Origin of the sequence: Streptomyces sp. NPDC012510, assembly GCF_042955065.1 — a bacterium.
Taxonomy (GTDB): Bacteria; Actinomycetota; Actinomycetes; order Streptomycetales; family Streptomycetaceae; genus Streptomyces.
In genome coordinates this window covers 1-115343 of record NZ_JBIBEN010000003.1, presented here as the reverse complement: position 1 = coordinate 115343, position 115343 = coordinate 1, and the positions used below count along the sequence as shown (strand labels likewise).

77 protein-coding genes and 7 pseudogenes (1 of these 84 running past the window's edge) are annotated in these 115343 nt (G+C 69.3%); 51 read left to right on the top strand and 33 right to left on the bottom strand.

Features of this window, described 5'->3' with window-relative positions:
- Positions 1-1507, bottom strand: the 5' portion of a protein-coding gene (locus tag ACFY9I_RS06000) for an LPXTG cell wall anchor domain-containing protein (protein WP_390997241.1). Its footprint begins 821 nt before the window's first position; the window shows 1507 of its 2328 coding nt (coding positions 1-1507); the start codon lies at positions 1505-1507; the stop codon falls past the left edge of the window.
- 260 nt (positions 1508-1767) lie between these two features.
- Between ACFY9I_RS06000 and ACFY9I_RS05995 the strand changes: the two genes are divergently transcribed.
- Positions 1768-2322, top strand: a complete 555-nt coding sequence (locus ACFY9I_RS05995; RefSeq protein ID WP_390997239.1) for a hypothetical protein — start codon at positions 1768-1770, stop codon at positions 2320-2322.
- A gap of 53 nt (positions 2323-2375) precedes the next feature.
- Here ACFY9I_RS05995 and ACFY9I_RS05990 read toward each other — a convergent pair whose 3' ends face one another.
- Together ACFY9I_RS05990 and ACFY9I_RS05985 are read right to left on the bottom strand one after the other, a co-directional pair.
- Positions 2376-2549 (bottom strand): hypothetical protein, encoded by a 174-nt coding sequence (locus ACFY9I_RS05990; RefSeq protein WP_390997236.1) that lies wholly within the window; start codon positions 2547-2549, stop codon positions 2376-2378.
- A 235-nt stretch (positions 2550-2784) separates the two neighbouring features.
- Positions 2785-3735 (bottom strand): zinc-binding dehydrogenase, encoded by a 951-nt coding sequence (locus ACFY9I_RS05985; RefSeq protein WP_390997234.1) that lies wholly within the window; start codon positions 3733-3735, stop codon positions 2785-2787.
- Positions 3736-3806: 71 nt separating this feature from the next.
- Here ACFY9I_RS05985 and ACFY9I_RS05980 point away from each other — a divergent pair, with 71 nt between their 5' ends.
- Positions 3807-4754, top strand: a complete 948-nt coding sequence (locus ACFY9I_RS05980) for a helix-turn-helix domain-containing protein (RefSeq protein WP_390997232.1) — start codon at positions 3807-3809, stop codon at positions 4752-4754.
- A gap of 61 nt (positions 4755-4815) precedes the next feature.
- Here ACFY9I_RS05980 and ACFY9I_RS05975 read toward each other — a convergent pair.
- Positions 4816-5232, bottom strand: a pseudogene (locus ACFY9I_RS05975) (ATP-binding cassette domain-containing protein); the annotation flags it as partial.
- 507 nt (positions 5233-5739) lie between these two features.
- Here ACFY9I_RS05975 and ACFY9I_RS05970 point away from each other — a divergent pair.
- Positions 5740-8583 (top strand): carbohydrate-binding protein, encoded by a 2844-nt coding sequence (locus ACFY9I_RS05970; protein WP_390997229.1) that lies wholly within the window; start codon positions 5740-5742, stop codon positions 8581-8583.
- A gap of 29 nt (positions 8584-8612) precedes the next feature.
- Positions 8613-10331 carry a ThuA domain-containing protein gene (locus tag ACFY9I_RS05965; protein WP_390997226.1) on the top strand — a complete coding sequence of 573 codons (1719 nt, stop codon included), beginning with the start codon at positions 8613-8615 and terminating at the stop codon, positions 10329-10331.
- A 98-nt stretch (positions 10332-10429) separates the two neighbouring features.
- On the opposite strand, the gene ACFY9I_RS05960 is transcribed toward ACFY9I_RS05965, so the two are convergent.
- From ACFY9I_RS05960 to ACFY9I_RS05950, 3 genes are all read right to left on the bottom strand, one after another.
- On the bottom strand, positions 10430-11764 hold the full coding sequence (locus ACFY9I_RS05960; protein WP_390997223.1) for a ricin-type beta-trefoil lectin domain protein: 1335 nt from the start codon (positions 11762-11764) through the stop codon (positions 10430-10432).
- Positions 11765-11793: 29 nt separating this feature from the next.
- Positions 11794-13287, bottom strand: coding sequence for an arabinofuranosidase catalytic domain-containing protein (locus ACFY9I_RS05955; RefSeq protein WP_390997221.1), 1494 nt, complete (start codon positions 13285-13287; stop codon positions 11794-11796).
- Positions 13288-13358: 71 nt separating this feature from the next.
- Positions 13359-16913, bottom strand: coding sequence for a ThuA domain-containing protein (locus ACFY9I_RS05950; protein ID WP_390997219.1), 3555 nt, complete (start codon positions 16911-16913; stop codon positions 13359-13361).
- 664 nt (positions 16914-17577) lie between these two features.
- Here ACFY9I_RS05950 and ACFY9I_RS05945 point away from each other — a divergent pair.
- From ACFY9I_RS05945 to ACFY9I_RS05920, 6 genes are all read left to right on the top strand, one after another.
- Positions 17578-19086, top strand: coding sequence for an ATP-binding cassette domain-containing protein (locus ACFY9I_RS05945; RefSeq protein WP_390997216.1), 1509 nt, complete (start codon positions 17578-17580; stop codon positions 19084-19086).
- Positions 19083-20054 (top strand): ABC transporter permease, encoded by a 972-nt coding sequence (locus tag ACFY9I_RS05940; RefSeq protein ID WP_390997213.1) that lies wholly within the window; start codon positions 19083-19085, stop codon positions 20052-20054. Before ACFY9I_RS05945 ends, ACFY9I_RS05940 begins: the two co-directional genes overlap by 4 nt.
- A gap of 1 nt (position 20055) precedes the next feature.
- Positions 20056-21027, top strand: coding sequence for an ABC transporter permease (locus tag ACFY9I_RS05935; protein ID WP_390997210.1), 972 nt, complete (start codon positions 20056-20058; stop codon positions 21025-21027).
- A 22-nt stretch (positions 21028-21049) separates the two neighbouring features.
- On the top strand, positions 21050-22222 hold the full coding sequence (locus ACFY9I_RS05930; RefSeq protein ID WP_390997207.1) for a substrate-binding domain-containing protein: 1173 nt from the start codon (positions 21050-21052) through the stop codon (positions 22220-22222).
- A 4-nt stretch (positions 22223-22226) separates the two neighbouring features.
- A complete protein-coding gene (locus ACFY9I_RS05925; protein ID WP_390997205.1) occupies positions 22227-23105 on the top strand; it encodes a TIM barrel protein in 879 nt (292 codons plus the stop codon).
- A gap of 155 nt (positions 23106-23260) precedes the next feature.
- Positions 23261-25564 carry a ricin-type beta-trefoil lectin domain protein gene (locus tag ACFY9I_RS05920; protein ID WP_390998053.1) on the top strand — a complete coding sequence of 768 codons (2304 nt, stop codon included), beginning with the start codon at positions 23261-23263 and terminating at the stop codon, positions 25562-25564.
- 106 nt (positions 25565-25670) lie between these two features.
- Here ACFY9I_RS05920 and ACFY9I_RS05915 read toward each other — a convergent pair whose 3' ends face one another.
- Positions 25671-26441, bottom strand: coding sequence for an FCD domain-containing protein (locus ACFY9I_RS05915; RefSeq protein ID WP_390997203.1), 771 nt, complete (start codon positions 26439-26441; stop codon positions 25671-25673).
- Between the two features lie 157 nt (positions 26442-26598).
- Here ACFY9I_RS05915 and ACFY9I_RS05910 point away from each other — a divergent pair, with 157 nt between their 5' ends.
- The 10 genes from ACFY9I_RS05910 (at position 26599) to ACFY9I_RS05865 (ending at position 38916) form a co-directional block, all read left to right on the top strand.
- Complete coding sequence (locus ACFY9I_RS05910; protein ID WP_390997201.1) at positions 26599-27870, top strand: extracellular solute-binding protein; 1272 nt, start codon at positions 26599-26601, stop codon at positions 27868-27870.
- Positions 27871-28054: 184 nt separating this feature from the next.
- Complete coding sequence (locus ACFY9I_RS05905) at positions 28055-28855, top strand: ABC transporter permease subunit (protein ID WP_390998050.1); 801 nt, start codon at positions 28055-28057, stop codon at positions 28853-28855.
- The gene (locus ACFY9I_RS05900) at positions 28855-29682 is read left to right on the top strand and encodes an ABC transporter permease subunit (RefSeq protein ID WP_390997199.1); all 828 of its coding nucleotides are present in this window, start codon (positions 28855-28857) and stop codon (positions 29680-29682) included. Before ACFY9I_RS05905 ends, ACFY9I_RS05900 begins: the two co-directional genes overlap by 1 nt.
- A 3-nt stretch (positions 29683-29685) precedes the next feature.
- On the top strand, positions 29686-30888 hold the full coding sequence (locus ACFY9I_RS05895; protein ID WP_390997196.1) for an enolase C-terminal domain-like protein: 1203 nt from the start codon (positions 29686-29688) through the stop codon (positions 30886-30888).
- Positions 30885-31229 (top strand): SDR family oxidoreductase, encoded by a 345-nt coding sequence (locus tag ACFY9I_RS05890; RefSeq protein ID WP_390997194.1) that lies wholly within the window; start codon positions 30885-30887, stop codon positions 31227-31229. Before ACFY9I_RS05895 ends, ACFY9I_RS05890 begins: the two co-directional genes overlap by 4 nt.
- A gap of 68 nt (positions 31230-31297) precedes the next feature.
- Positions 31298-32179: a sigma-70 family RNA polymerase sigma factor gene (locus ACFY9I_RS05885; RefSeq protein WP_390997192.1), complete on the top strand. Its 882-nt coding sequence runs from the start codon at positions 31298-31300 to the stop codon at positions 32177-32179.
- Positions 32180-32590: 411 nt separating this feature from the next.
- On the top strand, positions 32591-32791 hold the full coding sequence (locus tag ACFY9I_RS05880) for a hypothetical protein (protein ID WP_390997190.1): 201 nt from the start codon (positions 32591-32593) through the stop codon (positions 32789-32791).
- A gap of 215 nt (positions 32792-33006) precedes the next feature.
- Positions 33007-34542 (top strand): RICIN domain-containing protein, encoded by a 1536-nt coding sequence (locus ACFY9I_RS05875; RefSeq protein WP_390997187.1) that lies wholly within the window; start codon positions 33007-33009, stop codon positions 34540-34542.
- Positions 34543-34678: 136 nt separating this feature from the next.
- Entirely contained in the window at positions 34679-37600 is a 2922-nt protein-coding gene (locus ACFY9I_RS05870; RefSeq protein ID WP_390997184.1) for a glycoside hydrolase N-terminal domain-containing protein, read from the top strand.
- A complete protein-coding gene (locus ACFY9I_RS05865; protein ID WP_390997181.1) occupies positions 37597-38916 on the top strand; it encodes a ricin-type beta-trefoil lectin domain protein in 1320 nt (439 codons plus the stop codon). The genes ACFY9I_RS05870 and ACFY9I_RS05865 overlap by 4 nt, the downstream gene beginning before the upstream one ends.
- Positions 38917-39620: 704 nt before the next feature.
- Here the strand turns inward: ACFY9I_RS05865 and ACFY9I_RS05860 are convergent.
- The 3 genes from ACFY9I_RS05860 to ACFY9I_RS05850 all read right to left on the bottom strand — a co-directional run bounded on the left by ACFY9I_RS05860 (position 39621) and on the right by ACFY9I_RS05850 (position 44249).
- Positions 39621-40787, bottom strand: a complete 1167-nt coding sequence (locus ACFY9I_RS05860) for an ROK family protein (RefSeq protein ID WP_390997179.1) — start codon at positions 40785-40787, stop codon at positions 39621-39623.
- 1192 nt (positions 40788-41979) lie between these two features.
- Positions 41980-43221 (bottom strand): nucleotide disphospho-sugar-binding domain-containing protein, encoded by a 1242-nt coding sequence (locus ACFY9I_RS05855; protein WP_390997176.1) that lies wholly within the window; start codon positions 43219-43221, stop codon positions 41980-41982.
- Complete coding sequence (locus tag ACFY9I_RS05850; RefSeq protein ID WP_390997174.1) at positions 43206-44249, bottom strand: alpha/beta hydrolase-fold protein; 1044 nt, start codon at positions 44247-44249, stop codon at positions 43206-43208. The genes ACFY9I_RS05855 and ACFY9I_RS05850 overlap by 16 nt, the downstream gene beginning before the upstream one ends.
- An 891-nt stretch (positions 44250-45140) precedes the next feature.
- On the opposite strand from ACFY9I_RS05850, the gene ccrA reads away from it, so the two are divergent.
- Complete coding sequence (gene ccrA / locus ACFY9I_RS05845; RefSeq protein WP_390997172.1) at positions 45141-46529, top strand: crotonyl-CoA carboxylase/reductase; 1389 nt, start codon at positions 45141-45143, stop codon at positions 46527-46529.
- Positions 46530-46686: 157 nt separating this feature from the next.
- On the opposite strand, the gene ACFY9I_RS05840 is transcribed toward ccrA, so the two are convergent.
- Both ACFY9I_RS05840 and ACFY9I_RS05835 read right to left on the bottom strand, forming a co-directional pair.
- Complete coding sequence (locus ACFY9I_RS05840; RefSeq protein ID WP_390997170.1) at positions 46687-53403, bottom strand: SDR family NAD(P)-dependent oxidoreductase; 6717 nt, start codon at positions 53401-53403, stop codon at positions 46687-46689.
- Complete coding sequence (locus ACFY9I_RS05835) at positions 53400-55181, bottom strand: AMP-binding protein (protein WP_390998048.1); 1782 nt, start codon at positions 55179-55181, stop codon at positions 53400-53402. Before ACFY9I_RS05835 ends, ACFY9I_RS05840 begins: the two co-directional genes overlap by 4 nt.
- 418 nt (positions 55182-55599) lie before the next feature.
- Here ACFY9I_RS05835 and ACFY9I_RS05830 point away from each other — a divergent pair, with 418 nt between their 5' ends.
- The gene (locus ACFY9I_RS05830; protein WP_390997168.1) at positions 55600-57333 is read left to right on the top strand and encodes an MFS transporter; all 1734 of its coding nucleotides are present in this window, start codon (positions 55600-55602) and stop codon (positions 57331-57333) included.
- A gap of 427 nt (positions 57334-57760) precedes the next feature.
- Here the strand turns inward: ACFY9I_RS05830 and ACFY9I_RS05825 are convergent, their stop codons facing one another.
- From ACFY9I_RS05825 to xylB, 5 genes are all read right to left on the bottom strand, one after another.
- Positions 57761-59284 carry an aldehyde dehydrogenase family protein gene (locus ACFY9I_RS05825; RefSeq protein ID WP_390997166.1) on the bottom strand — a complete coding sequence of 508 codons (1524 nt, stop codon included), beginning with the start codon at positions 59282-59284 and terminating at the stop codon, positions 57761-57763.
- Positions 59285-59389: 105 nt separating this feature from the next.
- Positions 59390-60667, bottom strand: coding sequence for a GAF domain-containing protein (locus ACFY9I_RS05820; protein ID WP_390997164.1), 1278 nt, complete (start codon positions 60665-60667; stop codon positions 59390-59392).
- 119 nt (positions 60668-60786) lie between these two features.
- A complete protein-coding gene (locus tag ACFY9I_RS05815; RefSeq protein WP_390997161.1) occupies positions 60787-61386 on the bottom strand; it encodes an N-acetylmuramoyl-L-alanine amidase in 600 nt (199 codons plus the stop codon).
- A 223-nt stretch (positions 61387-61609) separates the two neighbouring features.
- On the bottom strand, positions 61610-62818 hold the full coding sequence (locus tag ACFY9I_RS05810) for an ROK family protein (RefSeq protein ID WP_390997159.1): 1209 nt from the start codon (positions 62816-62818) through the stop codon (positions 61610-61612).
- 112 nt (positions 62819-62930) lie between these two features.
- Entirely contained in the window at positions 62931-64376 is a 1446-nt protein-coding gene (xylB, locus tag ACFY9I_RS05805; RefSeq protein WP_390997156.1) for a xylulokinase, read from the bottom strand.
- Between the two features lie 144 nt (positions 64377-64520).
- Between xylB and xylA the strand changes: the two genes are divergently transcribed.
- Positions 64521-65687, top strand: coding sequence for a xylose isomerase (gene xylA, locus ACFY9I_RS05800; protein WP_390997154.1), 1167 nt, complete (start codon positions 64521-64523; stop codon positions 65685-65687).
- Between the two features lie 807 nt (positions 65688-66494).
- On the opposite strand, the gene ACFY9I_RS05795 is transcribed toward xylA, so the two are convergent.
- A complete protein-coding gene (locus tag ACFY9I_RS05795; RefSeq protein ID WP_390997151.1) occupies positions 66495-67835 on the bottom strand; it encodes an SWF or SNF family helicase in 1341 nt (446 codons plus the stop codon).
- Complete coding sequence (locus tag ACFY9I_RS05790; protein ID WP_390997149.1) at positions 67832-70702, bottom strand: SNF2-related protein; 2871 nt, start codon at positions 70700-70702, stop codon at positions 67832-67834. The genes ACFY9I_RS05795 and ACFY9I_RS05790 overlap by 4 nt, the downstream gene beginning before the upstream one ends.
- A gap of 220 nt (positions 70703-70922) precedes the next feature.
- On the opposite strand from ACFY9I_RS05790, the gene ACFY9I_RS05785 reads away from it, so the two are divergent.
- Positions 70923-71135 (top strand): hypothetical protein, encoded by a 213-nt coding sequence (locus ACFY9I_RS05785; RefSeq protein WP_390997146.1) that lies wholly within the window; start codon positions 70923-70925, stop codon positions 71133-71135.
- A gap of 43 nt (positions 71136-71178) precedes the next feature.
- On the opposite strand, the gene ACFY9I_RS05780 is transcribed toward ACFY9I_RS05785, so the two are convergent.
- The 3 genes from ACFY9I_RS05780 to ACFY9I_RS05770 all read right to left on the bottom strand — a co-directional run bounded on the left by ACFY9I_RS05780 (position 71179) and on the right by ACFY9I_RS05770 (position 73238).
- Positions 71179-72042: a hypothetical protein gene (locus tag ACFY9I_RS05780; protein WP_390997143.1), complete on the bottom strand. Its 864-nt coding sequence runs from the start codon at positions 72040-72042 to the stop codon at positions 71179-71181.
- 137 nt (positions 72043-72179) lie between these two features.
- A complete protein-coding gene (locus ACFY9I_RS05775; protein ID WP_390997141.1) occupies positions 72180-72476 on the bottom strand; it encodes a hypothetical protein in 297 nt (98 codons plus the stop codon).
- Positions 72477-72632: 156 nt separating this feature from the next.
- Complete coding sequence (locus ACFY9I_RS05770) at positions 72633-73238, bottom strand: methyltransferase domain-containing protein (protein WP_390997138.1); 606 nt, start codon at positions 73236-73238, stop codon at positions 72633-72635.
- Positions 73239-73380: 142 nt separating this feature from the next.
- Between ACFY9I_RS05770 and ACFY9I_RS05765 the strand changes: the two genes are divergently transcribed.
- From ACFY9I_RS05765 to ACFY9I_RS05730, 8 genes and pseudogenes are all read left to right on the top strand, one after another.
- Positions 73381-74157, top strand: a complete 777-nt coding sequence (locus ACFY9I_RS05765; RefSeq protein WP_390997136.1) for an MHYT domain-containing protein — start codon at positions 73381-73383, stop codon at positions 74155-74157.
- Between the two features lie 53 nt (positions 74158-74210).
- On the top strand, positions 74211-76754 hold the full coding sequence (locus tag ACFY9I_RS05760) for a nitrate- and nitrite sensing domain-containing protein (RefSeq protein ID WP_390997133.1): 2544 nt from the start codon (positions 74211-74213) through the stop codon (positions 76752-76754).
- The gene (locus ACFY9I_RS05755; protein ID WP_390997130.1) at positions 76751-77188 is read left to right on the top strand and encodes a roadblock/LC7 domain-containing protein; all 438 of its coding nucleotides are present in this window, start codon (positions 76751-76753) and stop codon (positions 77186-77188) included. The genes ACFY9I_RS05760 and ACFY9I_RS05755 overlap by 4 nt, the downstream gene beginning before the upstream one ends.
- A 20-nt stretch (positions 77189-77208) precedes the next feature.
- The gene (locus ACFY9I_RS05750) at positions 77209-77625 is read left to right on the top strand and encodes a DUF742 domain-containing protein (RefSeq protein ID WP_390997128.1); all 417 of its coding nucleotides are present in this window, start codon (positions 77209-77211) and stop codon (positions 77623-77625) included.
- A gap of 207 nt (positions 77626-77832) precedes the next feature.
- Positions 77833-78438 (top strand): ATP/GTP-binding protein, encoded by a 606-nt coding sequence (locus tag ACFY9I_RS05745; RefSeq protein WP_390997125.1) that lies wholly within the window; start codon positions 77833-77835, stop codon positions 78436-78438.
- A 298-nt stretch (positions 78439-78736) separates the two neighbouring features.
- On the top strand, positions 78737-79150 hold the full coding sequence (locus tag ACFY9I_RS05740; RefSeq protein WP_390997123.1) for a roadblock/LC7 domain-containing protein: 414 nt from the start codon (positions 78737-78739) through the stop codon (positions 79148-79150).
- A 128-nt stretch (positions 79151-79278) separates the two neighbouring features.
- A complete protein-coding gene (locus ACFY9I_RS05735; protein ID WP_390997120.1) occupies positions 79279-80277 on the top strand; it encodes a DUF6397 family protein in 999 nt (332 codons plus the stop codon).
- Positions 80278-80325: 48 nt separating this feature from the next.
- Positions 80326-80535: pseudogene (locus tag ACFY9I_RS05730) on the top strand (acyl-CoA thioesterase); the annotation flags it as partial.
- Positions 80536-80822: 287 nt separating this feature from the next.
- Here the strand turns inward: ACFY9I_RS05730 and ACFY9I_RS05725 are convergent.
- From ACFY9I_RS05725 to ACFY9I_RS05710, 4 genes and pseudogenes are all read right to left on the bottom strand, one after another.
- Complete coding sequence (locus ACFY9I_RS05725; RefSeq protein WP_390997117.1) at positions 80823-81521, bottom strand: FCD domain-containing protein; 699 nt, start codon at positions 81519-81521, stop codon at positions 80823-80825.
- 87 nt (positions 81522-81608) lie between these two features.
- Positions 81609-82052: pseudogene (locus tag ACFY9I_RS05720) on the bottom strand (ABC transporter permease); the annotation flags it as partial.
- 10 nt (positions 82053-82062) lie between these two features.
- The gene (locus tag ACFY9I_RS05715) at positions 82063-82935 is read right to left on the bottom strand and encodes an acyl-CoA thioesterase domain-containing protein (RefSeq protein ID WP_390997114.1); all 873 of its coding nucleotides are present in this window, start codon (positions 82933-82935) and stop codon (positions 82063-82065) included.
- 19 nt (positions 82936-82954) lie between these two features.
- A complete protein-coding gene (locus ACFY9I_RS05710; protein WP_390997112.1) occupies positions 82955-85468 on the bottom strand; it encodes a DUF3516 domain-containing protein in 2514 nt (837 codons plus the stop codon).
- A 166-nt stretch (positions 85469-85634) separates the two neighbouring features.
- Here ACFY9I_RS05710 and ACFY9I_RS05705 point away from each other — a divergent pair, with 166 nt between their 5' ends.
- Entirely contained in the window at positions 85635-86429 is a 795-nt protein-coding gene (locus tag ACFY9I_RS05705; protein WP_390997109.1) for a metal-dependent hydrolase, read from the top strand.
- 645 nt (positions 86430-87074) lie between these two features.
- Here ACFY9I_RS05705 and ACFY9I_RS05700 read toward each other — a convergent pair.
- From ACFY9I_RS05700 to ACFY9I_RS05690, 3 genes are all read right to left on the bottom strand, one after another.
- Entirely contained in the window at positions 87075-87545 is a 471-nt protein-coding gene (locus ACFY9I_RS05700; RefSeq protein WP_390997107.1) for a DUF5709 domain-containing protein, read from the bottom strand.
- A 252-nt stretch (positions 87546-87797) separates the two neighbouring features.
- Positions 87798-89579: an ABC transporter transmembrane domain-containing protein gene (locus ACFY9I_RS05695; protein ID WP_390997104.1), complete on the bottom strand. Its 1782-nt coding sequence runs from the start codon at positions 89577-89579 to the stop codon at positions 87798-87800.
- A complete protein-coding gene (locus ACFY9I_RS05690; protein WP_390997102.1) occupies positions 89576-91456 on the bottom strand; it encodes an ABC transporter transmembrane domain-containing protein in 1881 nt (626 codons plus the stop codon). Before ACFY9I_RS05690 ends, ACFY9I_RS05695 begins: the two co-directional genes overlap by 4 nt.
- A 376-nt stretch (positions 91457-91832) precedes the next feature.
- On the opposite strand from ACFY9I_RS05690, the gene ACFY9I_RS05685 reads away from it, so the two are divergent.
- The 3 genes and pseudogenes from ACFY9I_RS05685 to ACFY9I_RS05675 all read left to right on the top strand — a co-directional run bounded on the left by ACFY9I_RS05685 (position 91833) and on the right by ACFY9I_RS05675 (position 94482).
- Positions 91833-92528 (top strand): hypothetical protein, encoded by a 696-nt coding sequence (locus tag ACFY9I_RS05685; protein WP_390998045.1) that lies wholly within the window; start codon positions 91833-91835, stop codon positions 92526-92528.
- A gap of 42 nt (positions 92529-92570) precedes the next feature.
- Positions 92571-92920 (top strand): annotated as a pseudogene (locus ACFY9I_RS05680) (hypothetical protein); the annotation flags it as partial.
- Positions 92921-93027: 107 nt separating this feature from the next.
- On the top strand, positions 93028-94482 hold the full coding sequence (locus ACFY9I_RS05675) for a cation:dicarboxylate symporter family transporter (RefSeq protein ID WP_390997100.1): 1455 nt from the start codon (positions 93028-93030) through the stop codon (positions 94480-94482).
- Positions 94483-94597: 115 nt separating this feature from the next.
- On the opposite strand, the gene ACFY9I_RS05670 is transcribed toward ACFY9I_RS05675, so the two are convergent.
- Positions 94598-95053, bottom strand: a complete 456-nt coding sequence (locus ACFY9I_RS05670) for a MarR family transcriptional regulator (protein ID WP_390997097.1) — start codon at positions 95051-95053, stop codon at positions 94598-94600.
- A 158-nt stretch (positions 95054-95211) separates the two neighbouring features.
- On the opposite strand from ACFY9I_RS05670, the gene ACFY9I_RS05665 reads away from it, so the two are divergent.
- Together ACFY9I_RS05665 and mltG are read left to right on the top strand one after the other, a co-directional pair.
- Positions 95212-97137 (top strand): ABC transporter transmembrane domain-containing protein, encoded by a 1926-nt coding sequence (locus tag ACFY9I_RS05665; protein WP_390997095.1) that lies wholly within the window; start codon positions 95212-95214, stop codon positions 97135-97137.
- 43 nt (positions 97138-97180) lie between these two features.
- Positions 97181-98062: an endolytic transglycosylase MltG gene (mltG, locus tag ACFY9I_RS05660; protein WP_390997092.1), complete on the top strand. Its 882-nt coding sequence runs from the start codon at positions 97181-97183 to the stop codon at positions 98060-98062.
- Positions 98063-98302: 240 nt separating this feature from the next.
- Here mltG and ACFY9I_RS05655 read toward each other — a convergent pair whose 3' ends face one another.
- Both ACFY9I_RS05655 and ACFY9I_RS05650 read right to left on the bottom strand, forming a co-directional pair.
- Positions 98303-99382, bottom strand: a complete 1080-nt coding sequence (locus ACFY9I_RS05655; protein WP_390997090.1) for an NAD(P)-binding domain-containing protein — start codon at positions 99380-99382, stop codon at positions 98303-98305.
- A gap of 80 nt (positions 99383-99462) precedes the next feature.
- Positions 99463-99827: pseudogene (locus ACFY9I_RS05650) on the bottom strand (alkanesulfonate monooxygenase); the annotation flags it as partial.
- A 126-nt stretch (positions 99828-99953) separates the two neighbouring features.
- Between ACFY9I_RS05650 and ACFY9I_RS05645 the strand changes: the two are divergent.
- From ACFY9I_RS05645 to ACFY9I_RS05585, 13 genes and pseudogenes are all read left to right on the top strand, one after another.
- The gene (locus ACFY9I_RS05645) at positions 99954-100376 is read left to right on the top strand and encodes a secondary thiamine-phosphate synthase enzyme YjbQ (protein ID WP_390997088.1); all 423 of its coding nucleotides are present in this window, start codon (positions 99954-99956) and stop codon (positions 100374-100376) included.
- An 84-nt stretch (positions 100377-100460) separates the two neighbouring features.
- A complete protein-coding gene (locus ACFY9I_RS05640; protein WP_390997085.1) occupies positions 100461-101438 on the top strand; it encodes a recombinase family protein in 978 nt (325 codons plus the stop codon).
- Between the two features lie 187 nt (positions 101439-101625).
- Complete coding sequence (locus ACFY9I_RS05635; RefSeq protein ID WP_390997082.1) at positions 101626-102015, top strand: DUF6507 family protein; 390 nt, start codon at positions 101626-101628, stop codon at positions 102013-102015.
- On the top strand, positions 102015-104522 hold the full coding sequence (locus ACFY9I_RS05630) for a hypothetical protein (protein ID WP_390997081.1): 2508 nt from the start codon (positions 102015-102017) through the stop codon (positions 104520-104522). Before ACFY9I_RS05635 ends, ACFY9I_RS05630 begins: the two co-directional genes overlap by 1 nt.
- A 46-nt stretch (positions 104523-104568) precedes the next feature.
- Entirely contained in the window at positions 104569-105402 is an 834-nt protein-coding gene (locus ACFY9I_RS05625; protein WP_390997079.1) for an Imm49 family immunity protein, read from the top strand.
- Positions 105399-106850: a DUF6177 family protein gene (locus ACFY9I_RS05620; RefSeq protein ID WP_390997076.1), complete on the top strand. Its 1452-nt coding sequence runs from the start codon at positions 105399-105401 to the stop codon at positions 106848-106850. Before ACFY9I_RS05625 ends, ACFY9I_RS05620 begins: the two co-directional genes overlap by 4 nt.
- A gap of 85 nt (positions 106851-106935) precedes the next feature.
- Positions 106936-108111, top strand: a pseudogene (locus ACFY9I_RS05615) (IS1380 family transposase); the annotation flags it as partial.
- A 422-nt stretch (positions 108112-108533) separates the two neighbouring features.
- A pseudogene (locus tag ACFY9I_RS05610) lies at positions 108534-108743 on the top strand (transposase); the annotation flags it as partial.
- Between the two features lie 265 nt (positions 108744-109008).
- On the top strand, positions 109009-109752 hold the full coding sequence (locus ACFY9I_RS05605; RefSeq protein WP_390997073.1) for a hypothetical protein: 744 nt from the start codon (positions 109009-109011) through the stop codon (positions 109750-109752).
- Positions 109753-109894: 142 nt separating this feature from the next.
- Positions 109895-110059, top strand: coding sequence for a hypothetical protein (locus ACFY9I_RS05600; protein WP_390997071.1), 165 nt, complete (start codon positions 109895-109897; stop codon positions 110057-110059).
- Positions 110060-110459: 400 nt separating this feature from the next.
- The gene (locus ACFY9I_RS05595; protein ID WP_390997068.1) at positions 110460-110753 is read left to right on the top strand and encodes an EamA family transporter; all 294 of its coding nucleotides are present in this window, start codon (positions 110460-110462) and stop codon (positions 110751-110753) included.
- Between the two features lie 417 nt (positions 110754-111170).
- Entirely contained in the window at positions 111171-114509 is a 3339-nt protein-coding gene (locus ACFY9I_RS05590; RefSeq protein WP_390997066.1) for a tetratricopeptide repeat protein, read from the top strand.
- Positions 114502-114882 carry a hypothetical protein gene (locus ACFY9I_RS05585; RefSeq protein WP_390997063.1) on the top strand — a complete coding sequence of 127 codons (381 nt, stop codon included), beginning with the start codon at positions 114502-114504 and terminating at the stop codon, positions 114880-114882. The genes ACFY9I_RS05590 and ACFY9I_RS05585 overlap by 8 nt, the downstream gene beginning before the upstream one ends.
- Positions 114883-115343 lie beyond the last annotated feature (461 nt).

Genomic DNA, 115343 nt, shown 5'->3' with positions numbered 1-115343 from the left:
GGGTGTCGAAGTCCATAGCCGCGTGGTTGACCTTGAGCGGCGCGTCCAGGATGTAGATGCCGCCGTCCTGCTCGCGGACCTTCGCCCGACCGGGCACGATCCAGTTGCGGCCGGATCCCCAGCACGGAACCCCGTCGACCTTCGGCGCGGCGTTCATGAACTCCTTGCCGGGCGAGACTTCGGGGTTCATGGCGCGGGAGAAGTCCCGCTTCATCTCCATGTCGGCTTCGAGGAGGACGCGGCCGGTGTCGGTCTCCCCGAAGTTCTTGTCCATGATCGTGTCGGGCTGGTCGGGGTTCAGGTTCACCCACATGCGGTCCGGGGTGAGCGCCAGCCACGTGAACAGGGCGTCGGAGGCGAGTTCCAGTTTCGCCTGACCGCCCCAGCCGGGTTCAGTGTCCTCGTCGGGCATGAAGTCGGCTTTCATGCTGTAGTCGAGGCCCTTGCCCTTGACGGGGTTGCCGACGTACTGAAGCTCAAGGGTGGAGAAGTCGACGCCGCCCGGGCCGCGGCCGAGGACGCCGCGGGTGTTCGCCTGGTTGTGCTGCTGCTGGATCTGCCTCGCCTGCGCCGGGTTCTGCCCCGACCCGTAGGCGATGGAGTTGATCGGCCCCTGCGTGCCGGTGTTCGGCCTCGGATTGAACACCGGGAAGGACTTCGTGTACTTCGTCTGTGGCCACAGCCCCTTCGCCGTGGCGCGACGCTCAGCGATCCGGATCGGGTTGTTGCCGGTACCGCGCTCGCCCCGGAGCTTGTCGTTCTCCGATTTGTACTCGCGGATGGTGGCTCCGTTGGGCTTTTCCCCGGCGTACATGGTGAACCGCGACTTCGTGAAGTCGTACGTCGCGTCCTTGTGCCGAAGAATGATCTTGTCGCTCTTGAACTGGCCCGGCTTACGCTTGCCGTCGGCCTTGAACTCACCGAGGTCACCTGTGCGTTGGTTGTAGGCGTCGTACCGGCGGGAGGCGATCTTGTTGCCGTCCTTGTCGAAGATCTCGATGGTCACCTCACACAGCCAGTCCGGGCCGACGAGACGGTAGTCCTGGACGGTCTTCCGCTCGAAGACGCCTCCCTTCTCCCGGGAGTGCTGGGCGCCGATCAGGTTCTGCGGCACCCACTTGGCGAAAGCCTTCGGGGACGGCTTGCCCTGGATGTAACGGGCGTAGCGAGCCCAGATGGCCCGCTTCATGTCCTCGGGGCTCTTCGACGCCCGGTAGGCGTTGTCCCACTTGCGGATGTCGGCGTCGGTGTTGCCGACGCCGTTCAGGTCAGCGCGGGTGGGGGCGGGGACGTTCTCGAAGCCCTTGAACTCCAGGTTGAAGTAATACTCTTCATCCGGGCCGGACCTCGTCCAGTGGTGCTCTCCCGTCGGCGCTCCGGAGTTCGGCGGGGTGCGGGAGAACGTTTTGCCGAGGTGCATCTTGTCGCACCGGCCGCCGCTGGTCACCTTCGCGTAGTCACCCGGCGCCGCCACGGCCGGGCTCGCGGGCAGCCCGACGAGCATCATCCCCGCCGAGGCGACGACAGCAAGGCACGAGCCCAGACGCCGCCGTAGGCGAATTCGTATCGGTGTACTCAAAGCTGTGTCCCTGGGTGGGGGCCATGGGACAGCAAAGGGACGCGGGCGAGGCAGGGCCCCCGTTTTGCGCCGCCCGTCCGTCGGCAAGACTAGCCACTGACGCATCATCAGATACAAGCAATTTCTGACTTGTTGTGTGTTGACTGTGCAAAGATGCGTGGCCTGTTGGGGCTGTTACCGTCGCCTGCATGACCGAAGCTGACGAGACGTACGACCCGACCCGGCACCCCGACCTGCTCGCGTGGCTCGCCGAACGCGAGGGCGCTCACGCCGCGTGGGCCGCACAGACCTCCTTCGCCGGCGTCCTCGACTTCTCACCGGCCTCCCTGGCGACCGTGGACGATCTGATCCGGGAAAGCGCCAACAGCATGGAGGAGATCACCGACCGGCGCATGACACCCTTCGTTCAGGGTGCGATCTGGTACGTCGGGGAAGTTTTCCGCCGTCACAAGGGCATGGTGTGGAAGTACATCCCGGACCTCGTCAGCGGACAGCTCGAGCCGTTCTTCAACGCGGGCGCGGAGACCTCCGCCCTCGATCACCCCTGCGTCGGCGCCCCCGGCGACCCGGACAGCTACGTGTACCCGCTGAACGCACTCCGGAGGATTCTCCTCACGGAGGATGAGGTCGGCAACAAGGTCGATGACAGCCTCCTCTCGATCTTCGCCGACCCCTTCGACGAAGGCGACGAAGACGACGAAGACGACGACGAGGAGATGGACCCGTCGGCCGGGTGGGGATGAGGGCAGGGAGATGGCTCCGCCGGAGGCCGGGACCCCGATCATCAGGGCGATGATCAACACGGGAATGATGCCGGCGACGCCGAGGTGCGGGTGAACACCGCGCTGAACACCGCGCTGAACATCGAGATGCTGAAGATAGTCAGTGCTCCGAAGTCGACCATCGCCCAGCCGTGGCCGTTGACAGCGCCGATCAGGACGTCGAACAGCACCCACAGCCACACGGCCATGCCCACCGCCCGGCCCGCCGGCATCGGCAGGAGTTGACGCAGCCGGTCGATCTCCGGTGCCTACGCCTGGCCGGCTGCGTGGTCGAGCAGGGCTGGCCGCTTCGCCGGGCCGCGGAACGCTTCCGTGCCCAGGTACAACGGTGCCGACGCCGGACACGGTCTGTGCCCAGCGGCGAGTGACGGCGCGTCCTGCGTGTGGGTGTGGGGAGTTCCGGCACCCACACGGTCGGACGAGTCAGTCGACCACCAGGACCAGCTTGCCCGTGGTCCGGCCGGTTTCGCCGAGCGCGTGCGCCTTGGCGGCTTCGGCCAGCGGGAAGGTGTTGGCGATCCTGGCGCGTAGCCGGTCCGCCTCGACGAGCGCCGCGATCTCCTTCATCCCGGTGTGGTCGGCGTCGACGAGCATCTCGGTGGCACGCACCCCGAGCTTCTCGGCCTCCACGGGCAGTTCCTTCGAACCCCGCGGTACGAGCGTGACCAGGCAGCCGCCTGTGCGCAGGATGCGCAGCGAGCGGTGGACGTAGTCGCCGCCGATCGTGTCCAGCACGACGTCGATGTCCCGTACGGCCGTGGCGAAGTCGGTCTCCCGGTAGTCGATCAGCTCGTCCGCGCCCAGCCCTCGCAGGAACTCGTGCTTGCCGGCGCTCGCCGTGCCGATCACGTAGGCTCCCCGCGCCTTGGCGATCTGCACGGCCACATGTCCGACGCCGCCGGCCGCCGCGTGGATCAGGACCCGCTGCCCGGGCTGGACGTTCGCCGTCTCGACCAGGGCCTGCCAGGCGGTCAGTGAGACCAGCGGAAGCGCGCCCGCCTGTGTGTGGTCGATGTTTGCGGGCTTGAGCGCGAAGGTGCGGGCGGGGGCGGTGACGTACTGGGCGTGCGAGCCGTGACCGAACGGGTAGGACAGCATGCCGAAGACCTCGTCACCCGGCCGGAAGAGGGCTACGCCGGTCCCCGTCGCCTCGACCACGCCGGAGACGTCCCAGCCGAGGACGAAGGGCGGCTCGCCGAGGAAGCGGCCGGTGGCGCGGTGCTTCCAGTCGGTCGGGTTGACCCCGGCGGCGCGCACCCGGACCAGTACCTCGTTCGGACGTGGCTCGGGGCGCTCCGCCTCCACTTCCCTGAGAACCTCGGGACCACCGAGGATGTCCTGGCTGATGGCGCGCATCGTGTGCTGAGTGCTCATGGTGTCCCACTCTCCCCGAGGGCGTCCGCCTGGGAAATGGCCTGGTGGCCAGCCTTCGATAGGATCGTGCCATGCAGCCTGTGCACAGGGTCGTGGTCCTGGCGCTCGACGGGTTCTACCCCTTCGAACTCGGCATCCCCAGCCGGATCTTCGGCGCAGCCGACGGCCGGTACGAGGTTCTGACCTGCACCGTCGACGGGTATCCGGTGCGCAGCAACGCGGACTTCACCATCACCGCCGAGCACGGCCCCGAGGCCCTGGCCACGGCCGACACCGTGGTCGTCGCGCCCATCTCGCCGTCGTGTGTCACCGCAGAGCTTCCGCACGAGGTCACCGCCGCGCTCAGGTGGATCCGGCCGGGCACGCGCATCGTCTCCATCTGCACCGGCGCCTTCGTGCTCGCCGCGGCCGGGCTCCTGGACGGCCGCAAGGCGACCACGCACTGGCGGCAGGCGGACCGGTTCCGGCGCATGTTCCCGCACATCGCTCTCGACCCCGATGTGCTCTTCGTCGACGACGACCCCATCCTGACCTCGGCCGGAGCCGCCTCCGGCGTCGACGTCTGCCTGCACGTCGTGCGCAAGGACCACGGCAGCCGACTCGCCAACACGGTCGCCCGCCGCTGCGTGGTTCCGCCGTTCCGGGACGGCGGCCAGGCGCAGTACATCGAGCAGCCGGTCCCCGAGAACGAGGCCGCGAGCACGGCCGCCACCCGCGCCTGGGCCCTCGAACGCCTCGGCGAACCGCTGACCCTCGCCGACCTCGCCGCCCACGCCCGGATGAGCCGGCGCACCTTCGCCCGCCGCTTCAACGACGAGGTGGGCCTCAGCCCCGGCCGCTGGCTCATCCAGCAGCGCGTCACCCGAGCCCGGGACCTGCTGGAGTCCAGCGACCTGTCGGTGGACCAGATCGCCGGCCGGGTCGGCTTCGCCACGGGCACCTCCCTGCGCCAGCACCTGCACGCGGCGATCGGCATCTCACCCCAGGCTTACCGGCGTACGTTCCAGGCGGCCCGCTAGAGATCTTCAACGGTGCGGGTCACGTCGGTGAACCGACTCCATGCGGGACTGCGGGGAGAGCGTCCACGAGGAGCAGGTCGGACTCCTGGGCGAGTCCTTGGGCGATCAGGGCGCGTTGCCGTTGTCCGCCGGAGGGTTCTCCGAGTTGGCGGGTGGCGAGGTCCGTGCTGCCGAGCCTCTCCATGGCCTGGTCCACGGTGGCGCGGTCCTGTCGGGTCAGTCGGCGCCATGGCCCGCGGTGGCTCCAGCGTCCCATCTCCACCGTCTGCCTGACCGTGAGCGGCAGCGCGTCAGCGACGGCGCTGCGCTGCGGGACGAACGCCGGCGGCCGGTCGCCGACGCGCTGGAGCCGGCCTGATGTGGGTCTGACCACTCCGGCCATGACTCCGAGCAGGGCGGGCTTCCCGCTGCCGTTCGGGCCGACGAGTGCGGTGATCGCCAACGCCGGTATTTCCGCGTCGAGTTGATGCAGAACCAGGCGGTAGGGGTGTCAAGCGGTCTGGCGGGACGGTCCCACTTGGCAAGGTCGTAACGACCGTCCAGGGGTGTCCAACCGATCCAGGGACGGGCGTCTCATGCCAGGTCAGGCCGCACGTCCGGGAGAGCCCGCACAGTCGGTGGGACCTGTGTGAGAGTGCCGTGACGCTTCCTCGGCCTCCCTTGTCGACCGTCGCTCGCCGGCCTCCCACTCGTTCGTCCTCGCCCCGCTCGCTCCCCCGAAAGCCTGGCTGGTCCTGAGGGAAGTGTGGACGCAGTGGGCTGAAGTCTTCTAGCCTTGTCGGCAGACCGTCACGGTCGTCGATGTGACCCGGCAGCGCGGTAGCCATCGACTTCTCCTGTTTCCGAGCTGTTGCCCCCGCTCGGCGTAGTGGCCTGCTGAAGCACACCTGGCGGGCCGAAGCGGCGTCATCCCGCTACGGCATAGGCGCGGCAGCGCGCGCCCCAAGCGTGGCAACCACCTGTTCGGGAAGGGGACTGCATTGTCATGCTCATGTTAACCAAGAGGGTCGCAGCCGCGCGTTGGCCCGCCATCGGATCGGCTCTGCTCCTGGTCGTGGCGGCTCTCGTCGCGGCCTTTTCCAGTGCGACCCCGGCCTCGGCGCACCCGATCAACGCCGCGGACTTCCAGCAGGTCCAGCTGGCCCGCGGGGTAGCGGAGGTCGGTGAGCCGATGTCGCTGGCCGTACTCGCCGACCGGTCGGTGCTGCACACCGCCCGCAACGGGACCGTGCGCCGCACGGATGCGGGCGGCAACACCACGGTGATCGGCAGCATCCCCGTATACGCGCACGACGAGGACGGCCTGCAGGGCATCGGCATCGACCCGGGGTTCGCCACCAACCGGCACATCTACCTCTACTACGCCCCGCCGCTCTCCACACCAGGCGGCGACGCACCGACCACCGGCGGCAACTGGTCGGCGTGGCAGGGCGTCAACCGGCTTTCCCGGTTCACGCTCAACGCCGACTTCACGCTCAACCAGTCCAGCAAAGTGGACATCCTCGATGTGGCGGCCGACCGAGGTATCTGCTGCCACGCCGGCGGAGACATCGACTTCGACGCGGCAGGCAACCTGTACCTGTCCACAGGCGACGACACCAACCCGTTCGAGTCCGCCGGATACTCCCCACTCGACGAGCGGACCAACCGCAACCCGGCGTTCGACGCGCAGCGCACCGCCGCCAACACCAACGACCTGCGCGGCAAGATCCTACGGATCAAGGTGAACGAGAACGGGTCGTACTCGATCCCGGCAGGCAACCTGTTCCCGCCCGGTACCGCCAGGACCCGGCCGGAGATCTACGCGATGGGCCTGCGCAACCCGTTCCGGATGAGCGTGGACAAGGCCACCGGCGTCGTCTACGTCGGCGACTACGGCCCCGATGCCGGCGCCACCTCGGCGCGCGGGCCGCAGGGCCAGGTCGAGTTCAACCGCGTCACGGGCCCGGGCTTCTACGGCTGGCCGTACTGCACCGGCACGAACACGAGCTCCGAGACGTACGCCGAGTGGGACTTCGCCACGAACAGGGCAGGCGCGAAGTACAACTGCTCGGGCGGGCCGACGAACAACTCGCCCCGCAATACCGGCTTGAGCACCCTGCCCCCCGCCAAGGCCGCCTGGATCCGTTACGGCGGCGACGCCGGCAGCCCGCCGGCGTTCGGCGGCGGCTCGGAGTCGCCGATGGCGGGCCCGGTGTACCGGTACGACCCCGACGTCAGCTCGCCCACGAAGTTCCCTCAGTCGTTCGACGGGCAGTTCTTCGCCACGGAGTTCGGCCGCGGCTGGATCAAGCCGATCCACCTCAACGCCGACGGCTCCCCGGGGACCGTCGACAGCTTCCCTTGGAACGGCAAGCAGGTGATCGACTCGGCGTTCGGCCCGGACGGCTCCTACTACGTGCTGGACTACGGCGCCGGGCTGTACCAGGGCGACCAGTACTCCGCCCTCTACCGCTTCGACTACGTCGGTGCCGGCAACCGGGCGCCCACGGCGATGGCCGGCGCCAACCGGACCTCCGGCGCGGCGCCGTTGACCGTGACATTCTCCTCGGCCGGATCGTCCGACCCCGAGGGTGGGGCACTGACCTATGCGTGGAGCTTCGGTGACGGCACCACCTCCACCTCCGCCAATCCGACGAAGACGTACAACACGAACGGTGACTACACGGCCAGGCTGACCGTGCGCGACCCGCAGGGTGCCACCGGCACCGCCGACGTGCGGATCACCGTCGGCAACACCGCGCCGACCGTGACCATCGACAGCCCCGCCGCGGGGGAGATCTTCGCCTTCGGCGACACCGTGCCGTTCCGTATCACCGTGACGGATCCGGAGGACGGCACCGTCGACTGCGCCAAGGTCAAACTGACGTACATCGTCGGTCACGACAGCCACGGCCACCCGATCACTTCGAAGACCGGCTGCTCCGGCACGATCACCATCCCGGTCGACGGTGAGCACGACGACGCGGCGAACATCTTCGGGGTCTTCGATGCCGAATACACCGACACCGCCGGGCTCACCACGCACACGCAGCACGTCCTGCAACCGAAGCACCGGCAGGCCGAGCACTACAAGACATCGTCCGGCATCGCCACCCTCGACAAGTCGACAGCCGAGGGCGGCAAGTCCGTCGGTGACATCGAGAACGGCGACTGGATCGCATTCGAGCCGTACAAGCTGAGCAACGCCACGTCGTTCAGCGCCCGGGTGTCGTCAGGTGGCGCGGGCGGCACGTTGCAGGTTCGGGCCGGCTCGCCGACCGGCACCATCCTCGGCTCCGCCACCGTCCCGGTCACCGGCTCGTGGACGAACTTCACCACCGTGGGCGGCTCGATCTCCGGTGCACCGGCCGGCACCACCACGCTCTACCTGACCTTCGCCGGCGGCTCCGGATTCCTCTTCGACGTCGACGCGTTCACCTTCGATCCCGGCGGCGGACCGGCCCCCGGCGCGGGTCCGGTCGTGGGGCTCGCGGGTAAGTGTCTGGATGTCCGTGACGGCAGTTCGGCGGACGGGACGGCGGTGCAGATCTCGTCGTGCACGGGCTCGGCGGGGCAGCGGTGGACGGTGACGCCGGGGTCGACGATCAAGGCGTTGGGCAAGTGCCTGGACGTCAGCGGCAACAGCACGGCGGACGGGGCGAAGGTCCAGTTGTGGTCCTGCAACGGTGGCGCCAACCAGAACTGGCAGGCGCACCCGGACGGGTCGCTGCGGAACCCGCAGTCGGGCAAGTGCCTGGACGTGTCGGGCGCCAACTCCGCGGACGGCGCCCTCGTGCACCAGTGGACCTGCCACGGCGGAGCAAACCAGAAGTGGACCCTGCCCTGATTCCTGTCTCCCGGAAGAGAGCGACGGACATGCGCAGAACACCCCGAACCCTGCTTGGTGGGGCGGCCGCGACACTCGCCGCCCTGGCCCTTCTCGGGCAGCCCAACCCCGCCCATGCCGCGGACACCCCCTACGACGTTCTCGTGTTCTCCAAGACGGCCGGTTTCCGGCACGACTCGATCCCGGCAGGGATCCAGGCCGTCCGCGACCTCGGCGCGGCGAACAGTTTCACCGTGACGGCCACGGAGGACGGCAACCACTTCACCACCAGCAACCTGAGCCGTTACGAGGCGGTGATCTTCCTCAACACCACCGGCGACGTCCTGAACGACGCCCAGCAGTCGGCGTTCCAGTCGTACATCGGATCGGGCGGCGGCTTCGTCGGCGTCCACTCGGCCGCCGACACGGAGTACAACTGGCCGTTCTACGGCGAGCTGGTCGGCGCCTACTTCGCCTCGCACCCCGCTGTCCAGCAGGCCAACATCAAGGTGGAGGGACGGGCCCACGCGGCGACCGCCCACCTGCCGCAGACATGGACACGCACCGACGAGTGGTACAACTTCCGGACCAACCCCCGTACCACCGCGCGCGTGCTCACCACGCTGGACGAGTCGTCGTACTCGGGCGGCTCGATGGGCGCCGATCACCCGCACACGTGGTGCAAGACCCACGCGGGGGGCCGGTCCTTCTACACCGGCGGCGGGCACAGCCAGGCGTCGTACGCGGAGCCGGCGTTCCGGGCGCACCTGCTCGGTGGCATCCGGTACGCGGCAGGCCGGACCAAGGCCGACTGCCGGCCCGAGACCGGCTATACGGCCCTCTACAACAGCTCGACCACCGGATGGTCGCAGGCCGGCCCGGGTGGCTTCACCAACTCGGACGCCACCCTCGCCTCGCACGGGGGCATGGGCATGCTCTGGTACAGCGCCCGGCAGTTCACCAACTACTCGCTGAAGCTGGACTGGAAGATGCCCGGCGACGACAACTCCGGCGTGATCGTGGGCTTCCCACCCACCAACGACCCGTCGTCGGCACTGGACAACGGCTACGAGGTCCAGATCGACGCCACCGACGCGCCTGACCGCACGACCGGCTCGATCTACGCCGTCAAGGCCCCGGACACGGCTGCCCGGGACGCGGCGCTCAACCCACCGGGCGAATGGAACACCTTCGAGGTGCTGGTGGAGGGCGAGCGGCTCCAGGTCTGGCTCAATGGCGTGAAGATCAATGACTTCACCAACACCGACCCCGCCCGCTCGCTCGCCGGCCACGTCGGCATCCAGAACCACGGCACTGGGGACGACGTGTCGTTCCGCAACGTCCGGATCAAGGAACTGGGCGGCAGCCCGCCACCCACCCCCGGCGTGGGTCCGGTCGTGGGGCTCGCGGGTAAGTGTCTGGATGTCCGTGACGGCAGTTCGGCGGACGGGACGGCGGTGCAGATCTCGTCGTGCACGGGCTCGGCGGGGCAGCGGTGGACGGCGACGCCGGGGTCGACGGTCAAGGCGCTGGGCAAGTGCCTGGACGTCAGCGGCAACAGCACGGCGGACGGGGCGAGAGTCCAGTTGTGGTCGTGCCACGGAGGCGCCAACCAGAACTGGCAGGCGCACCCGGACGGGTCGCTGCGGAACCCGCAGTCGGGCAAGTGCCTGGACGTGTCGGGCGCCAACTCCTCCGACGGCACCCTCGCGCACCTGTGGACCTGCCACGGCGGAGCCAACCAGAAATGGAGGCTGCCCCAGACCTGAGCTGACGCGGCACGCTGGAAGGGCCACCTGCCACTGTGCGGTGGCCCTTCCGGAGTGAAGGCGGCACGTGATGTCACGTACCGCCTTCACTCGTGCGCCTATGCTCGCGTCCAGCGCTGGTTGGCGCCGTCGTGGCAGCTCCACACGATGACCGCGGAGCCGTTGGCGGTGCTCGCGCCGTTGACGTCCAGGCACAACCCGTTCTGAGCGTTGCGGATCGTGCCGTTGCTGTTGATGGCCCACTGCTGGTTGGCGCCACCGTCGCAGTCCTGGATCTGCACCCGTGTGCCGGCGGCGGCATTGGCCGGGACGTGCACGCACTTGCCCAGCACCTGCAGCGCCTGACCGTTCTGGGTGAACTGCTGGTTGGCGTTGCTGTGGCAGTCCCAGACGATCATCGGTGTGCCGTTGGCCGCGTTTGCGCCGTTGACGTCCAGGCACCGGCCCGAACCCTCGTTGCGCAGCCGGAACGTGGTCGGGTTCGGCGGCGGGGTGGGCGTCGAGTCGTCGAACTGCGTGAAGAAGTTCCACACCACCGCCCGGGTCCACGACCTCTCACCCGGTTCGTAGTCGCCGGGCGATCCATCGACAGGACCGGGCGTATGACCCGCGTCGAACGCCGCCCATGCCACGGGGTAGCCGGCGCGGCACCCCGAGTAGGTCGTGACGACATGCGTGAGGCTGCCGCGTGCCGGCTCCGGCGGGTTCTGGGGAGTGCAGCCGTTGTTCCGCACGAACCTGTCACGCAGCGAACGACCCGTGGAGATCGGGAGCACCGGGTCCCGCAAGCCGTGCAGTCCGATGTACGCGACCGGCTGGGTGCCGCCGTTACACCCGCTCAACTGTCCGCCCGCGTAGACGGCGACCGCGCGGAACACTGTCGGCCGGGCGCACGCGAGTGCGAAACTCATGCCGCCTCCGTAGCTGAAACCCCCGGCGAAGCGCTGGTTGGTGTCGACACACAGGCCGGCGTCGATCTGCCTGATCATGTCGTCCACGAAGGTCAGATCCTGGCCATTGGAGTTGGCCCAGCCATTCCCGAGGCCCTGGGGCGCGACGAAGATCGTGCTGTCGTTCGAGATCGCCCGCAGGCCGTAGTACGACCAGGGGTATCCGCTGGTTCCGCCCGAGTCGACGTCGCCTGCCGTGCCGCCGTTCCAGTGGAAGCCGAAGAACAGTCGGTACGGGCGGTTGTTGTCGTAGTTGGCGGGCACCCGCAGGATGTAGTTCCGCGTCCTGCCGCTGCTCTGAATCGAGTGCGGACCACTCGACAGCGTGGGGGGCTTGCCGCATCCGGCGCTCGCGGTGAGGGAGGGGGCGTCGGCGGCGGCGGATGTCATCGTGATGCCGCTGATGCCGACAGCGGCGAGCAGGAACGTGGTGGCTACTGCGATCAGCGTGCGCCATCGGTGACGATTGTTGCCTTGTCGCATCACGTTTCTCCATTCATGGAGTAGCGAACTCAGCGGTAGCCGGCGGCGACGATGTTGGCCTGCACCGCGCTGTCCGTTGCGTCGGACGGGTATCCGGACACCATCGCGCCCTCGTAGAAGGTGCCGGCGCTGAGGTTCGCGCCGCCGCCGGGCTTGCAGCAGTCACCGCCGCTGCCGAGGATGATGGCGCCCTGCTTCTTCATGGGGCTGTAGCCGGGCGGAAGCGCGCCGTCCCAGAGCGTGGTCAGGTTTCCGGTCTGGGAGTTGCCACCCTTGAGCGCGAAACGGCTCGTCCCGTTGTTCTTCAACATCGCCGTCACGAACTTGCTGGTGAACGCCCGCTGGTTCGGGTTCCAGGTCTGGCTGCCACCGGAGTAGAGCCCCCATTCGAGGTCGGCCTGGACCCAGGGGCCCCTGCCGGCGCACCCGCCGAACCAGCACTGGGTGCTGAAGTTGATCGCGTCCATCGCCCCGGCCGCGTCGGCCGCTCGGGTCGTCTCACTGTTGCCGTAGTCGAAGCAGCAGCCGCCGTTGACATGGGTGCCGCTGGTCACCATGTACATGCCTTCGGGTGCGCTGCCGGTCGGCACGCCGGTCAGGTGGCCGTCCCGCCAGTAGCTGTTGCCGGGGTTGATGTAGAGCGAGTAGGCCTTGCTGCCGCCGACCGCCAGGGACTCCGACGTCGCGGTCGCCGGGCGGCTCTGGGGGGAGCCGGGGACCACACTCGATCCCTGGTACCACAGGTCGTTCCCGCGGCCGGACTGGTCGTAGACGACGGTGATGACACAGGTGGTCCCCGCGCAGAACGAGTCCTGCGTCGTCGCGTCGGCGGTGCCCCCCGCGCTCAGGACGCCGATGTTCCGGGTCGTGCTGTCGGACGAGCGCCGGACCTGGTAGAGGTTGCCGTTGTAGGTGCCGTAGAGCGCTCGTACGGTGCTGTGGGCGGCGATGCAGGGGGTGCCGCCCGAGGCGTAGATGTCGCACGTGCCCGCGCCGCCCGGCACCGGCGGGTCCGGCGGCGGGGTCGGCGAGTTCCACTGCTGGTTGGTGCCGCCGTGGCAGGACCAGAGGGTGATCCTGGTGCCGTTGGCGGTGCCTGCGGCGTTGGCGTCGAGGCACAGGCCGGACTGGACGCCGGTGATGGTGCCGTTGGGGTTGACGTTCCACTGCTGGTTGTTCTGGCCGTTGCAGTCCCAGATGATGACGGCGGTGCCGTTGGTGGTGCCGCGTCCGCTGGCGTCGAGGCACTTGTCGCCGTTGACGGTCAGTTGTTTGCCGGTCGTGTAGGTCCAGGTCTGGCCGGCCGCGCCGGTGCAGTCCCAGAGTTGGGTCTGGGTGCCGTTGGTGGTGCCGGCGCCGGGGACGGTCAGGCAGCGGCCGGACTGCGCGCCCATGACGGGGGCGCTCTGCCCGGGCTCGATCGGTGCCGCCACCGCGGTGGCGCCGACGGCGACCAGCACCAATGCGGTGCCCAGAGCGGACAGCCGTCCGTACCAGCGGGGCCGAGGTATTCGGAACACCATGGCGGTTCCTCACCTGTTCGTAGGGAGGGATGCCCGGCGCGCGACCACGCCGGGCATCCCGTGGGGACGGGCTATACGGCGGTGAACCGCCACTGTTGGTTGGTGCCGCCGTGGCAGCTCCACTGCAGAAGCTGTGCGCCGTCGGCCGTCGAGCCGCCGTTGACGTCGACGCACAGTCCACTGGGGAGGCTTTTCACCGTGTACACGCCCACCGTGGTGGTCGGTGTGACGAGGAACTTCTGCGGGTCGCTGTTGTTGCAGGTGGACTGCTGCAGGAACGCGCCCTGGGCGGTGGACCCGCCCGTGACGGCGAGGCACTTGCCGCTGTGCACCGCCTTCAGGTGGACGGCGCCGCCACCGGCGTCGACGGCCTGCCACTTCTGGTTGTCGGCGCCGGTGGCCGGCCACTGGACGATCTGGGCGCCGTCAGCGGTCGAGGCGCTGTTGGCGTCCATGAATTTGCCGCTGTGCTGCGCCGCGACCGTCCAGGTCCGACCTGCCACGCCGCCCCCGCCGCCGTTGCCCGGTTCGCCGACCCCGTTGCCGCCGAAGGTGAGCGAGTCGAGGTCGAACCAGTTGTTCGAGGTGCCCTTGAACACCAGGTAGAGCGGGTGCGAGCCGGAGAGATCGGCGGTGTTCACCGCCGACGTGGACTGGTAGTTGTTCCAGCCGCCGGTGCTGGGCACCGTTGTCGTGGCCAGGAGCGTGCCGGTCGGGGAGTCGGCGCGCAGTTCGATCGATCCGCCGCCGTTCGGAGACGACAGGCGGTAGCGCACGCTCGTGACGCCCGACAGGCTCATCGGTTTGAACGCGATCCAGTCGCCGTCGGAGATGTTGCCGACCCGCTTGCCGCTCTCCGCGCCGGCCTGCTCGACGATCTGCACACCCGACTGGTCCGTGTGGAACTCGGCCTGCTTGTGCTTGGGCTGGAGAATCGCCTGGGCATGGCCGGTGAGCGGGTTCGCACCGCCGGGGCCGCCGTCGTCGGTGTAGCGGGCGTTGAGGACGTAGTACAGGTTGGCGCCCTCGGGGTGCCCGCCCAGCAGCGTCGTGTCGATGGTGCCCGAGCACCCCGGATGGTCCGTGGTCTCATGCTGGTGGTCGTCGTGGCCGAGGGCGGGGTTGACGAACACCTTGGCGCAGTCGATGGGCGCGCCGCCGGGGTCCGAGACGGACACCTTGTACGGGACGCGGTCGCCGAAGTCCAGCATGCCGCCGTTGGACGGAATGGTGACGGTGACGGTCGGTGCCGTGTTGCCCACGGTGATGGGCACGTTGGCGAAGGCCGTCCTGCCGGTGTTGTCGGTGACCTTGAGCTGGGCGGTGTAGTTGCCGTTGGCGGTGTAGGTGTGTGACGGGTTGGCCGCCGTGGACGTGGTGCCGTCGCCGAACGTCCAGTGGTGGCTGAGCGTGCTGCCCGGATCCGGGTCCGTGGACCCCGCGCTGCTGAACTGCACGTTCAGTGGCGCGTCCCCGTTGGTGGGTGTTCCGGTGGCTTTGGCGATCGGCGACCGTCCGCCGTGGTTGTAGTCGATGCGGTACAGACCCGAGTCGTTGTTGCCACCGGAGAAGTTGTTGCCCCACTCGAGCAGGTACAGCGAGCCGTCGGGCCCGAACTCCATGTCCATCGGCTTGAGGAACTTGGCGGCGGGCATGAAGGGGTTGGTCCGGGTGACCGCGGTCGCGGAGTCGAAGTGGACCTCCTTGACGGTGTGGCGCGACCACTCGTAGAAGAAGTGGACCCCGTCGTAGTAGGGCGGGAACTTCGTCTCGGACGGGTTCGCGGCGTTGTAGCGGTAGACCGGTCCGCCCATCGGCCCCGAGCCGCCGGAGCCGAGCTCGGGGAAGTTCGGTGAGACGCCGTAGCCGTACCACATGTTCGGCGCGACGATCGGCTTGAGGCTGGTCAGGCCGGTGTTGTTCGGCGAGTTGTTGACCGGCGCGTTGCAGTTGAACTTGGCGCCGACGACACGGGTGTCCGGGTTGTAGGGCGCGTAGGCCTGGTTGTCGCCGTGGCAGAACGGCCAGCCGTAGTTGCCCGGGGCCTTGATGACATTGAGCTCGACGAGCCCTTCGGGGCCGCGGTTGGTCGTGGGCGGGTTCCGGTCCGGGCCGTAGTCGGCGAGGTAGACCCACCCGTTGTCCGGGTCGATCGAGAAGCGGAACGGGTTGCGGAAGCCCATCGCGTAGATCTCCGGCCGGGTCTGCGCCGTGCCCTGCGGGTAGAGGTTGCCGGCCGGGACGGTGTAGCCGCCGTCGGCCGACGGCCGGATGCGCAGCAGCTTGCCCCGCAGGTCGTTGGTGTTGCCGGCGGTGCGGGCGGCGTCGAGGTTGGCCTTGCCCGGCCGCCAGTCCAGCGGGGCGTAGCCCTGCCAGTTGGAGTCGAGGTTCGGCGGGACGTCGTCCCCGGTGCCGATGTAGAGGTTCTTGTCGGGGCCGAACTCGATGTACCCGCCCGTGTGCCCGGGTTCGGCGAACGTGCGGTCCCGGGTCGCGGGGATGTCGATGATCGTCACCTGGCTCGACATGTTCAGGGTGTCGCCGGTGAGCGTGAACCGGGAGACCCGGTTGATGTCGTTCGGGACTCCGGCCGGGGAGTGATACAGGTACACGTAGCCGTTGTCGGCGAAGTCGGGGTCGAGCGCCAGTCCGGTGAGGCCGTCCTCGCCGCCGGTGTAGACGCTGAGCGTGGCGGCTGTCACGGTCCTGTTGGTGGTCGGTTTGAAGATCTTCAGCTGCCCGCCCCGCTGGACGTAGAGGACCCGCCCGTCCGGGGCGACCGCGAGGGCCATCGGGTCCGCGGTGTTGTCGTCGAGGGTGCGCTTCTCGAAGTTGCTCCACACGGTGCCGCCGCAGTCGCCGGGCTCCTTGCCGGCCGCCCACTTGACGCCCCCGAGGACGTGGTTGCGGAAATGGGTCTCGCTGTACGCCGCGCTGGTGTGCCCCATGCCGGTGGCCCACACCCGGCCGCCGCCGGTGTTGCGGCACCAGGAGATGGGGTGGTCCGGCCCCATGGCGCGCGGGCCGGGGTTGTACGTGCGCTCGTCCGCGGTGACCAGGACATGGACGTCGCCGCGGGGGTTGCGGTCGAAGTTGTACCACTCCTCGCTGCGGTTCCAACGGTCCGGCAGGCCGGCCGTCGACGGGTGTTTCTTGTCCGCGACGATCGCGGTGCCGCCCAGCACGCCGGGGGAGTGCTCCGGCATGTGCGCGCCACCGTTGATGGTCTGGTCCCACCACGGGTACTCGTTCTCGATGCCCATGTCCGTGGCGTTGTGGATCGCGACGATGCCCTTGCCGCCGGCCAGGTAGCCCTCCACCGCCTGACGTTGGGACGCCGTGGTCCACACCATTCCCGAGGTCTGGAACATGATGAGTACGTCGAAGGTGGCGAGATTCGCCGGGGTGAAAACGCTCGAGTCCTCGCTATGGACCAACTCGAAGTTGTTGGCCGCCGCCTGCTCCCGGAACATCGCGAGGCCGGCGGGGATCGAATCGTGCCGGTAGCCGGCCGTCTTGGTGAAGACCAGGGCTCGGAAGGCCGGCGCCGCTGACGCCGGTGGGGCGATGACGAGCGACAGGAGCACGCCCGCGATCGCCCCGAAGATTAATATGATGCGACGCAATGCCGTCTCCTATTTCGGCGGAGCAACGATGGCATGACCACGGGCACGCACCGGCCGCACCTCCGATGCGCCGGAGTGCCTGGGCGCGTCGCAGGCACGCGTGTGCCGTCAGCTCGTCGTCCCGTCCGCCGTGACGGACAGTCAATTCCCTACGGAAGAGTCAGGGCGTCACACCAGATGCGACCGTCTCCCGTGGTCTGCCGGCCAGCATGCAGCGGCGTATCGCAACAGTCAATATGGATGTGGTGCCGCCGATTCCATAACACATTTTGCGCATCAATCGTCGTGGTTCGGTGCGCGACTGTCGTCGGGCCGATTCCGTAACGCATTTTTCGAAGCAATCTTCATGGTTCGGCGCGCGACTGTGGACGGGTCGATTGGATAACAGGTTTTGGCGTATCAATCGCTGTCGACTTATCGCCGACCCACATCGAGCAGTTCGAACGGCGAACGTCTCCCACGGTGATGTCCGGTGGTATTGCCAGGCGCTCATCGAGGCATTTACCCTCGGGGCCGCAATGTCGCCATCGCGTCCGGCGAAAGTTCGCGGCTTATTCGACGAAAGCTCGCGAGCGGGAACTGTCATTCCAAGCCGGCCGTACCCGAACGCTTCAGCTATCGGTGACGCAATCCTGCTGACGACGCGAATGTAGAGGGTCCCACGATGTCTGGCCTGCCGCCGCCGCTGCTCGCTCTGCGAGGCATCGGCAAGTCGTTCCTCGGTGTACGGGTGCTCGATGGCGTCGACCTCCAGGTCCGGCCGGGCGAGGTGCACGCGGTCGTCGGCGAGAACGGCGCCGGCAAGTCCACGCTCATGAAGGTGGTGTCCGGCGTTCACCAGCCCGACGAGGGAACCGTCGAGTTCGCCGGCGCACCGCGGACGTTCCGCAACCCGCGTGAGGCCCAACAGGCCGGTATCGGCATCGTCTACCAGGAGCTGACCCTGCTGCCCGAGCGCACCGTCGCGGAGAACGTCTGTCTGGGCCGTGAGCCCCTGCGTCGCGGGCTCGTCGACCGTAGGGAGATGCTCAGCCACACCGCGCGGCTCCTCGCCTCGATCGGGGAGGGCTCGTTACCGCCCGACACGCGCGTGGGACGACTCGGTGTGGCGCAACAACAGGTGGTCGAGATCGTCAAGGCGCTCGCCCTCGACGCGCGGCTGCTCATCATGGACGAGCCCACCGCGGCTCTCGCCGACCACGAAGTCGACCAGCTCTACGCGCTCGTACGGCGGCTGCAGGAGCACGGGATGGGCGTGCTGTACGTCTCGCACCGCCTCAAGGAGGTCTTCGACCTGTCCAGCCGGATCACCGTGCTCAAGGACGGCCGGGCGGTGGCCACCCTGGACACCGCGGACACCAGCGCCGATCAGCTGGTGCGCCACATGGTCGGCCGCGAACTGTCGAATTACTACCCCGCCCCGGCGAAGCCGCAGGAGCCGGGCCCGGTGCGGCTGACCGTCCGGGGCGGAGGCAACCGGAAGCTGCGCGGCATCGACCTACGGCTGCGCGCCGGCGAGGTGCTCGGTGTCGGCGGCCTGCAGGGCTCCGGCCGGTCGGCGTTGGCCCGCGCACTGTTCGGCGCCGCACCGTTCAGCACCGGCCAGGTGACCGTCGACGGAGCGCCGGTCCGGCTGCGCTCGCCCCGCGCCGCGATGCGGGCCGGTATCGCCTACGTCTCCGAGGACCGCAAGGGGGAGGGGATCGTCGCCGGGCAGTCGGTGCTCGACAACGCGCTGTTGGCCGGCCGCGCCGTCCGCCCGGGCCGGGCCGGCCGGCGTGCCCGGACCGCGCGGGTCCGGGAGCTGCTCGCGGCCGTGGAGCTTCGCGCCGCGGGGGAGGACCAGGAGATCCGTTTCCTGTCCGGGGGCAACCAGCAGAAGGTCGTGTTGGCCAGGTGGCTCGCGCTCGCCCCGAGGATCCTGCTCTTCGACGAGCCGACCCGCGGCATCGACGTGGGCGCCAAGTCGGCGATCCACGAGCTCCTCCGCCGGCTGGCCCGCGACGGCGCCGCCGTGCTGATGGTCTCGTCCGAGCTGCCCGAGCTGCTCGGCATGAGCGACCGGATCATCGTCATGCGCGACGGCCGGATCACCGGCGAGCTACCCGCCGGCGCGACGGAGGAGGATGTCGTCGCCCTGGCGGTCGGCACCTTGGGGGAGGCGGCCGGATGAGAGGCGCCCTGTCCCTGCCGGCCCGGCGGACCCCGCCCGGTGTGTTCGTCGCCCTGGTCCTCACCCTGGCGACCGGTTGGCTCATCGTCACTCTCGATGGCGGCCGGTTGTTCAGCCTGCCCACGACGGTGAGCCTGCTGCACGTCGCCGCCGGTCTGGGCCTCGTCGCGGTCGGCCAGACGCTGGTCATCGTCGGGGGCTCGCTGGACCTGTCCGTGGCGTACGTGGTCAGCCTGAGCACTCTCGTCGCCGCCGAGAGCATGGCCGGTGACGACGGTGCGCTGCTGCCGGCGATCGGTCTGACGCTCGCCGTCAGCGCCACGATCGGCCTCGTCAACGGCCTGCTCGTCACCACGGCGCGCATCAACCCCTTCATCGCGACCGTCGGCGTCGGACTGCTGCTCAAGGGATACCTCGACAACGGATACGACGGTCCGGCCGGCAAGACAGCACCCGCCCTGGTGCAGGGCCTGGGGTACCAGCGCGTCGGCCCGGTGCCGCTGTCGTTCCTGTTGCTGCTCGCCGTCGCCGCCGCGGCCTGGTTCGTGCTGGCGCGCACCCGCTTCGGCCACCACCTGATCGCCGTGGGCGGTGACCCGGAGGTCGCCCGGCTCTCCGGCGTGCGGGGCAGCCGGGTCCTCGTCACCGCCCATGTGCTGTGCGCCCTCTGCGCCGGCCTCGCCGGGGTCTACCTCGCCAGTCGGCTCGGCGCCGGCGCGCCGAGGGTCGGCACCGAGGGACTGTACGACCTGGAGTCGATCGCCGCGGTCGTGCTCGGCGGCACCGCCCTGGCCGGCGGGCGCGGCGGCGTCGTCGGCACGGTCGGCGGCGTGCTGCTGCTCGCGAGCATCGACGCCATCTTCAACCAGCTCGAGGTCGACGCGTTCTTCAAGCAGGTGATCCGTGGCGTGGTCATCATCGCGGCGGTCGCCGTCTACGCCCGCCGGGCGATGCGAAAGGCGTCCTAGCATGCGGATCGCGCGCCCACAGCGGCTCCTCACGTTCCGCTCCGGCGGTCTCGCACCGATCATCGTGATCCTGACGGTGCTGCTGGTTCTGCTGACCGCCCGCCAACCGGACTTCCTCTCGCCGCCGTCGCTGATGTCGTTCCTCGGCCGCTCCGCGCCGGTCGTCCTGCTCGCCGCCGGCCAGTACTTCGTGATCGTCTCCGGCGAGTTGGACCTGTCCGTCGGCTCTCTGGTCACCGCGCAGGTGGTCATCGCCGCCCGGCTGATCGACAGCGATCCGTCGGCCGGCTGGCCTGTCGTCGTGCTCCTGCTCGCGTTCGGCATCGCCGTCGGCCTCGTCAACGGCCTCGTCATCACGCGGCTGGGCGTGCCGTCCTTCATCACGACCCTCGGGATGTTCCTGATCCTCGTCGGTGCCGTGTACCTGTGGTCCGACGGTGCCCCGAAGGGCGGCCTCTCCGAGGGGTTCCGCCGACTCGGCCGGTCGGCGTTCGAGGACGTGCCCGCGCTGGGCCGGATCCCGTACGCCCTGGTCATCCTGCTGGTGGCGGCCGCATCGGCGCTGGTGCTGACGCGTTCGGACTTCGGCCGCACCCTGGTCGCCGTCGGCGGCAACCCGCGGACCGCCGAGCTGAGCGGTGTGCGCGTGTGGCGCGCCAAGACCATGGCGTTCGTCCTCAGCGGACTCGCCGCCACGCTCGCGGCGATCCTCATCGGCGGGTACAGCGGAGTGTCGTTCCAGGCCGGTGCCGGCCTCGAGTTCGGCGCGATCACCGCGGCGGTCCTCGGCGGTGTCGCTCTGGGCGGGGGCCGCGGTTCGGTCGTCGGCGCGATGCTGGGCGCGCTGACCCTCGAGACGCTCTTCACGCTCATGAACTTCTACGGCGTCTCCGGCGCCCTCAAACCGACCGTCCAGGGCGCGATCATCCTGTCCGCGGTGGCGGCGGCTTCCTTCCGTTTCCCGTCCAGATGAAAGGGCTTCAGTGAGGCATTCCATGACGGTGCTGGCCGTGAGCACCTTACTGGTGCTGGCCGGCTGCGCCACCGACGAGCCCACCACCGGCGCATCGGGTTCACCCTCCGCGGGCACCGGGTCGGGCACCGGGGAGCAGTCGAAGTTCTTCGTGAAGGCCGACTACGACAAGCAGCTCGCGCTGCTGGACGCCGCGCCCACCGGGCCGGCCGGCAAGCCCTGGGAGCAGGCGCTCAACCCGACGATGGTGAAGACCGCGAAGTACAAGAAGCCCGGACCGCACAAGATCTGCTTCTCCAATGCCGGGCTGAACAACCCCTGGCGCCAGGTCGGTTACAAGACCATGCAGGCCGAGGTCGACACGCACCGCGGCCGGATCTCCGAGTTCGTCCACGTCGATGCCGAAGGCAAGGACCAGAAGCAGATCGCCGACATCAACGACCTGCTCGGCAAGGGCTGCCACGCGCTCATCGTCTCGCCGAACACCACCGCGACGCTCACCCCGGCCGTGGAGGCCGCCTGTCACAAGGGCCTGCCGGTCGTCGTCTTCGACCGCGGCGTCGACACGACCTGCCCGGTGACCTTCATCAACCCGATCGGCGGCTACGGATTCGGCCACGTCGCGGCGGAGTTCGTCACCCAGAAGATGAAGCGGGGCGGCAAGGTGCTCGCGCTGCGCATCCTGCCCGGCGTCGACGTGCTGGAGACCCGCTGGTCCGCGGCGAAGGTCGCCTTCGACAAGGCGGGCGTCGACGTCGTCGGCGTCGAGTTCACCGACGGCGACCCGGCCAGGACGAAGAAGATCGTCAACGACTACATCCAGCGGTACGGCACGATCGACGGCGTCTGGATGGACGCCGGGGCGGTCGCGGGCGCGGCGGTCGAGGCGTTCGAGGACGCCGGCAAGCCCGTGCCGCCGATCAACGGCGAGGACCAGCTCGACTTCCTGAAGCTGTGGAAGGACAAGAAGCTCACGGCGATCGCCCCGACCTACCCGACCTACCAGTGGCGCACCCCGATCATCGCCGCGCTGAAGATCCTCGACGGCGAGCAGGTGCCGAACCCGTGGAAGCTGCCACAGCCGACCATCACCCAGGACAACCTGGACGAGTACGTCGACCCCACCATGCCGCCGCTGCACTACGCGATGTGCGGCTGCACCGACCTGCCCGGCTACCCGCAGCGCTGGAAGTAGTCCGGTGTACACCATCGGTGTCAACCCGTGGGTCTGGGCCTCGCCGGTCGACGACGAGGCCATGGCCGAACTGGTGCCGCGGATCGCCGCGTTCGGTTTCGACGCGGTCGAGCTGCCGATCGAGCGACCCGGCGACTGGGACCCGGCCCGTACCCGGGACCTGCTGGCGGCCTGCGGGCTGAACGCGGTCGGCGTCTGTGCGGTCACCTCGCCCGGACGTGACCTCGTGAACGCCCCGCCGGAGGTCATCGCCTCCACCGTGGCGTACCTGAAAACGTGTGTGGACAGTGCGGTGGCCGTCGGCGCGCCCTGCGTCGGCGGCCCGGTCTACGCCGCGGTGGGCCGGACCTGGCGCATGTCACCGGGGGAGCGCGTGGCCTGCTACGCGGACGTCCGCCGCGCCCTGCGGCCGGTGGCCGACTACGCGGGGGAGCGGGGCGTGAGCATCGGCGTGGAGGCCCTCAACCGCTATGAGACGAGCGTCGTCAACACCGTCGAGCAGGCGGTGGAGCTGATCGACGGCCTGCCCGCGAACGTCGGTCTCATGATCGACACCTACCACATGAACATCGAGGAGGCCGACCCCTACGAGGCGCTCGTCACGGCTGGTCCGCACATCAAGCACGTGCAGGTCAGCGGCACCGACCGCGGCACCCCGGGCGCCGACCACTTCGACTGGCCACGCTTCCTCGCCGGCCTGGCCACGACCGGCTACGGCGGCGCGCTGTGCATCGAGTCGTTCACCGCGCAGAACGAGGCCATCGCCACCGCGGCCTCGATCTGGCGGCCGCTCGCCCCGTCGCAGGACACCCTCGCCCGTGACGGGCTGTCCTACCTCCGAACTGTCCTGCGCGGACTGGAAAACGCTCCCTTGACCGGATGAAAGGGGTCGCGCCCGCACGCCGAGTAGCCCGGTCGCGCCGTCATCCCCCTTCCGCCCGGGAACCCCCACAAGGAGAAAACGTGTTCACCACTCTCACGATACGAAGGCGGCTGCTGGCCGGAGCCGCCACAGTCGGTTTGACCGCGACCGCCGTGCTGGCGTTCCCCTCGCCCGCATCCGCGGCTCCCCACACCGTGTACGTGTCGCCGTCCGGTACCGGCACTGACTGTTCCAGCGCGCGGCCGTGCTCACTGGCAGCCGCGCAGGCGGCGGTGCGCTCGCTCAACGACGCCATGTCGGACGACATCGTGGTGCAGTTGGCCGACGGTGTGTACCGACTTTCCCAGCCCTTCCGGCTGACGGCGGAGGACTCCGGCTCTGGCGGTCACACGGTCGTGTGGCAGGCCGCCCCGTCGGCGCGTCCGGTGATCACCGGTGCCCGGGCGGTCACCGGCTGGTCGGTGGCCGACGCGGCCAGGAACATCTGGAAGGCCGACGTGCCCGCCGGTCTCGATGCCCGGCAGCTCTATGTCGACGGCGCCGTCGCCACCCGGGCACGCACGCAGGTGAACAGGGCCGATTTCACGGCCTCCAGCGCCGGAATGAGGTTCTCGGGCGGTGCCCTGAGCTATCTGAACAACCTCGCCGACCAGAGCCGGATCGAGGTGGAGAGCGTCAACTCCTTCACCGACCGGTACTCGCCGGTGCAGAGCATCAGTGCGAACTTCATCACGATGCAGCAGCCGGCGTGGAACAACAACAACTTCGGCTACGACACCCTCATGCGGCCACACCGGGCCGGTCCGTTCTACCTGTCCAACGCGTACGAGTTCCTGGACTCGCCCGGAGAGTGGTACCTCAACCCCAGGGCCGGAGCCCTGTACTACATCCCCCGGGCCGGGCAGAACATGAGCACCGTCGGCGTGGAGCTGCCGACGCTGCAGTCGCTGGTGAACGTCGGGGGCACGTACAGCGAGCCGGCGCACCACATCACGTTCAGCGGGATCACCTTCACCGGTACGAGCTGGCTGGGCCCCAGCAGCAACCAGGGTTACGTGGACCAGCAGACCGGCGCGTACATCTCCGGCAACTGGAGCTGGCCGAGCTTCGACTCCTGCCACAACGGCTGCACGCAGTTCGAGGCCGCCCGGCCACACTGGCAGCAGATGCCGGCCGCCGTGCAGGTCTCCGCCGCCAACACCATCACCTTCAGCGACTCCCGGTTCGTCAACCTCGGCCAGACGGCCATCGGTATCGGCAACGACGCCAACGCGCACGCCGGCGGCGTCGGACTGGGCGCCGCCAACATCACGGTGACCAGGTCGGAGATCGCCCGGAGCTCAGCCGGTGGCATCCTCGTGGGAGGCGTGCGCGCCGACGCCCACCATCCCAGCGACCAGCGCATGGTCAACAGGGACATCACGATCAGCAACAACCGCATCCACGACCTCGGGGCGGACTACCGGGGCATCGTCTCCGTCCTGACCACGTACGTCACCAACAGCACCGTCGCGCAGAACGAGGTCTACAACATGCCGTACTCCGGCATGTCGATCGGGTACGGCTGGGGCGCCAACGACGCGGGCGGCAGCAACCACTATGCCAACCGAGGCCTGTACAACTACCAGCCGCGCTACACGACGCCGACCACCGCGTCCAACAACCGGCTCATCGGCAACTACATCCACGACGTCATGCAGCAGATGAACGACGGTGGCTGCATCTACACCCTCGGATGGAACCCGAGCGCGCAGATCAGCCGGAACCACTGCCTGCGGACCAACGGATACTTCGGGGTCTACTTCGACGAGGGCTCGAAGTACTACAAGGCCACCAACAATGTCTTCTCGAACACCGGTACATGGGCGACGGCCAACTACTGGGGTGGCGAGAACATGGGGAACTGGACCCTCACCGACAACTGGTCCACCAACGGCAGCACGAACATCACCAACGGGGACCGCGGCAACGTGGTCTCCGGCAATGTCACGGTCACCAACGGCAACTGGCCTTCCGGTGCCCAGGACGTGATGGCGTCCGCCGGACCGCAGGGCACCACCCCGCCGCCGACAACGGCTCGGCAGATCGTGGGCGCGCAGTCCGGCCGCTGCCTGACCGTCCCCGGCGCCGGCACCACCAACGGCACCCAGACCCAACTCTGGGACTGCACCGGCGCGGCCGGCCAGACCTGGACCTACACCGCCGGCGGACAACTGACCGTCAACGGCGACAAGTGCCTCGACGCCAGCGGACGCGGCACCACCAACGGCACCGCCGTCATCATCTGGGACTGCACCGGCCAGAACAACCAGCAGTGGAACGTCAACCCCAACGGCACCATCACCGGCGTCCAGTCCGGACTGTGCCTCGACGCCAACGCCGCAGGCACCGCCAACGGCACCAGGATCACCCTTTGGTCCTGCCACGGCGGCACCAACCAGCAGTGGGCACTGCGATAGCCGAATGCATCGGCCTCGCTCGCGGCAGGACGCGTCGGTCGGGAGCGAGGCTCGCCTCGCACGCACCGGACACCGCGGGCACCGCACAGGACCTTCGAAACGCCCCTTAACGCCGCAGTCGGGTCGGCTCGCCCGGCCCGCTGCGGCGAACCACCCACGCCTCGGTGATGTGGGTGAACATCGCCTCGGCCGCACCCTTGGGGTCGTGCGCGGCGATCCGCTCGTAGACGCGCCGATGGCCGTTGTTGGACGCGACGCAGAAGGCCCGGCCGGTTCGGCCCATGTAACGGGCGGAGTTGATGACCTGGCGCTCCAGTGAACGGACCACGGCACGGCCGATGCGGTTTCCCGACGCCTGCATGACGGTGTCGTGGAACGCCCGGTCCTCTTCGTGGTACGAGGCGGGGTCGTCGACGAGCTCGTCCATCCGCTCCACCAGACCGCGTAGCTGGTCGATCACCTCGGCGTTCGCCAGGCGGGCGGCGACGTTGGCCATATCGGACTCCAGCACGCGGCGGGTCGCGACGAGGTGATCGAGAATGGCCAGGCTCTCGTCTTCGGCGATGGTCGCGCCGAGGACCAGCTCGTCAAGCATGTTCCACATCGCCGGCGGGGTGACCATCGTGCCGGCGCCCTGGCGGACCTGCACCAGCCCCTTCTCCTGAAGAATCTTCACCGCCTCGCGGACCACGGTACGGCTGACCGAGAAGGTCTCGCAGAGTACGGGCTCGGGGGGAAGCGGTGAACCGGACGGATGGACTCCGCGGACGATCCGCTCCACCAGCTCAGCCGTGACCGCGGCGGCAAGGTTCGGGGGGCGCCGACTCCAGGCGGGGGCCTCGGAGGCCTCTGCGGATGACTGCGGTACTGCCGTCATGACACCCCCTGGGGCCCGTGCCGTACCACGGATGCTGGCCAACTATACGGCATCCGGTTGACGTCATACGTCATACGAGTTACATACGTCATACGAGTTGCGTTCCTCCTCAACCCAATCGCCGGACAGCCGGCCACCTCAGGAGAGCGGGGCAGCAATGAAGCAGCGAACACTGTGGTCGGCGACCCTGGTTGCCGGGCTCGTTGTCTTAGCCGGCTGCGGAAGCGCCTCCGACCCGGATTCGGCGCCCGGTGGTTCGAAGGGCGAACTCGTCGTCTGGGACTGGAAGTCCGGCGACGCCACAGCGTCCTCCTACGTCAAGAAGGCCAAGGCCGACTTCGCCCAGCGGCATCCCGGCGTGACGGTCGAGTTCGTCGCGCAGCCGTTCGAGCAGTACTACACCCTGCTAGGGGCCGCCATCCAGGCCGGCAAGGGGCCGGACGTCATGCTCTTCAACGGCGGCGGTCAGATCCGTGACCGCGTGGACTCCCTTCTGCCCTTGGACGAGTACGTCCGTGAGGACAAGAAGCGGCTGGCCGGGTGGGAGGCCTTCACCAAGGACAGCAAGACCTACGCCGCTCCGGTGACCTTGCAAGGTCACCCGATCTACTACAACAAGTCGCTCTACCGGAAGGCAGGGCTGGACCCGGAGCAGCCGGCCACCAGCTGGGACGAGTTCGTCGCCAACTGCCGGACCATCACCAAGGCGACCGGTGCCAGGTGCTTCGCGCAGGGCAACAAGGAAGGCATCGGTATCCAGTTCTTCCTGTCCGGGCTCGGCTCGGGCGTCCTGTCGCCCACGGAGTACGACGACTGGATCGCCGGCAGACGAGATTGGTCCTCGCCGGCGGTCAAACGGGTCTTCTCGCTCTGGAAAGAGGCCAACGACGAAGGCCTGAACAACGACGGGGCGAACTCGACGGCGATGTTCAACGACGCGTTCGCGGTGTTCCAGTCCAAGAAGGCCGCCCACGTCATCGGGTTGATGTCGGACACCGGACACTGGAAGGACTTCGCCGATTTCCTCGACGCCGGCGATGTCGGCGTCATGATGTCGCCGGTCGTCACGGCCGGCGCCACGCCGAGCCTTCCCTACGACGGCGGCATCGGCTACGCCGTCGCGAAGTGGACCAAGGACCCCAAGGTCGCCGCCGACCTGGTGCGGTCCCTGACCTCGACCGACGCACTGGAGTCGTTCTACGCCGACGCGGGCGCCATCGCGGCCGACCGCACCGTGGACGTCTCGAGCGCCGGCCCAGCCGTCGCCACCATCGTGTCCGAGATCGACCATGGCAAGCCCGCCCTCCACGTGGCCCTGTCGTCCAAGACCGTGGAACTCATGGGGCGGCTGTCTCAGCAACTGCTGAGCGGATCGGTCACGGTCGACGAGGCGGTCAAGCAGCTGGCGGCGTCCGAGCAAGCGGGCTGAGGCCATGTCACCCGTTGGTTCATCGGCCCGCACTGGTCAGGCAGGGCGGGCCGACGGGACGCGAGCAGGCGAGGCGGTAGGCGGCCGCGGCCCTGCGTCGAAGTCTCCGCGAGTCCGGAACGGCCGGCGCGCCGACCGCCTCGCCCCCTACGTCCTGGTCGCTCCAGCTGTCCTGATCATCGTGGTGCTCCGGCTCTGGCCACTGGGATTGGGTGTCAACTTCTCCTTCACCGGTGACGGCGAACGCAACGGCGCCACGGTCGGGTTCGACAACTACGCGGAGCTCATCGACGACCCGCTGTTCCGCACCGCGCTGCGCAACGTCGGATGGCTGGTACTGCTGCTGCCGGTCGCGGTCGCGATCCCGGGACTGCTCGCCACCTTCATCTACCTGCGGGTGCCAGGGCATTCGTTCTTCCGGAGCGTCTACTTCTTCCCGGCTGTGCTCTCACCGGTGATCGTCGGCGCGATCTTCAACCTGCTCCTGGCCTTCGACGGTCCGCTGAACACAGTGCTCGGCGGCACAGGAGTCGGCCCGGTCGACTGGCTCGGCGATCCCGACGTAGCCATGTTCACCGTCGTCGGCGTGCACATCTGGGCGACGTCAGGGATGGCGCTGGTGGTGTTCCTGGCCGGGTTCGCGACCCTGGACTCCGCACTTCTGGACGCTGCCCGGGTCGACGGCGCCTCGCTCGCACGGATGATCTGGCACGTCATCATCCCGGGTCTGTCCCGCACCATCCAGTTCGTCGTCGTCACCACGATGATCGGGATGCTGACCTCGATGTTCGGGCTGCTCTACGTCATGACCAGTGGTGGCCCGGAAGGGTCGACCTACCTGCCGGAGTACTACATCTGGGTCCAACAGGGACAGATGAGCCGCCCGGCGCTCGCGTCGGCCGCGTCCACAGTCCTCTTCCTCGTCATGCTGGCCGTGGGCCTCCTGCAGGTCGGCCTGCTGCGCCGGGCGGGGAGGGAGGACTGATGTCCCGCCTGGGGCCGAGCAGATGGCTGGTCGCCGTACCGATGGGGCTCCTCGCCCTGGCGACGATCTACCCGCTGCTGTTCACCGCCAACGTCGCGACGAAGACCCGCCGGGAGTACATCCTCGACCGGTTCTCCCTGGCGAGCACTCTCCAGTGGGACAACCTCAGCACCGCGTGGAACAGCGTCGGCATGGGGCGGTACTTCCTCAACTCCGTGATCGTGGTGGCCTGCGCCGTAGCGCTGTTGCTGCTCATCGGGTCCATGGCCGGGTTCGCGCTGGCCCAGGTGCGGTTCCGTGGCTCGTCCGCGCTGGCTCTGGTCTGCCTCGCGGCACTCTTCATCCCGTTCCAGGTGATCATGGTGCCGCTGGCAAGGATCATGGCCGACGGCGGTCTCATCGACACCTATCCGGGGCTGGTCCTCGCCTACGTAGCGCAGTTCCTGCCGTTCACCGTCTTCTTGCTGACGAGCTACTACCGCGCGGTGCCCACCGAGCTCGTCGACGCCGCACGGATCGACGGAAACACCCTGTACGGCGTCTACCGGCGGATCATGCTGCCGATGGGTGCTCCGGCACTGCTGTCGGTGGGCATCCTCGACGCGCTGTTCTGCTGGAACGACGTGCTCATCTCGCTGCTGATGATGCCGTCGGCCGACCATCGCACCCTGATGGTGGGCATCACCTCACTGCGCGGCCAGTACTCCGCCGACATCCCCACCTTCGCAGCCGGTGTCCTGATCGCCGGCCTACCCGTGTTGGTGACCTACCTGTTCCTGCAGCGCCAGATCGCCGACGGCGTGACGGCCGGATCGACGAAGGGCTGACGCATGCGCATCACCGGGTACAGAACCCTGACGACGGCGCAGCGATGGGGACGACCCGTCGGTGACGCCAACGGCGTCTACGCCGACGGCGTCGTGCCCGTGCCGGTCGTCATCGTCGAGACCGATGAGGGGATCACCGGAGTCGGCCTGGGACCGCACGTGGAAGCCGAGGTGATCTTCGCCGCCATCGACGGCCAGGACCCGCGCGCGGTGACCGCCCTCTACGACCGCATGCTGCGGCACACCTTCAAAGCCGGGCATGCCGGCGTGGTGTTCGGCACGATCGGCGCGTTCGACACGGCGTTGTGGGACATCAAGGCACAGGCCGTGGGTGAGCCGCTGTGGCGGTTGCTCGGCGGCAACGACCGCGTGGTCGACGCCTACGCCTCCGGCCTGGACATCGGCCTCACCGACGACGAGCTCGTCGCCACCTACCAGGTCTATGCCGAACGAGGGCTGAGGGCGGCGAAGCTCAAGGGTGGCCTGGACATCGAGCGTGACCGGCACCGGCTGTCGCTCGTACGCGAGGTACTGACCGAGGCCGCGCACGGGAGGCGGCCAGGGCTCATGCTGGATGCGAACGAGGCCTGGAGCCGCAAGCAGGCGGTACGCCACGTCGGTGAACTGGAACGCGCACTCGACCTGACCTGGATCGAGGAGCCGGTCCGGCGCTGGGACGCCGACGGCCTGGCCGCTGTCAGCCGTGGCGTACGGACGGCGGTCGCCAGTGGGGAGAACCTCACCGGCCTCGAGCAGTTCCGCCCGCTGATCGCGGCGGGAGGCGTCGACATCGTCCAGACGGCCGCGGTCTGGGGAGTCACCCACTTCCTGCGTGTCGCCGCGCTGGCACACGCCTACGACCTGCCGGTCAGCCCGATCGGCAACACGCCTGTCGCGCTGCTGCACGCCGCGGCGTCGGTGCCCAACCACCTCGTCAGCGAACTGCAGGGCCTGCAGCCGCCGATCGGCGTCGCGATGGACCTGCACGTCGAGGACGGCGCCTTCGTGCTCGGCGACACGCCGGGCCTGGGCATTCGCATCGACGAACCGGTGATGACCGCGGCCCGTCAGCGAACGGCACACGCACCCGACGGACCGCACATACGGCCGGAGCAGGCCGGCCGGCGGCTGCTCGCGGTCACCCCTGGACCATGCCGATCCACCGCGGAAGGGACGTTCGACACCATGGGGATGGAGGATCGATGAAGACGGTTGTCCACCGCCGGGTGCGCACCCGCGAGATCGAGAGCCGGGTCGCCGAGGCGCCGGCACTGGCGAAGGAGTGGGGCGGGCCGGCCCCGGTGAAGGAGTGGGACGGGCGCGGCGTCGACGTCAACCCCATCGCACGGGGCTGCATCGCCACCGACAACCCGGAGGCGTTACGCGCCGACCCACGGCGCAGCCAGGCGATCCTTGCCCGGATCCCGGCCGGTCGCTGGAGACGCGCCGACGATCTCGCCGGGGCCACGGTCTTCGTCGCCTCCCCGGCGTCGGACTGTGCCAACGGCATCGTTCTTCCCGTTGATGGCGGACGGCTGGGGCGATGACGGGCCGCCGAGTATTACCAGCCGGCCGCGCCCCAGACGATCGCGGGTGCGAACTTGAGGGGGGCGACGTGCGCGGCACCTGGGGCGGGCTTGCCCGAGGCAACGTGTACGGGGTCCTGAAGCGAGGCAGCCGAGCCGACGAGCCGAACCTGGTCGTCGCCGCACAGGCCGGCGATCCACGAGCGCTCGACGACCTGGCCGCGACGTACCTGCCGCTGGTATACGCGATCGTGCGCAGGGCACTGGGTGAGCGTGTGGACGTCGACGACGTGGTGCAGGAGACGATGCTGCGGGTACTTCCCGAGCTGCGCACGTTGCGCGCCCCGGAGTGCTTCCGGCCCTGGCTGGCCACGATCGCGACACGACAGATCAGCACCCATCTGCACCGGCGGCAGGCGGACGCCGAACGGACGGCGCCCCTCGACGCCGTGGCCGACCCGCCGGACGCCGACGCCGAGAACCTGGCCCTGATCCACGTCGAGCTGTCCGGTCATCGCCGAAAGACCGTACGCGCCAGTCGATGGCTCGACCCGGACGCCCGGGCGCTGCTGTCGCTGTGGTCGCTGGAGACCGCGGGCCGGCTGACGAGGACGGAGCTCGCGGCGGCGCTGGGAACGAGCGTGGCTCACGCGGGTGTGCGCGTCCAGCGGATGCGTAACCAGCTGGAGCTGAGCCGGTCACTCGTCGCCGCGCTGGAAGCCAGCCCCCGGTGCCCACAGCTGACCGCCGCGCTGGGGGGCTGGGACGGCGTACCGAGCACGCTGTGGCGCAAGCGCATCATCCGGCACACCCGATCCTGTGCGGACTGCGGTCGGGCCGCCGACGAACTGGTACCTCTTGAGCGGCTGATCGTCGCCTTGGCGCTGCTCCCGTCCCGTCGGCGCGGTCGGCCATGGTGTTTCGGCACTACGGCGAATGCGACTGCGACTGTTCAAGCCGGCCGCCGATAACGAAAACGCCGGAATTCACACACGTCTGTCACTCCAATTCGCCTCAGAAATGGTTATGAGGGGTGGCCGTCAATAGTCCCGTTTCTCCGGTCAGTTGCACGATGGCTCAAGCCCGCAGATATCGACGGTTCCCTCTTGAATGGACCATGTCAATCTGTCAATGTTGCAGTCGTCGACCCGCAACATTCCCCATTCATGACCTGTAACGGGGGAAGCCGAATGCGATCTGGGGATTGCCGCGCCAACACAGTGAGGTGGCTCCGACTTCGAAAGGTGCCGGTGATGAATGAATGCGTACACTCGGCCGATCCGCCACGGCGGCCCCGGGCCCGAGCGATATTTCCCCTGCGGTCAGCCCGGTCAGCCCGGTCAGCCCGGTCAGCCCGGTCAGCCGGGTTGGTCGCGGCCGGCATGGTGCCGCTGTTCACGGGCACCGCCGAAGCGGCGTCGACATTGGGCGCCTCGATGGAGGAGAAGGGCCACCACTTCGGCGCCGCGGTCGGAACGTTCAAGTTCTCCGAAAACACCCACGTGTCGGTTCTCAACCGTGAGTTCCCCATCCCCCTGCCGTGGCGGACGGGGCTACTCACCCAGACCAACTCTCCCGGCTGACCGGAGACCCGGGGGAAGCCGGGGGAGCGAGGCTTTCCAGGCGCCACGGCAGCGGCATGACGCTGACATGCTCTCTGCACGAGCGATCTGGGAGGGGGCCGGCGCGGAGAGGGCAAGCTCCGCGCCGGCTCGGCCGGCTGCCGCAAGGCGGCCTACAGCAAACGGATCCCGCACAGCGCAGACGTGACCACACCGCCAACCGGGAAGGCACGACCATGCCCCACCCCCATCGCCGGCGCTACCTCGCCCGGGCGCTCGCCTGCATCCTGACCGCTCTCGGCGCGCTCGCGGTCGTCGAGCCCCAGAGCGCCTCGCCGGTCGCCGCCGACACCGCACAGTTCCGCGGTGTCAACTGGGCCCGGCTCGGTGACAACTTCCACGGTGGACCGCTGGTCCTGCACGGGTTGAGCGGCTCCGACAGCTACCAGACAGTCGTGGCGAAGGCCAACGCCGTCTACACCGGCTTCGAGAACAACCTCGGCGCGAACACCGTGCGGCTCCCGATCAACACCTACACAGTCGGGACGAGCTGGTGGAGCGCGTACACGGGCGCGATAGACGCAGCCACCGCGAAGGGATTCAAGGTCGTCCTCTCGTACTGGGAGGACGGAGTGGCCGCCCGCGGCGGTCGCATCGTCAACCCGAGCGCCTTCGACACCATGTGGAACACCGTGCTAGCCCGGTACGGCACCAACAGCCTCGTCTACTTCGAGCCGATGAACGAACCGGCGGGACACAGCGCCGGCGAGTGGGCGAACGTGGTGAGCAACTGGATCAACAGCCACCCGTCGATTCCGCGGAACCGCGTCTTCGTCAGCGGCGCCGGCCTGAACACCGACATCAAATCCATGTGCGCCGACCGCCGCCTTGACGGGACGTTCCTGTCGCTGCACCACTACACGTTCTTCAGCGGCGCGAAGACCTACGACCAGTGGGTGGCGTACCTGCGGAACGCGATCGGCTCCTGCGCCGACCGCACTGTCGTCGACGAGTTCGGCGCGCCGATGGATACCGGGCTGAACTACCACGACGCCGGCAGCACCGACAACTTCGTGCGCTACTTCCGGGCCACCACCACGGTGCTCCGGGAACTGGGGATCGGCTCCATCTACTGGCCCGGGCTGGGCGGGAAGATACGCGCCGGCCAGGGTGACGACTGGTATGCCATGCAGAAGCTGCACGGCACCGGTACCAACCTCACGCTCAGCACCCCCAGCACCAGCGGCCGCGAGCGCCTCAGGTACGGCTGGGGCTTGGACGGCGATGTCCCCGCCCCGACGAGCCTGCTGCGCAACGTCGGCACCGGGCGCTGTCTGGACATCCCCGGCGGAACCGCGGCGAACGTCCAGGTCCAGGTGTCCATCTGCGCCAACACGGTCGGCCAACAGTGGACCTTGACGGCCGGCGGACAGATCACCGCACTAGGGGGCCAGAAGTGCCTGGATGCGTACAGCAGCGGGACGACGAACGGCGCCGTGGTCGGCACGTGGGCGTGTAACGGCGGCGACAACCAGCGTTGGACGGCGGGCGCTGACGGCACCGTCCGCAGCGTTCACTCCGGCCTCTGCCTCGACGTGAACACCGCCACTTCCAAGGTGCAGCTTTGGGCGTGCTGGGGCGGCGACAACCAGAGATGGCAGATCCAAGACACCGACGCGCGACGCGACGCCCGACTCGGAGGACACGGCGGACACGGCGGTGATAGCGGATACAGCAGACACGGCGGATACAGCGGACACGGCGGACGGTGACCGCCGGCCGCGGCCGAGCCGATGGCAACGGCCTGCGGCTCGTCGGAGAAGACAACGTACGGCCGTCGCCCTTCTCACCGGCGGTTCGTCATCACCGAAGTCAGTGACCTGCTCCAGTCCGTGAAGGGAGAACGACATGTCCGAGGTGACACGCAGACGGTTTCTCGCCGCGGGTGCGGCGGCTGGAGCAGGGATCGTGCCGGGTGGGTGGACGGCCACTGCCAGGAGCGGCTCGACCGCGCCGCCGGAGGTCATGGCCGCCAACGACCTCGCCCTGTGGTACGACAAGCCGGCCGGCGCGGATTGGCTGCGGGCACTGCCGATCGGCAACGGACGCCTCGGCGCGATGGTGTTCGGCAACGTCGACACCGAACGGCTGCAGCTCAACGAGGACACCGTCTGGGCCGGCGGTCCGTACGACTCCGCCAACACCCGCGGCGCGGCCAACATCGCGGAGATCCGACGGCGGGTCTTCGCGGATCAGTGGGGGCCGGCGCAGGACCTGATCAATCAGACGATGCTGGGCAGCCCGGCCGGACAGCTGGCCTACCAGCCGGTCGGAAACCTTCGGCTCTCCTTCGGCAGCGCTACCGGCGCGTCGCAGTACAACCGGACGCTGGACCTCACCACCGCCACGGCCGTCACGACCTACGTGCTGAACGGCGTGCGGTACCAGCGTGAGGTGTTCGCCAGCGCAGCCGACCAGGTGATCGTGGTCCGGCTGACGGCCGACCGGGCCAACTCCATCGCCTTCACCGCCACCTTCGACAGTCCACAACGGACCACGGTGTCCAGCCCGGACGGGGCCACGATCGCCCTCGACGGCATCTCCGCCACCATGGAGGGCATCACCGGGCGGGTCCGGTTCCTCGCCCTGGCCAACGCCGCCGTGACGGGCGGCACGGTCAGCAGCTCGGGCGGCACGCTGCGGGTCTCCGGCGCCACCAGCGTGACGCTGCTGGTGTCGATCGGCTCCAGCTACGTCGACTTCCGGAAGGTCGACGGCGACTACCAGGGGATCGCGCGGCGCCACCTCAACGCTGCCCGCGACGTCGGCATCGACGGACTGCGCAGCCGCCATCTCGCCGACTATCAAGCGCTGTTCAACCGGGTGTCGGTCGATCTGGGACGTACGGCGGCGGCCGACCAGCCGACCGACGTACGGATCGCACAGCACGCGCAGGTGAACGACCCGCAGTTCTCCGCCCTGTTGTTCCAGTTCGGCCGGTATCTGCTCATCTCGTCCTCGCGGCCGGGCACCCAGCCGGCGAACCTGCAGGGCATCTGGAACGACCAGATGGCTCCGTCCTGGGACTCGAAGTTCACCATCAACGCCAACCTGCCGATGAACTACTGGCCCGCCGACACGACGAACCTGTCCGAATGCTTCCGCCCGGTCTTCGACATGATCGACGACCTGACCGTGACCGGCGCCCGGGTGGCCCAGGCGCAGTACGGCGCCGGCGGCTGGGTGACGCATCACAACACCGACGCGTGGCGGGGCGCCTCGGTCGTCGACGGAGCGCAGTGGGGGATGTGGCAGACCGGTGGCGCATGGCTGGCCACCCTGATCTGGGACCACTACCTGTTCACCGGTGACACCGACTTCCTCCGTTCGAACTATCCGGCCCTGAAGGGCGCCGCCCAGTTCTTCCTCGACACCCTGGTCGCCCACCCGACGCTCGGACACCTGGTCACCAACCCGTCGAACTCTCCGGAGCTCGCTCACCACGCGAACGCCACCGTCTGCGCGGGGCCCACCATGGACAACCAGATCCTGCGCGACCTTTTCCACAGCGTCGCCCGCGCCGCCGAAGTCCTCGGCGTGGACGCCGGCTTCCGCGCTCAGGTACTGGCGGCCCGGGACCGGCTGGCGCCGACGCGGGTCGGCTCCAGGGGCAACATCCAGGAGTGGCTGGCCGACTGGGTGGAGACCGAGCGGACTCACCGGCACGTCTCCCACCTGTACGGTCTGCATCCGAGCAACCAGATCACCAAGCGCGGGACACCCCAGTTGCACGAGGCGGCGCGGCGGACGCTGGAGCTGCGCGGTGACGACGGGACGGGATGGTCGCTCGCATGGAAGATCAACTTCTGGGCACGGATGGAGGACGGCGCCCGCGCCCACAAGCTGGTCCGGGACCTGGTGCGGACGGACCGGCTCGCGCCCAACATGTTCGACCTGCATCCACCATTCCAGATCGACGGCAACTTCGGCGCCACCTCGGGCATCGCGGAGATGCTGTTGCAGAGCCACAGCGGCGAACTGCACGTGCTGCCGGCGCTGCCGGCTGCCTGGCCCACCGGGCGCGTGAGCGGACTGCGCGGCCGCGGCGGATACACCGTCGGCGCCGAGTGGAGCAGCGGGCGGATCGAGTTCGTCGTCACACCCGACCGAACCGGTGCCGTCCGGGTGCGCGGTCGGATCTTCACCGGCGACTTCACGCTGAAGGACGATTCGAGCGGCGAGTCGGTCCAGCCCAAGCGGCTCGAGGCCGATCTCATCGAGTTCGCCGGCCAGGCCGGCCACACCTACCGTGCGTCCGCACTCAGGTCGGGTCCGGTGGAGGCTGGCGTGGCCTATCGGCTGGTGGCCCAGCACAGCGGCAAGGCCGCCGACATCAACGGCGCGTCCACGGCCGCCGGTGCGCGGCTGATCCAGTGGCAGATCACCGCCGGTCCCAACCAGCACTTCGAGTTCCTGCCCTCCGACGGCGGGCACTACAAGATCCGGCTTGGGCACAGTGGTCTGGTCCTGCAAGTCGCCGGTAGCGGCAGCGGCGCCGACATCACCCAGCAGCCGGACACCAACACCGCCGGCCAGCAGTGGCGGACAGTCGACCACGGCGGTGGCGTGATCAGTCTGGTCAACCGGCAGAGCGGCCTCGCCCTGGACGTGTGGGAGGCATCCACCGCCGACGGAGCCCGCATCTCCCAGTGGGCAGCCACCGGCAGCACCAACCAGCGATTCCAACTCGACCGCATCCAGCCCCAGGGCGAACTGCGGCCCGATCGACCAGGGAGAGCCGTGTCACCTAGCAGCGAGGGAGTCGCATGATGTCGATCCGCAGATTGTTCTCCTGGCGAGCCGTGTTAGCGGCATTGCTCGTTCTTGCCATGGCCGACGTGGCGGGAGCCAGCGCTGCGCCCGGCACGTCGCCCACCGCCGGGGCCGTCCTCGCGGGGACTGCCGGATGTGGACGTGCCCCCACACTGACGAGCGGTACGCACACGATGCAAAGCAGCGGTAAGAGCCGCTCCTTCATCCTGAGCATCCCTGAGAACTACGACAACACCCGCCAGCATCGACTGGTCTTCGGATTCCACTGGTTGGGTGGCACGGCCGGGCAGGTCGCCGGCGGTGGAAGCGATGGCGATGTCTACGCCCACTACGGACTCCGGCGACTGGCGAACAACAGCGCGATCTTCGTAGCTCCGCAGGGCATCAACAACGGCTGGGGCAACTCCGGCGGCGAGGACGTGACCTTCGTCGACGACATGATCAGGCGTATCGACAACGACCTCTGTGTCGACACCACGCAGCGCTTCGCCCTCGGCTTCAGCTACGGCGGAGCCATGAGCTACGCACTCGCATGTGCCAGGCCGAACGTCTTCCGTGCGGTCGCCGCGATAGCCGCGCCCGGCGGGATCAGCGGGTGCAGCGGGGGCACCCAGCCCTTCGCGTACATGGGAATCCACGGCATCAACGACAACATCGGCGCCGGTCGCGGGATGCGGGACAGGTTCGTCAGGAACAACGGCTGCACTCCCCAGAACCCGCCGGAGCCCGCGCAGGGCAGCCGCACCCACATCACCACCGCCTACTCGGGCTGCCGAGAGGGATATCCGGTCGTCTGGGCCGCGTTCGACGGAGGTCACCAGCAGGGCCCCGTGGACGGGTGCGCCGGCTGTGAGAGCGGCGCCAGGAGCTGGGTCAAGGGAGAGGTCTGGAGCTTCTTCACGGGCGCTGACCCGAACCCGACTCCCCCGGACCCGACCACATTCCGGCTGCGGAGCCAGTCCGCCGGCCGATGCCTGGACGTCAGCGGTGCCGACTCGTCCAACGGCGCCCCGATGATCATCTGGGACTGCCACACCGGCCCCAACCAGCAGTTCACCCAGACCGGACAGACCCTGCGCGTGATGGGCAGATGCCTGGACGTGCCGAGCAACGCCGCCTCCGGCGCCCGAGCACGGATCTGGGAATGCACCGGAGGCGCGAACCAGCAATGGAATGTGAACACCGACGGAACCGTCAGCCACGTCCAGACCGGACTCTGCCTGGACGTCGACGGCGGCAGCACCGCCAACGGCGCCGCGGTGATCGTGTGGAACTGCCACACCGGCGTCAACCAGCGCTGGGCCCGAACGTAAGCAGAGGTGCGAGGCGGCCGCGGTAGTCGCGGCCGCCTCCATCTCCAGTCGGCCCGGCCTTTCGGAAGTCTGTCTCAATCAGCCGGCACGGCACCCTTGCCGACCTGACTGTCCATCAGGCGAAGGCCCGGCCGGGGCGGTCGGCGCGGAGCCCATGACCTTGGCCTCGGAGAAGGTCGCGTCAAGGTCGACAGCGCCGTGCCACAGGCTCGACCCAACTGACGTAGCGTCAGGTCTGTTCGGTCGGCGGGTGCCAGAATCTGGCCCGCGACCTGCACTTTCGCGGTGATCGCGGTTACACCACTCGGCGGGACGCCCTCCAGTGCAGGACGACGGCTACCTAACGTCCGGGCGCCAGACAGGTTGGAAAGACCCGAGGCCGGTCAGTCCCGCCCCGATGGCCGCGGCGTCGACGTGCCTACGTGCCTACGCGCCAGTGCCGCCTGCTGCCTCTACGCCCCCCGGCTGACGACGCCCTGCACCGGCGGTACACCGTCCTTGTACAGCTGCCCCGACATGTAGCGCACCCGTGCAGAGGCTGGTCTTCGTTGCCAGGACGCCGGAGTCCGGTGAGCGGCGATACGGGGCGAGATCGACACTGTCATGAGGTGAGGCGTGCCGACTGGCTGTTGCTGTCGTGGGGCTCTATCGATGGCGGGCCCCGCGTCCTCACCTGTGCCCCGAAGCGTCTCGCCTGCTGGCGCTCAGAAGGCCGGTGCGGATCGCTCCGTGAGCTGGTTCTGTTGCCGTGCACCGAGTACGGCTTCTCGCAGCCGTTCCTGAGCGATCGTCAGGCACGCGTAAACCGCTCCTTGTGCCGTCGACAGACCGATCTGATGCGGACCCGTCCTGATCTCTGGCACCGCTGGGAGGTTTTGGTCGAGCCGCTCGCGCACCTGGGGAAGGACGACGTCGACGAGCGGGCGCAGCCGGCCCACGAAGTAGACCGACTCCGGGTCGAGCGTCACGGCGACGACGCTGACAGCGGTCACGATCGCGGTGGTGAACGCCTGCAGCACTTCGGCGTGGGGCTCCTCGGTGTGCGGTTGCAGCCAGAGGTCCTCGATGCGCTCCAGGTCGAGCCCCCGCTTGCGGGCGAACCGGAGGAGGCCTCGGGTGCTCAGCAGTTCGTCGAGGTTCTCGTCGTCGACTCCGGAGGAGAGCGCACCGATGTCGCCGAAGGTGGGGGTCCTGCCGCGGGCGAGCTCGTGATCCGTGCAGCCGGCGAAGTTCAGTATGGTGCTGAGGCTGAAGAGCGCGGCGTTGGTGACGGTTGCGTCGTCGGTGAGGATTCCGAGCAGGGACACGTTGGCATCGCTGTCGAGGAGCACGGGGGCCTCGATCAAGCGTTCGGCGGTTTGCTGGAGGCCTGAGCCCGCGAAGATTCTCATCGACTCCGCGGGGCCGAAGATCTCCGTGCCGCCCCGAACCCGGCCGGGCACCGCGGTGACGATCTGACGCAGAGGACCCTGGGCGGATCGGGCGGCCCGCGTGATGAGTTCGGCCAGCCATCGCGCGGCGTCCTCGACCTCCTGGTGATCGGCGGTGGGAACCGTCAAATGCTGGATCTCACGACCCCTCAGGTCGGTCACCAGCACACTGGTGGTCTGGGCGCCGAAGCTGACACCGGCGACGTGCCCGGTCGTGCCGGGAAGGTCCAGGTAGGTGGAGCGGCGGCCGCGGCCGGTGATCTCATCGACCCCGCCGTCGACGACGAAGCCGTCGGCACGGAGCTCCTCCACGGCTCTGGAGACCGTGGCCTTGCTCAGGCCCGTCAGCTCCATGAGCTTGTTCCGCGTCAAGGGCGCGTGGGAGAGGACTACGTCGAGGACGGATGCCTTGTTGTAGTCGCGTGAGGTCGGGTTGGTCACGTGATGACCATAGCGAGCCCGGTACGCCGATAGGGCAGGGACCGGTCTGGGCGGTACGACCAAGGGTTTCGACGCGGTGAGCAGGGGGCGTTTGGTCGGATCCGTCGCTCCCGCACGGGCGCGCGCGAAGGGGTCCGTGTCGGTGTGTTCTGCTTTGCCGGACGGTTCTCGACTCATCTGTCATGCACTCCGCAGGGTTTGTGAAGGACGCCCACGAGTGCGTCGCCGCGTTGCGGCGAAGCCTGGAAGGCGGGGGCGACGACCAACTGACTGCCGGCAGTGAGCGTCCGGTCGGATGGCTTGAGCCCCACTGCCGTCAAACATGGGCGGAATGGCCGGAACGACCTCGATGTCGTCGGGCCGACGCCCTTCGTTTGGGCGGCTTGACCGCGCACCATCAGCATACCATTTTTAGTTTCAGGCTGTAACTGCAACAAAATCGTTGACGTCTCGCCGCCTCCCAAGCGCGGAACCTGAGCGTTCAGCTCCCTTCGAGACTCTCGGGGCGGCAGCTGTGCGGGCAGTGGTGGCGCTGGAAGACGCTGGGGGGAGGCTGCGGGCTCTGCGTTCCGGCGGCGGCAGCAACCGCCGGTGACGCTTCGACGGTGATCGCGTGCTCTGTCCGGGTGGCGGCGGGGCCATCAGAGGGAGCCCTGCTGGGCACGGCCCAGGCCCACGTACTCCGGCCATTGCGATGGTCGCAGGCTTCCCTGACTGCTGGGGCTGCTGCCCTCAGCGGTGGCCCCACGCGTCGGCTCTCTGGCCCGCCGCAGCCGGCCTCGCAGTCGTCGACGGGCTGCTTCTGCTGCTCGGTTTGGGCACCGCCCCGGTGGGTGCTGCGCCAGCGTGTCACCTGCGCAGCCGAGTGTATTCCGGCCACCGCTGCCGCACGGTTGGCCAGACGGCTCCCGGCCGAGGGGAAGGCGCCTGGCGAGCAAAGGCCCAGCTCAGGCGCCTTTTTTCGTGCCTCTAGAAGAAGCCCAGCTTCTTCGGCGAGTACGACACCAGCAGGTTCTTCGTCTGCTGGTGGTACACGCCTCCCATGTCGCTGACCTGCCGAAATAGCTTTGGTTGAGGCGGGTGGCGGCTTGATGGTCCGGGAATGGCCCGGATCTTGGCCCGAGGCCCGACCTGGCGGACTCAGCTCTACCTGGGGAGGTGGAGCCCCATGGCTGTCCTGTGGCCGGCTGGGTTACCCGACAAGCCGGTTCAGGACATGGCATGCACGCCCGACCCCGTCCTCGGCCGTCAGCGCACGGCCCAGTCGGCGGGCCGCCTCAGCATGGCCGCTGTCCCTCGTGACGGCTCGCAGGCGGCCGGTGAGAGCGGGGACGGTGAGCTGCCGGGAAGGCAAGGGCTTCGGCCCCACTCCGAGGCTGTGGACCCGGTCGGCCCAGTAGGGCTGGTCGCCGAAGAACGGGCAGACCAGGGACGGCACTCCAGAACGCAGGGCCGAGGCGGTGGTGCCCGCACCGCCGTGATGGACCACCGCAGCCATACGGGGGAACAGCCAACTGTGGGGCGTGTCCCCGACCACGAGCATGTCGTCGTCACTCGTGGTGGGGTCTCCGGCCAGGACTCCACGCAGTCCCGCGCGCCGCAGTGCGGCGCGTACGACGCGGTCGGTGGCCTCGGGGTCGCTGGTTCTCATGCTGCCGAAGCCCACGTACACGGGTGGGGGTCCGTCGTCCAGGAAGTCGAGCAGGCGCCTTGGCGGTTTCCACAGTGGCTGTTCGTGGTGCCAGAAGCCGGTCATGTGGACGTTGGGTCCCCAGTCGGTCGGCCGGGGTACGACGGTGGGGCTGAAGGCACACAGCACGGGGGCATGGCGGACTCGGCGGAAAGGGCCGAGCGGGGAGAGGGCGGGAAGACCGAGGCTCTCCATGCGCCAGGCGTTGATGAACGGGCGGGAGACCAGCCACGATCCCAGGTTGACCGCCTCGAAACTGAGACGGTTCCCGAGGGATCCGAGGAGGCGTGCGGCCGGCGTGAACGGGTGGGGGAACACGCCCGTGGGCTGGCTGGGCTGGAAATGGATGATCGCGTGCGGGACGCGCAGATACTGGCTGAGGTGGATGCCCAGAAAGCCGAATGTGGGCGCAAGGACGAGATCGGCTCCCTGCGCACCGGCCTGGGTCTCGGCGAGCAAGCGGGAGAACAGGGGACGTACGATCCGGTTGATGCCGCGGATGAAGGCCGCAGGATTGCGTCTGCCGGCCAGCAGTTCCTGGCCTTCGGGCGACTCGATGATCTCGGTGGGGTCCGCCGGGAGCGAGTGGAACTGCAGTCCTGCCGCGGTGATCAGTTGCTGGTAACGGGCGCTGGCGAGCAGGCGGACGGCATCGCCCTGACGGCTCAGTGCCCTGCCCAGCGCCAGGCATGGCTGGACGTCGCCACGCGACCCCGCCGCGAAGATCACTACTGTGCGGCCCATGCCCCCCTCGATCCATCCAGTTCCTTCATCACTGTGGGCCAGATGCGGTGCAGTTCCCGCTCCCAGTAGGGCCAGGAATGCGTCCCGGGTGCGTAGAGGTTCGTCGTGACGTCGACGCCCACCGAGCGGAGCGATTCGGCGAATTTGCCCACCGATGCCGGGAGTGCGGCTTCGGCGAGCGCGCCCACAAGGGTCACACCGAACGGATTGCCGTTATCCAGGGGTCCGGGTGTTCCGTTTCCCGTGGACAGGTGGACCTTGGTTCCTCGGAAGGCGCGTGGCATGGCGGACGGGTTGTGGGCCTGCCAGATGTCGTCGCGTTTCTTTGGGTCGCCCCAGATGTCATGAAGATTGGTTCCGTCCCCGAGGGAGCCGAGGTCGAGGAGGAAACGCACCAAGGGGTCGTTGAGGTCGACGTACGAGCTCATGGAGGCCGCGTACCGGAACATTCCCCGGTGACGCGCCGCATAGTTGAGCGCGCCGAACCCCCCCATGGACAGGCCGATGACGGCCCGGGAGGAGTTGGCCCGGAATCTGCTCTCCATGAGCCGGACCAGTTCGCTGGTGTGGAACGTCTCCCAGCGGGGCCTGCCGACGTACCAGTCGGAGTAGTAGCCGTGTCTCCCGCCGTCGGGCATCACGACGAGTGCGCCGGAGTTCTCGGCCAGTGCCTCGACGTCAGTCTCGCGCGTCCAGGAGGTGTAGTCGTCCTCCCCGCCGTGCAGCATGTACACCACGGGGAACGTGCGTCTCCTCTCGCTGTGCCAGCCTTTGGGGAGGATGACACGGACCGGCACGGAGCTTCCCATGGCCCGTGACAAGACGGTCAGATCCAGCGTGCGCTCGTCGAGCCTCCTGATGCCTGTGATCCAGGCGCCGGTGTCGGCCGAGCGCGATGGGTGGTCCGGGCCGCTGGTGGGCACGGCTGTCGCGGTGCCGCACAGCGGTGTGAGGAGCAAAAGACAGGCGAGGAGTGAGAGGCCGGTGAGTCGTGCGCGGCCGGTGAACAGTGTGGGGGCGGATGGCATGGGCTGCGGAACTCCTTGGGGCGGGTGAAGCCTGGAACGACGGGACACAGGCGGGAGCGGAGAGGAGTCCCGGGCCGACCGCTGGCACGATGCACGGCCCAGCCCGTGCTGAGCGGCTCACGGCTCCCGGGGGTCTTGGCCACGGGGGCCACGGTCGTCACGAGACTGCGAGCGGCGTGCGTGACAAGCCAGGGCGGCGGGTCGCGATACCTCCTCAGGTGCTCGCCACTCCTGTCCTGCCGCCGATGCCGGTACCCAGCCGTCAGCGTCGGCTCCGCGCACTGGGGTGCTTCGGTCCGTGCTGCGGACATGGCAGGGCGGCCGTCCCGGGTGCCAACGGATCGTCAGAACCGAAGTGAACATATACGTGCAGACCATGTCGAGGTGGGTGATCAAAGACCAGCCGACACACCGATTTGATGTGAATATGATCAACCGATCGCACGTCACCTGGGGCAGGGCATCTGCCGTGTCGGGGGCGACCGCGACCATGGCGATGAGGTGTCTCACCGCGGTCCGGTCAGGCAACCGGATCACCGCTCCGTGGTCGGCCGTCCATGTCATCGCCGGGTCCCGTCCGTTGGAGGGGATGAATCGGGCCGGAGCCCGAAGGCCGACGGCTCCGCCTGAAAGATCATCCGGACGGCTGGGTGCGCGTTCGGCCCAGTCCGCGCCGGCCACCGGGCGGCCATGTCATTACACCCTTCGAGCAACGGCACGCATGCCGCTCCACCTCAACTGACCTGTGTCTTTCCTCCAAGGAAGAGCCAGGCGGGGGCTGTGCGGTTGCGACGCGACGAGGCAGGCAGCTTGCTAGGTACAAGTGGCAGGTCAGATCAGCCGGTGAACTGAAGGGCAGGGCTCCACGCGGCCCGGAGTGAGGGAGAGTCGATGAGCACGACCATGTCCGAAGCCGTCATCGCGGGTGCCGACGGGGATGCACTGGAGAAACTGCCTTTGCCCGAGCGGTTCGCCGCGGCGACGGTGCGTCTGGCTGACGTCAGGATGTTCCAGGACGTCGACGACAAGGATGTGCAGAAGTCTCTCATCGTCGACGAGGTCCCGATGCCCGAACTGGCTCCGGACGAGGCACTGGTCGCTGTGATGGCGAGCTCCATCAACTACAACACCGTGTGGACCGCGATGTTCGAGCCGCTGCCGACGTTCCAGTTCCTGAAACAGATGGCAAAGGCCGGGGGATGGGAGCGGCGCCATGACCTGCCCTACCACGTCGTGGGGTCGGACGCCGCAGGCGTCATCGTGCGGACAGGGTCGTCCGTGCGCAAGTGGAAGGCCGGAGACCACGTCGTGGTGGCCACCGCGTACGTCGACGACCAGGACCATGACACACATCGGGACGGCATGCTCGGCGAGGGACAGAAAGCGTGGGGCTTCGAAACGAACTTCGGCGGACTGGCGCACTACGCGATCGTGCGGGCAAGCCAGCTGATGCCCAAACCAGGGCTGCTCACCTGGGAGGAGGCGGCCGTCAATCCCCTGTGTGCCGGAACCGCGTACCGCATGCTGGTCAGCGATCGCGGAGCGCACATGAAGCAGGGCGATGTGGTGCTGATCTGGGGTGCGACCGGGGGGCTCGGTTCCTACGCGGTGCAGCTCGTCCGTAACGGTGGCGGTATTCCGGTGGGCGTGGTGAACTCCCGCCGGAAGGCTGACCTGCTGCGGTCTCTCGGATGCGAGGTCGTCATCAACCGCTCGGAGATCGACGGGGGAGACGCCACCCTGCTGCAGCAACCGGAAGGCTGGAAGAAGATCGGCGCCGCCGTGCGCGACGCGGTGGGCGAAGACCCGCACATCGTCTTCGAGCACGTCGGCGAGAAGACGTTCGGGGCCTCGGTCTTTCTCGCCAGACGCGGAGGGACAGTGGTCACGTGCGGTTCCAGTACCGGATACCAGCACACCTACGACAACCGCTACTTGTGGATGCGACTCAAGCGGATCATCGGAAGCCACGGGGCCAACCTGCACGAGCAGTGGGAGGTCAACCGGCTGCTCAGCATGGGCCGTCTGCTGCCGGCCCTGTCGAAGACATACCCATTGGATGAGGTCGCAACGGCTGCCCGGAGCGTCCAGACCAACCAGCACATCGGCAAGGTGGGCGTTCTGTGTCTGGCCCCGCGTCCTGGGCTGGGGGTGACGGACCCGCAGGCCAGGGCACGAGTGGGCGAGGACCGTCTGCGCACCTTCCAGGGCTGGATGAGTGAGTCCGATGATTCTTCCGGCCGTGACCATGGTGAAGGGCGCCGGTTGGCTCGTGTGTGAAGACCAACCTTGGCGTTCATCGGGTCCGGCCGAAACGCACGGGCGAGCCGGTCCGGTACGGTCGGCTCGCCGGTGTGATCGCTCGGTTCGGGCTGGATAGGCGTGAACTCCCGTTTTCGGCCCCGTCCCGCACGCTCGACGGCGTCGCAACCGCCGGCTACTCGTCCCCCTGCCCCTGCCCCTGAAGGGCTTTGGTGAGGTGCTGCGCGATGACCTCGACATGAGGCGGGTCGATGAGCGACAAGTGGTCGCCTTGGACAGGTACGACCTCGAGCGACGGGCACAACGATGCCCACCCGAGGTCTGGCTCGCTGCGCATGTAACGAGGGTCGAGCGACGTGGTCAGCCGCTGTGCATCCTGGGCCCGGTAGAGCACGACGGGGCCGGGACAGGGCTGAGGCCGGTACCGCTCTCCGACGCGTGCGTCGATGTAGGACGTCCGCTGGTGCTCCATAATGCCGGGGCTCATGTCAAGGCCGACTTCGGCGACGAGTCGCATGACCACGTCGATCTGCTGCTCGTCAGGCGTGGCAGCCAGTTCCTCGTAGGGCAGGTCAAAACGGCGGCCGTACGTTTTCTCGATGTATTCGGCGAACCGGCCGAACCGTTCGAGGAGCAGTTCCCTGGAGTCCAGCCCGGGGAGTGCTGCCGGCAGGATGGTGTCGATGAGTCCGAGGAAGCCCACGGCCTGGTCCGTCTCGCGGAGCTGGCGGGCGACCTCGTAGGCGAGACAGCCGCCGAAGGACCAGCCCAGCAGGTGGTACGGCCCCTGTGGCTGGAGCTCCCGGATGAGACCCAGGTAGTGGGCGGCCTTCTCCTGCATCGTGTGGAGGCGGTCCACGCGCTCGAATCCGTACACGGGCTGTTCCGCCGGAAGTAGCTGGACGAGGGGTCGGTAGACCGATGTCGGGCCGCCGGCGGGGTGAAAGGTGAACAGGGCGGGGCGGTGGGTGGCGGGCCGGATGTCGCGGAGGACGCGTAGGACGGACCCGCTCGTTTCATTCACCGCGGGCCGGATCAGCTCGGCGAGGGTGGCGACGGTGGAGTGGTCGAACACCTGCTCCTCGGCAAGGGCCGGGGCGGTGCCGCCCAGGCGCCGGCGGATGCCCTCCACCAGGTCATGAGCGGTGTGCTGGTCACCACCTGCGGCAAGGAAGTCCTGGTTGACGCCTTCCGGCCGCCGTCCGAGGACCTCGTGCCAGACGCCGGCCACCAGGCGTTCGGCGGCGTCTCGAGGATCCAGCGTGGTCGGCACCGCCGGGATCGCCTCGCTGCCGACGCGCTCCTGCTCGACGCCCCTCGGCTGAGCGGCTGCTGCCGTGTCACCGATGTCAGCCCCTGCCAGACCCAGCTCCCGCAGTACCGCGTCACCGACGGCACGAAGACTGGCACCCCGCAGAAGAAGAGGCCCGGGCAACGCCACGGCGAAGTCCTGTTTGACGGCGTTCTGGATCCGCACGGCCATGAGGGAGTCGAGGCCGAGGTCGGTCAGCGGAACGTTCTCGTCCAGGTCCTGGACGGCACGTCCCATGACAGTGGCCGTACGCCTGACGAGACGTTCGTAAATTCTGGCGGGGGCCGCTTCGCCGAGCGTCGAGATGCTTCCCGGGCCGTCCCAGTCGTCGTCGGAGAGACCACTGCCGCGCAGAACCCCCGCGAAGAACTCGACCGCGTCCAGTCCCGGGAAGGCTTCCAAAGCCCGACGGGCATCCAGATGTACGACGCCGGTGTACGTCCTGCCCCGGGTGACGAGCGCCTGGAGTGCGTCCAACCCTTCGGCCGCGGTGATGGGCTCAAGAGCTACGGCGGGGTTCTGGGGTGCCGCACCCACGTCGGCCCAGGGGCCCCATGCGATGGCGGTTGCGGGCAGGCCGCCGGCCCGGCGGCGGCGGGCGTGCGCGTCCAGCCAGGCATTGGCGGCTGCATAGGCCGCCTGCCCGGGAGAGCCGAAGAGGGCGGCGGCGGAGCTGTACGCCAGCCACCAGTCGAGATCGTGCCCCGCGGTGGCCGCCTCCAACTGGAGGGCGCCAGTGACCTTCGGCCGGAAGACAGCCTCGATGTCGGACGATCGCAGGTCGGTGATGACGCGGTCGTGGAGCACAGCCGCGGCGTGTGCGACTCCGCACAGGGAATGGCCTTTGGACAGGGCCGCCTCGACCAGACGCGTAGCCACACCGGGCTGAGCCACGTCCCCCTGCACCACGACGAGGGAGGTGCCGAGCTCGCCGAGTTCCGTCAGGACGGCCTGCGTCGCGCGGCCCGGGGCGCTGCGGCTGTTCAGGACGATGCGGCCGGCGCCCTGCTGGGCCAGCCGTCGCGCCGTCGCCAGGCCAAGGCCGGTCAGGCCGCCCGTCACGATGTAGGCGCCGTCGGAACGCGCGAAGGGCACCCTGGCGCTTGCGTCGTCAGGGTCCACGGCAGCCAGCCGGGCAATGAAGCGGGTACCTCCGCGCCAGGCGACCTCGTCGGCCTCGCCGTCGGCGAGCAGTTCCTGGGCCAGGTCGTCGACGAGACCGGGCTGCGGGTCGATGTCCACGAGGGTCGTACGCAGAGCGGGACGCTCCAGGGCCAGTACACGTACGAGACCGCGAAGAGCGGCCAGGTCGGGGTTCCCTGTTTCCCCCGGCACCACCGTCTGGGCCCGTTCGGTCACCAGCCACAGCCGGGGAAGCGACAGTTGCCGCTCGTCCGAGGCCAGACGGCGGGCGACGTCCGCGGCGGCGTGAAGTCCTCGGCACGCTCCGGTCGGCTCGGGACCGGCCGCCAGGAGCATGACCACGGCAGCCCGCCCGTCGTGTGTCTCCTCGCGCCAGGTGTCCAACAGGCTGCCGATGGAATCGGCCTGGTGATCCGCGAGCGCTACTTCGACGCCTTGTTCCCGCAGTGCCGACGCGAGGGAAGCGGCCCAGGGGTGGACGCCGCCGCGCTGATCCGTCAGCAGCAGGACGTGGGCCGGTGGGGAGGGGAGGGGGGCAGGTGCTTTCTCCCACGTGATCTCATACGTGGTTTCGTCGAGCGGCCGCGGGATCTCCCCCGGTTCGACGGTCCGGAGCTGCGTGTCATGGGCGACGACCAGTTCCCGTTCCCCGGGGCCCTCCGCGTGGATGTCCCACCTGCCGCGGTGGGGTGATCGTCCCCGGGCGTCGCCGGTAGTCGATTCGTCGATACACGGCAGGCACCGCACCCGGCACTCGCCCCGGGCAGGAGCCTGCAGCCGTACCTGCAGAGACCGTACGAAGACCGGAACGTCTTCCGTTGCGGGCGGCGTCTGATCCGCCGCGGGCACCTCCCCGCCCGGGCGGCCGCGACCGGCAGGTGCGTGCAGGACGGCATGGAGAAGCTTTCCGTGCGGCCGTTGGTTCGGTGCGTACTCCTCAGCGCCGGGCACGGGGAAGCCGGCCTCCAAGGGCGCGGCCCCTCCCGGTGCACGGCGGGCCAGCGGTTCGGGTCTGGTAAGAACGCGGGCAGAGGCATGGCACAGCCAGGCGCCGGAGGACGACCGTGAGTGGATGCCGACGGTTGCCTGATCGCGCCCCTCCGGCTCCCAGACGGTGGTGACAGGCGTCCTCGCGGAGACCGGTAGCCAATGGTGCACTGCCAGGTTCTCGATGCGTACCGTCTCGATGGCCCTGGCGCTCGCGGCAGTCGCCGCGGTGATCATGAGTTCCGCGCAGACGGGCAGCGAAAGAACGGCCCTGCCGTGCAGCTTGGCCGGCTGCTGGTTCCAGCCGTCGGTGCCGATGTCCCCGTGCCACAGGACACGGTCCGTGCCAGGATCCTCCACCCGCGTACCCAGCAGCCCGTGGCCGCCTGCGGGAACCGGCTGCCTCGAGAGGCTGCCCCTGCGGAACCAGTGGGGGACATGACGCCAGGGAGGGCTCGGCACGGCCACCCGCTTGCCGTCCGGCCACAGTTGTCCGGCCAGACCTCGCACTCCGGCCAGGTGGAGCTCCGCAAGTGCGGTGCGCAGGCGCACGCTCTCATCACTGTCCCGGTGAACCGTCGACAGCACGCGGCCGCGCCCCGGGGCCACCGCGTCAAGAGTCTCGGTGACGGGAACGACGGCAATGGGGTGGGGTGAGACCTCCAGGAAGATGTCGTGGCCATCGGCCGCCGCAGCGGCCACCGCCTGCTGGAAGCGAACGGGGCGGCGGGCATTGGCGCACCAGTAGTGCGCGTCCGCATGGATGTCGGCGCGCGCGTCGTCGAGGACCGTCCCGTACCAGGGGATGGTCGCGGTACGTGGGCTGATGCCGTCGAGGGCGTCGCGCAGCGCCGGAAGGACAGGATCGACTGCCGGTGAATGTCCGGCGCCGCCGACAGCGAGGAGCCGGGCGAGTCGCCCCTGCGCCTCGACTTCCTCGACCATGCGCGCGATCGGTTCACTGGGACCCGTGACGGTACAACGCCGCGGCGAGGCGTACACCGCGATGCCGACATCCGGATAGCGGCCAAGGACGTCCGCGCGGGTTTCCTCCGGCAGCTCCACGGCCGCCATCGCGCCGGCCTGCTCCTGGTCGATGGCCGCGAGCCGGGTGGACCGGTTGAGGATCACTCGTAGGCCGTCGCGGGTGTCAAGGGCGCCGGCGACCACGGCCGCACTCACTTCTCCCATCGAGTGTCCGATGACAGCGGCGGGTTCGACGCCGTAGGCGCGCAACGTGTCCGCCAGGGCGAGCTGCAGACCGAAGATGAGCGGCTGCGTGCGGTCGACGCTCGTGCCCTGGTCCGCGCGGGAGATGAGATCCGTCAGGGAACTGCCCGTCTCCGCCTCGAAGACCGGATCATGTTCGCGTACGGCAGCGGCGAAGACGGTATCGTCGCGCAGCAGCCCGCGGCCCATACCGTTCCACTGGGAGCCGTAACCCGAGAAGACGAGGACCGGTCCTCTCGGAGTCTCCCGGTCCGCTTCCGAGTCCTGTGCTGTCCGTGGTGGTACGACGCACGTCGGGGTCTCGCCCTTGGCGAGCGCTGCGAGTGCTGCGGTGAGGTCTTGCCGCCCCCGGCCGACGACGGCGGCGCCTGCCGGTCCCCGGCGTTGGTGTGCCAGCGTGTGGCAGACATCGGCGAGCGGCAGAGTACGGCCCCGCGAGTTCAGCCAATGGGCGAGACTGCCGGCAACGTCGCCGATCCGGTCCCGTGAACGTGCGGTGACCACCAGGACGTGCGGGACTCTCTCGGTGGTTTCCTCGGCGAGAAGGGAAGTCGGCTGGGGCGCCTGCTGGAGGACGGCATGAGCGTTGGTGCCCCCGAAGCCGAAGGCAGATACGCCCGCCAGGGCGGGGTGCCCGCGTTCGGCCGGCCAGCGAGTCGGCTCAGCGACGACGCGCAGGCCCAGCTCCGCGAAGTCGATGTGCGGGTTGGGGCTTTGGAAGTGAAGGCTGGCAGGCAGCTTTCCGTGGTGAAGCGAGAGCACCGTCTTGATCAGGCCGACGATCCCCGCTGCGCCCTCCAGATGCCCCAGGTTGCTTTTGACCGAGCCGATCAGCAGCGGTTGGTCGGCCGGGCGGCCACGGCCCAGGACGGCGCCTAGCGCTCCCGCCTCGATGGGGTCGCCCAGCAGTGTTCCGGTGCCGTGGGCCTCGACATAGCCGATGTCGGCTGCTTCGGTGCCGGCGTCGCCCAGTGCGCTGCGCAGCAGTGCTTCCTGGGCGACCGGGTTGGGTGCCATGAGCCCGGCTGAGCGGCCGTCCGAGTTGACTGCTGTTCCGCGGATGACGGCCAGAACCCTGTCGCCGTCGCGCTGGGCGTCGGTCAGCCGTTTGAGGACGACGACGCCGCATCCCTCCCCGCGCACGATGCCGTCGGCCCTCGCGTCGAACGGCTTGCATCTGCCGTCCGGTGCCAACGCGCCGACCTGGTCGAAGTTGGCGGTGATGGCCGGCGAGAGCAGCACGTTGACCCCAGCGGCCAGAGCGGTGTCGCATTCGCCGTCGCGGAGACTGCGGCTCGCCTGGTGCACGGCGACCAGGGACGAGGAACAGGCGGTGTCGATCGTCATGCTGGGGCCGCGGAGGTCGAGCAGGTACGACATACGGTTTGCTGCGATGCTTCCTGCCGCCCCGGTGCTCGTCCACGGCGTGACTCCTGACAGGTCGGCCGTGGTGAGATGCCCGTACTCGAGCGCGCTGAGACCGACGAATACGCCGGTGGCGCTGCCTTGGAGGGCCGAGAGCGGGATTCCGGCGTGATCGAGGGCCTCGCATCCCACTTCGAGCAGGATTCTTTGCTGAGGGTCCATGACTTCGGCTTCGTCGGGCGTGATCCCGAAGAAGTCCGCGTCGAAGCCCTCGATGTCGGCCAGGAAAGCGCCCCAGTGAGTGGTACGTGCCAGCGCTGCCGCGGTCTCGGACGTTCCGTCGTCGAAGAACTGCCAGCGTTCGGCCGGGATCTGGCCCACAGCGTCCGTACCTGCGAGCAGTCCCTCCCAGAAGGCGTCAGGCCCGTTGATGCCACCGGGGAGACGGCATCCGATACCGACCACCGCGACCGCGTCGGCGCCGGTGCGGTCGGTACCCTCGGCCGCCGTCCGGGTGCGGGTGCTCTGTTCGCGCGGTTCTCCTGATGCCAGGCTGCGAACCAGTTGCTCGATGCTCGGGTTCTCCCACACCAAGGTGGCGGGCAGTGTCCTGTTGAGCAGCTCTTCCAGCCGTCCACTGAGACCGACCGCGTCGCGCGAGGTCAGTCCGTACTCGGTCAGGGGACGCTCGGCGTCGAGTTCGTCGCCGGGTACGCCGCACAGGTCCGCGACCAGATGACGCAGCATGGAGCGGATCTCGGCGGCGGTCGGAGCCTCGATACCCGCGGTCCCCGGAGGCGCGTGCTCAGTGCTCGGCGGCTGCGATTCCGCCTCCCCTCCTTGTGCGGTGGTCATGCGGTACCAGATCCCTTCAGCGCCGCGTGCTTCGTAGCCGTCCAGGTGCCGGCGAGGTATTGCGCGCGGCAGGCGCTGCGGGCCACTTTGCCGCTGGTCGTGCGGGGTACGGCGCCGGGTGGGACGTAGACGAAGTCATGAACGGCGATACCGTGGGTGACTGAGACAGCCCCGCGTACGGCCCGCGTCACCTCGTCGAGATGCGTGTGCGGGTCCGTGACGGCAGGCGAGTGCTCGGCGACGACGACCAGCCTCTCGCCCTCGTCGGTGGACACGGCGAACGCGGCCGTGTGGTGGCGTCGGACAGCGGGGTGTGCGCTTTCTACCGTGCGTTCGACGTCGTGTGGATAGTGGTTCGTACCGTCGACGATCACCAGGTCCTTCATTCGACCCGTGACATAGAGCTGCTTGTCGTGCCACATGCCCAGATCGCCCGTGCGCAGCCAACGCTGTGCCGGATCAGCCGGATCTCCGCCCTCCATGACGGCGCCGAAGGACTCCCCGTCCAGCGGGCGACCCCAGTAGCCGCGGCCGATGTTCGGGCCCTGTAGCCAGATCTCCCCGATCTTCCCGTCCTCCTGCCGGCGGCCGGTGGCAGGGTCGACGATGGCCACTTCCTGATCGGTCGGTCGGCCGCAGGCGACCAGTTCGGTGATGGATCCGCCTTCGGTCGGTTCAGCGACACGCGCGGTGCCCTGCGCCAGCAGGTTCCGGTCGAAGGAGGTGACGGTCGGTTCCTCCCCGGCAGGCGACGCCGCGACGAACACGGTGGCTTCCGCGAGGCCGTAGGAGGGCCGCATGGTCGTCCTGTGGATGCCGGACGGCGCGAAAACTTCGTGGAAGCGCTCGAGAGTCCGCGGGCTGACGGGCTCGCTGCCGTTGATCATGCCGGCGACCGATCCCAGGGACAGGCCGGTCCGTTCCTCGGGTGGCACCCGATGAACGCAGTAGTCGTAGGCGAAGTTCGGTGCGGCTGTGAGGGCTCCGTCATGGCGCGCGAGCAAGCGGAGCCAGCGGGCCGGTTGCTGGACGAAATCCAGCGGATCCATGATGACGGACCGCATGCGGCCCACGACCGGCATGGCGATCCCCAGCATCAGACCCATGTCGTGATACAGCGGAAGCCAGCTCACGGCGCAGTTGCGCCCTCTGCGGACGTCATAGGCTTCCATCGCCTGCCGCGCGTTGACACAGACGTTGGCATGGGTGATCTCCACCCCGGACGGCATCCTCGTCGATCCGGACGTGTACTGCAGGTAGGCGCAGTCCTCGGGCTGCGGCTCCCGGGCTGTCCGAGCTTCCGTACCCGCTGTTCCAGCGGTCTGCGTAAGGTCCTCGACGCTCACGACGTGCAAACGAGGAGCAATACCGTGGCCGGCGCAGAAGTCGGCCACCGCTTCCCGTTGCTCGGGGGCGGAGATGGCGACGGAGGGTGCCGCATCGGCCAGCACAGCCGCCAGTTTCTCGCCGTGGCCGGGCAGGTCGGGGGGGAAGAGCGGCACGGCAATCGCGCCCGCGCATACGGACCCCAGGAATCCGACCACGTAGTCGAGGCCCTGCGGTGCAACGATGGCTACTCGCTCGCCTACCGCACCCGCCCGGCGCAGCCCTGCTGCCACCGTCCGTACCCGCGTGTCCAGCTCGTTCCACGTCAGCTCGACCGAGGCCCCGTCCCTGTTGGCGCCGAAGTCCATGAAGGTGAACGCCGGTTCATCGGGTGTCTGCCGGGCGGAGAGGGCCAAATGGTGGCTGAGTGTATCGCCCGTGACTGACGACATCTGATCACCATGCCTTGATAGGGGTCGGACAGCATGACAGGGCTTTCCGCGGCCCGGCCGATTCACCATCCCAGGCGCGCCCCGTGCAGCACAGGGAAGGACGGGTACGGGCGTGCTTCGTTCGTTCCGGCAATGCCTGAGAGGCCCCTTATTTCAGCGTCAGCGAAACACGAAGTCCTGATATTGACAGGACGACACGCGGGGTCCGCTGTACGGATATCCTCATTCGCATCCATGCTGTGCACAGGGTGGAACGGAGGAGCGCCCGGGAAGGGCAGACAGGCGGACCGAACAAGCGTGGCGTGTCCACTTGAGTCCGTTGGTCCACTCTGTACGATGAATTTCTGCTCCACCTGTTCGAGCCCGCTCGGGCTGCTCCCGCCCCCGTCGATCGGGGTCGACTTCCGAGGCATGGTTGATGAGCCGACTACGCGGACTCAGCGTTCTGGCGGCAATCATCCTGCCGTCCTTCATGACGGCTCTCGACAACACCATTGTCAACGTCGCTTTTCCGCAAATCCAAGAGGAGCTGGTCCTCGGCGAGTCCGGCCTGAAGTGGGTCGCGACGGTGTACCCGCTCACTTTTTCCAGCTTCCTGCTGCTGGGGGGCCGCTGTGTGGACTCCAGAGGGCGGCGCCCCACGCAGGTGTCGGGCATCGCCCTCTTCACGGCTTCGTCACTGTTGTGCAGCGTGGCCACCACCGGCCCGGACCTGATCGTCTGGCGGGGGCTGCAGGGGGTGGGAGCGGCTCTCATCATGCCGGCTTCGCTCGCGTTGCTGTCCCACGACCTGCCCTCCGGCGCGCGTAATGCCGGCATCAGCGCGCTGACCGGGGCACTGGCCACCGCACTCGCCTGCGGTCCCGTGATCTCCGGAATTACCACAGAACACCTGGGATGGAACTGGCTGTTCGCGATCAACGCGCCGCTCGGCGTTCTCTCCCTGATCCTGACGGTCGCGGCGATTCCTCGCGCCGCCAAACCTGACGGCGCAGTCCTGCGGCAGACCCCGAACTCCGCCCTTCCTCTCCGCACAGTGATGCTGGCCTGTCTTTTCTTCGGCGGACTCGCCTATTGCCTGATCGAGGGGCCTCGCTACGGTTTCACGGCCGCCAGAATCGTTGTTCCTGGAATGGTGTCCCTCATCTGCTTGATTGCCGTCGTGATAACGGAATCATCGAGCAGGCGAACACCGCTTGCCGATCTGCTTCGTCGGCGGGCGTTCGCGGGAGGAATCGTTACCCAGTTGCTGTGGGGCCTGGGAGTCACGGGCGTCTTCTTCTTCACTTCGCAATTCCTGCAGAATGTGCTGGACTTCAGCCCGACGTCCGCCGGCCTGACGTTCACGCCAGTGGCGTCAGCCCTGCTCATGACCGCTGTACTGGTCCCGAAGATGGTCCGGCGGTGGGGTGAGGGCCGGGTGTCGGCAGTGGGGTTGCTACTTGTGGCCCTGGGGCTGTTGCTCGTGGCCCGCGGTAGCGCCGCGGGAGGCTTTACCGACCTGTTGCCCGGGCTGACCGGTATCGGCATCGGCTCCGCCATGGCGGTTCCCTTGACGACGCGGGCTCTGGAGGCCGCCCCTGACCATGCGTCAGGTATCGCCGCGGGCTTGTTCAGCGCCACCCGCGAAGCCTCGGGTGTCCTCGGCGTCGCCGTGGTCGGTGTGATCGTCACGTACCGGCAACACTCAGCGGCTTCCGCGGGAGCCCACGCCGGCGAGGCATTTCTGGCGGGATACCAAGCGGGGCTCTACACCGCTGCCGCGCTGGTGGCGATCGGCGCGCCGGTGGCCTTGTGGACGTTGCACAGCCGGCGACCACCGACTGCGAAGTTGATGACCGGACGCTTCGCTGCCGCTGAAAGCCGGGTGTACAGGCGCTGGGCCCCGGCCTTGATGACACGCTTGTACGGATGCAGAAGGAGCGGCTGGGAAGCGCCGTCACCGTCCGGAGTCCGGGGCTTCGATGTGGTGGGGGAGGGCTACGCCCGCGATCAGGTGGACCGCTATCTCGAAGCGCTGTCCGAAACCGACTCGGCAGCGAGCCCACCTCTGTTCCAGGTCGTGGGGCGAGGATACGACTGCAAGCAGGTCGACGAGCACATCAGGGAACTCCTGGCGGACAGAGACATCAGCGGCTATCCGCCTGTGTAGTGCCGGCTGTTCTCGCTCTTGACGAACACGGCCCTTGAACCGGCCAAGCACCCCTACGACTTGTGCCATGCCGGCATCTCGTTCAGGTCGGCTTCCGGCGTCGCCCCCGCAGAGTGCGCACGCCGAAGCAGGGCGGAACATTCAGGTTCTCCTCCGCTCCTACGCCAAGTTCCTGGCCGAAGCGCGGAACCATGCCAACCGGCTGATCGAGGAGTCCATGCAGCGCTGGGAGGCCCCGACGGATGACCCGGAGGGCGCCTTGGCGGGGCCCTGGCCCGGAAGTACCCTGAACTGCCGGTCGGAGCTGGGATGCGGGTGGGAGATATGGAAAGTAAGGGCGCATTTCTACTAGCCGCTTGGTTGGGTGCTGCGGAGGGCGCCTGACGGGAATCTCCCCTGGTCAGGCGCACTCTTTTCTGCGGCCAATCTAGAAGAATCCCAGCTTCTTCGGCGAGTAGCTCACCAGCAGGTTCTTCGTCTGCTGGTAGTGGTCCAGCATCATCTTGTGGGTCTCGCGGCCGATGCCGGACCCCTTGTAGCCGCCGAACGCGGCGTGGGCCGGGTAGGCGTGGTAGCAGTTCGTCCAGACTCGGCCCGCCTGGATGGAACGGCCCGCTCGGTAGGCGGTGTTGATGTCCCGTGTCCAGACGCCCGCGCCAAGACCGTACAACGTGTCGTTCGCGATCTTGATGGCGTCGTCGAAGTCGTTGAACGAGGTGACGGAGACGACCGGTCCGAAGATCTCCTCCTGGAAGATCCGCATGCGGTTGTCTCCCTCGAAGATCGTCGGCTGGACGTAGTAGCCGCCCTTCAACTCGCCCTCATACTCGATGCGTTCGCCACCCGTGAGGACCTTCGCACCCTCCTGCCGGCCGATGTCCAGATAGGAGAGGATCTTCTCCAACTGGTCGTTGGAGGCCTGGGCACCGATCATCGTGTCGGTGTCCAGCGGGTGCCCGGCCCTGATCTGCTCGGTGCGGGCCACGGCCGCTTCCATGAACTCGGCGTAGTTCCCGCGCTGTACGAGAGCCCGCGAGGGACAGGTGCACACCTCGCCCTGGTTGAGCGCGAACATCGTGAAGCCCTCGAGGGCCTTGTCCCGGAAGTCGTCGTTCGCCGACCACACGTCGTCGAAGAAGATGTTCGGGGACTTCCCACCGAGTTCGAGGGTCACGGGCGTGATGTTCTCCGAGGCGTACTGCATGATCAGGCGCCCTGTCGTCGTCTCACCCGTGAACGCCACTTTCGCCACCCGAGGATTCGACGCCAGTGGCTTGCCCGCCTCCACCCCGAACCCGTTGACGATGTTCACCACACCCGGCGGCAGCAGATCCGCCACCAGGCTCAGCCAGACATGGATGGACGCGGGGGTCTGCTCGGCCGGCTTGAGCACGACCGCGTTGCCCGCCGCCAGCGCGGGCGCCAGCTTCCACGTCGCCATGAGGATCGGGAAGTTCCACGGGATGATCTGGGCGACCACACCCAGAGGTTCATGGAAGTGGTACGCCACCGTGTCGTCGTCGAGCTCCGCCAGCGAACCCTCCTGCGCGCGGATCGCCCCCGCGAAGTACCGGAAGTGATCGATGGCCAACGGGATGTCGGCGGCCAGCGTCTCGCGCACCGGCTTGCCGTTCTCCCAGCTCTCCGCGACCGCCAGCTTCTCCAGGTTCGCCTCCATCCGGTCAGCGATCTTCCGCAGGATGTCCGAGCGCTCGGTCACGGACGTACGGCCCCACCCGGGCGCCGCCGCGTGCGCCGCGTCCAGCGCGCGCTCCACGTCCTCGCTCGTACCTCGCGCGATCTCCGTGAACGGCAGCCCGTTCACCGGACTCGGGTTCTCGAAGTACTGCCCCCGCGCCGGCGGCACATATTCACCCCCGATGAAGTGGTCGTAACGCGCCTCGTAGGAGACGACCGCGCCGTCCGAACCGGGCGCTGCGAAACGAGTCATGGATGCCTGCCTCCCGAGAAGCGCCGCCCGCCGTTGGGCAGCTCTCGCGAGGAGGCTAGGAATCCGAATGTTGCAACGACGTTGCGGTGCCTCTCTCGAACCGGGTCAAGGGCGCCGAAGGCCTGCCCACCTCGGCGGCGCCGCCAGTTCCGACTCCAGTTCGCGCAGCCGTGCCCGTACCGCCGCAGTCGGTCTCACGACCGCGAGGGCCCGCCATATGTCCAGGTCGTCCTCGCCCCAGGGGGCGTGGGCCCAGTCCGCCAGGAGGTCGGGGTCGCGGCGCGCCATCAGGGCCGTCCGCAGCCCGTCCGCGAGCCTGTGCCGCAGCCGCACGACGGCCGGGGCCTGTGAAGCAGGCAGCAGCGGACCTCTGTACGACGACACGGCCGCCGTGACCGCGCCCGTCTCCAACCTCCTTTCCACCACCGCCACATCGGTCTCGACCGGAACCATGAGCCGGTACGGACGCGACCCCAACAACCCCGGTCCGAGCAGCCGGCGCAGCCGGGCCAGCTCGGCCCGCAGCGTCACCGGTGTCACCGACTCGTCCTCGTACAGCGCACAGAGCAGTTCGTCGCCGGACAGACCTTCCGGGTGCCGGGCGAGGAGCACCAGGATCTCGCTGTGCCGTCGACTCAGCCTGATCTTCCGTCCGCCGACGAGGAGCCGGGCCTCGTCACGGCCCAGAGCGGCCAGTTCGAGTCCGTCGGCCGAGGCGGCCGGCGGAGTGAGCAGGGCGAGCTGGGACTCGGCGGCCCGGGCCACAGCCTGAACGAAGCCGAGACTGTGCGGGTGCGCGAGTCTGTCGCCGCCGGTGATGTCGATCGCGCCCAGCACCCGCCCGGTGCGCGGATCGTGCACCGGCGCCGCCGCACACGTCCATGGCTGCACCCGCCGTATGAAGTGCTCGGCCGCGAACACCTGCACCGGCCGGTCCACGGCGACGGCGGTGCCCGGAGCATTCGTGCCGACCGCGGACTCCGCCCAGCGCGCACCCGGCACGAAGTTCATCCGGTCCGCCCGCCGGCGCGTCGCCGGATCGCCCTCCACCCACAGCAGCCTGCCCTGCGCGTCGCACACGGCCAGCAGATGCTCGCCGTCCGCCGCGAACGTGCCCAGCAACTCGCGGACCAACGGCATCACCCGGGCCAGCGGATGCTCCGCGCGATAGGAACCCAGATCGCCTTCCGTCAGCTCCACGCGTGCGGTGCCCTCCGGCCCGACACCCGCCCTGGCCGAACGCCGCCACGAGTCGGCCACCACGGAACGCACGGGCCGTGCCACCGCGCCGCCCTGGGTGAACGCCTCATGGGCGCGGCGCAACACCCGCACTCGTTCGACGGGGTCGGCACCCGGCTCCAGAGCAACCCAAGGATCGGTCAACTCGGCCTCCCGAAGGCATGCACAGCAGGGTCCATCGTCACGCCGGTCGCCCGCCCCGACAAGCCGTACGACCCCGCTGCCCGGCCGGACACCTCGGCGCGTGCGACGCCGGGACCGTCTCAGACCGCGTTGACCAGACGTAGGTAGCGAGTCCAGTCCCAGTGCGGCCCCGGATCGGTGTGGTCGGTGCCCGGCACCTCGTGGTGGCCGATGATGTGGGCGCGGTCCTTCGGTAGGCCGTACCGGTCGCAGATCGCCGCGGTGAGTGCCGCGGACCGCTCGTACATGGCACCGGTGAAGTACTCGGGCCGTTCCACCCAGCCCTCGTGCTCGATGCCTATGCTCCGTGCGTTGTAGTCCCAGTTGCCCGCGTGCCAGGCGATGTCCCGCTCCCGGACGCACTGGGTGACCCTCCCGTCGGCGGACCGGAGGACATAGTGTGCGGAGACCTGCTTCGCCGGGTTCCAGAAGACGGGCAGGGTGTTCTTGTACGTCGTCTGCGTCACATGGATGATCACGAGATCGACGGGGCGGCCGGCCGGGTGGGCGGACGCCGTGTAGTTGGCGGGGCTGGCGGGCTCCCAGCGGGCGGGGGCGTAGTCGGTGGTCGGTTTTCGGGCGTCGGCACGAGGGTTCGGGAGCAACGCGTAGGGGATCGTGGCCAGGGCGGTGCCCTGCAACAGCCGTCGCCTGCTCGGCAACGGTCGGGCTCGCTCCATGGGGTTCGCCTTTCTGGAAGTGAGGGCCTTCGGCGTCGTGCTCGAAGACGCATCCGCAGATCGACTGGCTGCGCCTCGCGTGAATCACGGTAAGGCGACCACGGTCGGGACGTGCGAGCGTGTGGAAAACGGTGGACAACCAGCGAGTTGTGGACAACTTCGTCACCCGTAAGAGGGAAACGCCGGCCCAGGTCCTGTGAACGGGGCGGCCCATCCGGCCGAACTAGGGCCGAACCCCTACCCCCGCCGGATCGTCCAGCACGCCCCGCACCACCGAATGCGCGGCACCGAGCAGCGGTCCCTCGGAGCCCAGTCGGGACACGGCCACGGCGCACGGGGGTCCGGCCGTGCGCCGCGCCAACTCCCGTTCCAGCGAAGGAAGCAGCCAGGGCGCGAGCGCGGCCAGGGCGCCGCCCAGCACCACGGTCTGCGGATCCAGCAGGTTGACTGCGCCGGTCAGCGCGACGCCCAGTGCGGTGCCGGCACCGCGCAGAGCCCGGTGAACGTCCTTGTCACCGGCGGCGGCCCGCTCGGCGAGGAACTCGACACGGTGCTCGCCCGGTTCGAGCCCGGCCGCCCGCAGCACCGCCTCCTCCCCGGCGTACTGCTCCAGACAGCCGCGCCCGCCGCACGCGCAGTCCGGCCCCTCCGGCCGTACGGGCACATGCCCCAACTCGCCCGCGAAACCGCGCGTTCCACGGAGCAGCCGACCGCCCACGACGACCGCCCCACCGATGCCGATCTCCGCGGACACATGCAGGAAGTCGGAGGGTGTGCCCTCGCCGAGCCAGAGTTCGGCGAGACCGCCGAAGTTGGCCTCGTTGTCCACGGTCACCGGCAGATCGCCGGGCAGCAGGGCGCCGAGGTCGGTGTCCTGCCAGTCGAGGTTGGGCGCGCGGACCACGGTCCGGGCGTCACCCGACACCAGACCGGGCACGGCGACCGCGAGACCCGCGGGCCACAGCCCCTCGCCCTCGGCGTCGGCGACGACCCGCCGGACGAGCCTGGTCAGCTCGTCCATGACCGGCTTCGGCGACCGGCCCCGGTTGGTGCCGTGCCGTACGGCACGTGCCCGTACCTCGCCGCGCAGGTCCACGGCACAGACCGCGAGGTGGTCCACACCGATCTCCGCGCCGATTCCGGAGGGGCCGCGTCCACTGAGGGCGAGCGCCGATCCGGGCCTCCCGACCCGGCCCGGCCGCTCGGGGCCCAGTTCCTCCAAAAGCCCCGAACGGATCAGCTCGTCCACGAGCGTCGACACCGCGGCCCGGGTCAGACCGATGCGAGAGGCGACGGCGGCCCGGGACAGCGGTCCCTCGGCGTTGACGGTGTGCATGACCCGGGAGAGGTTGCGGCGCCGCATGCCCTGCTGGTTGTCGGGCAGACGACGGCCCGAGCCGCTGGGGCCGGCCTCGTGCAGTGGTGCGCTCATGCCTCCCTCGGCTCCCGTCGGCGTGTCCTGCTGGGTGTCCCGTAGATCAAGTGGATGATCCGTAGATCATGCCGGACTCGGATTTTCCCACGTGGGACACCCCCTTGCCCGGTCAGCGGACGCCCGGTCCCCGCTCCAGCAACGGGGCCGCGTCGGAGAGCACCCCCGAGATCCTGGCCAGGGTTTCCTCGTCCCGCTCCACGGCCTCCAGAACCGGGCCGCGAGTGGTGTCCCAGCGGCGGGCGACCGCGGCCGGGTCCTCGCCGGTGAGCAGTCCGGCGGCCTGGGCGGCGGCGCCCAGTGCGACCAGTTCCTTGGCCTCGGGGATCTGTACGGCCCGTCCGGACAGCCGTCGTACGGTCTGCTGCCAGGCATTGCCCCGGGCGCCGCCGCCGATGAGCAGCAGCGGTGAGGAGGTGTCCGCGTCCGCGTCGAGCACCAGGTCCAGTGCGCCGAGCAGCGAGTGGACGGCACCGTCGTAGGCGGCCTGGAGCAGTTGCCCGCCGGTCGTGTCGTGGCGCAACCCGTGCAGCAGGCCCGAGGCGTGCGGCAGGGCCGGCGTGCGCTCGCCGTCCAGGTAGGGGAGGAGCGTGACCCTTGCGCCGGGCTCCACGGCCTCACGGTCCAGTCCCAGCAGCGCGGCGACACGGTCGACGGCCTGGGTGCAGTTCAAGGTGCAGGCCAGCGGCAGCCAGTCCCCGTGCGCGTCGGCGAAGCCCGCGACGGTGCCGGTCGGGTCGGCGGGGCGGCGCCCGGAGACGGCGTACACCGTGCCGGAGGTGCCGAGGCTCAGCACCGGGGTGCCGGGGCGCAGTCCCAGCCCCAGCGCGGCCGCCGCGTTGTCGCCGGTGCCGGCGGCGACCAAGGTGCCCTTGGAGAACGGCAGCTCGTGGGCGTCCCGAACGGTCCCGGCGACCTCGCCCGGCCGGACCACACGGGGGAGCAGCGCCGGGTCCAGGCCCACGTGGGCGAGGACCTCCTCGTCGTACGCCTCGTTCGCGGACGCCCACCAGCCCGTCCCCGAGGCGTCGCCCCGGTCGGTCGTGCCCTGGCCGGTGAGACGCTCGGTGAGGTAGTCGTGCGGCAGTCGTACGGCTGCGGTCGCGTGGACCGCCTCGGGCTCGTTCTCCGCCAGCCAGGCCCATTTCGTGACGGTGAAGGACGGGCCCGGCACGCTGCCGACGCGCTCCGCCCAGGCCTTCGCACCGCCCAGTTCCTCCACCAGACGGGCGGCCTGCGGTGCCGAGCGCACGTCGTTCCACAGCAGTGCCGGGCGGACCGGTTCGCCCTGGGCGTCGAGGGTGACGAGACCGTGCTGCTGGCCGCCGATCGACACGGCCGAGGCTTCGCGCGCCGGTTCACCGCACTGGCGCAGCGCCTCGCACAGCGCGTCCCACCACTGCCGGGGATCGCTCTCCCGGCCCGCTCCGGAGGAGACGGTGTGCGGTGCCTGCCCGCTCGCCACCACCCGTCCGGTCGACACGTCGACGACCAGGGCCTTGGTGGACTGTGTGGACGAGTCCACACCGACGACGAGCGGACCCTCGGCTGCTGACATCGGCTCTTCCTCTCACGCGGCTGGTGACTGCCGCTGACGCGGCTGACGCCTCCGTCGGGCGACATCTTGTCTTCCCGTCGGCGCGTCCGCATACTAATTTGTAAATCGCCATGACGAAATAGTCGGAGCGCAAGGAGCCGCGGCATGAACTACCAGCCCACCCCCGAGGACAGGTTCACCTTCGGCCTGTGGACCGTCGGCTGGCAGGGAGGGGACCCGTTCGGCGACGCCACCCGGCGCGCCCTCGACCCGGTCGAGACGGTGCAGCGTCTGGCGGAGCTCGGCGCCTACGGCGTCACCTTCCACGACGACGACCTGATCCCCTTCGGGTCCTCGGACAGTGAGCGCGAGGAGCACATCAAGCGCTTCCGCGCAGCCCTCGACTCGACCGGCATGACCGTGCCGATGGCCACCACCAACCTCTTCAAGCACCCCGTCTTCAAGGACGGCGCATTCACCGCCAACGACCGCGACGTCCGCCGGTACGCCCTGCGCAAGACGATCCGCAACATCGACCTGGCCGTCGAGCTGGGCGCAAAGATCTACGTCGCCTGGGGCGGCCGTGAGGGCGCCGAGTCCGGCGCCGCCAAGGACGTGCGTGTCGCGCTCGACCGCATGAAGGAGGCCTTCGACCTGCTCGGCGAGTACGTGACCTCCCAGGGCTACGACCTGAAGTTCGCGATCGAGCCCAAGCCGAACGAGCCGCGCGGCGACATCCTGCTCCCCACGGTCGGCCACGCCCTGGCCTTCATCGAGCGCCTTGAGCGCCCGGAGCTGTACGGCGTCAACCCCGAGGTCGGCCACGAGCAGATGGCCGGGCTGAACTTCCCGCACGGCATCGCGCAGGCCCTCTGGGCGGGCAAGCTCTTCCACATCGACCTCAACGGCCAGTCCGGCATCAAGTACGACCAGGACCTCCGCTTCGGTGCGGGCGACCTGCGCTCGGCGTTCTGGCTGGTCGACCTGCTGGAGAGCGCCGGTTACGCGGGCCCGAAGCACTTCGACTTCAAGCCGCCGCGCACCGAGGACTTCGACGGAGTGTGGGCGTCGGCCGCGGGCTGCATGCGCAACTACCTCATCCTCAAGGAGCGGGCGACCGCCTTCCGCGCGGACCCTGCGGTCCAGGAGGCCCTGCGCGCCGCACGGCTGGACCAGCTGGCCCAGCCCACGGCCGCCGACGGCCTGCAGGCACTGCTCGCGGACCGTGCGGCCTTCGAGGAGTTCGATCCCGAGGCTGCCGCCGCGCGCGGTATGGCCTTCGAGCAGCTCGACCAGCTGGCGATGGACCACCTGCTGGGCGCGCGCGGCTGAGCACGCGCGTGTGGGAGGCCCCTTTCCGCCGCGGCGAACCCGAGGCGGCGGGGGCCTCACGCTCGTATCGACCGGTCGTTGTCTTCGGCCGGTCGTTGATCCGGCCTGTTGTTGTCTTCGGCCGGTCGTTGTCTCGGCTTTCTCCCGTGTCTCCCCAGGTCGCCTTCTGTGGCGGAATACTTCGGAATCATGCGATCCATGGCATGGGTCCGTATCAACTCCCGTGCGGGTCTCGTGTGTCGATCGGTTCGCGGCGACTCTCATCGGATGGGAATGCCGCCGTCACCGTCCCAGCCACCGGACGACCCCCCGCCGTCGGGTGACCCGACCGGGGGCCACACGCCACCGCTCGCAGGCTTCGGGCCGCCTACCCAGGTCGGTGGTCCCCGGCCCGCGGGACAGGGCGGGGGCTCGCCACCCGATCGGCCGGGCGGATCTCCGCCCAGTGGGCGCCGCAACGGCCTGCTCCTCGTGCTGGCCGTGATCATCGCTCTGGGGGCCGTCGCCGCCGCGGTGCTCGTGGCAACCGGAGGCGGCCGATCGTCGGGCGAGAAGCCGCCGGCGAGACGACTGGCAGTACGCGCCCCGCGCCGGCCCCGTCGCCGAGCATGCAGTCCGGGCTGCCGACGGGCCTCCCCTCGCTGCCCTCGGGTTTCCCCAGCCGGCTGCCCAGTGGTGTGCCGAGCGGATTTCCCAGCGACCTCGACTCGCTCTTCCCGGACCCGGCCGCATGAGGAGTCACGCGCGCGTGTGGAAAGGCGTGGACCCACGCGTGCGTAGGCAACCGTCGCACGTCCGGGACGAGCCTCAGGCGTCGGTCTCCCCGTCGGCCGAAGCCAGCGCCGTGGCCGGATCATGGGCCGCTGGTCCTGCCGGGGCCCAGCGGCCCCGCTCCTTGCGGTAGGGCCACCAGCGGCCGTCCCGTCCGAGGCGGAGTTGGGCCGTGCCACCGATCACGGTCCACCGGTTGTGCGCGGAGCGCAGCCGAGGCCGCTCGTCCTCGTCCCAGGCCGTCTCCAGTGCGGCACGCGCGCGTGCGAGGGGCTCCGCCGGTACCTGCCACTCCCCGTCGAGTACGGCGAGACCGGCCGCTCCGCCGTACCGCCAGGCACGAACGGCGAGCGCCAGTCCTTCCTCGTCCCGTTCGGACCCCAGGGCGAGCCGTGCCCCGATGTTCCTGTCCGGACCACCGGCGGCCAGTCGAACCGCGTCCTGATGAGGCGTCAGTTCACCGTCCAGGGGCTGATGCGCGTGTCCCGGAGCGAGAGCGTCGGCCAGCATCCGGTGCGCCTCTCGGGCGGCCTGCGCGGCCAGGAAGGTCAGCGCGGCCGGGTCCACACCGGGCGCGGGTGGGACCTCCGTGTCCAGGGAGGGCGGCAGACCGGGGGCCGTGGGCAGCCGGGGTGGCCGGGGGAGTGGCGGGAGGATGTCCCCGGCCGCATAAGCCTCGGCGGCGTCCAGCCCGTCTCGAAGACCTTCCGGCGACGCCTCCCGCTCAACGGCGACCTGGGTGACGCCGCGCACCTGGAGTTCGTCCAGGAGCGCTCGCTCGGCGCGGCCCCGCATCAGCAGCAGCACGAAGGGATCCTGGTCCAGCAACCGGGCCACCTGGTAGCAGAGGGCTGCGGTGTGCCCGCAGTGGTCCCATGCACCGCAGTCGCACTCCGCCTCCAGATCACCGAGCCCCGGCAGCAGTTCGACTCCCGCGGTGGCGGCGTCCTCGACCAGATGGGGTGGCATCTCGCGGTCGAGCAGGGCGGCGATGTGCCCGGCCCGCTCGACCGCCATACCCAGAAAACGGTCCCAGTGGTCCTCGGACAGGGCATGGAGCAGCACGTCGGCCCGGTGAGCGGTGCCGTCGCGGTCCTGGACGACGGCCGTGACGCGCCCGGGACGCACCGATACCGCGCCCACGGCACCCGCCCGCGCGAGCCGGCGCCCCGCCTTCACCTGCTCGCCGTCCAACGCCGCGTCCTCCAGGGCCTTCAGCCAGGCCCGGCCCCACCACGTCCGGGCGAAACCGCGTCCGTGCACGGGTGCCGGCGCCGCGAACGTGCGCTCCTCGTCGTACCCGCCGCGTTCGTACCCGCCGCGTTCGTGCCCGTCGCGTTCGTGTCCGTGGTGTTCGTGTCCGATGTGTTCCGTCATCGCGCTCCCCCTCGAAGCTCCACCAGATCCGCCAGTTCGGCGTCGGACAGTTCGGTGAGCGCCGCCTCACCGGCGCCGAGCACCGCGTCGGCCAACTCCCGTTTGCGCAGCAGCATGTCCGCGATCCGGTCCTCGATCGTCCCCTCCGTGATCAGCCGGTGCACCTGCACCGGCCTCGTCTGGCCGATGCGGTACGCCCGGTCGGTGGCCTGCGCCTCGACCGCCGGGTTCCACCAGCGGTCGTAGTGCACGACATGCTCGGCCCGGGTCAGGTTCAGACCCGTGCCGGCGGCCTTCAGCGACAGCAGGAAGACCGGAACCTCGCCCTCCTGGAAGCGTTCGACCATCGACTCGCGCTCGGGAATCGGTGTCCCGCCGTGCAGGAACAGTGTCGGTACACCGCGCGCCGCGAGATGTCGTTCCAGGAGCCGTGCCATCTGCACGTACTGCGTGAACACCAGGGTGCTCGACCCCTCGGAGAGGATGGTGTCGAGCAGTTCGTCCAGCAACTCCAGCTTCCCCGACCTGCCCGGGATCCGGGGCCGTTCCTCCTTCAGGAACTGGGCGGGGTGGTTGCAGATCTGCTTGAGCCCGGTCAGCAGTTTCACGATCAGTCCGCGCCGCTCCATGCCGTCGGCGGCAGCGATCTCCGCCATGGTCTCGCGGACCAACGCCTCGTACAGGCCTACCTGTTCCCTGCTGAGCGACACGGCGCGGTCGGTCTCTGTCTTCGGCGGGAGTTCCGGCGCGATGCCCGGGTCCGACTTGCGTCGGCGCAGCAGGAAGGGCCGTACGAGACGGCAGAGCCGCTCCGCAGCGGCGGGGTCCCGGCTGCCCTCGACGGCCTGTGCGTACCGGGTCCGGAAGGCGCCGAGCCTGCCGAGGAGGCCCGGAGTGGTCCAGTCGAGGATCGCCCACAGCTCGGACAGGTTGTTCTCCACCGGAGTGCCGGTGAGCGCCACGCGCGCGCGTGCCCCGATCGTGCGCAGCTCCCTCGCCGTGGCCGAGTACGGGTTCTTCACGTGCTGCGCCTCGTCCGCCACGACCATGCCCCAGGACACCTCGGCGAGACGCGGCGCGTCGAGCCGCATCGTGCCGTAGGTCGTCAGGACGAACTCCGTGCCGCCGAGTCCGTCGAGGCTCCGCCGGGATCCGTGGAAGCGGCGCACCGGCACACCTGGAGCGAACTTCTCGATCTCCCGCTGCCAGTTGCCCATCAGTGAGGCCGGACAGACCACGAGGGTGGGGCCGGCCGACGTGACGTCGGACTGACGGTGCAGGTGCAGGGCTATCAGAGTGATCGTCTTGCCGAGGCCCATGTCATCGGCCAGGCAGCCGCCCAACCCCAGGGAGGTCATCCGGGCCAGCCAGCCGAGGCCTCGAATCTGGTAGTCCCGCAGGGTCGCGGCGAGCCCGGACGGCTGCTCGACCGGCTCCTGCCCCTCAGGGGCCGACAGCCGCTCCCGCAGGGTCGCCAGCCATCCCGTCGGCCGTACGTCGATCATCCGCCCGTCGACCTCCGTGGAGCCCGTCAGAGCGGCACCGAGCGCCTCGACCGGCGAGACCTTGCGGTCCTGCTGTGCACGGGCGCGGCGGATCTCCTCCGGGTCCACCAGAACCCACTGGTCGCGCAGCCGCACCATGGGGCGCTTCGTCTCCGCGAGCAGGTCCAGCTCCTGCCGGGTCAACCGCTGGTCGCCCAGCGCGAACGACCAGTCGAAGGCGAGCAGGGCGTCGGCGGACAGGAACGACGGGGTGTCCGAAGTCGCTTTGTCAGGTCCCTGCTCGTCGTCGGGTGGGCCGATGACCACGCGGGCGGTCAGCTCGTGCGCCAGTTTCCTCGGCCAGTGGACATCGACGCCGGCCGCTGCCAGCAGTCGCGCCTCCTCGCCGAGCAACTCGGTGACCTCTTCGTCGGCGAGGTGTACGGCGTCCGGCACTGCGGCGGAGAGCAGCGGGGTGAGCGGGGCCCAGGCGCGGGCCGCGCGGCGCAGGGCGAGCAGGGCGTCCATCCGCGCGCGCGGACCGAAGGCGCCTGCACCGGCCCACACCGTGGAGGCGTCCGCGACGAGGGCCGGGTCGCTCACGCCGTGCACCTGCAGGACGGCACGGAACGGCAGTTCCGCCCCGGCCGACTCGTCGCCCCCGACCGAGGCCAGCCCCGGGACCTCGACGCGTAGGGAGAGGCGGACGCCCGCGTCGTGCCCTGCGGCGACATCGGCGGCCCAGGCGCGCTGCTCGGGTACGTGCTGGGGTTCTCGTGCGGCGAAGGCAGGCCCGCCCGCCGCGACACTCGCGGCGGGGGAGCGCGGCAACGCGTCCATGACCGCGTCCACGAAGTCGCGCAGCAGCCGCTCCGGGTCCGGCAGCCGCAACGGCATGCCGTGCTCCACGGGCGCCAGGGGCACCGCGTGTGCCTCGGGTGGCATCGCGGCTGCCAGTTCGCGGACCCGGTCGAGGTCCTCCCCCCGCAGCGGGCCGGCCCGCCAGGCGTCCTGGCCGCTTGCGGTCACGCCGGGCAACAGCAGTCCTCGCGCGGCGAGTTGCAGTGCCAGTACGGCGGCCGCGCCCCAGAATGCCGTAGACCGGTGGGGGTCCGTCGAGGCACGCGCGCGCGTGAGCACCGCCAGGGCGGCACGTGGCGGGAGCGACACGGCGGGCACGACCACCGGCTCGACGCCCTCGTCGCCGGGCAGGACGACCGTCAGTTCCTCGGCCGAACCCTGCGCGACGTGGGGCGGCGCCGAACCGTCCTGCCGCCAGAAGGCGACGCGACCGGTGCGGGCAGGATCCGCGGCCACGAAGGCGGCATGGCAGCGGATGAGTTCCAAGACGTCGGAGGGGACGGCCACGGGGTTGGTCGGCACAGGGATGCTGACTCCTCAAATTTGACTACTGCATGCAGAATCGCCGAGGTTACCTCACTTCAAACCTCTGAAAGGCGGGTAATGAAGTGATGTGCATCACTTTTCCCTATGGGTGGTGGGGGCATCTCAGGGTTGTACGGGGGCTCGACTCAGGGACGCGTCAGGGTCGTGGTCCGGAACTGTGCGGAGCCCGATCCCGTTTTCAGGACAGAGAGCGGCAGTGGCCGCGAAGGAGGCGTCGGAGATGTCGAAGAGTACGAAGATCGTCGCGGGAGGTGCGGCAATCGGGATCGTCCTGCTGATCCTGTTGCCCTTCCCCTTCTGGGCCAATCTCCTGATAGTCCTGGGGATCCCCACGGCCGCGTACCTGGCGCTGGACCCCTCCCAGCGCCGCAGGCTGCGTCGGGCCGGCCGCAAGGAGCTCGGCCGCTGAGGTGCCACCGGCCCGCGTGTGCGGGCCGGTGGCGAGCGCAGGCTCAGTTCGGCCGTACCGCGATCTTGTCGAGGGACTGCAGGAGGCCGGGCAGTTCCGGGCCCCGGCCCACCGGCAGCACTTCGCCGGGCTCCTCGTCGAGAAGGACGAAGGCGATGTCGTCGGTCCTGGCGACCAAGGACCAGCCGGGACCGTCGGCCCTGAGGGTCCGGGCGTCACCCGGAGCGAACGAGGAGCGGACGCGCCCGAGAGGCGGAGGGGAATCCACGTACGCGCGGGCCTCCGCGAGCACCCGGCGGATGCCCGTACGAGGAGTGCCCTCTTCCTTCCCGCCGTCGGCCGCGTTCGCGGACTCCGTCGCGTCACCGGTCGACGCCCCGCTCGCGTCGGCCTGCCTTGCGAACGCGGTTTCCTCGATCTGCTCCCGCCACATGGACCACTGCAGCGCGATCTCGTCGGCGCCCAGACGCCGCTGGGCGGGACCCCAGATGGCGGTGTCCGGCGGACTCAGCGGGGGCCGGTCCGAGACCTCCGGATCGGGGTCGTGCGGGGCGGGCACCCCCGGGGCCGCCACGGCGACCGCGAGCGGCCAGCCCGGCAGCGCGGCCACGACCGAGTCCTCGTCCGGCGACAGGTCGTACTCCATCCCGCAGTCCCACGACGCGATCGCCACGGCGACCAGCGACACGTCGTCGACCGCGACCGTCCACCGGGCGCCTTCGCCGTCCTGGCCCAGGACGATCCCGTACCCGTCGGCGAGCGGTGCGAGACCGAGGGCGGCGCAGGCCTCCGGATAGTCGTCACCCAGCACACTGGGGAAGTTCGCGGGGGTGAGCAGTACCGCCGTCAGCACATACAGCGCGTCGTCGTCCCCGGCGGTGACGGCGTCGTCGTCCGTCCCGGCCATGCCGGCCTCCCATCGCTCTCGCTCGTCCGTCGGCGCACCCTAATGCGCCCGGCGGCCCCTTGTCACGAGCGGGAACGCCGTGCGGAGCTGCCGGTATCCGGGTGGACAGGGGCGAATCGACCCTGACCCTCACTGGTTCAGGCGGCGGGCAGTCCCAGAAGTGAACGGGCCACCGTCTGCGGCGACTCGTCGCGCTCCCGTGCGAGCGCGATCACCGCCCGGCACGCCAGCTCGCTCACCCCGAACGACAGGGCCTCAGGCGACACCCAGGTCACCGCCTCGTCGATCTGGTCCTGGTCGTCCTCGGCGCACGCCGAGATGTAGACGGCCGCAGCCTCGAAGAGGTTGTGCGTGCGCTTCGCCTCCCGCGCGGTGGTCTCCACGCGCATCGAGTCGCGGAATCTGCCGAAGGACTTGCGAAGACTGTCGAACATATGGATTACCTACCCCCCGAGTCGGTGTCGCAGCTCGTTCGCCTGTAGCCACTCAACGTAGAGACGGAGCCGCGGCCGCAGAAGAGGGCGTGGCGTGGCGGAGCGCCGCGTGGGGCAGGTTCGGACCCTGCGCGACCCCCCTCGACCCTCGAAGGCTCAGCCGCGTGTGGCGAGTGCGAGGAAACGGGCGTCCTCGTCGACGTACGACGTCATGTGCCAGCCGGCGGCGGCCAGCAGCGGACCGAGGTTCGCCTCCGCCCGCAGGTCCTGCGGTGTGATCCGCCGCCCCTGCCGGGCCGCGAGCGCCGCCCGGCCGATCGGATGGAAGAGCGCCAGTGTGCCGCCCGGCCGGACCACCCTCGCCAACTCCCGCAGATTCGTGGTCGGGTCCGGGAGATGCGCGATGAGGCCCGCCGCGAACACCGCGTCGAGCGACTCCGTACGCAGCGGCAGCACCGCCACGTCGGCGAGCAGCAAGTGCCCGTCGCGGTCCCGTCCGGCCCGCACGGCGGCCTCCAGCATCGCGGGGGTCAGATCCGCCCCGATCACCACCCCGGACGCCCCCACCGCGGCTCGCAACGGCATCAGTGCCCTCCCCGTGCCGCACCCCGCGTCGAGCACGCGGTCGCCCTCGCGCAGGCCGAACTCGGCGACCGCTGCGGCGTAGGCGGGCCCGTCGTCGGGGAACCGGGTGTCCCAGTCGGCGGCCCGTGCCGTGAAGAACTCCTGGACGTGTGTGTGGTCGTCGCTCATGCTCCGCATGATCCCTCACCGGTACGGCGGAGGGGTGGCGCGCATGTTCGGACTGGAGGCGATCGTTCCAGCGTGTATATGCGCCACATTCCACCACCTTTCGAAATGCGCCCCCTTGATGCTCCCGTGCCCCCGCTAGCGTCCCGGAGCCATGGGACACCTGGACCACGCCACCTTCGGCTGGCTGACCCCCGCGCTGTCGTACGTCATGGCCAGCATCGGCGCCGCCCTCGGACTGCGCTGTACCGTCCGCGCGCTCGGCGCCACCGGAAGGTCGCGGCGCAACTGGCTCGTCACCGCGGCGTCGGCGATCGGCACCGGCATCTGGACCATGCACTTCGTGGCGATGCTCGGCTTCGGCGTCAGCGGCACCGAGATCCGCTACGACGTACCACTGACGATCCTGAGCCTCCTCGTCGCCATGATCGTGGTCTGCGCCGGAGTCTTCGCGGTCGGCTACGGCCGGGACCGTACCCGGGCGCTCCTCCTGGGCGGGCTCACCACCGGCCTCGGCGTCGCGAGCATGCACTACCTGGGCATGGCGGCCGTACGCCTGCACGGTGACGTGACCTACGACCCGGCGCTCGTCGCGCTCTCCGTGGCGATCGCCGTGGTCGCGGCGACCGCCGCCCTGTGGGCGGCACTCAACATCAGGTCGCCCATCGCGGTCACCGTCGCCTCCCTGGTCATGGGCGGAGCGGTGAGCAGCATGCACTACACCGCGATGTGGGCGGTGCGCGTGGAGGTCACTCCGTCCGGTGCCGTCCTGCCCGGGGCCACGGCGATGCAGTTCATCTTCCCCCTCGCCGTCGGCCTCGGGTCCTACCTCTTTCTCACCTCGGCGTTCGTCGCGCTGTCGCCGACGGCCGGGGAGCGCGAGGCATCCGCGTCGGCCCAGCGGCCGGTCGAGAACGCCGCCGCCCACTGACCGCGACCGGTGGACGTCGAGACCCGACCCGAACCACTCCGATCGAGGAGGCCATGCGTACACCCCGCAGGACCCCGACAGCCACTGCCGAGGCGCCGCCCCCACCCGCGATACGCGGCCGACGCGCTCACGCCGGACCTCCGGCCGACGAGGGCTTCGAACCCGATGAGACCGGCGTTCCGAGGACGGGAGCGCCCCCGCGTGGGGGACGATGGCACCTGCGCCCCCGCACCGTGCGGGCCAAGATCGTCTGCCTGCTGATGGTGCCCGTGATCTCCCTGCTCGCGCTGTGGGCCCACGCCACCGTCACCACCGCCCAGGACGTCGCCCGCCTCCGGCAACTGCAACGCGTCGACGCCTCCGTACGCGCCCCGGTCGCCGAAGCCGTCGCCGCGCTCCAGGACGAGCGCGTGGCCGCCGTCCGGTACGCCACCCGGCCCTCCACGGAGCGGGAACGCACCCTGAAGAGGCTGTCCCGGGACACCGACCGAACCGTCGCCGCACTGCGTCTTGGCGACCGGCACACCATCGCCGACGGCACCGACCTGCCCTCGGGAGTCGCCGAACGCCTCGCCGGCTTCGTCACGGGAGCCGAACAACTGCGGGCACTGCGGACCGCGGTGCTCGACCGGCGCACCAGCTGGGCCGAGACGTACGAGAGGTACACCACGACCATCTCCGTGGCCTTCGGCGTGGGCGGCGCGCTCACCGGAGTCCAGGACGCAGACCTCGGCTCCGACGCACGCGTGCTGCTCGAGTTCTCCCGCGCCGCCGAGGCCCTGGCCCAGGAGGACGCGCTCCTGGCCGGCGCCCGGGTGTCCGGCACCTTCGACCGCGAGCGGCTGCGCCTGTTCACCGGCGCCGTCGACACCCGCCGCACCCTCACCGAGGCCGCCGGCGCAGATCTGCGCGGCCCCGAACGCGCCGCCTGGCAGGAACTCGCCGAAGGAGGCGACTACGCCGACGTACACACGATCGAGGACAAGGTCCTCGCCGGTCACACGGGCGACAAGGCGCTCCACGCCGCTCCCGAGGCCGTCTGGGAGTCCGCCCACACGCGCGTGCGGGACGACATGCGCGGCATCGAGGCCGACGCCGGGAGTGACGTCGCAGACCGGGCCGACCCGTTCACCCGAGCCCTGCTCACGCCGGCCGGAGCCGCGGTCCTCCTCGGCCTCGTCGCCGTCGCGGCCTCCCTCGTCATCTCCGTACGCATCGGACGCGGACTCGTCGTCGAGCTGGTGAGCCTGCGCAATGGGGCGCTGGAGATCGCCCGGCGCAAACTGCCCCACGCCATGCGGAAGCTGCGCGCCGGGGAGGACATCGACGTCGACACCGAGGCCCCGCCCGGCCCACCGGCGGAGGACGAGACCGGCCAGGTCGCCGAAGCCCTGGGAACCGTGCACCGGGCTGCCCTCCGCGCGGCGGTCGAGCGGGCCGAACTGGCCAACGGCATCTCCGGGGTCTTCGTCAACCTCGCCCGCCGCAGCCAGGTCCTCGTACACCGCCAACTGAGTCTGCTCGACACCATGGAACGCCGCTCGGAGGACCCCGACGAACTCAGCGACCTCTTCCGGCTCGACCACCTCACCACCCGTATGCGCCGCCACGCCGAGAGCCTGATCATCCTCTCCGGAGCCGCCCCCGGCCGCGCCTGGCGCATGCCCGTCTCATTGACGAACGTGGTCCGCGCCGCCGTCTCCGAGATCGAGGACTACGCGCGCGTGGAGGTACGACGACTTCCCGAGGCGAAGATCGCCGGTACCGCGGTCGCCGACCTCACTCACCTCCTCGCCGAACTCGTGGAGAACGCCGCCCAGTTCTCGCCGCCCCACACACGGGTACGCATCACCGGGGAACCGGTCGGCAACGGCTACGCGGTCGAGGTCGAGGACCGGGGGCTCGGCATGGGAAAGGAGACCCTTGCCGAGGCCAATCGCCGGATAGAACAGTCCGAGGCCCTCGACCTGTTCGACAGCGACCGGCTCGGACTGTTCGTGGTGAGCCGACTCTCCAACCGCCACGGCATCAAGGTCCACCTGCGGACCTCGCCCTACGGCGGCACCACAGCGGTGGTCCTCCTGCCCACCACCTTGCTGCACAACGCCATGACGGAACGTTCCCCTCAGGTAGCCGCCGAGGCACCGCCCCAACCCCGGGAGCGCGAGTACGCGCGCGTGGCCGCCGCCCCGCACCAGGAACCCATGGAACAGCCCGCGGACCGGCGCGCCCTGATGGCCCCCGTCGCCTCCGTCGGGCAGACCACGGCGGACGACCCACCCGAACCACCACCCGGTGTGACCGCCCTGCGGCCGCACCGCCCCCCACCGGAACCGGAACACACCGACGAACTGCCGCGTCGCGTACGCCAGTCCCACCTCGCACCCCAACTGCGCGAGCGGCACGACGGGCACCCCGTGCCCACGACGCCGGCCCGACCGGACGACGAACGCACCCCGGAACTCGTACGAGACCGTATGGCGGCCTACCGCGACGGCTGGGCCCGAGGCGGCGGCAGGGCACCCGGCCGAGGCGTCACTCACCGCCCCGCGACGGGCAGCGACAGCAGCGACAGCAGCGAAGGAGACCTCGCATGATCCAGGACCCGACCACCAGGGCCACCGAGCGGTCCGGCGAACTCGACTGGCTGCTGGACGACTTGGTCCTGCGCGTGCACGAGGTGCGGCACGCCGTGGTGCTGTCCAACGACGGACTCGCGGTCGGCGCCTCCAGCGACCTCGCGCGCGCGGACGCCGAGCATCTCGCGGCCGTGGCCTCCGGTTTCCACAGCCTCGCCAAGGGCGCGGGCCGCCACTTCGGCGCCGGAGGCGTACGCCAGACCATGGTGGAGATGGACGACGGATTCCTTTTCGTGGCAGCCGCCGGAGACGGCTCCTGTCTCGCCGTCCTCACCTCCGTCACCGCGGACATCGGGCTGGTGGCGTACGGGATGGCACGGCTGGTGAAACGGGTCGGCGAGCACCTCCACACACCGACCCGCGCAGGGGCGCGCCCGCCCGCTGCCGGATGAACCAGGGACGGGTCGTGCTCATGGCCGAGGGCAGCACGGGCGCTCCCAACGAGTCGCCGGGCAGTCAGTGGTACGACGACGAGGCCGGACCACTCGTCCGCCCCTATGCCGTGACGGGCGGTCGCACCAAGCCCGGCCCGAGAGGGGTCCGCTGCGACCTGATCGCCCTCGTGTCGCTCGTCACCGGCGCGCCCTGCGCCGATGACGACACCTCGTTCGGCCCGGAACACCGCTCGCTCATCGAGCTGTGCCGAGCCGAGACCCAGTCGGTCGCCGAGCTCGCCGCGGGCGCCGACCTGCCCCTCGGCGTGGTGCGGGTGCTCCTCGGCGACCTCCTGGAACTCGGCCGCGTCACAGTCAGCCGTCCCGTACCGCCCGCACAGCTCCCCGACGAGCGGATCCTGCGTGAGGTGATCGAGGGGCTGAGGGCGCTGTAGATGAACAACCACGCTGTGGATGAACAACCACCCCGTCCCGTCCCGTACCGACTTGTGCGTCCGACCCGGCACCGAACAGACACAGAACGGTCGGCGCAAGGAAAAAGCAATGCAACGCCACACGGAGGAGCGGCAGTTGTCATGATGCTGACTTCGCGCAGCCGTACCGATGTCGACCACGGCCGACACTCCCGAGAGAAGTGATCGATGGTCTCCGAGCACTCCGACGCGACAGACGGCGACACGGGCGCCCTGGCACTGAAGATCCTTGTCGCCGGTGGATTCGGCGTGGGCAAGACGACCCTCGTCGGCGCGGTCAGCGAGATCAGGCCGCTGCGCACCGAGGAACTCCTGAGCGAGGTGGGACAGTCGGTGGACGACACCGACGGGGTGGACCAGAAGGTCACCACCACGGTCGCCATGGACTTCGGGCGCATCACCATCAGGTCCGGGCTCTCGCTCTATCTGTTCGGCACGCCGGGGCAGGACCGGTTCTGGTTCCTGTGGGACGAGTTGGCTCAGGGCGCCTTGGGTGCCGTGGTCCTCGCGGACACGCGGCGACTCCAGGACTGCTTCCCCGCCGTGGACTACTTCGAGCACCGGCACATTCCGTTCGTCGTCGCCGTCAACTGCTTCGCGGGAGCCCGCGCGCACGACGCCCACGACGTCTCCCGCGCTCTCGACCTCGACGAGGGCACTCCCGTGGTCCTCTGCGACGCCAGGGACCGCGACTCCGGGAAGGAAGTACTGATACGGCTCGTCGAATACGCCGGTCGCATGCACACCGCTCGGCTGCTCGACTCCGTGGGCTGAAACCGGTGGAGAAGCGCCCCTGGCCGGTTTCCGTCCCTTGACGCCGTTGTTCGCGGTGCTGGAGCGCGTGGCGTCGTCGTTCCCTGCGCACTGGATCGGCGCTGCGCGAGGCGCCTGTCAGCACGGACGGTCGCCGTGTCCGCCGCTGCGACGTCCGTGCGGAACGCGCGCCTGCCATTCCTTGTCGGTCATCTTCCTTGCCATGTCCCCATCCTGCTTGCTCCGACGGCAGCGGTGGGGAAGGCTGAATCGTCGGATCCTCCTTGCAGGGGGAACGACGAAACGGGGAGTCGGAGAAATGGTGCAGAACGCGGGACTCGGTTGGCTGCTGGACGACCTGACCGAGCGCGTGGAACCCATACGGCACGCCTTGGTCCTGTCCAACGACGGACTGGTCACGGCGTCGAGCACGGGGCTGCGACGGGAGGATTCCGAACACCTCGCCGCCGTCTCGTCGGGACTGCACAGCCTGGCCAAGGGATCGGGGCGGCACTTCGGTGCCGGTGACGTACGGCAGACGATGATCGAGTTCGACGACGCGGTGCTCTTCGTCACCGCCGCAGGACCGGGTAGCTGCCTGTGTGTGCTCAGCGCCGCGGAAGCGGACATCGGACAGATCGCTTACGAGATGACCCTGCTGGTGAACCGCGTCGGTGAACACCTTCGCGTGGACGCCCGCCAGCCCGAACGCTCGGCAGCGATGGAGCGCTGACCTGCTGCTTCACTGCCGCGAGCAGAGTTATCCACAGGCCCGCCACGACTTTCAGTGATCGGGCTACGGTTTTCCCGAGGCGAGCGCGAGATCAGCGCGAGCACCATTGCACACGGGGGAGAACCACCATGTCCGGCAACACCATCACGCCATGCACCAGTCGGGCCGTGCCCGCCGAGCCCCGCCTGCCCACCACTCCCGGCTTCGCCGCGGCAGCGGCGGCCGGTGAGACCGTACGTGCTCTCACGCTGAGCCGTGCCGCACGTGAACTCCACCTGACGCGTAAGGACTTGGAGCTCGCCGTGCAACTGGGCCGGGTCCGAACGGTGATCGACGACGGAGGCGGAGGCCGCCGGGTCGCACGAGCGGAGATCGACCGGCTCCGGGCCGAAAAGGGCTACCCGGAAGGACTGCGAGAGCAAGTCGAAGCCGTGGGGACCACCGAGGCCGCCAAGATCCTGGACGTGCCGGTCTCTCGCTTCATGCGTCTCGCACGGCTGGGCATGGTCACGCCGGTCGCGTTCCACCTCAATAGGTATCGTGCGGTGGTCTGGCTCTATCTGGCAGTGGAGCTGCGGCAGTTCGCGGCAGACGAGACGAACACGCCGTGGCTGAAGGGCCGTCTCCCTGAGGAGCTCAGGCGTCAGTTGGAGGCGGGGCTGGATCTGCGCCCGCGGAACTGGCGAGGGCGCCATCTCGGCGTCTTGCTGCGCCAAGCCGACGACCCCTGGAGGCGCGCCGCCGCTCCGGCCTCCCTTCTCGATCCGCTCCAGGTGGCCGAGATCGTCCGAGACCCCTATGAGCGCGCCCACCTGAACCGGCACCGGCACACTCGGCCTGACCACGGCGCCCCCGACTCACCCGCCGCCCAGCTCACCCTGCGGATCATGACGGCGGACGCCCCTGACGAGATCGAGTGGCTGCGGACGGACCTGCGACAGTCCCTCATCGAAGCCCGCGCCCACCGCCTCGCCCCGAGGCCACGCCGCAAAGTACCGGCGCCGACGGTCCCCGAGAACACGAGGCGTTCTACCGGTCGACGCCCGACCCCGCCCAAGCGCTCCGAGAAACGTCGAGGTTTCCTCGGCCGGCTTCGGCGCGGTTCGGCGCGGAAACCCTTGACCTGATCACCCTGAGGGCTCGGCGGTCCCCCGGGCACGTGAGGAGTGCCGCGCATGACCACTGAGACCTCTCCCTCCACTGCCGCCCCGTCCTATGGTCGACTCGTCGCTCTCACCGTCCACCGGGACGACCTGGACGCACTCAGCATGCTGCACAACGCCCGCTACCCGGTGCTCCCGGCCTGTACGCCGTTCCACCTGTGGGTGGAACGGCTCGGTACCACCAGCCTGACCTACGGCTTCCGCTTCTGCGCCGCCGACGGTGGTCCCTCCCTTCACCTCCGGCCCCCGCCCCGGAGCGTCCGACGAACGTACGGAGCGCACATGACTCGCTCGCTCGCCCTGGCCGACCATGACAATCTCAAGCGGGCAGCGGAGCGCCTTCGCCGCCAGGCGCAGGCGGCAGGTGAGCCCATCCACCTGGCGGACGACCGGGCGAATCCTGCTCTGGCTCTTTACGGACCGGGCCAGTTGAGATGCACGCTAGACCGTCGTCTTCGCCCACCCGGAAGCCGTGAGCTGACCTGTCACATGTGAGGTTCGCCTTGGGCTCACTCGAGGGGCCGTAGCGAATCGTTGTTCAGGCTGGCCGCCAGCCACTGCTCGACGGCTGTGATGTGGACGGTCGCGGCGGAGACGGCCAGCAGCGCGTCACGCGACCGGAGCGCGCGCAGGATCTCCTCATGGTCGTGGTGGGCGTTGTCCAGGGCCTGGCGGGTGCGGCTGCCCCGGATGATGCGTACGCGCTGGGTGCGGGTGGAGAGCACTTGCAGGAGCATGCAGAGCACCGGGTTACCGACGGTTTCGACGATCCTGAGGTGGAAGGCGATGTCGTGCGCGACGAACTCCTCGGCGGTGGCGGCGGACCGGCACCGGTCGAGGATGTGACGCAGCTCCAGGAGGTCGTCCGGTCGCAGTAGCGCGGCAGCCAGTCCGGTGGCCTGCGGTTCGAGCAGCCTGCGTACCTGGAGGAGTTGCCGGGCGGTCTCGCCCTGGGAGACGTCGGCCGCGAAAGAGAGGCTCTCCAGCAGCAGATGGGGCTCCAGGCTGGAGACGTACGTGCCGTCCCCCTGCCGGGTGATCAGGATCCGCATGGCGGTCAGGGCGCGGACGGCCTCGCGCAACGAGTTGCGGGACAGGCCCAGTTGCCCCGCGAGAATCTCCTCCTTGGGCAGCCGGGAGCCGGGTGCGAGTTCGCCGGCGACGATCATCGCCTTGATCTTGTCGATGGCATCGTCGGTCAGTGCCACGAGCGTGCCTCTCGGTGCCGGGTGTATGCGGTGCGGTTCGGCTCCGCCCGCCGCATCGAGTCGGGCGGAGCCGTGCGCGAGAAGCGGCTACTCCTGCTTCTCGCCGGAGGCGAAGCGGGAGATGATGAGGGCGACGATGATGATCGCGCCGTTGGGGAACTGGTTCCACAGGGGTGGTACGCCGGCGAGGGTCATGACGTTGACGACGAGTTGGAGGGTCAGGACGCCGGTGAGGGCGCCGAAGATGGAGCCTTTGCCGCCGTTGAGGCTGACTCCGCCGATGACGGTGGCGGCGAAGACCTGGAAGATCCAGCCGTTGCCCTGGGTGGCGGAGATGGATCCGTAGTGGCCGCTGTAGAGGATGCCGGCGAAGGCGGCCAGCGCGCTGCCGAGGATCAGCACGGTCCAGACGATGCGGTCGACGCGGATGCCGGCGGTGCGGGCTGCTTCGGGGTTGCCGCCGATGGCGTAGAGGGCGCGGCCGTGGCGTAGCCAGGCGAGGGGGCCCGCGCCGAGGGCGAAGAGGATGACTGTCCCTGGGTCAGGCCAGCTTCCTGAACAACCCCTCCTGCACGACGGACACGACCAACCGGCCCTCGCGGTCGTAGATGCGCCCGCGCGCCAGGCCCCTGCCGCCGACCGCGATGGGGGACTCCTGGTCGTACAGCAGCCAGTCGTCCGCGCGGAACGGCCGGTGGAACCACATGGCGTGGTCCAGCGACGCCATGTCGTAGCCCCGGGGTCCCCACAGGGGCTCCACCGGGATGCGGACGGCGTCCAGGAGGGTCATGTCGCTGGCGTACGTCAGCGCGCAGGTGTGCACGAGCGGGTCGTCGCCCAGGGGGCCGACGGCCCGCATCCACACGGCGCTGCGCGGCTCGGCGCTCTCGACCTCATCCGGTGTCCAGCGCAGCCGGTCGACGTACCGGAGGTCGAAGGGCTGACGCCGCGCCATGCGCTCCAACTGCTCGGGCAGCGCTCCCAGATGCTCGGTGATCTCCTGCGTCACCGTCGGCAGGGACTCCGGGTCCGGCATCTCACGGGCCGGCGGCAACTGGTGCTCGAAGCCGCCCTCTTCCGGCTGGTGGAAGGAGGCGGTCAGATTGAAGATCGTGCGGCCCTGCTGCACGGCGGTGACACGGCGCGTGGTGAACGAGCGCCCGTCACGGACCCGCTCGACCTGATAGACGATCGGCACCCCCGGACGGCCGGGACGCAGGAAGTACGCGTGCAGCGAGTGCACCGGCCGGTCGCCCTCCGTGGTGCGCCCGGCGGCGACCAGGGCCTGCCCGGCGACCTGGCCGCCGAACACCCGCTGGATGGACTCCTGGGGGCTGCGCCCACGGAAGATGTTGACTTCGATCTGCTCCAGGTCGAGCAGATCGACGAGCCGCTCGGCGGGGTTGGTCGTCATGTCGTGGCTTCTCCCGTGCTCACAGCTGACCGACGTCGGTGACCTTGACGACGGCGCGTCCCTCGGTGTCGGAGGCCGCGAGGTCGATCTCCGCGCTGATGCCCCAGTCATGATCGCCGTTCGGGTCGGCGAAGGTCTGCCGGACGCGCCACAGCCCGTTCTCCGGCTCTTCCTCGATCATCAGCAGGCGGGGCCCGCGCGCGTCCGGACCGGTACCGAGTTCCTCGTACTCGTCCCAGTACTTGTCCATCGCCTCGCCCCACCGCTCGGCGTCCCAGCCGGACTCGGCGTCCATCTCGCCCAGCTCGTCCACCTGGTCGAGGGCTGCCAGCTCGACGCGACGGAACAGGGCGTTGCGGACGAGGACACGGAAGGCACGCGCGTTGGAGGTGACGGGCTTGACCTCGTCGGCCTTCTCCTGGGCCTCCTCGGCCGTCATCTCCTCCGGGTTGGCGAGCTGCTCCCACTCGTCGAGGAGACTGGAGTCGACCTGGCGGACCATCTCGCCCAGCCACTCGATGAGGTCCTGGAGGTCCTCGGACTTGAGGTCGTCCGGGATGTTGTGGTCGAGGGTCTTGTAGGCACTCGCGAGATAGCGCAGCACGATGCCCTCGGTGCGGGCCAGCTCGTAGAAGGACACCAACTCCGTGAAGGACATGGCCCGTTCGTACATGTCCCGGATGACGGACTTGGGCGAGAGCGGGTGGTCGCCCACCCAGGGGTGGCTCTTGCGGTACGTGTTGTACGCGTGGAAGAGCAACTCCTCCAGCGGCTTGGGGTAGCTGATGTCCTGGAGCCGCTCCATGCGCTCCTCGTACTCGACGCCGTCCGCCTTCATCGCGGCGACGGCCTCACCGCGCGCCTTGTTCTGCTGTGCGGCGAGGATCTGCCGGGGGTCGTCCAGCGTCGACTCGACGACGGACACCATGTCCAGGGCGTATGACGGCGATTCGGGGTCGAGCAGCTCGAAGGCGGCCAGCGCGAACGTGGACAGCGGCTGGTTGAGCGCGAAGTCCTGCTGGAGGTCGACCGTCAGACGGACGATGCGGCCCTCGGCGTCCGGCTGGTCGAGCTTCTCCACGATGCCGCCGTCCAGGAGCGAACGGTAGATCGCGATGGCTCGGCGGATGTGCCGCAGCTGCTGCTTGCGGGGCTCGTGGTTGTCCTCCAGCAGGTGCCGCATCGCCTCGAAAGCGTTGCCCGGCCGGGCGATCACCGACAGCAGCATCGTGTGCGTGACCCGGAATCGGGAGGTCAGCGGCTCCGGGTCGGAGGCGATCAGCTTCTCGAAGGTGTTGTCCGTCCAGCCCACAAACCCCTCGGGCGCCTTCTTGCGGACCACCTTGCGGCGCTTCTTGGGGTCGTCGCCGGCCTTGGCGAGCGCCTTCTCGTTCTCGATGACATGCTCGGGCGCCTGTGCCACCACGAAGCCCGCCGTGTCGAAGCCGGCCCGCCCGGCCCGGCCCGCGATCTGGTGGAACTCACGTGCACGCAGCGTCCGCACCCGGTTGCCGTCGTACTTCGTGAGCGCGGTGAACAGCACGGTGCGGATGGGGACGTTGACACCGACACCGAGTGTGTCCGTGCCGCAGATGACCTTCAGCAGACCGGCCTGTGCCAGCTTCTCCACCAGGCGCCGGTACTTGGGCAGCATGCCGGCGTGGTGCACACCGATGCCGTGCCGTACGTAACGGGAGAGGTTGCGGCCGAACTTGGTGGTGAAGCGGAAGTTGCCGATCAGTTCGGCGATCCGGTCCTTCTCCTCCCGCGTGCACATGTTGATGCTCATCAGCGCCTGCGCCCGCTCCACGGCCTGCGCCTGGGTGAAGTGCACGATGTAGACGGGCGCCTGCTTGGTGGCGAGCAGCTCCGTGAGCGTCTCCGTCAGCGGTGTCAGCACATACTCGTACGACAACGGCACCGGGCGGGTCGCCGAGCGGACCACGGCGGTGGGGCGGCCGGTGCGCCGGGTGAGGTCCTTCTCGAACATCGAGACGTCGCCGAGCGTCGCCGACATCAGGATGAACTGGGCCTGCGGCAGCTCCAGGATCGGGATCTGCCAGGCCCAGCCACGGTCGGCCTCCGCGTAGAAGTGGAACTCGTCCATCACCACCTGGCCGACGTCGGCGTGCTTGCCGTCGCGCAGCGCGATGGACGCCAGCACCTCGGCGGTGCAGCAGATGACGGGGGCGTCGGCGTTCACGGACGCGTCGCCGGTGAGCATGCCGACGTTCTCGGTGCCGAAGATCTTGCACAGCTCGAAGAACTTCTCCGAGACCAGCGCCTTGATCGGGGCCGTGTAGAAGGTGACCTCGTCCCGCGCGAGAGCCGCGAAGTGGGCGCCCGCCGCGATCATGCTCTTGCCTGAGCCGGTGGGCGTCGACACGATCACGTTCGCGCCGGAGACCACCTCGATGAGCGCCTCCTCCTGGTGCGGATAGAGGGTGAGACCGCGCTCGAGGGCCCACGACTCGAAGGCTTCGTAGAGGGCGTCGGGGTCGGCGGTCCGCGGCAGCTGATCGATGAGGGTCACGCCCCCATCTTGCCTGCCCGCACACGCAATGGGGGAATCGGATGCCGGGCCGAAGATCGCGAACGCTACGCTGTGGCGCCGACGGAGCGTCAGCGCACACGGACAACTGGACAGCGGCACAGGGCGACTGGACAGCGGCACGAATGGAACGGGACGGGGCACGGCCATGATGGGACCAGCACACTCACTGTCGGGGGCCGCGGCCTGGCTCGGCGTAGGGGCGGCGGCGGCCGCCGCCGGGCACACGATGCCCTGGCCGGTCCTCCTCGCGGGTGCGCTGATCTGCGCGGGTGCCGCGCTCGCCCCCGACCTGGACCACAAGGCGGCCACGATCTCGCGCTCCTTCGGTCCGCTGTCACGCTGGGTGTGCGAGATCGTCGACAAGCTCTCGTACGCCGTCTACAAGGCGACGAAGAAGCAGGGCGACCCGCGCCGCTCCGGGGGGCACCGCACGCTCACGCACACCTGGCTGTGGGCGGCGCTGCTCGGTGGGGGCGCCTCGGCCATCGCGATCACGGGTGGCCGCTGGGCGGTGCTGGCCATTCTCTTCGTACACATGGTGCTGGCCATCGAGGGTCTGCTGTGGCGGGCGGCCCGGGGGTCGAGCAGCGATGTGCTGGTGTGGCTGCTGGCCGCGACCAGCGCGTGGATCCTCGCCGGAGTCCTGGACAAGCCGGGCAACGGAGCGGACTGGCTGTTCGCACAGCCGGGCCAGGAGTACCTGTGGCTCGGGTTGCCGATCGTCCTCGGGGCGCTCGTGCACGACATCGGGGACTCACTGACCGTCTCCGGCTGCCCGATCCTCTGGCCGATACCGATCGGGCGCAAGCGCTGGTACCCCTTGGGCCCGCCGAAGGCGATGCGGTTCCGTGCCGGAAGCTGGGTGGAGCTGCGGGTCCTGATGCCGGTGTTCATGGTGCTCGGGGGAGTGGGCGCGGCGGCGGCGTTGAACGTCATCTGACGGCACGCTCCTGCCCTGCCCGATCGGTGGGGCAAGGGTCCCTGTCCGCTGAGTCGGAGCGCCTCTCGGGTCGACGGGCGCATTTCCTGCCAGGGTCGGTGGGCGGCGCCCCGTCGGCCGAGTGGGGGCCCTGTCGGCTCGGCGGGACGGGCCTCGTGCTGGGGCGGACGGACCCTGTCTGGCGGCTGGCGAAGCGGATTCCCGGCGGGTCGGTCGACGGGTGTTCTGGCCCATCCATGGCGCGGTTCTGCTGCTGCTCCGGTCACCGGTCCCCGGTCGGCTCACCGGGACGGGCCTCCTGCTCGGGCGGACGGACGGGCAGACGCGCGGGTGGCGGGCCTGCTGCCAGTCGGCCGCGGGTGTCCTGTCGGGGCGGTCGGGCGGGGTCCCGCCGCGCCAGACGGACGGGGCCTCTTTCTCCACGAGGTGCATGGCCGCGTCCACGGCGGCTCGGCGGGACGACCCTCCTGCCGGGTCGGCCGGACGGGCGCGTCGCCGGCTCAGCGGGTACGGATTTGCTGCCGGGCGAGTCGACGGGCGCCCCGCCGGCTCAGTGGGACTGGCCTCCTGCCGGGTCGGGCCGGACCGGCCGGTCGCCGCGGGCGTCCTGGCGGGGCGGGGCGGTCGGGTGGGCTCCCGCCCGTGTCACGCCGACGGTGCTTCCTCGTCCACGATGTGCATGGCCGCCTCCTCCGCGGAGGCGGCCGCTCCGTCGATGCCCACGTCGGTGGCGATCAGCCCGCTCTCCTCGTCCTCGTGCGCGCCCTCGTCGGGGGCGACGAGGCGGCCGGAGCGGAGGTCGCCCACCTCGTTGTCCAAGGGCTCGCCGTCGGTGTCCTGGGAGTCGCCGATTCCGTCCCCGTCGGGGTAGGTGATGTCCGGGAGCTCTTCCGCGAGGCGTTGGTCCAGGGTCTCGCCGCGCAGGCGCTCCGCCGCGGTCACACCGGTGTGCTCCACCGCCCATGGCCGCTCCGGTGGCGACCAGCCCCGGTCCAAGGGATCGGCCACACCGTCGGCGACCAGGGTGTCCTCGGCGTCCAGCAGCCCCGCGTCGTCCTGGATCTCGGATCCGTCTGGCTGGTAGACGTCGTCTCCCCATCCGCCGGCTCTGTCCACGGGTACCTCCAGTGGTGGGACGGGCCCGGTGCCACCGCTGGGCGGCGGTGGGCGCGCGGACCGCTGGGCGCCGGCCCGAACCCCGCGAACCGGGCGGTTCACGGGCGTCCCCCGAATCAGTGCCCACCACCAGCCTTCCACTCGCGTTCGGCACCGCGCAACGGCAGGCACCGGCGACCTGGCGACCCCGCGACGCCGCCCATACGGACCGGGGCCGGCGGCGGGATCGGTTCCGCCCCGGGCCCGGTCCCGTCAGCCGTGCCAGGACCTCCACAGCGCCGCGTACGCCCCGTCCGCCTCGACCAGTTGATCGTGGCTGCCCAGTTCGCTGATCCGGCCGTTCTCGACGACGGCGATGACGTCGGCGTCATGGGCGGTGTGAAGGCGGTGGGCGATGGCGACGACGGTGCGGCCGTCGAGGACGCGGGCCAGGGAGCGCTCCAGATGGCGGGCCGCGCGCGGGTCGAGGAGCGAGGTCGCCTCGTCCAGGACCAGTGTGTGCGGGTCGGCGAGGACCAGCCGGGCCAGGGCGATCTGCTGGGCCTGCGCCGGGGTGAGCGCGAAGCCGCCGGAGCCGACCTCGGTGTCCAGCCCCTCGTCCAACGCCCGTGCCCAGGTGTCGGCGTCGACCGCGCCCAGCGCCGCCCACAGCTCGGCGTCCGCCGCACCCGTACGGGCCAGGAGCAGGTTGTCGCGCAGGGAGCCGACGAAGACATGGTGCTCCTGGTTGACCAGGGCCACATGCGAGCGGATGTCCTCGGCAGGCATCCGGGACAGCTCGGCGCCACCGAGGGTCACACATCCGTCGCGCGGCGCGTAGATCCCGGCGAGAAGTCTGCCGAGCGTCGACTTGCCCGCGCCGGACGGGCCGACCAGGGCGAGCCGGGTGCCGGGCGCGACCTCCAGGGACACCTCGCGCAGGACGTCGACGCCCTCCCGGTATCCGAAGCGCACCTGGTCGGCGTGGACATGACGCCCCTCCGGGGCCACAGCCGGGTCGCCGTCCTCCGGCTCGATGTCCCGCACACCGACCAGGCGGGCCAGCGACACCTCGGCTACCTGCAGCTCGTCGTACCAGCGCAGGATCAGGTTCACCGGGTCGACGAGCATCTGGGCGATGAGCGCACCGGTGGTGAGCTGGCCGAGGCCGATCCAGCCGTGCAGGACGAACACCCCGCCGATGATCAGGACCGAGCCGAGGACCGTGATGTGCGTGAGGTTGATGACCGGGAAGAGGACCGATCGCAGCCAGAGCGTGTACCGCTCCCAGGCCGTCCACTCCCGCACCCGCTGGTTCGACAGGTCGATACGGCGGGTGCCGAGGCGGTGGGCCTCGACGGTGCGGCCGGCGTCCACGGTCTCCGCGAGCACGGCGGCGACGGCGGCGTACCCGGCGGCCTCCGAGCGGTAGGCGGAGGGCGCGCGCCTGAAGTACCAGCGGCATCCGACGATCAGCAGCGGCAGGGCCAGCAGTACGGCGAGGGCGAGCGGGGGAGCGGTCACGGCGAGACCGCCGAGTAGCAGTGCCACCCAGACGACACCGATCGCCAGTTGGGGCACTGCCTCGCGCATGGCGTTGCCGAGCCGGTCGATGTCGGTGGTGATCCGGGAGAGCAGGTCCCCCGTCCCGGCGCGTTCCAGGACGCCCGGCGGCAGCCCGACGGACCGGACGAGGAAGTCCTCGCGCAGGTCGGCCAGCATCCGCTCGCCGAGCATGGCGCCCCGCAGCCGTACCTCGCGTACGAAGCCGGCCTGGACGACGAGCGCGACGACGAACACCGTCGCCGTCATCTCCAGATGGAGTTCGCGTGCCCCGTCCGAGACCCGCTCGACGAGCGAGCCCAGCAGGTAGGGGCCCGCCATGGAGGCCACCACGGCGATCGTGTTGACGGCGATGAGCAGGACGAAGGCCCGGCGGTGCCGGCGGAACAGCTCGGCCACGTAGGCGCGTACGGTCGCGGGGGCGCCGACGGGCAGCGTGTTCGCCGTCGTCGGGGCGGCCGGGTCGTACGCCGGTGGCGCCACGCCGATCATGCGGTCTCCTCGATCTCTTCCAGTTCGTCCAGTACGTCGCCGAGGGCGGTTTCGCGCTGCGCCGAACCGCCGGCGAAGGCGGTCCTCGTCCCCGGTCCGGCCATCGGGTCGGGTTGCGACCCGGTTCCGTCGGCCGGGCCGGCCTCCTCGTCGGTCTCGCGGGTGACGACGGCCCGGTACCGGGGCTCCTCGTGGATCAGTTCGCGGTGCAGGCCGACCGCCGCGATCTCGCCCTCGTGCACCAGGACGACGCGTTCGGCGAGGTCCAGCAGCAGCGGCGAGGAGGTGAGGACGAGCGTCGTGCTGCCCGCGCGCAGTGACCGGATGCCTTCGGCGATCCGCGCCTCGGTGTGCGAGTCGACGGCGGACGTCGGCTCGTCGAGGACCAGCACGCCCGGGTCGGTGATCAGGGACCGGGCCAGTGCGAGCCGCTGGCGCTGACCACCCGAGAGGGAACGGCCGCGCTCGGTGATCCGCGCGTCCATCGGGTCCTCGGCGTCGAGCGACCCCTGGGCCAGGGCCTCCAGCACATCACCGCACTGCGCGGCGGCCAGGGCCTCCTCCGCCGTGACCTCGCCCGAGGCCGGCACGTCGAGGAGGTCGCGCAGTGTGCCGGAGAGCAGTACCGGGTCCTTGTCCTGGACCAGGACGGCCGTACGGGCGGAATCGAGCGGCAGCTCGTCGAGCGGGACGCCGCCGAGGAGCACGGAGGGGCCCTCCTCAGGGGCGTGGCCGCCCAGCCGTTCCGCCAGCCGTCCGGCAGCGTCCGGGTCGCCGCACACCACCGCGGTGAGACACCCGCCGGGTGCCAGCAGTCCGGTCGCCGGGTCGTACAGGTCCCCGGCGGGCACGGCGGCGTCGCGGGACCCCTGGGTGTCCGTGGCCCGCTCCAGCGACAGCACCCGGGCGGCCCGCTTGGCGGACGGACGGGAGAAGGAGTACGCCATCGCGATCTCCTCGAAGTGCCGCAGCGGATACGTCAGCAGCATGACCGCGCTGTACACGGTGACCAGTTCGCCGACCGTGACCCGGCCCTCGCGGGCGAGACCCACGCCGTGCCAGACGACGGCGATCATCAGCAGCCCCGGCAGCAGCACCTGGATTCCGGAGATCAGGGCCCACATACGGGCGCTGCGGACGGCGGCGTGGCGGACCTCCTGGGAGGCGTGGCGGTAGCGCTCCAGGAAGAGGTCCTCGCCGCCGATGCCGCGCAGGACACGCAGGCCCGCGACGGTGTCGGAGGCCAGTTCGGTGGCGCGGCCGGCCTTCTCGCGCTGGAGGTCGGCCCGACGGGTCGCAGGGGGCAGCAGCGGCAGCACGGCGAGGGCGAGGACGGGCACACCCAGGGCGACGATGATGCCGAGCGCGGGTTGGTAGACGACCAGGCCGACACAGACCAGCACCACGGTGAGGGCCGCGGCGGTGAAGCGGGAGACCGCCTCGACGAACCAGCCGATCTTCTCGACGTCGCCCGTGGACACCGCGACCACCTCTCCGGCCGCCACCCGCCGTGTGAGCGCCGAGCCGAGTTGGGCCGTCTTGCGGGCCAACAGTTGCTGGACGCGCGCGGCGGCGGTGATCCAGTTGGTGACCGCCGTCCTGTGCAGGAAGGTGTCGCCGAGCGCGACGGTGAACCCGCACAGTGCCAACAGCCCGCCCGCGAGGGCGAGTCGGGCGCCGGAGCGGTCGACCACGGCCTGGATGGCGAAGCCGACGCAGAACGGCAGCCCGGCCACGGAGGTGAAGTGCAGCAGCCCCCACGCCAGTGCCTTGAACTGCCCGCCGAGCTGATTCCGGCCGAGCCACCAGAGGAATCGGGGACCCGAGCGAACGTCGGGCACACCCGGGTCTTGATACGGAAGGTCTTGAATCTGCATGACGTCCCAGCGGCTCGAGTCAGGGTGGGGGGAGAAGGCGAGAGGGAGAAGGCGGGGAAGAAGCGCGGAGAAAAGGGTGGCGAGGTCTGGTGACCGACCGTGCAAGGTTCGCGTCGCCGCGTGGTCGGAAGCAAACGGTTTTCCGCGGCCGGGCAAAGTTTCGGCCTGGACCGCCACCGTGGGGGCCCGACGGACGGGGCAGGGGCGCCCGGAGGCGGTGCGCAGTGCGACGATGGAGCGCATGCGAACAGGCGGTACGGGGCGAGGACGGACCGGTGGTGCGGGGCACGGACGAACCGGGGTTGCGAGGGACGGAGGAGTGGTGAAGGGCGCGGTGGGCGGGCGGCTCGCGGCGGCGGTGTGCGGTGCCCTGGTGATGTCCTTGGCGGCGTGCGGCGGTTCGGGCGGTACGGGAGACGGGGCCAAGTCCGACACGAACGCCACCACGTCCGGCGGCGAAGCCGGTCGTGCTGGGGTGAAGACCACCGATCCGACCCGTATCCCGGACGTCGGCGACCGACTGCAGAAGCGGATCCCCGCCGCATCCCGTCAGGTCGTGGCGGTCTACGGCGAGGGCAGGAACGATGCCGACGCCACGGTCGTCCTTTACACGAAGAGCGGTTCCGCCTGGAAGAAGACGCGGAGCTGGCAAGGGCACAACGGCAAGAGGGGCTGGACCACCGACCATCACGAGGGCGACAGGCGCAGCCCCGTAGGTGTGTTCACACTCAGCGACGCGGGCGGGGTCCTCGCCGACCCGGGTGCCAAACTCCCGTACAGCCGGTCGGCGTCGTTTCAGGCACCGCACTACTGGGCCAAGACGCACTGGCACGACTTCGACTACGTCATCGCCATCGACTACAACCGCGTCAAGGGCACCTCGCCCATCGACCCGGCGCGCCCCGAGGGCCAGGCGAAGGGCGGCAGCATCTGGCTGCACATGGACCATGGCAGTGGCACCTCGGCGTGCGTCAGCCTGTCCAAGTCGGGCATGGAGTACTTGCTGCGCACGCTCGACCCGGCACAGCACCCGGTGATCGTGATGGGGGACAGGGCCGAGCTGAAGGCCTGAGAAGCCGGGTGCCTGCCGCACAGTGCCTGGCGCCCCGGGCCGCGGCGGTCGTACACGATGGACGGAACGACGACGCTCGGCGCGGGCGACCCGCTGCGCACCGTCCTCACGCTCGGCGACCGGGCCACGCTCACCGAGACGCGCGACGGGCGTCACCCGGCGTGGTCCCGGCTCGACGACACCTGCACGGGTGACGCCACGTACACGGCGAACGTACCGCGTGACCAGTGTCATGCGGTCGGGACGACTGAGCGAGCGCTACCGAGCGCTACCGAGCGTACGGAGCGGAACGGCTGCTACGACGGATCGCTGTCTCCGTACAGGGAGTGCTGACGGAGGAGCGAATTTGGCTGTTGGCGCGAAATGCGTGCGATGCGACGTCTGATCGATGATTTACATCGACGAAACACGGCGGTCTTCCGCTCGAGCGGCAACTCCCCGATAGTGATCGGCGCGGAAGCACTTTTCCGCATACCAGAAGTCCTTCGGAGGAGTGCCCGTGCCGCAGTCCGTACCGTCCCTGCCGCGACGCGTCGCACGCATGCTGCGTACCTCACTGTTCGCACAAGTCGGAGTCGCGCTTGTGCTCGGAATCGTCGTCGGGAGGTTGTGGCCGGACACGGCCACGACCTTCCAGCCGCTCGGCGACGGTTTCATCCGTCTCATCAAGACCGTCATCTCGCCCCTGGTGTTCTGTGTGGTCGTCGTCGGCATCGCCAAAGCCGGCAACCTGAAGGCGTTCGGGCGGATCGGGCTGAAGGCCCTGATCTGGTTCGAGGTCGCCTCGACGGCCGCGCTGCTCATCGGTCTGGTCGCCGCGAACCTCTTCGGCCCCGGCTCGGGCATGAACGTCGACCCCTCCAAGCTCGACACCTCGGCCGTCGACGCGAAGACGGCCGGTGGCGAACTGCCGACGACCGGCGAGTTCCTCCTGAACGCGCTGCCCCAGAGCGCGATCGGCGCGTTCGCCGAGAACGCGCTGCTCCAGGTGCTCGTGCTCGCCTGTCTCACCGGCGCCGCGCTCCTCCACCTCGGCCACACCAAGGTGCCCAAGATCCTGCCCGCCATCGAGCAGGCCCAGGAGGTCATCTTCGCGATCGTCGGCTTCGTCATGAAGCTGGCCCCGCTCGCCGTGTTCGGCGCGATGGTCCACCTGGTGGGCGAGTACGGCCTGGGCGTGATGAAGACCTACGCCAAGCTGATCATCCTCTGCTACGCCGTCGCCGTCGCCTTCCTGGTGCTGCTGGGCGTCGCGCTCAAGCTGATGACCGGGCTGAGCCTGTGGAAGTTCGTCCGCTACACCCGCGCGGAGATGCTGCTCGCGCTGGGCACCGCCTCCAGTGAGAGCGTCATGCCGCGCATGATGCAGAAACTGCGGCAGGCCGGTGCCCGTGACGACGCGGTCGGGCTGGTGCTGCCCACCGGATACTCCTTCAACCTCGACGGCGCGTCCATCTACCTCTCCATCGGTACCCTGTTCATCGCCCAGGCCGTGGGTGTGGACCTCAGCCTCAGCCAGCAGGTCACCGTCATCCTGGTCCTCATGCTGACCAGCAAGGGCATGGCCGGCATCCCCGGCTCGGCCTTCCTGGCGCTCTCCGCGACCGCCGCCTCGCTCGGCGCCATCCCCGCCGGAGCCGTGGCCCTCCTCCTCGGCGTCGACCGGATCATGGACTCCATGCGCGTCGCCACCAACCTGCTCGGCAACTGCGTCGCCGTCTTCGCGGTGTCCAAGTGGGAGGGTGCGCTGGACACCGACCGGGCGAAGAAGATGCTGAACGGGGAGATCGAGTTCGTGGAGGAGGACGAGCCCGGCGCCGGTGGATCCGAGGCCACTGGTGGTGGCTCCGAGGCCACTGGTAGTGGAACTGAGGCCACCGACAGCGGAGTCGAGGCCGCCGCCCCCGAGCCGCCCAAGGCCGGGACGAAGGAGCCCGTTCCCGGAGCGAGCTGACCCGCCGCCCATCGATTCCCCGAGCACCTGGGGCCCGCCGCGACACCACGCGCCGGGCCCCTTTCGTGTGCGCTCAGGCGGAGGGAGTACCTCCGAGGTGCGACGCCGCCTGGCCTCAGCAGCGCGGCTCCGCCCCCGGCGCCCCGTCGACCAGTGTGTCGAGCAACCCCCCGAGGACGCCCCGCTGATCGTCCGACAGGGGCGCCAGGATCTCCTCCGCCGCCGAGCGCCTGGCGTGGTGCAGCTCCCGCAGGGCCTCGCGGCCCTCGTCCGTGACCTCTATCCGGATCACCCGCCGATTGGTGGGATCGGGCACCCGGCGCACCCGTCCGCTGTCCTCCAGTGCGTCGACGAGTGTCGTCACCGCCCGGGGTACGACCTCCAGTCGCTCCGCCAGATCGGCCATACGCGGCGGCGCGTCGTAGTGCGCGAGGGTGCGCAGCAGCCGTGACTGCGCCGGGGTGATCTCCAGTCCGCTCTGCTGAAGATGGCGCTTCTGGATGCGGTGCACTCGGCGGGTGAGCCGCAACAGCTGCTCGGCGAGCGGACCGTCGGCGTCGGGGGTGGTCATACGGGGAACAATATCAGGACCATGTTCATTGTGAGTATAGGTAACAATGAGCTAGGCTCCGTAAGTCTGATTCACCGGACGTGCCGCACCGCACCCGCCTGCACGTCCGCGCACTCGAACGGAACATGCCGAATCCACAACACCTCCCGAAGGAGCTCATGCACCCCGACCGCGAACCCACCTGGGCACCCCCCGAAGACGCTGCGGAACAACCCCGTCAGGTACGGCGCATCCTGCGGCTCTTCCGCCCCTACCGAGGCCGGCTCGCGATCGTCGGCCTGCTCGTCGGCGCCGCGTCACTCGCGTCGGTCGCCACGCCCTTCCTCCTCAAGGAGATCCTCGACACCGCGATCCCCGAGGGCCGCACCGGGCTGCTGAGCCTCCTCGCGCTCGGCATGATCCTGAGTGCGGTGCTCACCAGCATCTTCGGCGTCCTGCAGACGCTGATCTCCACGACCGTCGGCCAGCGCGTGATGCATGACCTGCGCACCGCCGTCTACGGCCGGCTGCAGCGCATGTCGCTCGCGTTCTTCACGCGGACCCGCACCGGCGAGGTGCAGTCCCGCATCGCCAACGACATCGGCGGCATGCAGGCGACCGTCACCTCCACGGCGACCTCCCTGGTCTCCAACTCCACCAGCGTGATCGCCACCGTCGTCGCCATGGTCGCCCTGGACTGGCGGCTGACCGTGGTCACCCTGCTTCTGCTGCCGCTGTTCGTGTGGATAAGCCGCCGGGTGGGCGACGAACGCAAGAAGATCACCACCCAGCGCCAGAAGCAGATGGCCGGCATGGCCGCGACGGTCACCGAGTCGCTCTCCGTCAGCGGCATCCTGCTCGGACGCACGATGGGCCGTTCCGACTCGCTCACCAGGTCCTTCGCCGCGGAGTCCGAGGGACTCGTCGACCTGGAGGTCAGGGCGAACATGGCCGGGCGCTGGCGGATGGCCGTCATCACCGTCGTCATGTCGGCCATGCCCGCCGTCATCTACTGGACCGCCGGGGTCGCGCTCCAGCTCGGCGGCCCGTCCGTCTCGGTCGGCACGCTCGTCGCCTTCGTCTCGCTCCAGCAGAACCTCTTCCGGCCGACCGTGAGCCTGCTGTCCACCGGCGTCCAGATCCAGGCCTCGCTGGCCCTGTTCCAGCGCATCTTCGAGTACCTGGACCTGCCCATCGACATCACCGAGCCCGAGCGTCCGATCCACCTCGACCAGGTGAAGGGCGAAGTCAGGTTCGAGAACGTGGAGTTCCGCTACGACGGAGACGGTGCCGGCGGTGACCACGGCGCCGCCGGTGGAGACGGCGGCGGCGCCGAGGCGCGCCCCATCCTCGACGGCATCGACCTCACCGTCCCCGCCGGCGGCAGCCTTGCCGTCGTCGGGCCGACCGGCGCCGGCAAGTCCACCCTCGGCTGCCTGGTGCCGAGGCTCTACGACGTCACGGGCGGCCGGGTCACCCTCGACGGGGTCGACGTACGCGACCTGGACTTCGACACGCTTGCCCGGGGTATCGGCGTCGTCTCCCAGGAGACGTACCTCTTCCATGCCTCGGTCGCCGACAACCTGCGCTTCGCCAAGCCGGACGCCACCGACGAGGAGTTGTATGCCGCCGCGCGGGCGGCGCAGATCCACGACCACATCGCGGCCCTGCCCGACGGCTACGACACGATCGTCGGCGAACGCGGCCACCGCTTCTCCGGCGGGGAGAAGCAGCGCCTCGCCATCGCCCGCACCATTCTGCGGGACCCGCCGGTCCTCATCCTCGACGAGGCGACCAGTGCCCTGGACACCCGCACCGAGCACGCGGTGCAGCAGGCCATCGACGCGCTCTCCGCCAACCGCACCACCGTCACCATCGCCCACCGGCTCTCCACCGTCCGGGAGGCCGACCAGATCGTCGTCCTCGACTCCGGCCGCGCGGTCGAACGCGGCACTCACGAGGAACTTCTGGACCGCAACGGACGGTACGCGGCACTCGTACGGCGGGACGCGCGGCTGCAGCCGGGCGGGGAGACCCACGCCCCGGAAGCGGAGCCGAAAACGCCAATGTCGAAGAAGGCGCCGAAACTGGAGCCGACAAGATGAAGATATGCCGGATTTGAGGTGATATGCGGGTTACCGTGCCCGCATGCAGATGAACACTCCGCCACGGAGCACGATTCGACTGACGCACCGGGGCCGGGCCGCCCTCATCGCGACCGGGGCCGTCGTGGCGGCCACCGCCGTGGCGGTGCCGCTGCTGAGCCTGGTCGGCGGCGACGGACAGGCCGAACGCCCAGCATCACTGGTGATCCCTGAGGGCTGGCGCTCGGGCCAGGTCTACGAGGCCGTCGACAAGGCCCTCGCCCTGCCCGCGGGATCCACCAAGAAGTCCCTGGCCAAGGCCACACTCACGCTGCCGGCCGATGCCGAGGGCAATCCGGAGGGCTACCTCTACCCGGCGACGTACCCCGTGGGTGAGAAGACGACCCCCGAGGCCCTGCTGGCGTCCATGGTCGAGACCGCCCACAAGAAGTTCAACGGCGGTCGGATCACGGCCGGGGCGCAGCGCAACGCCATGAACGTCTATCAGGCGGTCACCGTCGCGAGCATCATCCAGACCGAGGCGGCCACCAAGGACGACATGGGCAGGGTGTCCCGCGTCGTCTTCAACCGTCTGGCGCGCGGCATGCCGCTGCAGATGGACTCCACCATCAACTACGCGCTGAACCGCACCACGCTGGACACCTCACTCGACGACACGAAGATCAACAGCCCCTACAACTCGTACCAGCGCATGGGTCTGCCGCCCACGCCGATCGCCAACCCGGGCGAGGAGGCGATGCGCGCCGCGATCAACCCGACACCGGGCGACTGGCTGTACTTCGTGACGGTCAAACCGGGCGACACCCGTTTCACGGCGAACTACGAAGAACACCTGCGCAACGTCGCCGAGTTCAACGAGAACCGGAAGAAGGCGTCGGCGAGCGCGGGGACGAGCTCAGCGTCACCCTCGCAGGCGACCGGCTGAGCCCCGCCGAGGGAGGTCGGGCCGCTCCGGCGTACGGGACGGGATGGGATGGGACGGCCGGCTGGTCGAGCGAGCCGGTTGTTCGAGCGGGCCGGGGTGGTCGGGCGGACCGGGTGGACAGGTGGGCCGGGTGGCTGGGCGGACCGGGTGGACAGGTGGGCCGGGTGGTCGGGCGGGCCGGGTGGCGGCCGTGTCGAGGACGCACGGCACCCGTGCGGCCGTACCGAATCGGCTCCGGTGTCAGGCGGCGACCGGTTGGGCCGCCAGGAGTCGTCCGATGTCCCGCACCGCCGCGCGGCCCGCGCGGTTGGCGCCGATGGTGCTGGCCGACGGGCCGTAGCCGACGAGGTGGATCCGTGGATCGGCCACCGCTCGGGTGCCGTCGACGCGGACGCCGCCGCCGGGTTCACGCAGGCGCAGCGGGGCCAGGTGATCGAGGGCGGCGCGGAAACCGGTCGCCCAGAGGATGACGTCGGCGTCCACACGGCGGCCGTCGTCCCACTCCACGCCGTCCGGCGTGATCCGGTCGAACATCGGCAGCCGGTCCAGAACGCCGTCCGCCATGCCCTGCCTGATCGCGTCGTTGAGCGGCAGCCCCGTCACCGACACGACACTCCTCGGCGGTAGCCCCTGCCGCACCCGCTCCTCCACGAGCGCGACGGCCGCGCGGCCCGCCCCCTCGTCGAACGGCCCCTCACGGAACACGGGCGGACGCCTCGTCACCCAGGTCGTCGAGGCGGCGTACGGGGCGATCTCCAGCAGGTGCTGCGTCCCGGAGGCGCCCCCGCCCACCACGACCACCCGGAGCCCGGCGAACTCCTCCGGCCCCGGATAGCGCGCGGTGTGCAACTGGCGCCCCCGGAACGTCTCCTGACCGGGATAACGCGGCCAGAACGGACGGTCCCAGGTACCCGTCGCGTTGATCAGCGCCCGCGTCGACCACCACGGACCGTCCGAGGTCTCGACGAGCAACCGCCCGCCTTCCCCCTCCCGCACGGCATGGACGTCGACCGGACGCCTCACACGCAGATCGAAGGTCCGCTCGTAGCGGTCGAAGTACTCCGCGATGACCTCGGACGACGGCCGGGCCGGATCGGCCCCCGTCAGCTCCATCCCGGGCAGCGCGTGCATCCCGTGCACCTTGCCGTACGTCAGCGACGGCCAGCGGAACTGCCAGGCGCCGCCCGGACCGGGGGAGTGGTCCAGCACCACGAAGTCGCGCTCCGGCTCGAAACCGGCTCGCCGCAGGTGATGGGCGCTGGACAGACCTGCCTGACCAGCGCCTATGACCACTACCTCGACCTCGCGTGTGTTGTTCACACCTCTACCAACGGAGAGAGGATCCTGCGTCTTCCCGAGCGCCGGGAAGACGCAGGATCACCGCTCCCGGGAGCCGGGGGTCACCGCCCGCCCGCCACGAGGAGCGGCGCCGCGGTAGGCACGCCCGCCCCACCGTCGCGTCCGCACCGGCCGGCAGCCCGTGGGCCGCCGGCTCCGATCCCGAAGCCCGCGGGCCGCCGGCTCCGGGATCACACCCTCCCCGAACCCGTCGGCCTCCTCCGGATGCGCATACCCCGAGAGCACGAAGTGCTCGACGCCGAGCGCGTGGTACTCGCATACGCCGCCGGCCCACCGACTCGCTGCGCCCGAGCGCCGACTGCGCGGCGGCGACCGTGTCCGGCCGAAGTCGTCGACCAACCGGTTCGCCGTCGACCAGGCCTCCGCCGACGAGTCCCGAGATGGTGAACAGCCGGATGCCGAACCGGTCATGGTTTCTCGGGGAGTGGACGACGTGTGCCGCCGGTCGTGCGCACGTCGCCGGCGTGAACGCTCAGGGCCGCGCGTGCGGTCGCTGCCGCGCGGCGTCGCCGGCGTGCGCGAGGATGGAGGCATGTCCGATGCCTTCACCACACGAGTCCTGAACGTCGCCTCCGGCTCCCGGGAACGGGTCGTCGACCTCACCCACGACTGCGAGGCGTTCCTTCGCGAGGCGGCGGCCGGCCGGGACGGACTCCTCAACGTCTTCGTCCCGCACGCCACGGCAGGTATCGCCGTCATCGAGACGGGCGCCGGCAGCGACGACGACCTCCTCGCCGCCCTCCACACCCTCCTCCCGGCCGACGACCGCTGGCAGCACCGCCACGGCAGCCCCGGCCACGGCCGCGACCACGTCCTCCCGGCTCTCGTCCCGCCCCATGCGACCCTGCCGGTCGTCAACGGGAAGCTGGAACTGGGTACCTGGCAGTCGGTGTGCCTGGTGGACACCAACATCTCTAATGTCAACCGTCAGGTTCGGCTGAGCTTCCTGGGTTGAGCAAGATCATCCTGGGTGTGGCCGCCAAATCTCCGTACCTTGCGTGTTCGAAACGGAGAAGTCTTGCGCGGTACGGACCTGAACATGATCGAACGCCCCTACGGCGGATGCGGTAAGTGCCTGCTCGGCGTGCGGCGGCTGTCGCGGATGAAGCTTGCGACGTCGTCCCCGGAGCGCCAGCGTGAGGACGTCCTCACCGCGGCCGGCTCCGTTGGCGGCCACATCATCGGCTGGGCCGACGACTGGGAGGTCTCAGGCGCCACCGACCCGATGACCAGGCCACAGCTGGGCCCCTGGCTCCGCGACGAGAGGGGTCCCCACGACGGCCTCGCCGCTGCGGCTGTCGACCGCCTCGGCCGCAACGTGGTGGATTGTCTGAACACCGGCTACAAGATGAGGGGCGAGGGGAAGCTCCTCGTCACTTACGGCCATGAGGGCCCGTGGGACCTGGACGACCAGGTTGACGAAAACCGCTTTACCATGGAGGCGTGGGGCGCGCAGATGGAACTGCGCGCCATCCAGCGCCGCAATCGCAGTGCCACAGAGAAGACCAGGGCGGCGGGGCGTCCGAAGGGAAAGCCCTCGTACGGATTCCAGTACGTACGGACCGTAATGGGCGGCAAGATCGATCACGTTGAACTACACCCGCATGCCTCGTCTGTGATTCGTACCGTCGCTCGCCGCATTCTGGCTGATCCCGAGCGCGTGACCCCGAGCAGCGAGGCCGCTCGTCTGTCACGTGCGGGAGAGCTATCACCCGCTGACCATCTGGCGGTCATGTACGGCAAGCCAGCGGGAGGCAACCCTTGGCAACCTACGAGCTTGAAGAACATCCTTCTCTCCGAGGCCACCCTTGGGTATCTCATGCACGCAGGCAAGCCCGTCATCGGCAAGGATGGAAATCTTGTACGCCTGTGTGAGGGCTTGTGGGACCGCCAGACACATGAGGCCCTGAAGCAGGCCTTGATCCCTCGGAAGACGCCCTGGGTCGGCCGTCGTTCGAACCGGGCGTACATGCTCACGGAAATGGCCCTGTGCGGGCGGTGCCACAACCGGCTGTAGGGCCTTCCCCCGTGAAGGTGGGCACGCGGTTATTGCTGTGGTGCGATGTTGTGCCTGGAGTGGTGCACGCGAGAGCATGTTCGATGATCGATAGAGCGTAGGTCCTTTCGGGACACTCGGTGCGGTAGCAAGAACTGGCGCTCTGCATCGGGTGGCTCTTGACGTGTACGGGGGTTGGGAGAGCAGTGTGACGGGGTGGGACATAGACCCGGTCGGGGTGCGCGGTGTTCTGAAGACGTCGGGTGCGCATGGGAAGAACCTGTCGGAGGCGGGTTCGGCGATGCAGGGGAACCTGGAAGAGGCGGCCTCGGCGGCGGGGATGATCACCAGTCAGTACGGGCCCTACACGAGCACGGTCGGGGTGGTGGGCGCGGCGCTGGGTGAGTTCCTGCAGCAGTGGAGCCATGACCTGCTCTATATCGCCGAGCGGGCGTCCAAGTCGCTGAGCGGGGCTGCGGAGGCCACCGGGCACTACATCGAGGGCGACTTGAATCTGGCGGCCAACGCACAGCGTGAGGCGGCCAAGGAGCCGAAGGTCGAGCTGCCTGGTGTCGATGTGCCGGCAGAAGGTCAGTGATGGCCGACGAGGCGAACCTGATCGACCCCTCCGGGATACCGCAGTTCCTCGGGGATCTGCCCACACTGGGCGTCGACGTGATGCTGTTGTACGCGAACGCGGGCCAGTTCCGGGCTTCGGGCGCTGATCTGCACACCGCCTTCCAGGGCTTGTCGGCCTTCTACCGCGCCCCGGAGGCCCATGACCTGTTCTCGTCCACACAGCCGGTGAAGGCGAAGGCGGACGCGTTCGCGGACGATCTGGAGAAGGTCGCCGGGGCGCTGGACGAGTACGGTGTTGAAGTCAGGCCGCTGGTGGAGAAGTTGGCGGCGCTCAAGGCGGATGCGCGGACGTTCGTGGACTCGTTGGCCGGGGACGACGATTGGCGCAAGGACAAGGACAAGGTCGACACCAACAACGACCTGTGGCGTGACGTGAACTCCACGGTCGCCGCGTTCCAGGCCGCCGAACGCGCCTGCCACAACAAGATCACTGCTCTGGTTGGCGGTACCGCGCTCACTGTCGACGACGGCTCGCACGGCGAGAACATGTACGGCTATCGCGCCGAGGACCTCGATCACGCCGGGGAGACGCCGTGGGGTTCGGCTGTCGAGCAGGAGTATGAGGGCTGGGACTGGTTCACGCACACGTCCGGGCAGGTCTGGGACGGTTTCTGGACCGACGGCGTGATGGGCACAGTCCACGGCGTGGGCACCCTGTTCGGCGCGGACGGCTCGGACGCGGCCGGTGAGGCGTGGACGGGCCTGGCCAAGCTCGGCACCGCCTCCTTCCTGACCAGTGCCACCCTCGGCACCTGGTGGCTGGTCCCGGACGACAAACTCCCCTCGTGGCTGCGTGATTCCCGCACCACCTACAAGCAGACCGTCAAGGGATTCGTCGCATGGGACACCTGGGAGAGCAACCCGGCCCGCGCGGCCGGCGCCGTCAGCTTCAACGTCTTGGGCCTGCTGGGAACCGAAGGGGCGGGAGTAGCGGCCACCGGCGCCGGCCGGACCGGTGCGGCGGCTCGTGCCGTGTCGGTCGTGGGCAAGGTCGGCCGGGCCGTCGACCCGTTCACGTATGTCGGCAAGGCGGGCAAGTTCGCCTACGTCAAAGTCGGCGACGCCTTCAGCACATTGAAGAGACTGGACTCCGGGGCAACACTGGACCTGCTCGAACGAGGCGATGCCCTCCGGTCGCCCAAGGTTCCCGACAACGCGATCCCGTACGTCGACGACGCGACCGGAAGGGTCGTCTACCTCACCGACAAGGGCCACCTGCTCAACGCCGACGGCACCCTTCACCAGCACGCCTCCCAGGCCAAGGCCGAGCCGTCGGCCGCCGCCCGCGCCGGGGACGACTCCACGCCCCGCGCCCCGGTGACAGGAACCCGGGAGCCTGAACTCGTCGGTGCTCACGCGGGGACGAATTCCGTCGCCGACGTGGGCCGGACCGGCGAGCGCGCCGCAGGGAACGGTGTTGGGCATGGTTCAGGAGACGGACCGGGAACGGGCAGGGGGACCCCAACCGGCTCCGGTCCTGGACATGGCGGGCCGCATGACCGCGTCACACGGCCGGCAGGAACCGATGAGCATCGGGCGGATCGGGCGGACGGTGACGGCTCCCGGGACGAAGGACAGCGGAAGCTGACTCCGGCCGAGCGCAAGGCCATCCAGGACGAGCATGTCCGGAAGGCCAACGAAGACCCCGAGTGGCGCAAGAAACACTACGACACCCTCGGACGCAGGAAGCCCAACATCGGACTGGTGGACGGCGTCGAACTTCCCCAGCTTGCGAAGGATGCTCAAGGGCGCTTCGTAGCCAAGCACGACCTGCCGAGTGGTCCGTCCGAAACCCGGTTCGGCGCGAAGCCGCTTCCGCGGAGTACCGCCCCCGACGACGTTCTTCCGAGGCTCGACAGAAGGACTGCGGACCGTCGCGCCTATATGGACCTCATGAACGCGCAGAAGGCCTTCGACGAGACGCCCTCGGCATCGAACCGCGAGGCCCTTGCCGCTACTCAAAAAGCCTATGGAAATCAGCTCGGAGACGTGCCGCCGAACAGCAAGATCTCCGAGAAGCTGGGTGAGGAGGCCTCCAGGCTCCACGCCATTCGACGCGAGTTCCCGGCCGCTCAGGAGATCGACCTCCCGAAGACGCCCACCGGGGCCCACATGTTTGATGGCGCATACAGGCTTGAGGACGACAAGATCCTGATCGTTGAGGACAAGGCGCCGGGAAACGATCTCCAATGGCGACAGGGACGGGCCGACCCCGAGGACCCCACGCGACCGCACGTCGGCGACGACGGCGGGGCGGCCGGTATGCGAGTGAAGCAGGGAACGCTTCTGTACCTGCGGACCATCCTGGGCGAGATGACGAAACGTGGCGGTCGGGACGCCGAACTCGCGCGAGAGTTCAGACAGGCGCTCAAGGACAGGAAGTTGCAGTACGTCCTGGTCAAGGTCCAGGAGCCGGACGGCACCCTCTATGCTGGCGTCGTCATCGAACACATGAAAATCAACTGAGAAAGGGAGGCGCGTGGTCATCCATATTCCCCGTCACGACTTCCCCGTGGACAACGTGGCCGAAGCCATGGCGCCGATCGTCCGAAGCAACGACGAAGCGCTTGCTGAACTCGAAACATCAGAGTTCGACCGCTTCGACGCCTTGGACTATTCACTGACCGTCGCCAAATGGAACTGCCTGACGGATCCCTCGGGCGAGGAATTTTCGACGTGGGAGACTTGGGTCACCGCCATGCAGGTCGGATCTGGCCTGTTCATCTCTGGAGCGGCTGCGGAAGGCCCTGTCCCATGCCGTATCGGAGGAAAAGGTGAGATCAAGAACCTTCCGTCAACCGGCCCGCAGGAGTATCTGCACGCCGGCAACTGGCTCACCACGTACTACTTGGCGGTGATCTGCCGGGAGAACGAGCGTCTCGACCAACTCGCCCGTGTACCCGTCTCATTCCTGCGCGCATCAGGTGTGGAGTTCGATGAGTACATCTACGCCTGGGTGGAGACCCTGCAGAATGCATGGTTCGGCCGCCCGGAAACCTGGAACACCCTGGTCGCTGCGATTGATGGGACGGACCCCGCTGCCCCCCACATTGCCAGTGCCGAACTGATGCTGAAGATCCTCTACCCGCCGCTGGAGATCTTCCACCGCTACCAGCGGCAGGAGCCGGAGCCGTTCAACACGGCTCTTGCGGAAGCACTCACCTGGCATCGCGAGTACTGGAGCGACAACGAGACACGGTCAAAGAGCAGCGAAGGCCTGGTGGCTCTGGCCCCATTGGCCGTCGCCTGCATGGCGTTCGACGCGGACATCCCGGTCGACGTCGAATCCGCGTACCTGCCCAAGCACCTCCTCGAACGCTCCTGGGTGGGCGAGTTCCCGACGTGACCAAAGACGTCATAGCTCTCACCTCGAAGATGCCGGACACCCGCTCCTTGATCGCCGGCCTCTCAGCAGGCGGCCTCGACCTGGGGCTGACCTCCACCGGTGACGGCGGCGTCCTTCAGCTGTGCACAAGCGTCGGCCGTCCGCTGGTCTCCGTCGAGGCGCCACTCCTGATCCACATACCCGGCGAAGCGGAACGCCTCCTCGGCCCCGATGTGTCAGCGCCACCGCCGCCGTACTGGTGGACCGAGACCCGCGCCTCGACCTCGGTACCCGAAGCAGAAGCTCTGGCTGAATCGTTGTGCGGACGCCTGACCACGCTGCTCGGCGGGACGGTGTGGCCACGTGCCGTAGGTACGACACGAGTGGTGGCCATCCCGCAGGAGCAGTCGGCCGATGACGCACAGGAGGTCGTCGCCCCCTCCGCTCCCGCCGTTCCCTCGGTCGACGTCCTGACCGACTCCACGGCGGTCGTCATCTCCGACCGTCCCGTCCTCGCCTTCACCACCTGGCTCTCCGAAGTACTCCGCACCACGAGCACCACCAACCGAGCCCTGCACCTGGTCACCCCGCCCCAGACCCGGCTCACTCTCCCCCTGCGCACGGCGCTGCGGGGCGCCCCCAACCGGTGGGTAATCCAGGACCCGGCCAGCGGTTACTACGACGGCCTGTCCGGTGTCCCCCTCGCCTGGCAGCAGGGCACATTCCTCCCGACCGGCACCACGGTCTCCGACGCGTTCACCCGGCACACCGAGTCCACCCCGGAACGCCAGCTGACCCTCACGTTCCGCACGCTCCACGCCCCCACCGCCGACCTGGTCCTCGGCCGCGGTCTGGAGACCGCCTGGCGCCATCTGACGGGCTCGGCGCCGTTGGGGTGGAGTACGTCGGAGCCGGTCAACCTGCCTTGGTCACCGCGCCAGTTGACGGATCTGGCCCGCGAACGGTCACCTGCTCCGACCTACCTGGTCGCGATCGGCGCAGCGGATCATCCGTCCATCGCCACACTCCGCACAGCGCGTACGAAGGCCGGCGTCGCCCAGGACATCACGCTCACCCTCGGATACACGTCCGCTGCGGACGTCCCTCTGGACGCCGTCGAATCCCTCGCCGCCGCACTGGTAGACGAGCACGGCCTGGTGTCGATGCTCACCACGCTCCGAGCAGCCCGCGCGGACCTGACGCTGACCCCGCGTCTGGAGGCCCCGCCCATCCCGGCGTCCTTCACCCTCGGCACCCGGGACGTCAACGCCATCGGTCTCACCCACGCCCGCCGCCCACCCGTCGCCCTGCGCCCGCGACAACTCGGCACGCACGCTCACCCTGCGCTGCACTACATCCTGGGTGACGGTACTGACGCCGATGCATGGAGCACGTTCACCCACCTCACCACCCACCTCAAAGCAGCTCCTAGCCTCACGCTTTCGCGAGTGGGCCTGTCCGGGCCTTGATCAAATAAGCGGAGAGTGCTGCTGACCTGCAACGATGGGACTTGTCGAGGGTCCTGTCAGCTGCGAGGAAAGAAGCACTCTCCAGGTGAAGAAGCGTAGCGGGTCGTATCCGTGTGTTCGTGTCGAGGGCGGCGGCCGTGGGGTGGTCTCGCAGGCCGGGGCGGTGCTGCTGGTCGAGACGGTCCGCAAGTCCGGGCTGGACACCGCGATATCGGCTGCACTGGCGCCGTGGCGCAAGCCGCGGACAGTGCACGATCCGGGGAAAATCCTGCTGGATATGGCCCTGGCTGTCGCGCTCGGCGGGGACTGTCTGGCCGACGTCGGCATGCTGAGGGCCGAGCCCGACGTGTTCGGCACTGTGGCCTCCGATCCGACGGTCTCCCGTCTCGTCGACGCTCTCGCGGCAGCCGGCCCGAAGGCTCTCACCACGATCCGGTCGGCGCGGGCCGAAGTACGGTCGCGGGTCTGGGAGTTGGCTGGCGCGGATGGTCCGGCCGCCGGTGGCAACGTGATCGTGGACATCGACGGCGTCCTCGTCCTGGCGCACTCCGAGAAACAGGATGCCACCGCGACCTGGAAGAAGACCTTCGGCCATCACCCACTCGTCGCGTTCGTCGACCACGGCGAGACGGGTTCCGGGGAACCGGTGGCCGCGCTGCTGCGGCCAGGCAACGCCGGCTCCAACACCGCCACCGACCACATCGAAACGGCCCAACTCGCCCTGGCCCAACTGCCGAAACACCTGCGGCGGGGTCGGCAGACCTTGATCCGCACCGACTCCGCCGGCGGCACCCACGCCTTCCTCGACTGGCTCTCCCGCCAGGGCCGGTGGCTGTCGTATTCCGTCGGAATGACCATCACCGACACCCTCCACCAGGCCGTCCTGAAGATCCCGAAGAAGGCATGGACGCCGGCCTACGACGCCGACGGCACCGAGCGGCCCGGCGCCTGGGTCGCGGAGATCACCGACATCCCCGACCTGAGCACCTGGCCCAAGGGGATGCGGCTGGTCGTCCGCAAGGAACGCCCGCACCCCGGCGCCCAGTTGCGCTTCACCGACCTCGACGGACTACGGCTCACCTGTTTCGCGACCAACACGAAAGGCGGCCAGCTCGCCGACCTGGAGCTGCGTCACCGACGGCGGGCCCGCTGCGAAGACCGCATCCGAAACGCCCGCGCCACCGGACTGCGTAACCTGCCCCTGCACGACGCCGCCCAGAACCGGATCTGGTTGGAGATCGTCCAGATCGCACTCGACCTCTGAACCGCCCCGGCTCGAATGGAGACTCTGCTCCGCAGGCGACTCAAAGCGCTGCAATGCCAGCACGGCATCTTCGGCGGGTTCCTCGCCGGACCGGCCTCGCTGCCGACACCGAACTGACCCAAAAACGCCTAAATTAGTGATGGTAGTTCGTTAAATCCGGCCGGTGGTGGGGATTGACGACGGGTCGGGTCGGTCGTAGGCCGGTGCCCCTGCCAGGCAGGTGATCGTCTTGTTCCGCTCCCGCGGCGCCAGCAGCCCGGTCAGATACTCACGAAACCCCCGCCGATTGGCCAGGCTGAAGAAGGTCGTCGAACGGGGCCGCGTAGTCCTCCAACGGCCCCGGCGCGGGCGGACACGGACGGCGAGCAGTCAGCTTCAGCCCAGGCAGGCAGTTGGCGGAGCCGGTGGCCGGTGCGGGAATGCCGAGGGTGCAGCGGCTGCAGTTCTTCCTGTCCGAGTCGCCCTGGGAGGCCGAGCAGATCAACGACCGGCAGCTTGAACTGCTCCGCCAGGAGCCGGCGACCGCTCGGCACGACGGCGGGGTCATCGTGATCGACGACTCCGGGGACCGCAAGGACGGCACCGCGACCGCGCACGTGGGCCGGCAGTGGCTGGGCCGGCTGGGCAAGACCGACAACGGCATCGTCACGGTGACCACGGTGTGGACCGACGGCACCGCGTCTACTACCCGCTGCACGCGCACCCCTACACCCCCGCCCACAACTTCCCCCGCGGCCGGTCCGATCCCGCCTTCCGCACGAAACCGCAACTGTCCGCCGCTCTCGCGGCCCATGGGAAAGAGGCGGGCTTCGCCTGCCGGGCCGTGGTCGCCACTGCGCCTACTCCGTCAGCGACGACTGGTAATTCGCACTGCGCGAGGCGGGCCTGGCCTACGTGGCGGCGCTCAAGCCGCACCGTGGCACCTGGGCTCGCGCCGACCAGCCGCACACCGCCATCGAAGCCGCCCACGCCCTGACCTGGCTCGACGCCAGACGCCCCGGCGACTGGACGGCCGTGGAGCGTCACTTCCGCGACGGGCACAGTGAGACCTGGTGGGCCGCCGATGCCCGACTGGGCGGCTACGGTCCCGACTCGCCCTGCCGTCTGGTCGTGGCCACCACCGACCCAGCCCGGCTGCCGGAGAAGGCCACCTGGTACCTGGCCACCAACCTGTCCCACCCCGACGCACCCCACGCCGCCACCAGCCCGGACCCGCCGGCCGACCTCGCCGAGATCGTCCGCCTCTACGGCCTGCGGCCGTGGATCGAGCAGAGCTACAAACAAATCAAGGACGAACTCGGCTGGGCCGACTTCCAAGTCCGCTCCACCGCGCCATCCGCCGCCACCAGACCCTGGTCGACTGCGCCTTCTCCTTCTGCTGGGACCAGTGGTTCGCCCCACCCGGACCCCTGGATGACACAGTTCCGGACCGGTGCCCCGACGAGGGGCCAGAGAGAGGGGGACCAACCGAACCCCACCCACCCCAACTGGCTGCTGGCCCAAGGCATTACGTTCGGTCCGCGCCTGGCTCACCCCTGCCACCACCCTGAACCGATGGTGGCGATCCTGGACGGACAGAGACCCACTTCCCGAACTCCAGGCCCTGATCGACGCGGTCACCACCGGACACGGCATTGACCTCTACCTCCGGATTAAACGAACTACCGGTAATGAGGACAGGGTTGTCGACGGGTCTGCGTTCCGGCCGATGCATGTGGGGCGAGGCGTTCGATGTGGTGTTCGTCTTGGGTACCGCACCGAGCAGACGGCGAAGTGCCGGGTGACCCGTCTGGGGGGCACAACCGGGACCGCCAGCTCCCTGGCCCCCGCCGGCGCACCGGCGGCAGCCATCGGCTGCGCCGGTCTCACCCTCGGCGGCGTCCTGCTGTTCCTCACCTCGCGCCGAGCCCGCTCACTGCTGGCCGCCTGCACGCGCCGCGAGTAGTGGCTACTCGTCCTGGGCGCGCTGGCCGTGGCCATGTATCCGGTCAGCTTCTATCGGCAGTGGCTCGCACCGGCGTGGCCGTGGCCACCGTGCTGGTGTTGGGCGCCGCCCCGGTCTTCGCCGGACTGCTGTCCTGGATCACCGGACAGGCCCGGCCGACCGCACGCTGGACCGCCACCACCGTGGCCGCCGTGCTGGGCTGCACCCTGCTGGTGCTCGGCCCCGAGCTCACTGGACACGCCACGCCGATGGATCTGACGGGCATCGTGCTCACCGCAGGCGCGGGACTGTCGTACGCCGTCTACTCGCTGATCGGCGGCAGGCTCATCACCCATGGACACCCCTCGGGCGCGGTGATGGGCGTGCTGTTCGCGCGGCCGGACTGCTCCTACTGCCGCTCGTGCTGTTCGTCGACACGCACTGGCTCGCCCCCACCCGAGGCGCGGCGGTGGCGGTGTACCTCGCCCTGTTCACCGTCTACCTGGCCTACCGGCTCTTTGGGTACGGCCTGCGCCACACTCCCGCGTCGGTGGCCACCTCGCTGCCCCTGGCCGAGCCCGCGGTCGCCGCGGTCTTGGGTGTCACCGTTCTCGGTGAGCGCCTGCTGGCTGCCTCCTGGTGCGGGCTGGTTGTGCTCGCTCTGGGCCTGGTCCTGCTGACCGCCCCCGTCGGCACCGGCCGACGGGGGCTATAGCCACCGGGCACTCTCACGGTGCGGTCCCGGGGTCCTTCCCGGGTCCGGCCCCGGACTCCGGCGGTGCACCGGAGTCACTCATCGCCGGATATCCGATCTGCTGCCCCGCCTCGAGGCCGTACCGCCTGCGCGCGTTGCTCCGTGATGGAGCAACGAGAGTGCCGCGCGCGGGCGCACCGCGGACCAGGCGCGGCGGTATGGCTCACGGTCGGCAGCTTGGCCTGCTCCAGTTGCCGGAGGTCGTAGAGCATGGGACGGCCGTACCGTGGAAGCGGACGAGCGTTGCGTCGAGGATCGTCACGGAGGCCGTCCCTCACCGTCACACGACCGCCGCGCCAAACCAATTTCCCACTGTCGGCGCAGTAGAGGACCCACTGTCGGTACTCTCCGTTACAAGGATGGCGAACGGGGGTTGTCATGCTGTATGCGGACGTGGGGCGATATCAGCATCGGCGTGAGCCGGAAGCGATCCTGCACGCCCTGCAAGGTCCCGACCCAGGGCATCCGGTAGTCGTTGTCCGTGGGGTGTCAGGCCTCGGGAAGTCCAGGCTGTTGCGTCACATGAAGAGCGTTCTGACGTGTCCGGTGCGGCTGATCGACCTGGCCGGAGTCATCGAGGCGCAGCGTCCGATGGGCGAGCTCGCCCAACACCTGGCTGAGGGCCTGGCGAAGGCGTTGGTGTCGGGGCAGCGTCTGGCGTGGTGGAAGATGTGGCGCTTCAGGCGTGATGCCGGGCTGTTGGGCAGCCGCAGGAGGATTTCGGTGCGGATTGAGTTGCGGGCCACTCGTGGCGGATCGGTCTCCGGCAACGACATCAAGGTGGACACCTCGCGTCGATCGGTGGACCGCGAGGTCCTTGCCAAGGCATTGATCCGCACAGCGCGCGGAAGTAGCAGTGGCACCCAAGTCGTGATGATCGACGCATGTGAGTGGCTGCAATTCCTCGATACACCCATCGTGGAGGACCGGTACACCGATGCCGGTCTCGCGACCTGGTTCAGCAGTGGCCTTCTACCGGCCCTGCTGCGGGCGGCACCGAGCCTGCGATTCGTACTCGCGACCAGGGAAGATCTGCCTCTGGAGCCTAGCATCGTTCGTGAAGTGTGGCTGCACCCCTGGCACGCTCGCGAGACGCAGGCGTTCTTGAGGTCGTGCGGTCTCTTCTCCCAGTCGGTGGCCGAGGCCGTACACCGTTCATGCAGAGGCATACCCGTCTGGGTCGCTGCAGTCGCCGACGAAGCGTCCCGCAAAGGAGCGTCCTCCGATGTGACCACCGCCTGGATACTGAAGCGGGCGCGCACCGCTCCGGTAGAGCAGTGGCTGCCACGCGAGTTCGAATCGAGCCTTCCGGAGGAGTACCGCCCCATCCTTCGGGCCGCCGCCGTGCTCAGGAACGTACAGACCGGTGCCGTGCGGGCAGCCCTCGGCTCCCAGCCGCTGCCCCGTGGCTGGGACCGCCGCCTGATGCAGTACTCCTTCGTTCGCAGGTACCGGCAGGTGCGGGGAGGGGCGCGATGGGTACTGCACCCGCTGCTGCGCACCGCGCTCCTGGCTGCGTTCCGCCAAGAGGACCCCGCGGGTCTGGTCGGCTGCCATGAGCTGGCGGCCGAGTACTTCGCGAAGGGCAGGGACCTCCTGGAGGAGAGCTACCACCGGTTCGCCTTGGGAGACGGCCGTACTGAGGAGCGGTGGCGCACCCGACTCGACGCTGCGTACGAGGCGGGACAGTGGGAACTGGCGCTACGCATCGCCGACGTCGCCCTGACGGAGGAGGCCGCGGACGGCGTGGCGGAGTCGCTGCCGTCGGTGACTGCGGCCGCCGCATCGGTCGCGGGGATCATCGCCTGGCGTCAACAGCGGCACGACCGCGCCTATCACCTGCTTCAGCGGGCGTTGCACGCCTGTAGGGACACGGGCGACACAGCAACCCGCGGCAAACTGCTGATTCCCCTTGCAGATACTGCTGATGCCCTACAGCTCTTCAACGAGGCCATGGAGCTGTACGTCGAAGGCCTGCGAGATCGGCCGGACGTCGCGGTGGCGCCCTCGCTGGCACGCCTGGCCGCGACAGCCGAGTACAGCGGAAACCTGCCGCTGGCTCTGGAGACGTACCAGCGGCTCACCCACGTGATCGAGCACGTCGGTGGTCCTTATCAACAAGGCGACGTATGGAATGGCCTCGGGCGCGTGCTCTTGGACACGGGATCCGCGCCGGAGGCCTCACAGGCCCATCGCACGGCCCTGCGGCTGAACGAGTCCCATAACGCGATCGAGGTCGCCGCCGCAGCTCACTGCGGTCTCGCGCGAGTTGAGCACGCCGCGGGCAGGGTTGCCCCTGCGGAGGAGCACTACCACAAGGCACTCGAACTCGCGACAGAGGCAGAGGACATCGCGCTCCAGGCCGAGGCCTGGAACGGCATTGGCTATGTGACCTTTGACAGGAGCGAGTTCGACATCGCGCTGCAGGCGCACCACACCGCCCTCGACCTCTCCTGCAGCGTCAGCGACGCGTACGGTGAGGCCGAGGCGTGGTGTGGCATCGGCAACGCATTTCGCGAGCGCAGTAGCCCCGCCTTGGGCGAGGAACCCCTTAGGAAGGCGCAGGAGCTGTACGCGCGGGTCGGCGACCGGCGCGGCGTGGCGTCAGCATGCTGCGGCCTGGCGAGAGTCATGTCCGACCTCAGCCGCTGGACAGAGGCGGAGCGGGCCTACCGCCGCGCACTGGAAGCAGCTGAGTCGTGCGGTGACCTGGAGTCCGTCGCGGAGGTCTGGTACGGACTGGGACACGTGGCCCGGGCATACGGACACTACGCCGAGGCCGAGGAGAACTACCGGCGCGCGCTAGACCTGTTTGAGGAGGCTGGCAACCGTGCCTGGCAGTGCGACGTGTGGAACGTGCTGGGGCATCTACGGGCGCGCACTTCTCTGGAGCGCGCCCTGGAAGCGTACGCGCAGGCCACGGGGCTCGGCACCGAAGCGGAGTACCTGGCGGGAGAAATCCTGGGAAGGATCGGTCTGGGCAGGATCGCCGTCCTAACCGGTGACCTGGGGAAGGCCGAGGCCGCGCTGCTTGGCGTACTGGAGCTGTGTGACGACGCTCGATTCGTGATGGGTCAGCTCGACGCCCTGAGCTCCCTCGGCCACCTCGCACAGATCCGGGGCGACGCCCGGGCCGCGGAGGCGACGTACCGGCGCATGCTGGCGCTCAGCGACAGTGTCGGCATGGAGCAGCGGTTGCGCGCGCTCCTCGGCCTCGCGGAAACCGCCGGGCTAGGTGGGGACTTGGAGCGTGCCGCGATTCTGGCCACCGAGGTGCTGGGGTCCGCCAAGGGCCTCGAAAACGTCGAGTACCTGCGGGTCGACACGCTCCTGTGTCTCTCCGACGTGGCGCTCAAACGCGACCGGTTCGAGGAGGCGTGTGCGCGGGCCACGAAGGCCCGCGCCCTGCTGACCAGCAGCTGCGGCGACGTATTGAGTGAGGCTCGTGCCGTACTGGCCATCGGACTCGCGCGCGTGGGAATGCGGGAGGCCGAGGAAGGCGTGGCGCTCCTGACGGAGGCCTGCGAACTGGCTGAGGGCGCTGGTGCGCTCGGAGTTGCCGCGCTGGCGCGACTCCAACTGGCCACGGCGCAGTTCGACGCCGGACGGGTCGGTCAGGCGCGTGCGTCGGCCAGGTTGATCGATGCCTCCAGGCTGCACCGTCACGACGACCTGGCCCAGTTCAGAAGGCTGCGTACCACGACGAGGGGTGAGTGATGTGAGCGCCAAGTGGATGGCCGGGTTGTCGGTCCTGCTCAGCGTGGCGGTAGGAGTGGTGACCAACCTACTGACCGACATGTGGAGCTGGACCCTGGGCATCGGCTTTGCCGTATTGGTATGCGGCCTTGTCGCCGTCACCGTCAAGGGCACCACGTCCGGTTCGGAAGCGGACGAGACGTTCAGGATTGAGGCGGCCTCGGGCGGACGGGTCGTCGAGAACCGGTCGACCGCGGGAGGACAGGGGCGGCTCAGACTCCGCGCGACACGGCGCGGGACGATCATGCGCAACATCACACGTCTGGGGCATGGGAGCGCGGTGCTGAAGGCCCGGGGCGGGGAGATCTCGGACAATGAGACGACCACTCAATGAGCGCCCGGCGCGTCGGGACCTCGTGCAGCCGCATATGACAACGACGCCGGCTTCCTTCCCGTCGAGCATCCCCCTGAGTCGGGATTCCCGGCGCTGGACCAAGATGCGGAGGTAATCCGCCAGCCTCTCCAGTTCCGACGCCTTCCGCCCGTCCAGTCGCTCAGATCGATGAGCCGAAGTTCGTCGTACGGAGGTGTGATCAGCGCATCCGGTTCCAGCTTGACGGGCACGAGCGAGCCCGCTGACCGATAAACCTGTCGGTCAGTCCCCCGCTCGCTGACGAAGACCGGAAGAACCGTGCCCAATGCCTCGTTGAGTATGTCGATGACGGGCAGCAACGCCTGTCGGTGAGTTCCAGCAACGACTGGGGGGTGCCTCTATGTCCTTCGTCAAGGCCCGGCTGGTCATGCGGTGGCTGCTTCGGGGAGCCGTGATTCGTAGAAGGTGCCGTCGCGGAGCAT

Excerpts from the sequence above, each read along its gene's own strand:
- ACFY9I_RS05900 (WP_390997199.1), top strand. The coding sequence starts at position 28,855 with ATGTCCCGCCTGGGGCCGAGCAGATGGCTGGTCGCCGTACCGATGGGG.
- ACFY9I_RS05940 (WP_390997213.1), top strand. The coding sequence starts at position 19,083 with ATGAGAGGCGCCCTGTCCCTGCCGGCCCGGCGGACCCCGCCCGGTGTG.
- ACFY9I_RS05745 (WP_390997125.1), top strand. The coding sequence starts at position 77,833 with ATGGTCTCCGAGCACTCCGACGCGACAGACGGCGACACGGGCGCCCTG.
- ACFY9I_RS05670 (WP_390997097.1), bottom strand. The coding sequence starts at position 95,053 with ATGACCACCCCCGACGCCGACGGTCCGCTCGCCGAGCAGCTGTTGCGG.
- ACFY9I_RS05855 (WP_390997176.1), bottom strand. The coding sequence starts at position 43,221 with ATGGGCCGCACAGTAGTGATCTTCGCGGCGGGGTCGCGTGGCGACGTC.
- ACFY9I_RS05740 (WP_390997123.1), top strand. The coding sequence starts at position 78,737 with ATGGTGCAGAACGCGGGACTCGGTTGGCTGCTGGACGACCTGACCGAG.
- ACFY9I_RS05735 (WP_390997120.1), top strand. The coding sequence starts at position 79,279 with ATGTCCGGCAACACCATCACGCCATGCACCAGTCGGGCCGTGCCCGCC.
- ACFY9I_RS05755 (WP_390997130.1), top strand. The coding sequence starts at position 76,751 with ATGATCCAGGACCCGACCACCAGGGCCACCGAGCGGTCCGGCGAACTC.
- ACFY9I_RS05795 (WP_390997151.1), bottom strand. The coding sequence starts at position 67,835 with ATGACGGAACACATCGGACACGAACACCACGGACACGAACGCGACGGG.
- ACFY9I_RS05880 (WP_390997190.1), top strand. The coding sequence starts at position 32,591 with ATGGTGCCGCTGTTCACGGGCACCGCCGAAGCGGCGTCGACATTGGGC.
- ACFY9I_RS05955 (WP_390997221.1), bottom strand. The coding sequence starts at position 13,287 with ATGGTGTTCCGAATACCTCGGCCCCGCTGGTACGGACGGCTGTCCGCT.
- ACFY9I_RS05695 (WP_390997104.1), bottom strand. The coding sequence starts at position 89,579 with ATGATCGGCGTGGCGCCACCGGCGTACGACCCGGCCGCCCCGACGACG.
- ACFY9I_RS05840 (WP_390997170.1), bottom strand. The coding sequence starts at position 53,403 with ATGACCACCGCACAAGGAGGGGAGGCGGAATCGCAGCCGCCGAGCACT.
- ccrA (WP_390997172.1), top strand. The coding sequence starts at position 45,141 with ATGAGCACGACCATGTCCGAAGCCGTCATCGCGGGTGCCGACGGGGAT.
- ACFY9I_RS05815 (WP_390997161.1), bottom strand. The coding sequence starts at position 61,386 with ATGGAGCGAGCCCGACCGTTGCCGAGCAGGCGACGGCTGTTGCAGGGC.
- ACFY9I_RS05835 (WP_390998048.1), bottom strand. The coding sequence starts at position 55,181 with ATGTCGTCAGTCACGGGCGATACACTCAGCCACCATTTGGCCCTCTCC.
- ACFY9I_RS05705 (WP_390997109.1), top strand. The coding sequence starts at position 85,635 with ATGATGGGACCAGCACACTCACTGTCGGGGGCCGCGGCCTGGCTCGGC.
- ACFY9I_RS05930 (WP_390997207.1), top strand. The coding sequence starts at position 21,050 with ATGACGGTGCTGGCCGTGAGCACCTTACTGGTGCTGGCCGGCTGCGCC.
- ACFY9I_RS05875 (WP_390997187.1), top strand. The coding sequence starts at position 33,007 with ATGCCCCACCCCCATCGCCGGCGCTACCTCGCCCGGGCGCTCGCCTGC.
- ACFY9I_RS05895 (WP_390997196.1), top strand. The coding sequence starts at position 29,686 with ATGCGCATCACCGGGTACAGAACCCTGACGACGGCGCAGCGATGGGGA.
- ACFY9I_RS05665 (WP_390997095.1), top strand. The coding sequence starts at position 95,212 with ATGCACCCCGACCGCGAACCCACCTGGGCACCCCCCGAAGACGCTGCG.
- ACFY9I_RS05995 (WP_390997239.1), top strand. The coding sequence starts at position 1,768 with ATGACCGAAGCTGACGAGACGTACGACCCGACCCGGCACCCCGACCTG.
- ACFY9I_RS05775 (WP_390997141.1), bottom strand. The coding sequence starts at position 72,476 with ATGTTCGACAGTCTTCGCAAGTCCTTCGGCAGATTCCGCGACTCGATG.
- ACFY9I_RS05645 (WP_390997088.1), top strand. The coding sequence starts at position 99,954 with ATGTCCGATGCCTTCACCACACGAGTCCTGAACGTCGCCTCCGGCTCC.
- ACFY9I_RS05715 (WP_390997114.1), bottom strand. The coding sequence starts at position 82,935 with ATGACGACCAACCCCGCCGAGCGGCTCGTCGATCTGCTCGACCTGGAG.
- ACFY9I_RS05590 (WP_390997066.1), top strand. The coding sequence starts at position 111,171 with ATGCTGTATGCGGACGTGGGGCGATATCAGCATCGGCGTGAGCCGGAA.
- ACFY9I_RS05770 (WP_390997138.1), bottom strand. The coding sequence starts at position 73,238 with ATGCGGAGCATGAGCGACGACCACACACACGTCCAGGAGTTCTTCACG.
- ACFY9I_RS05970 (WP_390997229.1), top strand. The coding sequence starts at position 5,740 with ATGCTCATGTTAACCAAGAGGGTCGCAGCCGCGCGTTGGCCCGCCATC.
- ACFY9I_RS05965 (WP_390997226.1), top strand. The coding sequence starts at position 8,613 with ATGCGCAGAACACCCCGAACCCTGCTTGGTGGGGCGGCCGCGACACTC.
- ACFY9I_RS05935 (WP_390997210.1), top strand. The coding sequence starts at position 20,056 with ATGCGGATCGCGCGCCCACAGCGGCTCCTCACGTTCCGCTCCGGCGGT.
- ACFY9I_RS05810 (WP_390997159.1), bottom strand. The coding sequence starts at position 62,818 with ATGAGCGCACCACTGCACGAGGCCGGCCCCAGCGGCTCGGGCCGTCGT.
- ACFY9I_RS05890 (WP_390997194.1), top strand. The coding sequence starts at position 30,885 with ATGAAGACGGTTGTCCACCGCCGGGTGCGCACCCGCGAGATCGAGAGC.
- ACFY9I_RS05690 (WP_390997102.1), bottom strand. The coding sequence starts at position 91,456 with ATGCAGATTCAAGACCTTCCGTATCAAGACCCGGGTGTGCCCGACGTT.
- ACFY9I_RS05985 (WP_390997234.1), bottom strand. The coding sequence starts at position 3,735 with ATGAGCACTCAGCACACGATGCGCGCCATCAGCCAGGACATCCTCGGT.
- ACFY9I_RS05865 (WP_390997181.1), top strand. The coding sequence starts at position 37,597 with ATGATGTCGATCCGCAGATTGTTCTCCTGGCGAGCCGTGTTAGCGGCA.
- ACFY9I_RS05760 (WP_390997133.1), top strand. The coding sequence starts at position 74,211 with ATGCGTACACCCCGCAGGACCCCGACAGCCACTGCCGAGGCGCCGCCC.
- ACFY9I_RS05830 (WP_390997168.1), top strand. The coding sequence starts at position 55,600 with ATGAGCCGACTACGCGGACTCAGCGTTCTGGCGGCAATCATCCTGCCG.
- ACFY9I_RS05780 (WP_390997143.1), bottom strand. The coding sequence starts at position 72,042 with ATGGCCGGGACGGACGACGACGCCGTCACCGCCGGGGACGACGACGCG.
- ACFY9I_RS05630 (WP_390997081.1), top strand. The coding sequence starts at position 102,015 with ATGGCCGACGAGGCGAACCTGATCGACCCCTCCGGGATACCGCAGTTC.
- ACFY9I_RS05945 (WP_390997216.1), top strand. The coding sequence starts at position 17,578 with ATGTCTGGCCTGCCGCCGCCGCTGCTCGCTCTGCGAGGCATCGGCAAG.
- ACFY9I_RS05870 (WP_390997184.1), top strand. The coding sequence starts at position 34,679 with ATGTCCGAGGTGACACGCAGACGGTTTCTCGCCGCGGGTGCGGCGGCT.
- mltG (WP_390997092.1), top strand. The coding sequence starts at position 97,181 with ATGCAGATGAACACTCCGCCACGGAGCACGATTCGACTGACGCACCGG.
- ACFY9I_RS05915 (WP_390997203.1), bottom strand. The coding sequence starts at position 26,441 with ATGACGGCAGTACCGCAGTCATCCGCAGAGGCCTCCGAGGCCCCCGCC.
- ACFY9I_RS05765 (WP_390997136.1), top strand. The coding sequence starts at position 73,381 with ATGGGACACCTGGACCACGCCACCTTCGGCTGGCTGACCCCCGCGCTG.
- ACFY9I_RS05750 (WP_390997128.1), top strand. The coding sequence starts at position 77,209 with ATGGCCGAGGGCAGCACGGGCGCTCCCAACGAGTCGCCGGGCAGTCAG.
- ACFY9I_RS05910 (WP_390997201.1), top strand. The coding sequence starts at position 26,599 with ATGAAGCAGCGAACACTGTGGTCGGCGACCCTGGTTGCCGGGCTCGTT.
- xylB (WP_390997156.1), bottom strand. The coding sequence starts at position 64,376 with ATGTCAGCAGCCGAGGGTCCGCTCGTCGTCGGTGTGGACTCGTCCACA.
- xylA (WP_390997154.1), top strand. The coding sequence starts at position 64,521 with ATGAACTACCAGCCCACCCCCGAGGACAGGTTCACCTTCGGCCTGTGG.
- ACFY9I_RS05960 (WP_390997223.1), bottom strand. The coding sequence starts at position 11,764 with ATGCGACAAGGCAACAATCGTCACCGATGGCGCACGCTGATCGCAGTA.
- ACFY9I_RS05685 (WP_390998045.1), top strand. The coding sequence starts at position 91,833 with ATGTCCTTGGCGGCGTGCGGCGGTTCGGGCGGTACGGGAGACGGGGCC.
- ACFY9I_RS05640 (WP_390997085.1), top strand. The coding sequence starts at position 100,461 with ATGATCGAACGCCCCTACGGCGGATGCGGTAAGTGCCTGCTCGGCGTG.
- ACFY9I_RS05850 (WP_390997174.1), bottom strand. The coding sequence starts at position 44,249 with ATGCCATCCGCCCCCACACTGTTCACCGGCCGCGCACGACTCACCGGC.
- ACFY9I_RS05825 (WP_390997166.1), bottom strand. The coding sequence starts at position 59,284 with ATGACTCGTTTCGCAGCGCCCGGTTCGGACGGCGCGGTCGTCTCCTAC.
- ACFY9I_RS05980 (WP_390997232.1), top strand. The coding sequence starts at position 3,807 with ATGCAGCCTGTGCACAGGGTCGTGGTCCTGGCGCTCGACGGGTTCTAC.
- ACFY9I_RS05990 (WP_390997236.1), bottom strand. The coding sequence starts at position 2,549 with ATGGCCGTGTGGCTGTGGGTGCTGTTCGACGTCCTGATCGGCGCTGTC.